General features: G+C 70.8%; 87 protein-coding genes and 1 pseudogene. 53 read left to right on the top strand and 35 right to left on the bottom strand.

Annotation, left to right across the window (positions count from 1 at the left end):
* Window positions 1–41 precede the first annotated feature (41 nt).
* Complete coding sequence (locus tag IF11_RS0127815; protein WP_030354499.1) at window positions 42–602, bottom strand: sugar O-acetyltransferase; 561 nt, start codon at window positions 600–602, stop codon at window positions 42–44.
* A gap of 204 nt (window positions 603–806) precedes the next feature.
* On the opposite strand from IF11_RS0127815, the gene IF11_RS0127810 reads away from it, so the two are divergent.
* Window positions 807–2075 (top strand): DUF2786 domain-containing protein, encoded by a 1269-nt coding sequence (locus tag IF11_RS0127810; protein ID WP_051746289.1) that lies wholly within the window; start codon window positions 807–809, stop codon window positions 2073–2075.
* A 60-nt stretch (window positions 2076–2135) separates the two neighbouring features.
* Here IF11_RS0127810 and IF11_RS0127805 read toward each other — a convergent pair whose 3' ends face one another.
* The 3 genes from IF11_RS0127805 to rpmB are packed head-to-tail and all read right to left on the bottom strand — an operon-like array spanning window position 2136 to window position 3201.
* Window positions 2136–2621: a hypothetical protein gene (locus tag IF11_RS0127805; RefSeq protein WP_030354497.1), complete on the bottom strand. Its 486-nt coding sequence runs from the start codon at window positions 2619–2621 to the stop codon at window positions 2136–2138.
* Window positions 2622–2659: 38 nt separating this feature from the next.
* Window positions 2660–2965 (bottom strand): 30S ribosomal protein S14, encoded by a 306-nt coding sequence (gene rpsN, locus IF11_RS0127800; RefSeq protein ID WP_030354496.1) that lies wholly within the window; start codon window positions 2963–2965, stop codon window positions 2660–2662.
* Entirely contained in the window at window positions 2965–3201 is a 237-nt protein-coding gene (gene rpmB / locus IF11_RS0127795) for a 50S ribosomal protein L28 (protein WP_030354495.1), read from the bottom strand. Before rpmB ends, rpsN begins: the two co-directional genes overlap by 1 nt.
* A 52-nt stretch (window positions 3202–3253) precedes the next feature.
* On the opposite strand from rpmB, the gene rpmG reads away from it, so the two are divergent.
* From rpmG to IF11_RS0127770, 5 genes are all read left to right on the top strand, one after another.
* The gene (gene rpmG, locus IF11_RS0127790; protein ID WP_030354494.1) at window positions 3254–3418 is read left to right on the top strand and encodes a 50S ribosomal protein L33; all 165 of its coding nucleotides are present in this window, start codon (window positions 3254–3256) and stop codon (window positions 3416–3418) included.
* Window positions 3419–3473: 55 nt separating this feature from the next.
* Window positions 3474–3731, top strand: coding sequence for a type B 50S ribosomal protein L31 (locus tag IF11_RS0127785; protein WP_030354493.1), 258 nt, complete (start codon window positions 3474–3476; stop codon window positions 3729–3731).
* A gap of 8 nt (window positions 3732–3739) precedes the next feature.
* Entirely contained in the window at window positions 3740–4894 is a 1155-nt protein-coding gene (locus IF11_RS0127780; RefSeq protein ID WP_030354492.1) for a CobW family GTP-binding protein, read from the top strand.
* Window positions 4894–5136, top strand: a complete 243-nt coding sequence (gene rpsR / locus IF11_RS0127775) for a 30S ribosomal protein S18 (RefSeq protein WP_030354491.1) — start codon at window positions 4894–4896, stop codon at window positions 5134–5136. The genes IF11_RS0127780 and rpsR overlap by 1 nt, the downstream gene beginning before the upstream one ends.
* 286 nt (window positions 5137–5422) lie before the next feature.
* Window positions 5423–5665, top strand: coding sequence for a DUF397 domain-containing protein (locus tag IF11_RS0127770; RefSeq protein WP_030354490.1), 243 nt, complete (start codon window positions 5423–5425; stop codon window positions 5663–5665).
* A gap of 168 nt (window positions 5666–5833) precedes the next feature.
* On the opposite strand, the gene IF11_RS0127765 is transcribed toward IF11_RS0127770, so the two are convergent.
* A complete protein-coding gene (locus tag IF11_RS0127765) occupies window positions 5834–6331 on the bottom strand; it encodes an ATP-binding protein (RefSeq protein WP_037728744.1) in 498 nt (165 codons plus the stop codon).
* Between the two features lie 316 nt (window positions 6332–6647).
* Between IF11_RS0127765 and IF11_RS0127760 the strand changes: the two genes are divergently transcribed.
* The 5 genes from IF11_RS0127760 (at window position 6648) to IF11_RS0127740 (ending at window position 11653) form a co-directional block, all read left to right on the top strand.
* Window positions 6648–7529, top strand: coding sequence for a helix-turn-helix domain-containing protein (locus IF11_RS0127760; protein ID WP_051746287.1), 882 nt, complete (start codon window positions 6648–6650; stop codon window positions 7527–7529).
* Window positions 7530–7592: 63 nt separating this feature from the next.
* Window positions 7593–9059, top strand: a complete 1467-nt coding sequence (locus tag IF11_RS0127755) for an aldehyde dehydrogenase family protein (protein WP_030354487.1) — start codon at window positions 7593–7595, stop codon at window positions 9057–9059.
* 47 nt (window positions 9060–9106) lie between these two features.
* Window positions 9107–9748: a PadR family transcriptional regulator gene (locus IF11_RS0127750; protein ID WP_030354486.1), complete on the top strand. Its 642-nt coding sequence runs from the start codon at window positions 9107–9109 to the stop codon at window positions 9746–9748.
* A gap of 91 nt (window positions 9749–9839) precedes the next feature.
* Window positions 9840–10814 (top strand): ATP-binding cassette domain-containing protein, encoded by a 975-nt coding sequence (locus tag IF11_RS0127745; RefSeq protein ID WP_030354485.1) that lies wholly within the window; start codon window positions 9840–9842, stop codon window positions 10812–10814.
* Between the two features lie 5 nt (window positions 10815–10819).
* Window positions 10820–11653: an ABC transporter permease gene (locus IF11_RS0127740; RefSeq protein WP_030354484.1), complete on the top strand. Its 834-nt coding sequence runs from the start codon at window positions 10820–10822 to the stop codon at window positions 11651–11653.
* Between the two features lie 80 nt (window positions 11654–11733).
* Here IF11_RS0127740 and gad read toward each other — a convergent pair whose 3' ends face one another.
* The gene (gene gad, locus IF11_RS0127735) at window positions 11734–13170 is read right to left on the bottom strand and encodes a glutamate decarboxylase (protein ID WP_030354483.1); all 1437 of its coding nucleotides are present in this window, start codon (window positions 13168–13170) and stop codon (window positions 11734–11736) included.
* A gap of 83 nt (window positions 13171–13253) precedes the next feature.
* Window positions 13254–14540 carry an ion channel protein gene (locus IF11_RS0127730; protein ID WP_030354482.1) on the bottom strand — a complete coding sequence of 429 codons (1287 nt, stop codon included), beginning with the start codon at window positions 14538–14540 and terminating at the stop codon, window positions 13254–13256.
* 245 nt (window positions 14541–14785) lie between these two features.
* Between IF11_RS0127730 and IF11_RS0127725 the strand changes: the two genes are divergently transcribed.
* Window positions 14786–15562 carry a DedA family protein gene (locus IF11_RS0127725; RefSeq protein ID WP_030354481.1) on the top strand — a complete coding sequence of 259 codons (777 nt, stop codon included), beginning with the start codon at window positions 14786–14788 and terminating at the stop codon, window positions 15560–15562.
* A 15-nt stretch (window positions 15563–15577) separates the two neighbouring features.
* On the opposite strand, the gene IF11_RS0127720 is transcribed toward IF11_RS0127725, so the two are convergent.
* Window positions 15578–17254, bottom strand: coding sequence for a threonine/serine exporter family protein (locus tag IF11_RS0127720; RefSeq protein ID WP_078490961.1), 1677 nt, complete (start codon window positions 17252–17254; stop codon window positions 15578–15580).
* Between the two features lie 237 nt (window positions 17255–17491).
* Window positions 17492–17986: an inorganic diphosphatase gene (locus IF11_RS0127715; protein WP_003968257.1), complete on the bottom strand. Its 495-nt coding sequence runs from the start codon at window positions 17984–17986 to the stop codon at window positions 17492–17494.
* Window positions 17987–18213: 227 nt separating this feature from the next.
* On the opposite strand from IF11_RS0127715, the gene dacB reads away from it, so the two are divergent.
* The 6 genes from dacB (at window position 18214) to folE (ending at window position 25665) form a co-directional block, all read left to right on the top strand.
* Window positions 18214–19563: a D-alanyl-D-alanine carboxypeptidase/D-alanyl-D-alanine endopeptidase gene (gene dacB / locus IF11_RS0127710; RefSeq protein WP_051746295.1), complete on the top strand. Its 1350-nt coding sequence runs from the start codon at window positions 18214–18216 to the stop codon at window positions 19561–19563.
* A gap of 139 nt (window positions 19564–19702) precedes the next feature.
* Window positions 19703–20833, top strand: coding sequence for a zinc-dependent metalloprotease (locus tag IF11_RS0127705; RefSeq protein ID WP_030354478.1), 1131 nt, complete (start codon window positions 19703–19705; stop codon window positions 20831–20833).
* A 187-nt stretch (window positions 20834–21020) separates the two neighbouring features.
* Window positions 21021–22049, top strand: a complete 1029-nt coding sequence (gene tilS, locus IF11_RS0127700; RefSeq protein WP_030354477.1) for a tRNA lysidine(34) synthetase TilS — start codon at window positions 21021–21023, stop codon at window positions 22047–22049.
* A 77-nt stretch (window positions 22050–22126) separates the two neighbouring features.
* Entirely contained in the window at window positions 22127–22687 is a 561-nt protein-coding gene (gene hpt / locus IF11_RS0127695; protein WP_030354476.1) for a hypoxanthine phosphoribosyltransferase, read from the top strand.
* Window positions 22688–22921: 234 nt separating this feature from the next.
* Window positions 22922–24949 (top strand): ATP-dependent zinc metalloprotease FtsH, encoded by a 2028-nt coding sequence (gene ftsH / locus IF11_RS0127690; protein ID WP_030354475.1) that lies wholly within the window; start codon window positions 22922–22924, stop codon window positions 24947–24949.
* A 110-nt stretch (window positions 24950–25059) separates the two neighbouring features.
* Complete coding sequence (folE, locus tag IF11_RS0127685; protein ID WP_030354474.1) at window positions 25060–25665, top strand: GTP cyclohydrolase I FolE; 606 nt, start codon at window positions 25060–25062, stop codon at window positions 25663–25665.
* A 40-nt stretch (window positions 25666–25705) separates the two neighbouring features.
* Here folE and IF11_RS0127680 read toward each other — a convergent pair whose 3' ends face one another.
* The 6 genes from IF11_RS0127680 to IF11_RS0127655 all read right to left on the bottom strand — a co-directional run bounded on the left by IF11_RS0127680 (window position 25706) and on the right by IF11_RS0127655 (window position 30759).
* Window positions 25706–26197: a DUF3180 domain-containing protein gene (locus IF11_RS0127680; protein WP_030354473.1), complete on the bottom strand. Its 492-nt coding sequence runs from the start codon at window positions 26195–26197 to the stop codon at window positions 25706–25708.
* 68 nt (window positions 26198–26265) lie between these two features.
* Window positions 26266–26880: a 2-amino-4-hydroxy-6-hydroxymethyldihydropteridine diphosphokinase gene (gene folK, locus IF11_RS0127675; RefSeq protein WP_030354472.1), complete on the bottom strand. Its 615-nt coding sequence runs from the start codon at window positions 26878–26880 to the stop codon at window positions 26266–26268.
* The gene (gene folB, locus IF11_RS0127670; protein ID WP_030354471.1) at window positions 26877–27236 is read right to left on the bottom strand and encodes a dihydroneopterin aldolase; all 360 of its coding nucleotides are present in this window, start codon (window positions 27234–27236) and stop codon (window positions 26877–26879) included. Before folB ends, folK begins: the two co-directional genes overlap by 4 nt.
* Window positions 27237–27425: 189 nt before the next feature.
* Window positions 27426–27884 (bottom strand): nuclear transport factor 2 family protein, encoded by a 459-nt coding sequence (locus tag IF11_RS0127665; RefSeq protein ID WP_030354470.1) that lies wholly within the window; start codon window positions 27882–27884, stop codon window positions 27426–27428.
* Window positions 27881–28738, bottom strand: coding sequence for a dihydropteroate synthase (folP, locus tag IF11_RS0127660; protein WP_030354469.1), 858 nt, complete (start codon window positions 28736–28738; stop codon window positions 27881–27883). The genes IF11_RS0127665 and folP overlap by 4 nt, the downstream gene beginning before the upstream one ends.
* A 122-nt stretch (window positions 28739–28860) precedes the next feature.
* Entirely contained in the window at window positions 28861–30759 is a 1899-nt protein-coding gene (locus tag IF11_RS0127655) for a phosphatidylglycerol lysyltransferase domain-containing protein (protein WP_030354468.1), read from the bottom strand.
* Between the two features lie 146 nt (window positions 30760–30905).
* Between IF11_RS0127655 and IF11_RS0127650 the strand changes: the two genes are divergently transcribed.
* Window positions 30906–32018: an alpha/beta hydrolase gene (locus tag IF11_RS0127650; RefSeq protein ID WP_030354467.1), complete on the top strand. Its 1113-nt coding sequence runs from the start codon at window positions 30906–30908 to the stop codon at window positions 32016–32018.
* Window positions 32019–32039: 21 nt separating this feature from the next.
* Here the strand turns inward: IF11_RS0127650 and IF11_RS0127645 are convergent, their stop codons facing one another.
* On the bottom strand, window positions 32040–33212 hold the full coding sequence (locus tag IF11_RS0127645; RefSeq protein WP_030354466.1) for an ABC transporter ATP-binding protein: 1173 nt from the start codon (window positions 33210–33212) through the stop codon (window positions 32040–32042).
* Between the two features lie 141 nt (window positions 33213–33353).
* On the opposite strand from IF11_RS0127645, the gene IF11_RS0127640 reads away from it, so the two are divergent.
* From IF11_RS0127640 to IF11_RS0127625, 4 genes are all read left to right on the top strand, one after another.
* The gene (locus tag IF11_RS0127640; RefSeq protein ID WP_030354465.1) at window positions 33354–34088 is read left to right on the top strand and encodes an ABC transporter permease; all 735 of its coding nucleotides are present in this window, start codon (window positions 33354–33356) and stop codon (window positions 34086–34088) included.
* 2 nt (window positions 34089–34090) lie between these two features.
* Window positions 34091–34783, top strand: coding sequence for an ABC transporter permease (locus tag IF11_RS0127635; RefSeq protein ID WP_030354464.1), 693 nt, complete (start codon window positions 34091–34093; stop codon window positions 34781–34783).
* Between the two features lie 37 nt (window positions 34784–34820).
* Window positions 34821–35807: an ABC transporter substrate-binding protein gene (locus IF11_RS0127630; protein ID WP_030354463.1), complete on the top strand. Its 987-nt coding sequence runs from the start codon at window positions 34821–34823 to the stop codon at window positions 35805–35807.
* 153 nt (window positions 35808–35960) lie between these two features.
* Window positions 35961–37001 (top strand): hypothetical protein, encoded by a 1041-nt coding sequence (locus tag IF11_RS0127625; RefSeq protein ID WP_030354462.1) that lies wholly within the window; start codon window positions 35961–35963, stop codon window positions 36999–37001.
* Between the two features lie 56 nt (window positions 37002–37057).
* On the opposite strand, the gene IF11_RS0127620 is transcribed toward IF11_RS0127625, so the two are convergent.
* Both IF11_RS0127620 and IF11_RS0127615 read right to left on the bottom strand, forming a co-directional pair.
* A complete protein-coding gene (locus tag IF11_RS0127620) occupies window positions 37058–38209 on the bottom strand; it encodes an NADH-quinone oxidoreductase subunit D (protein ID WP_030354461.1) in 1152 nt (383 codons plus the stop codon).
* Complete coding sequence (locus tag IF11_RS0127615; protein ID WP_051746285.1) at window positions 38206–39219, bottom strand: SAM-dependent methyltransferase; 1014 nt, start codon at window positions 39217–39219, stop codon at window positions 38206–38208. The genes IF11_RS0127620 and IF11_RS0127615 overlap by 4 nt, the downstream gene beginning before the upstream one ends.
* A gap of 135 nt (window positions 39220–39354) precedes the next feature.
* Between IF11_RS0127615 and IF11_RS0127610 the strand changes: the two genes are divergently transcribed.
* The 3 genes and pseudogenes from IF11_RS0127610 to IF11_RS42765 all read left to right on the top strand — a co-directional run.
* Complete coding sequence (locus tag IF11_RS0127610) at window positions 39355–40542, top strand: sensor histidine kinase (protein ID WP_030354459.1); 1188 nt, start codon at window positions 39355–39357, stop codon at window positions 40540–40542.
* Window positions 40543–40674: 132 nt separating this feature from the next.
* Window positions 40675–41349, top strand: coding sequence for a response regulator transcription factor (locus IF11_RS0127605; RefSeq protein WP_030354458.1), 675 nt, complete (start codon window positions 40675–40677; stop codon window positions 41347–41349).
* Between the two features lie 5 nt (window positions 41350–41354).
* Window positions 41355–41666: pseudogene (locus IF11_RS42765) on the top strand (ATP-binding protein); the annotation flags it as partial.
* Here IF11_RS42765 and IF11_RS0127595 read toward each other — a convergent pair.
* Window positions 41622–42710 (bottom strand): DUF5937 family protein, encoded by a 1089-nt coding sequence (locus IF11_RS0127595; protein WP_030354456.1) that lies wholly within the window; start codon window positions 42708–42710, stop codon window positions 41622–41624. The pseudogene IF11_RS42765 and the gene IF11_RS0127595 overlap by 45 nt on opposite strands.
* A 99-nt stretch (window positions 42711–42809) precedes the next feature.
* Here IF11_RS0127595 and IF11_RS0127590 point away from each other — a divergent pair, with 99 nt between their 5' ends.
* Window positions 42810–43091, top strand: coding sequence for a hypothetical protein (locus IF11_RS0127590; RefSeq protein ID WP_030354455.1), 282 nt, complete (start codon window positions 42810–42812; stop codon window positions 43089–43091).
* A gap of 31 nt (window positions 43092–43122) precedes the next feature.
* On the opposite strand, the gene IF11_RS0127585 is transcribed toward IF11_RS0127590, so the two are convergent.
* Complete coding sequence (locus IF11_RS0127585) at window positions 43123–44406, bottom strand: threonine aldolase family protein (RefSeq protein ID WP_078490960.1); 1284 nt, start codon at window positions 44404–44406, stop codon at window positions 43123–43125.
* Window positions 44407–44539: 133 nt separating this feature from the next.
* Between IF11_RS0127585 and IF11_RS0127580 the strand changes: the two genes are divergently transcribed.
* The 10 genes from IF11_RS0127580 to IF11_RS0127535 all read left to right on the top strand — a co-directional run bounded on the left by IF11_RS0127580 (window position 44540) and on the right by IF11_RS0127535 (window position 52945).
* Window positions 44540–45493 (top strand): Rossmann-like and DUF2520 domain-containing protein, encoded by a 954-nt coding sequence (locus IF11_RS0127580; RefSeq protein WP_030354453.1) that lies wholly within the window; start codon window positions 44540–44542, stop codon window positions 45491–45493.
* Between the two features lie 89 nt (window positions 45494–45582).
* On the top strand, window positions 45583–46602 hold the full coding sequence (panC, locus tag IF11_RS0127575) for a pantoate--beta-alanine ligase (RefSeq protein WP_030354452.1): 1020 nt from the start codon (window positions 45583–45585) through the stop codon (window positions 46600–46602).
* The gene (locus tag IF11_RS0127570; RefSeq protein WP_030354451.1) at window positions 46599–48404 is read left to right on the top strand and encodes an L-aspartate oxidase; all 1806 of its coding nucleotides are present in this window, start codon (window positions 46599–46601) and stop codon (window positions 48402–48404) included. The genes panC and IF11_RS0127570 overlap by 4 nt, the downstream gene beginning before the upstream one ends.
* A gap of 2 nt (window positions 48405–48406) precedes the next feature.
* Window positions 48407–49453, top strand: coding sequence for a carboxylating nicotinate-nucleotide diphosphorylase (gene nadC, locus IF11_RS0127565; protein ID WP_030354450.1), 1047 nt, complete (start codon window positions 48407–48409; stop codon window positions 49451–49453).
* A complete protein-coding gene (locus tag IF11_RS0127560; RefSeq protein WP_030354449.1) occupies window positions 49453–50250 on the top strand; it encodes a type III pantothenate kinase in 798 nt (265 codons plus the stop codon). The genes nadC and IF11_RS0127560 overlap by 1 nt, the downstream gene beginning before the upstream one ends.
* Before the next feature lie 172 nt (window positions 50251–50422).
* Window positions 50423–51022 (top strand): hypothetical protein, encoded by a 600-nt coding sequence (locus IF11_RS0127555; protein ID WP_030354448.1) that lies wholly within the window; start codon window positions 50423–50425, stop codon window positions 51020–51022.
* A gap of 14 nt (window positions 51023–51036) precedes the next feature.
* Entirely contained in the window at window positions 51037–51225 is a 189-nt protein-coding gene (locus IF11_RS0127550; protein WP_030354447.1) for a hypothetical protein, read from the top strand.
* A gap of 157 nt (window positions 51226–51382) precedes the next feature.
* On the top strand, window positions 51383–51916 hold the full coding sequence (locus IF11_RS0127545; protein WP_037728734.1) for a BlaI/MecI/CopY family transcriptional regulator: 534 nt from the start codon (window positions 51383–51385) through the stop codon (window positions 51914–51916).
* A 9-nt stretch (window positions 51917–51925) separates the two neighbouring features.
* Complete coding sequence (locus tag IF11_RS0127540) at window positions 51926–52465, top strand: amino-acid N-acetyltransferase (protein ID WP_078490958.1); 540 nt, start codon at window positions 51926–51928, stop codon at window positions 52463–52465.
* A gap of 144 nt (window positions 52466–52609) precedes the next feature.
* Entirely contained in the window at window positions 52610–52945 is a 336-nt protein-coding gene (locus IF11_RS0127535; RefSeq protein WP_030354444.1) for a histone-like nucleoid-structuring protein Lsr2, read from the top strand.
* On the opposite strand, the gene IF11_RS0127530 is transcribed toward IF11_RS0127535, so the two are convergent.
* Window positions 52924–53562, bottom strand: coding sequence for an SCO3374 family protein (locus tag IF11_RS0127530; RefSeq protein WP_030354443.1), 639 nt, complete (start codon window positions 53560–53562; stop codon window positions 52924–52926). The two genes, IF11_RS0127535 and IF11_RS0127530, sit on opposite strands and share 22 nt — an antisense overlap.
* A 434-nt stretch (window positions 53563–53996) precedes the next feature.
* Here IF11_RS0127530 and IF11_RS0127525 point away from each other — a divergent pair, with 434 nt between their 5' ends.
* Window positions 53997–56519: an ATP-dependent Clp protease ATP-binding subunit gene (locus IF11_RS0127525; protein ID WP_030354442.1), complete on the top strand. Its 2523-nt coding sequence runs from the start codon at window positions 53997–53999 to the stop codon at window positions 56517–56519.
* A 90-nt stretch (window positions 56520–56609) separates the two neighbouring features.
* On the opposite strand, the gene IF11_RS0127520 is transcribed toward IF11_RS0127525, so the two are convergent.
* Together IF11_RS0127520 and IF11_RS0127515 are read right to left on the bottom strand one after the other, a co-directional pair.
* Window positions 56610–58688: an NACHT domain-containing protein gene (locus IF11_RS0127520; RefSeq protein ID WP_051746284.1), complete on the bottom strand. Its 2079-nt coding sequence runs from the start codon at window positions 58686–58688 to the stop codon at window positions 56610–56612.
* Entirely contained in the window at window positions 58685–59038 is a 354-nt protein-coding gene (locus IF11_RS0127515; RefSeq protein WP_030354440.1) for a trypco2 family protein, read from the bottom strand. The genes IF11_RS0127520 and IF11_RS0127515 overlap by 4 nt, the downstream gene beginning before the upstream one ends.
* Before the next feature lie 481 nt (window positions 59039–59519).
* Here IF11_RS0127515 and IF11_RS0127510 point away from each other — a divergent pair, with 481 nt between their 5' ends.
* Window positions 59520–60233, top strand: coding sequence for a M23 family metallopeptidase (locus IF11_RS0127510; protein WP_030354439.1), 714 nt, complete (start codon window positions 59520–59522; stop codon window positions 60231–60233).
* Here IF11_RS0127510 and IF11_RS0127505 read toward each other — a convergent pair.
* Window positions 60223–60801 (bottom strand): TetR/AcrR family transcriptional regulator, encoded by a 579-nt coding sequence (locus IF11_RS0127505; protein ID WP_030354438.1) that lies wholly within the window; start codon window positions 60799–60801, stop codon window positions 60223–60225. The genes IF11_RS0127510 and IF11_RS0127505 overlap by 11 nt on opposite strands.
* Before the next feature lie 121 nt (window positions 60802–60922).
* Between IF11_RS0127505 and IF11_RS0127500 the strand changes: the two genes are divergently transcribed.
* Both IF11_RS0127500 and IF11_RS0127495 read left to right on the top strand, forming a co-directional pair.
* A complete protein-coding gene (locus IF11_RS0127500; protein WP_030354437.1) occupies window positions 60923–62539 on the top strand; it encodes an MDR family MFS transporter in 1617 nt (538 codons plus the stop codon).
* A 163-nt stretch (window positions 62540–62702) separates the two neighbouring features.
* A complete protein-coding gene (locus tag IF11_RS0127495; protein ID WP_030354436.1) occupies window positions 62703–63143 on the top strand; it encodes a VOC family protein in 441 nt (146 codons plus the stop codon).
* Window positions 63144–63157: 14 nt separating this feature from the next.
* On the opposite strand, the gene cseC is transcribed toward IF11_RS0127495, so the two are convergent.
* The 6 genes from cseC to IF11_RS0127465 all read right to left on the bottom strand — a co-directional run bounded on the left by cseC (window position 63158) and on the right by IF11_RS0127465 (window position 68436).
* Window positions 63158–64468, bottom strand: coding sequence for a two-component system sensor histidine kinase CseC (cseC, locus tag IF11_RS0127490; RefSeq protein ID WP_030354435.1), 1311 nt, complete (start codon window positions 64466–64468; stop codon window positions 63158–63160).
* Window positions 64465–65169, bottom strand: coding sequence for a two-component system response regulator CseB (cseB, locus tag IF11_RS0127485; RefSeq protein ID WP_030354434.1), 705 nt, complete (start codon window positions 65167–65169; stop codon window positions 64465–64467). Before cseB ends, cseC begins: the two co-directional genes overlap by 4 nt.
* Before the next feature lie 17 nt (window positions 65170–65186).
* Entirely contained in the window at window positions 65187–65858 is a 672-nt protein-coding gene (locus tag IF11_RS0127480; RefSeq protein ID WP_030354433.1) for a hypothetical protein, read from the bottom strand.
* Window positions 65846–66508 carry a SigE family RNA polymerase sigma factor gene (locus tag IF11_RS0127475; protein ID WP_030354432.1) on the bottom strand — a complete coding sequence of 221 codons (663 nt, stop codon included), beginning with the start codon at window positions 66506–66508 and terminating at the stop codon, window positions 65846–65848. Before IF11_RS0127475 ends, IF11_RS0127480 begins: the two co-directional genes overlap by 13 nt.
* A 202-nt stretch (window positions 66509–66710) precedes the next feature.
* On the bottom strand, window positions 66711–67637 hold the full coding sequence (locus IF11_RS0127470; protein ID WP_030354431.1) for an HhH-GPD family protein: 927 nt from the start codon (window positions 67635–67637) through the stop codon (window positions 66711–66713).
* Between the two features lie 148 nt (window positions 67638–67785).
* Window positions 67786–68436 carry a phosphatase PAP2 family protein gene (locus IF11_RS0127465; RefSeq protein WP_051746282.1) on the bottom strand — a complete coding sequence of 217 codons (651 nt, stop codon included), beginning with the start codon at window positions 68434–68436 and terminating at the stop codon, window positions 67786–67788.
* A 177-nt stretch (window positions 68437–68613) separates the two neighbouring features.
* Between IF11_RS0127465 and IF11_RS0127460 the strand changes: the two genes are divergently transcribed.
* Window positions 68614–69489, top strand: coding sequence for a hypothetical protein (locus IF11_RS0127460; protein WP_165840614.1), 876 nt, complete (start codon window positions 68614–68616; stop codon window positions 69487–69489).
* Between the two features lie 93 nt (window positions 69490–69582).
* Here IF11_RS0127460 and disA read toward each other — a convergent pair whose 3' ends face one another.
* Window positions 69583–70707 (bottom strand): DNA integrity scanning diadenylate cyclase DisA, encoded by a 1125-nt coding sequence (gene disA, locus IF11_RS0127455; protein WP_030354428.1) that lies wholly within the window; start codon window positions 70705–70707, stop codon window positions 69583–69585.
* Window positions 70708–70751: 44 nt separating this feature from the next.
* A complete protein-coding gene (gene radA / locus IF11_RS0127450; RefSeq protein ID WP_030354427.1) occupies window positions 70752–72161 on the bottom strand; it encodes a DNA repair protein RadA in 1410 nt (469 codons plus the stop codon).
* A gap of 231 nt (window positions 72162–72392) precedes the next feature.
* Between radA and IF11_RS0127445 the strand changes: the two genes are divergently transcribed.
* The gene (locus IF11_RS0127445; protein WP_063759249.1) at window positions 72393–74249 is read left to right on the top strand and encodes a sigma-70 family RNA polymerase sigma factor; all 1857 of its coding nucleotides are present in this window, start codon (window positions 72393–72395) and stop codon (window positions 74247–74249) included.
* Between the two features lie 6 nt (window positions 74250–74255).
* Here the strand turns inward: IF11_RS0127445 and IF11_RS0127440 are convergent, their stop codons facing one another.
* Window positions 74256–75125: a DUF3109 family protein gene (locus tag IF11_RS0127440; protein ID WP_030354425.1), complete on the bottom strand. Its 870-nt coding sequence runs from the start codon at window positions 75123–75125 to the stop codon at window positions 74256–74258.
* Between the two features lie 40 nt (window positions 75126–75165).
* Between IF11_RS0127440 and IF11_RS0127435 the strand changes: the two genes are divergently transcribed.
* The 4 genes from IF11_RS0127435 (at window position 75166) to ilvD (ending at window position 79588) form a co-directional block, all read left to right on the top strand.
* Window positions 75166–76098 (top strand): Ppx/GppA family phosphatase, encoded by a 933-nt coding sequence (locus tag IF11_RS0127435; RefSeq protein WP_030354424.1) that lies wholly within the window; start codon window positions 75166–75168, stop codon window positions 76096–76098.
* A 22-nt stretch (window positions 76099–76120) separates the two neighbouring features.
* Entirely contained in the window at window positions 76121–77014 is an 894-nt protein-coding gene (locus IF11_RS0127430) for a sugar phosphate isomerase/epimerase family protein (RefSeq protein ID WP_051746281.1), read from the top strand.
* A gap of 5 nt (window positions 77015–77019) precedes the next feature.
* A complete protein-coding gene (locus tag IF11_RS0127425) occupies window positions 77020–77622 on the top strand; it encodes a TetR/AcrR family transcriptional regulator (protein WP_030354422.1) in 603 nt (200 codons plus the stop codon).
* Window positions 77623–77737: 115 nt separating this feature from the next.
* A complete protein-coding gene (gene ilvD, locus IF11_RS0127420) occupies window positions 77738–79588 on the top strand; it encodes a dihydroxy-acid dehydratase (RefSeq protein WP_030354421.1) in 1851 nt (616 codons plus the stop codon).
* 91 nt (window positions 79589–79679) lie between these two features.
* Here ilvD and IF11_RS0127415 read toward each other — a convergent pair whose 3' ends face one another.
* Complete coding sequence (locus tag IF11_RS0127415) at window positions 79680–82049, bottom strand: serine/threonine-protein kinase (protein ID WP_030354420.1); 2370 nt, start codon at window positions 82047–82049, stop codon at window positions 79680–79682.
* Between the two features lie 125 nt (window positions 82050–82174).
* Between IF11_RS0127415 and IF11_RS0127410 the strand changes: the two genes are divergently transcribed.
* The 6 genes from IF11_RS0127410 to proC all read left to right on the top strand — a co-directional run bounded on the left by IF11_RS0127410 (window position 82175) and on the right by proC (window position 86549).
* Window positions 82175–82534 (top strand): hypothetical protein, encoded by a 360-nt coding sequence (locus tag IF11_RS0127410; RefSeq protein ID WP_030354419.1) that lies wholly within the window; start codon window positions 82175–82177, stop codon window positions 82532–82534.
* Window positions 82535–82601: 67 nt separating this feature from the next.
* Entirely contained in the window at window positions 82602–83144 is a 543-nt protein-coding gene (locus IF11_RS0127405) for a hypothetical protein (RefSeq protein WP_051746279.1), read from the top strand.
* A gap of 63 nt (window positions 83145–83207) precedes the next feature.
* Window positions 83208–83954: a class I SAM-dependent methyltransferase gene (locus IF11_RS0127400; protein ID WP_030354417.1), complete on the top strand. Its 747-nt coding sequence runs from the start codon at window positions 83208–83210 to the stop codon at window positions 83952–83954.
* A 32-nt stretch (window positions 83955–83986) separates the two neighbouring features.
* A complete protein-coding gene (locus IF11_RS0127395; protein WP_030354416.1) occupies window positions 83987–84754 on the top strand; it encodes an ABC transporter ATP-binding protein in 768 nt (255 codons plus the stop codon).
* Window positions 84751–85590 (top strand): ABC transporter permease, encoded by an 840-nt coding sequence (locus IF11_RS0127390; protein ID WP_030354415.1) that lies wholly within the window; start codon window positions 84751–84753, stop codon window positions 85588–85590. The genes IF11_RS0127395 and IF11_RS0127390 overlap by 4 nt, the downstream gene beginning before the upstream one ends.
* A 149-nt stretch (window positions 85591–85739) precedes the next feature.
* Window positions 85740–86549 carry a pyrroline-5-carboxylate reductase gene (gene proC / locus IF11_RS0127385; protein ID WP_030354414.1) on the top strand — a complete coding sequence of 270 codons (810 nt, stop codon included), beginning with the start codon at window positions 85740–85742 and terminating at the stop codon, window positions 86547–86549.
* A gap of 45 nt (window positions 86550–86594) precedes the next feature.
* Here the strand turns inward: proC and trpS are convergent, their stop codons facing one another.
* Window positions 86595–87593 carry a tryptophan--tRNA ligase gene (gene trpS, locus IF11_RS0127380; RefSeq protein ID WP_030354413.1) on the bottom strand — a complete coding sequence of 333 codons (999 nt, stop codon included), beginning with the start codon at window positions 87591–87593 and terminating at the stop codon, window positions 86595–86597.
* Between the last annotated feature and the right edge of the window lie 633 nt (window positions 87594–88226).

Below are 88226 nucleotides of genomic sequence, written 5' to 3'. Positions count from 1 at the left end.
CCGCCCCCACCGCCCCCGCGAGATAGCGACGGCGCCCCGGCTCAGCCCTCCAACTCGCGGATCACCCGCGCGGGATTGCCCACCGCCAGCACACCCGCCGGAAGGTCCTTCGTCACGACCGACCCCGCACCGACCACCGTGTTCTCGCCGATCGTCACTCCCGGGCAGACGATCACCCCGCCGCCCAGCCAGACGTTGTCACCGATCGTCACCGGCGAGGCCCTCTCCCAGCCCGCGCGGCGCCGTTCCGCGCCGAGTTCATGGGTCGGGGTGAGGAGTTGGACGTTCGGGCCTATCTGGACGTCCGATCCGACGGTGATCGGCGCCGCGTCCAGGAAGACCGCGTTGAAGTTGATGAACGTACGGGCGCCGATACTGATGTACGTCCCGTAGTCGCACTGGAAGGGCGGCCGGATACGGACATCCTCCCCCACCGAACCGAGCAGCTCCGCAAGGATCTTGGCGCGATCGGCCGCCGCGGCGCCGCCGTTCGCGTTGTACGCCGCGCACAGCGCGAAGCGCCGTTCGGTCTCGGCGCCCAGCTCCTCGTCGTCGGGGAGGTACCACTCCCCGGCCAGCATGCGCCGCTTGTTCTCGCCCATGGATGCCCCGTGCCTTCTCTGTGACGTCATCGGTCGGAGCGTCCACGGTAGTGCGCCGTACGAAACGGCGAGGAGATATCCACAGCCTGTGGATAAAGATCACGGATGCGGACCTGCGACCAGGACCTGCGACCATCGGAACGCGGCAAGGAGCAGTTCCGAGGAGGCACCCCGCATGATCATGGAACACATAGAGGCCGCGGCATGACCGACAAGGACACCGCCGGCGCGGCGGCCCGTACCGTCGAGCGCGCCCTCGCGGCCGTACTCTCCGCGCGAGCCGGGGACGCCGGCAGCGCCGACGGCATCGACACCGGCGCCTCCCTCCTCGCCGCCGATCCGGCGGCGGACGCGGAACTGCGGCGGCGCGGCGAGCAGTTCGTACGGCTGGCCTGGGAGCGCGGCTGGGGGCCCGCCGATGTCGGGCGCCTCGTACGCCGCGACCTCGACGGCCCGCACCTGCGGCTTCTCGCCGAGCTCATAGCGGCGGAGGCGCGGCGCTACGAGTCGCTGCCGCCGCGCTGGGCCGCCCAGCTCGCGGACCTCGACGCGGAGCGGGAAGCGCGCCCCTACCGGGCCGACCGCTTCTCGTACGCCACCTCCGTACTGGAGTTGTATCTGCTGCTCGTCCGGCTGCCCGCGATCGAACCGGTCGGTCCCGTGCCCGGTACGCCCGTCCATCTGACCGCCCCCGCGGACGGCGAGCCGCGCATGCTCACCCGGATCCGCGCCCTGCTCGCCAAGGCGGAGGCGACCGGATACCCGCAGGAGGCGGAGGCGCTCACCGCCAAGGCGCAGGAGCTGATGGCGCGGCACAGCATCGACGAGGCGCTGCTCGCCGACCGTACCCACCGCGGCGATGTGCCCGGCGCGTGCCGGATCGGGGTGGACGCTCCGTACGAGACGGCGAAGGCGATCCTGCTCGACGCCGTGGCCTCCGCGAACCGCTGCCGCGCCGTCTGGAACAGCGCGTACGGCTTCTCGACGGTCGTCGGCTTCGAGCCTGACCTGGAGGCGGTCGAGCTGCTCCATACCTCGTTGCTGGTCCAGGGCACGGCCGCGATGACCCGCGCGGAGGCCGCCCAGCGCGCGGCCGGGCGCAAGCGGACGAAGACATTCCGGCAGTCGTTCCTGCTGGCGTACGCCCACCGCATCGGCGAACGCCTGACCCTGGCCACGGAACAGGTGACGGCGGAGCAGGTGACCGCAGAGCAGGAGAGCGCAACGCGGGCGGCCGAAGAGGGCGTCGGCGGGCTGCTGCCCGTACTCGCCGCCCGCGAGGTGGCGGTGGCCGACCGTACGGACCGGATGTTCCCGGAGACGGTGGCCACGCGCGTGCGCGGGGCGACGGACGCCGAGGGCTGGACGCACGGCACCTCCGCGGCGGACGCCGCGCGGGTGCCGGGCGGACGGGGCGCGGCTGACGGGCCGGGCGGGACGGACCGGCGCGGCCGTATCCGGCCCGCCCGCTGACCTGAGGCCGGCCGGTCCGATCTCAGGTCAGCCGGTCGGCGCGACGCCGGCAGGACGACGTCACGACGTCGGCAGGTCCGTCGGCAGCTTGCTGTCCCCGGCCTTCGTCAGCGTGTCCTTCACGCCCTTGCCCCAGGAGATCACCAGGGTCTTGCCGTCATTCGACTCGATCGTCCCCATGGTGCGGTCGGTGTTGCCGTCGGCGCACTTGAGGGAGAACATCGGCTCGCCCATGTCCTCCACCGCGCCCTGGCAGACATGCTGGTCCGCGACGAGCGCGACCTTGCCGGACTTGACCGACAGGGCGACGGTCTTGCCGTCGCTCAGCCCGGCCCACGTCCCCTCGACGCTCGCCGCGTCCGCGTCCGCGCCGGAGCCGGAGTCCGCGGTCGAACCGGAACCTTCGCCGCCGGTCCCGCTCGGTGCCGTGGTGCCGCCCTCGTCCTTCGCCGGGTCGCCGCTGTCACCGCCGCAGCCCGTGAGCGCGAGTGCGAGTGCCGCGACGAGCCCGGCCGCGGCCGTACTGGTCCGTACGAGTTTCTGCACGTTCAAGTCCCCCTGGTCGGTGGCCGGACCGCGCAAAACTACCAGGAGGACTTGCGCACACCCGGAAGGAATCCGGCGTGCGCCTGCTCGCGCATCCGCACCCTGGACAGGCCGAACTTCCTGAGATGGCCGCGCGGCCGGCCGTCCACGCCGTCCCGGTTCCGCACCCGCGTGGCACTCGCGTCACGCGGCTGACGTCGCAATTCCTCCCGCGCGGCCAGCCGTTCGCCTTCGGGCGTGCCGGGGCGCCGGATGATCTCCTTCAACTCGGCGCGGCGCACGGCGTACCGCTCCACGACCTCCTTGCGCCGCTCATTGCGGACGATCTTGCTTTTCTTCGCCATCAGACGTTCACCCCGCGGGCACGGATCCGGGCGACGGCGGCCTCGATGCCGATGGAGTCGATGGTCTTGATCGCCCTCGCGCTGAGGGTGAGCCGGACATGCCTGCCCTCGCTCGGCAGCCAGTAGCGCTTGCGCTGGATGTTGGGGTCGAAGCGGCGGGAGGTGCGCCGGTGCGAGTGGGAGATCTGATTGCCGAAGCCGGGCTTGGCCCCGGTCAGCTGGCAGTGGGCGGACAAGGTCACACATCCTTCTCTTTGGAAATGGAAACCATTTCCATATACTAGCCCCATGGCACGCAACGAACTGCGCCCGATCATCAAGCTCCGCTCCACCGCGGGGACCGGCTACACGTACGTCACCCGCAAGAACCGCCGGAACAACCCCGACCGCCTGACGCTGCGCAAGTACGACCCGCTCGTCCGCCGGCACACCGACTTCCGCGAAGAACGCTGAGCGGCAGCGAGTAATCGCGCAGCAAGCGACAGAGACAGAGAACGAAGAGGCCGACATGAAGCCCGGAATCCACCCCGCGTACCAGCCCGTCGCCTTCCGCGACAAGGCCGCCGACTACGCCTTCCTCACCCGCTCGACCGCGACCGCCACGAAGACGGTCGTCTGGGAGGACGGCCACACCTACCCCGTCATCGATGTCGAGATCTCCTCGGCGAGCCACCCCTTCTATACGGGTACCGCGCGCGTCCTCGACACCGCCGGCCGCGTGGAGCGCTTCGAGCGCCGCTACGGCCGCCGCCCCGAGGCCCGTTAGTGGGAGACATCGACAACAGACTCCCCGTCGCGATCGTCTGCGGGCTGCACTCCGACGCCCGCAAGGCGGCCGTACGGCGGCTTCTCGCCACCGTGCCCGGCAGCGTCGCGCTCCACCACGATCTGTCGACGGCCACGGGCGGCACCGTCGTACGGACCGTCCGCGACGCCACCGAACTGGTCTCCACGGGCGAGGCGCCGCTGGTCAACGACTGTGCCTGCTGCGCCCTGAGGGAGGATCTCGTACCCGAGCTGGAACGGCTCGCGGACGGCGGTCTCACCCGGCTCGCGATCGTCGAGCTGTGGGACTCGGTCGAGCCCCGGGCCATGGCCGAGGTCATCGCGGCGCACGGCGAGCTGCTGGTCGTCAGCTCCGTGCTGACCGCCGTCGACCCGGCGCTGCTGCTGCCGTACCTCGGCAACGGCGACGATCTGGCCGCCGCCGGGCTCGCGGCCGCCGCCTCCGACCAGCGGACGATCGCCGACACCTGGGCGCGGCAGCTGGAGTACGCGCCGGTGCTCGCCGTCGTGGACAGCCCGCTCGCGGACGACGAGGACCGCGCGCTGCTCGCCCAACTGCACCCGACGGCACGGCAGGTACGGATCGACGGCGAGGGCGCGTCGGCCGGGGAACTGGCCGCCGTCGCGCTCGGCGGATTCGACGTCGATGCCGCCGCGGCCCGTCAGCACCCGGCCTGTGCGCTGCTGCCGCAGGAGGCGGACGAGTGCGGGGTCGGTACATACGTCTGGCACCGCGCGCGCCCCTTCCACCCCGAGCGGCTCTACCAGGCGCTGGAGGATCTGGCCTGCGCCGCCGCCCGCAGCCGCGGCCGGTTCTGGCTCGCCGACCGCCCCGACACCCTGCTGCACTGGGACGCGGCCGGCGGCGCGCTCTGCGTGGAGAGCGTGGGGCCCTGGCTGGCGGCGCTGCCCGACGCCGCCTGGGAGTCGGTCCCGCCGCCGCGCCGGGCCGCCGCCGCGCTGGACTGGCATCCCCTGCACGGCGACCGCTGCCAGCATCTGGTCTTCACCTCGCCCGGCCTCGACCGGGAGGGCATCGAACAGCTACTGGACTCCTGTCTGCTGACCGATGCCGAGTACACCGCGGGCCGCGCCGCCTGGAAGCGCCTTCCGCCCGCCTTCGACAACCTCCTGGAGGTCTGATGTCCCCCCGTCGTGCGGACCGCAAGCCGCCCGCGCCCCGCCCCAATCCGCTGGACGCCGCGGGCATCACGTATATCGACTACAAGGACACCGACCTGCTGCGGCGGTTCCTCTCGGACCGCGGCAAGATCCGCAGCCGCCGGGTGTCGCGGGTCAGCGCCCAGCAGCAGCGGCAGCTGACGCGCGCCATCAAGAACGCCCGGGAGATGGCGCTGCTGCCGTATCGCTCGACGCCGCGCTGACCGGTGGACGGCGCCGTCCACCCCCACACAAAGACTCCCCGCGCTCGAACCGCGCGGGGAGTCTTCTTGTCTCCGCGGGGTACACGGAGACCACTCGGCCCGGCGAGGGATCCTGAAGGCCCTGAAACGCGTCTCTATGGAGAGCGCGGGCGATCGGGGCCGGGGGTGCGCCTGTAACCAAAGGAACACCCCGCGTGCACGTGCATTTGCTCATGCATCAGCACATGAAACACAGCTATGATCCGAGAAAGTTGACGACTGCACCTTGCAACTCGGGGAGCGACCTGTGCACCACGTGTACAACGGCATTACGGCCACAGAGCTTCACGGAGTCGTCTGGCAGAAGAGCAGGCACAGCAACTCCCAAGGATCGTGCGTGGAGTTCGCCAAGCTGCCCGGCGGCGAGGTGGCGGTGCGCAATTCACGCCACCCCGACGGTCCCGCGCTGGTCTACACGATCGCCGAGATCGAGGCCATGCTGCTGGGCGTCAAGGACGGGGAGTTCGACCATCTGACGGCGGGCGGCTGACCGACAGCGGCTGACCGACCGTGGGCTGCTGTGCCTACCGGCTGGGCGTACAGCTGAGCATACGGCTCAACCAGTTCCGGCCAATTCCCGTGTCCTCATGGCCGAAATGGCCCGCTGCCGTCACCTCAGGCAGCAAGCCCACCCTCCATAACCCAGAACACCGGACGGTCAGTCGGCCGCCTGTAGCTGGAACAGCGCCCAGACCACCTTGCCGTGCAGCGATCCCGCCAGCGGATGCCAGCCCCAGGTGTCGCTGAACGACTCGACCAGGAACAGCCCCCGGCCGGACTCCGCCGCGCAGTCCTCGTCGCTCTTCCGCGCCTCCGGGCTCGCGTGGCTGGGGTCCCGCACCGCGCACACCAGCCGCGACGACCACCGCATCAGATGCAGCCGTACGGAGGCGTCCTGGGGCTCGCGCGGGGTGTCGGCCGGCAGGGCGTGCCGCAGCGCGTTGGTGACGAGTTCGGAGACGACCAGCGCGACATCGTCGAAGCGGTCGCTCAGCTCCCACTGGGTCAGCGTGGTTCTGGTGAACTGCCTGGCCCCGCGCACCGCTTCATAGCGGGCGGGGAGGGCGCACGAGACCGAACCCGCGGCCGCCGAGGGATCGATGGGGGGAAGCCCCTGCCTTAACGGCTCGAGCATGGTCGATCCATTCGTCCCCATGCGAGGCACTCCCGGGATTCGCGGCCGTAGCGATACTGCGGAGGTCCAGCGTCACAACACGTCAATCACGAACGAGCACGCAGGTGCGCGGGGACCATGGTTCCGAATGCGTACGGCAGATGCAAGGGCAGATGCACGTGCACGCGCCGGACTTCGCCCTTCCCGTGACGTTTCCGGGGTATTTCTCCCCGTGACCAGTTTTGGTCTCTCCGCAAAGCCTTCTTATTTCCGTAATCGAATGAGTACGGGCTGAAGCGTTTTGATGGCAGAATCCGGCACTTGGAGTTCGGGGGTGCTCCGGGGAGATCCACATGTGATGGGGAGGGTTGGAGACGTGACCGCAGCCGAATCGGGCGGTTCCGTGGTGCGGCGCATCCTGCTGGGCTCACAACTGAGGCGGCTGCGCGAGACGCGCGGCATCACACGTGAGGCCGCCGGCTACTCGATCCGCGCATCCGAGTCCAAGATCAGCCGTATGGAGTTGGGACGGGTGAGCTTCAAGGCCAGAGACATCGAGGACCTGCTGACCCTCTACGGGGTCGCCGACGAGGGCGAGCGCGCTGCCCTGCTCGGCCTCGCCCGGGAGGCGAATGTCGCGGGGTGGTGGCACAGCTTCGGCGATGTGCTGCCCGGCTGGTTCCAGACATATATCGGTCTCGAAGGTGCCGCCTCACTGATCCGTATCTATGAAGTGCAGTTCGTGCACGGTCTGTTGCAGACCGAGGCGTACGCGCACGCCGTCGTCACCCGCGGCCAGCCCGAGGCGCCCTGCGCCGAGGTGGAGCGCAGGGTCGCGCTCCGGCTGGAGCGGCAGAAGGTCCTCGTCTCCGAGCGCGCGCCGCGCTTCCACGCCATCCTCGACGAGGCCGCGCTGCGCCGCCCGTACGGCGAGCGGTCCGTGATGCAGGGGCAGTTGAGACATCTGATCGAGATCTCGGAGCAGCCGAACATCACGCTCCAGGTGATGCCCTTCAGCTTCGGCGGCCACGCCGGCGAGAGCGGCGCCTTCACCATGCTGAGCTTCCCCGAGTCGGATCTCTCCGATGTCGTCTTCCTGGAGCAGCTGACCAGTGCGCTGTATCTGGACAAGCGCGAGGAGGTCGCCCAGTACGAACGCGTGATGGGGCGACTACAGCAGGACAGCCCGGGACCCGAGGAGAGCCGAGATGTCCTGCGCGGACTGCTCCAACTGATCTGAGACATCAGTACGATGGCGTCATATCAGGAGTTTGCACCTGCAGCACCTGCAGTAAGGGATCGCATGTCCTACTTCACCGACCTGGCCCACCAGTACATCGACGGCGAGTGGCGGACCGGCAGCGGCTCGTGGGACATCATCGACTTCAATCCGTACAACGGGGAGAAGCTCGCGGCCATCACGATCGCCACGGTCCGGGAGATCGACGAGGCGTACCGCGCCGCCGAACGCGCGCAGCGCGCCTGGGCCGCGACCAATCCGTACACCCGTCGCCGGGTCTTCGAGCGTGTCCTCAGGCTGGTCGAGGAGCGCAAGGACGACATCATCGAGGCGATCATCGATGAGCTGGGCGGTACGCGGCTCAAGGCGGTGTACGAGGTCAGTGCCGCGCAGGAGTTCCTGCGCGAGGCGATACAGCTGTCGCTGCGGCCCGAGGGCCGGATCCTGCCGTCCCCGGTGGACGGCAAGGAGAACCGCGTCTACCGGCTGCCCGTCGGTGTCATCGGCGTGATCAGCCCCTTCAACTTCCCCTTCCTGGTGACGATCAAGTCGGTGGCGCCGGCGCTCGCGCTCGGCAACGCCGTCGTGATCAAGCCCAACCAGAACGCGCCTGTCGTCGGCGGCGGGCTCATAGCCAAGCTCTTCGAGGACGCGGAGCTGCCGGCCGGGCTGCTCAACGTCGTGGTGACGGACATCGCGGAGGTCGGGGACGCGCTCATCGAGCACCCCGTACCGAAAGTGATCTCGTTCGCCGGCTCGGACCGGGTCGGCCGCCATGTCGGCGCGGTGGCGGGCGGCAACTTCAAGCGGGCGATCCTCGAACTGAGCGGCAACAGCGCGCTGGTCGTCCTCGACGACCTCGACGAGACAGGGCTCGACTACGCGGTGGACGCGGCGGTCGTGAGCCGCTTCGTCTACCAGGGCCAGGTCTGTATGGCCGCCAACCGGATCCTCGTGGACCGGAGTGTCGAGCAGCGGTTCACCGAGAAGTTCGTGGCGAAGGTGGCGTCGCTCAGGACGGGCGATCCGCGCGACCCCGAGACCCAGATCGGCCCGGTCATCAACACCTTCCAGGCGGACGCCCTGACGGCGCTGGTGGACCAGGCGCTGGCGGAGGGTGCGACCGCGCTCGTACGGGGGCGTACGCGCGGCAATCTCGTGGAGCCGACGGTGCTGGCGGGGCTGGACGAGAACTCCGCGCTGATGCAGCAGGAGATCTTCGGGCCCGTGGTGCTGCTGATCCCGTTCGACGGGGAGGAAGAGGCGGTACGGCTCGCCAACAACACCCCGTACGGGCTGAGCGGGGCCGTGCACACCTCGAATGTGGAGCGTGGCGTCGCGTTCGCCAAGCGGATCGTCACCGGCATGGTGCACGTCAATGACTCGACCGTGCAGGACGAGCCGCTGGTGGCCTTCGGCGGGGAGAAGTTCTCGGGGCTCGGCCGGCTCAACGGCGACTCGACGGTGGAGGCGTTCACGACGCAGAAGTGGATCTCGGTGCAGCACGGCCGTACCGCGTTCCCCTTCTGAAGGGTCGCGCGCTGAGTCGGGCGCGGAGTACGTCTTAACCTGGAGCAATGTCAGCGATCCGTTTGCTCGTACTCTGCGCGGTCCGCCAGCACGGCCGGGCCCACGGCTATCAGGTGCGCAATGACCTGGAGTACTGGGGCGCCCATGAGTGGTCCAACGCCAAGCCCGGGTCGATCTATCACGCTCTCAAGCAGATGGCGAAGCAGGGCGTGCTGCTGGCGCACGAGGTCGCGCCGAGCACGGCGGGCGGGCCGCCGCGTACCGAGTACGAGCTGACGGACGCGGGCCGCGAGGAGTATCTGCGGCTGCTGCGCGAGGCGCTGACCACCTACGACCAGAAGATGGACGTGCTGTCGGCGGGGATCGGCGCCATCGTCGATCTGCCGCGCGCCGAGGTCGTGGAGCTGCTCAAGGAGCGGGTGGCCGGGATCGAGGCATGGCGGGCCGCGGTGACCGAGCACTACGTGCCCGAGGACGGCCCGGAACAGCTCGGGCACATCGGCGAGATCATGAACCTGTGGGTGCACTCCGCGGACTCGGGCGCGGAGTGGACGCGGGGTCTGATCAAGCGCATCGAGGGCGGTGCATACACCTTCGCGGGTGAGGGCGAGCCCTTTGTGGGGGTGCTCGCCGAGGGCGAGGTGAACCCGTACGCGACGGGCGTCCCCGATGACGGAGATCATCACTAATCAAGTTTGACCAATTGAAGGGCCGGGGTTACTCTTCCGGCTCGGTAGTCAAATTTGATTACCAGGGTGGGAGGCGAAGACATTGACCGATGTGACTGACGTGATCGTGGTGGCGGGCGCACGGAAGCGGTACGGCGAGAAGCGGGCCCTCGACGGATTCGATCTGACGGTGGAACGCGGCACGGTGCACGGCGTGCTCGGTCCTAACGGCGCGGGCAAGACCACGGCCGTACGGATCCTGACCACGCTGCTGCGGCCCGACGAGGGGCTGGTGCGGGTGGCCGGGCTCGATGTGCGGACCCGTGCGCGCGAAGTGCGGCGCAGGATCGGGCTGCTGGGACAGCACGCGGCCCTCGACGAGGATCTGAGCGGCCGGCAGAACCTGGAGATGTTCGGACGGCTCTACCACCTCGGCGCCCGGCGCGCGGGGGAGCGGGCCGACGAACTGCTGGAACGGTTCGGGCTGGCGGACACCGGGCGCAAGGCCGTCAAGCAGTACAGCGGCGGCATGCGGCGCCGGCTCGATCTGGCGGCGTCCCTGATCACCGACCCGGAGGTGCTCTTCCTGGACGAGCCGACGACCGGCCTCGATCCGCGCGGCCGGGCGGAGGTGTGGAGCGCGGTGCGCTCGCTGGTCGGCGGCGGTACGACCGTCCTGCTGACGACGCAGTATCTGGAGGAGGCCGACCAACTGGCCGACCGCATCTCGGTGGTGGACAGCGGACGGGTCATCGCGGAGGGCACGGCCGACGAACTCAAGGCGCGCATCGGCGGCGACCGCATCGATGTCGTCCTGCGCGACGCGGACCGGCTCGCGGACGGCGCGCGGGCGCTGGCACGCACCACAGGTACGTACGCCGTCAGTACGGACGTGGACCGGCGGCTGCTGAGCGCGCCGGTGGCGGACCGGATGGCGGCGCTGACCGAGACCGTGGGGGCCCTGCACGTGGAGGGGATCGAGGCGGAGGACATCGCGCTGCGCCGGCCCACGCTGGACGAGGTCTTCCTCCGTCTCACGGGAAAGGGCGGGGCCGCCCCGCGGGATCAGCGGGAGGTGACGGCGTGACGACGGTGAACGCCACGGCAACGGCGTCCACGGCCCCTGAAGGCGGCGGGCTCGGCTGGGCGCTCGCCGACTCCTGGACCATGACCCGGCGCGAACTCGCCCGCTGGGCACGGCAGCCGGTCCAGGTCGTCGTCGGACTGGTCTTCCCGGTGATGCTGCTGCTGATGTTCGGCTTTCTGATCGGCGGTGGCCGGGGGATCGAGGGGGCGTACGTCGAGTTCCTCGTACCGGGCATGCTCGCCCTGACCATGGCCTTCGGCCTGGAGTCGACGATGCTCGCCGTCACCCAGGACCTGAACAAGGGGGTGGTGGACCGCTTCCGTTCGATGCCCATGGCGTCGTCGGCGGTCCTGGTCGGCCGGAGTGTGGCGGACATGCTCCAGTCGGCTCTCGGCCTGGCCGTGCTGATCGGGGTCGGGTACGCGATCGGCTGGCGCTGGCACGGCGGCCCCGCGGACTTCCTGGCCGCCGTCGGGCTGCTGCTCCTGTTCCGGTTCGCGATGCTGTGGATCGGCATCCAGCTCGCCATGGTGGCGGGCCGGCCCGAGATGGTGCAGGCGGTGCAGATCCTGGTCTGGCCGGTCGGCTTCCTCTCCAACGCGATCGCGACGCCGGAGTCGATGCCGGGCTGGCTGGGCGCGGTCGTCGAGTGGAACCCGATGTCGGCGACGGCCACGGCGGTACGGGACCTGTTCGGCACCCCGGGCGGGGGAGCCGGCGCTACGGCCGGCTCCTGGGCGGCGGAGCACGCCGGGACGCTGGCGGTCCTCTGGCCGGTGGCGCTGCTCGCGCTCTTCTTCCCGCTGGCGGTACGGCGGTTCGGGAGGCTCAGCCGCTGACGTCGCACCACGTCGGACCCCGCCCCCGGGGAGTAGCTCCGGGGGCGGGGCCACTCTCCGGGGCGGGGCCGCGTACGCGCTCAGTGGTGGAAGGCCGTCGCCTTCGACTTGTCCCGTCCCAATGGGCCGTCCTGGCTGCGCAGTTCCGGAAGCACGCGCTTCAGATCGGCCACCAGCAGCGCGGCCAGATCGGCCGAGAAGCCATTGCGGCAGACCACCCGCAGCACGGACAGATCCTGGCGGTTGGCGGGGAAGGTGTACGCGGGCACGAGCCAGCCGTGCTCGCGCAGCCGGCGCGAGACGTCGAAGACATCGAAGGCCGTCACGCCTGGCGCGGTGGTGAAGGCGAACACGGGCAGCTCGTTCCCCCGTGTCAGCAGCCGGAAGTCGCCCAGCTCCGCGATCTGCCCGGCCAGTTTCCCGGCGATGTCCCGCGCGGTCTGCTGGACGGCGCGGTAACCGTCCCTGCCCAGCCGCAGGAAGGTGTGGTACTGAGCGACGACCTGCGCGCCCGGCCGGGAGAAGTTCAGCGCGAACGTGGGCATGTCTCCGCCCAGATAGTTGACGCGGAAGACCAGGTCCTCGGGGAGTTCGGCGGGCGAGCGCCACAGCGCCCAGCCGACGCCCGGGTAGACCAGCCCGTACTTGTGCCCGGAGGTGTTGATGGAGGAGACGCGCGGCAGCCGGAAGTCCCAGACCAGGTCCTCGTCGAGGAAGGGCGCGACCATGGCCCCCGACGCCCCGTCGACATGGACGGGGATGTCGAGCCCCGTACGCTCCTGGAGCGCGTCCAGCGCCGCGCACAGTTCGGCGACGGGTTCGTACGAGCCGTCGAAGGTCGAGCCCAGGACGGCGACGACCCCGATGGTGTCCTCGTCGCAGAGTTCGGCGGCGGCCTCCGGGTCGAGATGGAAGCGGTCGCCCTCCATGGGTACCTGCCGCGCCTCGACCTCCCAGAAGTTGCAGAACTTGTCCCAGCAGACCTGGACATTGACGCCCATGACGAGATTGGGCCGGGCCGTCGCCGGGTAGCGCGCGGCGTTACGGGCGGCCCAGCGGCGCTTGAGCGCCATCCCGGCCAGCATGCAGGCCTCGCTGGACCCCGTCGTCGAGCAGCCGACGGTCGTCGCCGGGTCCGGGGCGTTCCAGAGGTCGGCGAGCATCGCCACACAGCGCCGCTCCAGCTCGGCCGTGCGCGGGTACTCATCCTTGTCGATCATGTTCTTGTCCCGGCACTCCCCCATCAGCAGCGTGGCCTGCGGCTCCATCCAGGTGGTGACGAAGGTGGCGAGGTTGAGCCGCGAGTTGCCGTCGAGCATCAGCTCGTCATGGACCAGCTGGTACGCCGTGTCCGGTGGGGTCGGGCCGTCGGGGAGCCGGTGCCTGGGCGGCGCCGAGGTCATCTCGCTGGTCGGATCGGCCTCGCCGTAGAAGGGGTTGATCGACAGCCTGAGCAGCTCGTCGCGTTCGCTCTGGGGCACTCCGGCTGCCCTGTCCGCGCCTCGGTGGAGTGGCATCGGCGGATCTCCTCGGGGTGGGTACGGTTCCCACCGCGAGAATACGGATGAACGGGACGAACCGCCCGCCGGGTTTCGGCCGGTCACCGCAAGGGCGTGCCGTCCTCGTGCAGCTGCATCTGGGGGCGGCCGGTGACCAGCAGCCAGGCGGGCAGGGCGGCGACGCACAGCAGTGGCAGCACGTTCGGATCGGCGACCAGGACCGCCGCGGTGAACAGGCTCAGCCAGCCCTGCCGGGTGAGCGCGAGCAGGACGCCGAGCACCCCGCAGACCACCCCCAGGCTGGGCTGTACGGCGGGGACCAGCGCGTGGGCGCAGAGGCCGAGCGCCACCCCGACGAAGACGGCGGGGAAGATCCGCCCGCCCCGGAAGCCGCAGGCGGCGGCGGTGAGCAGCGCGGCCAGCTTCACCACCGTCATCAGCGCGAACGAGCCCGCCGACCAGCCGTCCGGATCGGCGGCCAGCGTCTTCACTTCATGCAGTCCCTTGAACAGCGTCAGCGGCCCGCCGAGCGCCCCCAGCAGACCGAGGACCAGCCCGCCGGCGGTGATCGCCAGAACGGGGTGGCCGAGGCGCCGGAAGAAGGCGTGGACGTACGGGAACGCGTAGACGGCGGCCAGCCCCAGCGCCGCCGCGAGCGGGGCGATCACGAGCGCCGCCAGCAGATCGCCCCAGTGGGTGCCGGTGTACGCGGGCAGAGCGAGGTCGAAGGTCGGATGGGCGACCAGAGCGGTGATCAGCGCGCCCATGCCGGCCGCGATCAGCGGGCCGAACAGCTTGTCCCAGAGCGAGCCGGGGCCCGGCCGCGCGGCGAGCGTCTCGGTGAGGATCAGCGCGGCCGCCACAGGCGTACCGAACAGCGCCCCGATCGTGCCCGCGGCGGCGAGCGGGAGCCAGATCGCGCCCGGGGCGTCGGGCGCCGCCTTGCGGCCCAGCCAGTAGGCGAGCGCGACATTGACGGCGGTGATCGGGTTCTCCGGGCCGAGGCTCACCCCGCCGGCCAGCGCCAGCACCGTGACCACCAGCAGCCCCGGCACCACCCCGGGCGGCATCGGTTCGTCGACCAGTCCGGTGGTGGCCGGGTCCGGCCCGGCGTGCCCGTGCACCAGGCGTACGACGATCCCCACCGCGAGCCCGGTGGCCGTGAGCATCACGATCATCCAGAGCGTGGAGTAGTGGCCGATCCCGAGGGCGTCGGGCAGCGTCTCCCAGAGCACGTCCTTCAGCTGATCCGCGAGCGTGCTCACGCCCAGCAGTACGAGCGCCGAGACCGCGCCGACCACCAGGGAGGGCACGACCAGCGGCAGCAGGGTGCGGGCCGAGGGGGACGGGCCGGGGGAAGGGGCAGCGGACGGAGCGTCATGGGCCACGCGCTCACCGTAACCGCACGTAACGCCCCGCTCCCGCTTTCCCGGGCGTGGTCGCGCCCGGCCGGTCCGCGGCTTTGGGCGGGTCTGCCCCGGCTGCGTCCGGTGTGGGTCCCCGGCCGGATCCGGAGTGCGTCGGTAAGGGGCCGGGTGGAACCTGGGAGGGCAGGTAGGCGTTGATAGCTTGTGCGCGGCCGACCACGCCGAATCGACGATCGACCGACTAATGACACAGGAGTCCGGAACCCGTGACCACCCTTGCGCTCGGACCCAGCTGGCTGGATCCGGATTATCTGATCGGGACCTTCGGGCTGATCGGTGTTCTGGTCATCGTCTTCGCCGAATCCGGCCTTCTCATCGGCTTCTTCCTGCCGGGTGACTCGCTGCTCTTCACCACCGGCCTGCTGGTGACGTCCGGCACCCTCAAGACTCCGCTCTGGCTGGTCTGTCTGCTGATCGTGCTCGCCGCGATCGTCGGTGACCAGGTCGGTTATCTCTTCGGCCGGAAGGTGGGTCCCGCGCTGTTCAAGCGCCCGGACTCCAAGCTCTTCAAGCAGGAGAACGTCGAGAAGGCGCACGAATTCTTCGAGAAGTACGGCCCCAAGTCGCTGGTCCTCGCGCGCTTCGTGCCCGTCGTCCGTACGTTCACGCCGATCATCGCCGGTGTGAGCCGGATGAACTACCGCTCGTTCATCACGTACAACATCATCGGCGGCACGCTCTGGGGCGCGGGCGTCACGCTGCTGGGGGCCGCGCTCGGCAAGATCGAGTTCGTGCACAAGAACATCGAGATGATCCTGATCGCGATCGTGGTGCTCTCGGTGCTGCCGATCGTCATCGAGTTCCTGCGGGCGCGCTCCAAGTCCAAGAAGGCCGCCGCGCAGCAGCCCGGCGTCGACGACGGTCTGGTCGGTCCGGGGACGGCCATGACGGACGGGCACGCTCCCGGTACGCCGCCGGGCGCGCCAGGTACGCCGGGCGGCGCCCCGGGCAGTGGCGGCCGCGGCCGCCACGCCAAGCGCTGACCCTCCCGAGACTCGTCAGAAGCCGCGCGTCCGCTTGGCCGCGCGGCGGCTCGACGCCTGGGCGGCCCCCGGCACCGTGAGGAACAGCCGGGCGATCTCGCCACCGAGGTTCACCCCGACGGCGATCGCCAGCGCCAGCGCCACCGCCTGGGAGAGCGACGCGAGCCCGCGGGCCGCCTCGTTCTGCGCGAAGCCCAGCAGCCCGAAGTAGGTCGCCGAGCCCGGCAGCAGCGGTCCGATCGCCGCCGTGATGTAGGGCAGCGCGGAAGCGAACTGGTAGCGCGAGAAGAGCTGCCCGAACAGCCCCACCAGACCGGCGGCGACCGCCGTCGAGGCCACCGGCGAGATCCCGCCCACGTCATGCATCGCCGCGTAGACGATCCAGGCCACACCGCCGTTGAGCGAGACCATCAGCACGGTCGAGCGGTCCTGCTGGAGCAGGATCGCGAAGGCGAAGCTCAGCGTCACCGCCGCGAGGGTCTGGGCCACCGGCCGTACATCGCTGTGCAACGCCGCTTCCGGCGTCAGCTGCGCGTGCAGCTGAACGCCCAGATAGAGCACGAGCAGCACACCGACGACGATGGCGATGAAGAAGTACATGACCTCCAGGAGCCGTGCGGCGGCGGTGATGTAGTAGCCCGTCAGCCCGTCCTGCACCCCCGCCACCAGCGCCCGCCCCGGCAGCAGCGCGAAGAGACCACCGGTGATCACCGCCGAGGGCCGGCCCTCCCACGACACATGCGGGCCCAGCAGCGTCAGCGCCACCCCCATCGCGGCGGGCGGCATCGCGGCCACCACGAACTGATAGAACTCCGGCAGCCCGCGCCCGGCGCACAACCAGGCCAGCCGGTCGCCGAGCATCGCGCCGAGCGCCGCCGCCGCGAACACCACCACGCCACCACCGACCAGCACGGACGCCGCCCCGGCCAGCAGCCCGCTCGACACGGTCAGCGCCCAGCCGGGGTACGGGTGGCGGTTACGGCGGATCTCCGCGAGCCGCCGGTACGCCTCCTCCAGCGTGACGTCCGTGTCCTCGGTGGTGATGTCGTCGATGAGCGTGTAGACGGCGGACAGCCGGGTGTAGTCGGTGCCCCGTCTGCGTACGGTCCTGCTGGCCGTTACCGGGTCGTCCACCAGCGACGGCTGATGGGAGATGGACAGCAGGGTGAAGGTGACGGTCGGCTCGCAGCGGTCGAGGCCGTACGCGCGGCTGACCGCGAACATGGCGGCCTCGACATCCTCGGCGCCCTCGCCGCCGGCCAGCAGCAGCTCACCGATGCGCAGCGTCAGGTCGAGCACCCGGGGCACGGCAGGCCCCTGGTCGTCGTGGCGCTGGACCCGCTCCGGTACGGGGCGCTCGCCGGACGGCATGCGCAGCAGAGTGCGCATCCGGTCCTGCCAGGGCGCCTCCTTGTTCAGCCGGATCACCGGGACGCCCCGGGCGGGGGTGTACGCGGGGGACGGCCCCCGGCCACCGGCCGCGCCGGGCGACGTACCGCCCGGCAGATCGAAGGCCGAGCCCTCGGGCTCGGCCGGCTGCTCCGTACTCATCCCCTTGGGAAGCGCGAACTCCGAAGTCGGATGGTCGTCCTCGGGAAGCGGCGGCTGCTCCACTCCGGACGGCGGAGTGAAGGCGCTGCGCGCCTCGTCCGTCTGAGGCTTCCGGTCCTCCGGACCGTCGGACTCCGCCACCACCTTCTGCTCCCTCGCTCCTGGGGCCCGGATCTCGGCGCCGCGCAGCCACACATCTGCCCAGTATGGGCATGGACATGGGCAGCCACACACGCGGACGGGCGGCGCACCCCTCGCGGGATACGCCGCCCGTCATCCGCCTGTCATCCGCCCGTCGGCTGTCCGTCAGCTCTCCGGCGGTCAGGCCCTGTCCGGTCACACGCGGAAGCGCGCGGCCGGGGTGCGGTCAGTGCCTGGTCAGTGCGCGCCGCCCTGGGCCTCAAGTCGCTTGTAGGAGGCCTCGATCTCGGCCTCGGCCTCGGCGCGGCCGACCCAGTCGGCGCCCTCGACGGACTTGCCGGGCTCCAGGTCCTTGTAGACCTCGAAGAAGTGCTGGATCTCCAGGCGGTCGAACTCCGAGACGTGATGGATGTCGCGCAGGTGCTCCACGCGGGGGTCGGACGCCGGGACGCAGAGCAGCTTGTCGTCGCCGCCGGCCTCGTCCGTCATCCGGAACATGCCGATGGCACGGCACTTGATGAGGCAGCCCGGGAAGGTCGGCTCGTCCAGGATGACCAGCGCGTCCAGCGGGTCACCGTCCTCGCCGAGGGTGTTCTCGACGAATCCGTAGTCGGCCGGGTAGCTGGTCGAGGTGAAGAGACGACGGTCAAGACGGATCCGACCGGTCTCGTGGTCCACCTCGTACTTGTTCCGCGAACCCTTAGGGATCTCGATGGTGACGTCGAACTCCACGGGTGGCTCCTCCATGATCAACACATTTGTCAGTGGTGCTGCGGCTTCACGCAGGAGACCCCCCGTACGGGAGCGGCTGACTGGCCACTCCTGGCCGGGGTGCCATGCTCGTGGCAAGGCGCAGTGATTAAGTGTCCCCCACGCAGCAGTGTGATCGCGAAAGGGGCTGGTCAACCGTGCTTGGGCCGAAAGTGTGGCAGCTCACGGCGGGTTCCGTCGTGGTCGGCATGGCGCTCGCCGCCGCGGCGGTGGCCGCGGCCGGCCCCTGGGACTCCGGTCAGCGTAAGGCCGAGCGGGAGTGGGCGGTCGCGCAGAGCCGTACGGGTGGCGCACATCACGACCCGGCCGCCCCCCGTACGCCCGCGCCCGCCCCCAGCGCCGCCGGCGTGCTCTCCGCGCTCTCCGCACCCGGCTCCGAGCCCCCGAATGCCGGAACCGCGTCCGTCGATCTCAAGAAGAAGCTCGGACCGCTCCTCGACGACCCCGCGCTCGGTGAGGCCCGGTCGGCGTCCGTCATCGACGCCACGACCGGTGAACCGCTGTACGGGAAGGCGGCCGGCGCCCCGATGACCCCGGCCTCCACGGTCAAGATCGCGACGATGGCCGCCGCGCTCTCCGCGCTCGGCCCCGACCATCGCATCGCCACCACCGTGAGCTCCACCGCGGACGCCCGGAGGATCACCCTGGTCGGCGGCGGCGACGCCACTCTCGGCCGGGCAGGACTGAGCGCGCTCGCCGACGACACCGCCCGCGCGCTGCGCGACCGGGGCGTCACCAAGGTCGAGTTCCGCTACGACACCTCCCTCTACTCGGGCCGCCGGGAGCACCCGATCGGCCCCAACGACAACATCGCCCCCGTCGTCGCCCTGATGGCCGATCAGGGCCGGCTCGACGCATCCCGCAGGGGACCCGCCCCCCGCAGCGGTAATCCGGCGGGCGACGCCGCCCGCGTCTTCGCCGGGCTGCTGCGCGAGCGAGGCATCCGTACCACCGCGGCGCCCGAGCCCGGCAAGCCGCCCAAGGGCTCGAAGACCGTCGCCAGGACCTACTCCCGTCCGCTCTCCGATCTCGTCGAACGGGCGCTGACCGAGAGCGACAACGACATCGCCGAGTCCCTGGCCCGGCAGACCGCCATCGCCGCGCGTGAACCCGCCAGCTTCGAGGGCGCGGGCCGGGCCGTCGGCGCCGAGCTCAGGAAGCTGGGTCTGCCGGTCACCGGCGCCCGCTTCGCCGACGGAAGCGGCCTCAACCGCCAGGACAAGGTCAGCGCCGCCCTGCTCACCGCGCTGCTGGCCCGCGCCGCCGACCCCGCACGTCCCGAGCTGCGCCCCGTGCTCACGGGACTGCCGGTCGCCGGGTTCAACGGCACCCTCCGGAGCCGGTACGCGGACGCCGGGCCCGGCGCCGGCCTCGTCCGCGCCAAGACCGGCACGCTCACCGGGGTGAACGCCCTGGCGGGCACGGTCGTCGACGGCCGGGGCAGGCTGCTGGCCTTCGCCTTCATGGCGGGCTCCACCCCCGCCCCCGGCAGCGCCCAGAAGGCCCTGGACCGGCTCTCCGCGGCCCTCGTCCCGTAACGAGCGCCCCCACCGGCCCGCTCCGGTCCCTTCCTGGCGGCCCACTGACCGCCCCGGGCGTCCCCTAAGGGCCCGGTAGGGGAAGAACCGGGCCGCCCACACCCCACCGCTCCCCGGGCCGAGCACGTACGGTTGACGCATGACGAGCATCGGTGGTGCCCAGATGGTCGACTGGAATCTCGCGGTGGCGACCGCGACCCGTCTCGTGCGGCCCGGACCGGAAGTGACCCGGGACGAGGCGCGAGAGATCGTCGCCGAGCTGCGGCGGCACGCGAAGTCCTCGGAGGAGCACGTCCGCGCGTACACGCGCATGATTCCCGACGGCCATGAGCCGCCCGACACCCCCGTCCTGGTCGTGGACCGGGCCGGCTGGGTCAAGGCGAACGTCGCCGGATTCCGCGAGCTGCTCAAGCCTCTCCTGGCGAAGATGCAGGAACGCCGCCCCGGCGGTCCCGGCGGCGCCGTGCTCGGCGCGGTCGGCGGCAAGGTGACCGGCGTGGAGCTGGGCATGCTGCTGTCGTTCATGTCGTCCCGCGTCCTCGGCCAGTACGAGACGTTCGCCCCCGCCACCCGCGATCTCCCCGCCGCCGCGAACGGCGGCGGCCGGCTGCTGCTCGTGGCCCCCAACATCGTCCACGTCGAACGCGAACTGGACGTGGAACCTCACGACTTCAGGCTCTGGGTGGCCCTCCACGAGGAGACCCACCGCACCCAGTTCACCGGCGTGCCCTGGCTGCGCGACCACCTCCAGGGCGAGATCCAGTCATTCCTCGACCAGACCGAGGTCGACCCGATGACCCTCGTCGAACGGCTCCGCGAGGCCGCGCAGTCGCTCGCCGGCGGACGCCCTGAGGGCGAGGAGAACGAGGACGGCCGCAGCATCGTCGAGCTGGTGCAGACCCCCGGACAGCGCGAGATCCTCGGCCGGCTCACCGCCGTGATGTCCCTGCTCGAAGGCCACGCCGACTACGTGATGGACGGCGTCGGACCGGCCGTCGTGCCGTCGGTCGCCGAGATCCGCGAGAAGTTCCAGCAGCGCAGGGCCCGCGGCGCCGGCCGCCTCGACCAGGCGCTGCGCAAACTGCTCGGCCTCGACGCCAAGCTGCGCCAGTACCGGGACGGGGAGCGGTTCGTACGGGCCGTGGTCGAGGAGACCGGCATGGACGGCTTCAACCGGGTCTGGACCTCGCCGAACACCCTCCCCACCAAGGCGGAGATCGCTAAACCGGCGGACTGGATCGCACGGGTGCACCGCAGGGCGGACTCCTGAGCCGGGCGCGGCTCACGGCAGAAGTACGCCTCAGGTATCACCCATCCGAGGGACCGTGGGTGAGGGATAGGCGTGCAATGCTCGGGTAATGGCTCGGTTCTGTCACCATCGACGCACTCTGAGTGACGCTCTCCGTCCTTACTCCGACCGAGGCACCCCCCAAATAACATCACGAAGGGCACCGGATATGGGTCCCCATCCTGCGGTCGCGGCGATACGCCTGGCGGTCCGCCGCGTACTCCACGACGTCCTCACCGACCGGGCGGACAACTCCTCCGCCGTCTCGTCCGTCCGCGCCGGCGAGCCGCCGCTCGTGCTCGTCGCCTGCTCCGGCGGCGCCGACTCCATGGCGCTCGCCTCCGCCCTCGCCTTCGAGGCCCCCAAACTTTCCGTCCGCGCCGGAGCCGTCACCGTCGACCACGGGCTCCAGGCCGGCTCCGCCCTCCGCGCCGCCGAAGTCGTCACCCGACTCCGCGCCATGCGCCTCGACCCCGTCGAATCCGTCGCCGTGACCGTCGGCCGGGAGGGCGGGCCGGAGGCGGCCGCACGCGACGCCCGCTACGCCGCGCTCGACGCCGCCGCGGAGCGCCACCGCGCCGCCGCGGTCCTGCTCGGCCACACCCGCGACGACCAGGCCGAGACCGTACTGCTCGGGCTCGCCCGCGGCTCCGGCACCCGCTCGCTGTCCGGGATGGCCGCCGTCTCGGGGACGTCCGGCCGCTACCGGCGCCCCTTCCTCCAGCTCGACCGGCAGACCGCCCGCAAGGCCTGCCTGGTCCAGTCGATCCCCGTCTGGGACGACCCGCACAACACCGACCCCGCGTACACCCGTTCACGACTGCGCCACGAAGGGCTGCCCGCCCTGGAGAAGGCACTCGGCAAGGGCGTCGTCGAGGCCCTGGCCCGTACGGCACAGCTGTCCCGCGACGACGCCGACGCCCTGGACACCTGGGCCGCCAATGTCGAGGAGTCCGTACAAGACGATTCCGGACAGCTGCGGTGCGCCAAGCTGTACGTCCTCCCGCCCGCCGTCCGCCGCCGCGTGCTGCGCCGGGCGGTCATCGCCGCGGGCGCCCCCGCGGGTTCGCTGTTCGCCCGTCACATCGAAGAGGTCGACCGCCTGATCACCGGCTGGCGCGGCCAGGGAGCCATCAACCTGCCCGGCCGCGTGGAGGCCCGGAGGCAGGGTGGCAGACTGGTCATCCGGCAGGGCTGAAGCGCTGATGCACTTACGGCTGTGTCTCCCGGGCCGCCAGTGCCTTGGCCCCGGACCCCCGGCCGACGACGAAAGTGATGCGGGTGGACGACAAGGACATGGGCAACGACCTCCAGTCGGTGCTCATTACCAAGGAAGAGATCGACGCGAAGCTGGCCGAACTGGCCGCGAAGATCGACGCGGAGTACGCGGGCAAGGACCTGCTTCTCGTCGGAGTCCTCAAGGGCGCCGTGATGGTCATGGCGGACCTGGCGCGGGCGCTGTCCACCCCCGTGACGATGGACTGGATGGCCGTCTCCTCGTACGGGGCGGGCACGCAGTCCTCCGGCGTGGTCCGGATCCTCAAGGACCTGGACACCGACATCAAGGGCAAGCACGTACTGATCGTCGAGGACATCATCGACTCGGGTCTGACCCTGTCGTGGCTGCTCTCCAACCTCGGTTCACGGGAGCCGGCCTCGCTCGAAGTCTGCACCCTGCTCCGTAAGCCGGATGCCGCAAAGGTCGCGATCGACGTCAAATGGATCGGCTTCGACATTCCCAATGAGTTTGTCGTGGGATATGGCCTGGATTACTCGGAAAAGTACCGCAACATGCCTTTCGTCGGGACGCTCGCTCCGCATGTCTACGGCGGTTAGAGCGCACCTCGGCGCATGTGAGCGCGCCGGAGAGCGGCGAAGTTCCAGGGAAAGGCTTCGCCGCGGCCGGGAACCCCAGACCCCCTCGCGCCGTTGGAGCATGGGAAGACGGGTTTGTCAGCCGTCCCGTGCGGTCGCGGGCCACAATGCTGGGGTACCGTCCGAAGAACACTCTTTTCTCACAGCAGCATTTACCTACGGGCAGGAGGGACGGGGCGACTTCGCTCCGTATGGATGGACGTGAAGCGATACTTCCGTGGGCCGGTCATGTGGATCGTGCTGGCCGTCCTCGCCGTGGTCGTGTTGATGCAGGTCGTCGGCTCGTCGGGCGGCTACAAGACGGTGGACACCGGCGAGGTCGTCCAGGCGATCGACAAGAACCAGGCCGAGCAGGTCAGACTGACCACCGGCGACGAACAGATCATCAAGGTCGATCTCAAGAACGGCCAGAAGATCAAGGGCAGCGACAAGATCCAGGCGAGCTATATCGGCAGCCAGGGTTCGACGCTGGCCAAGACGCTCCAGACCAAGTTCCAGAACGGCGACATCACCAAGGGCTATACGGTCTCGCCGTCGAAGCAGAGCCCGTTCGTCTCGGTGCTGCTCTCGCTGCTTCCCTTCGTCCTGATCGTCGTGGTCTTCCTGTTCCTGATGAATCAGATGCAGGGCGGCGGCTCCCGTGTCATGCAGTTCGGGAAGTCCAAGGCCAAGCTGATCACCAAGGACACCCCGAAGACGACCTTCGCCGATGTGGCCGGGTCCGACGAGGCGGTCGAGGAGCTCCACGAGATCAAGGAGTTCCTCCAGGAGCCGGCGAAGTTCCAGGCCGTCGGCGCCAAGATCCCGAAGGGCGTGCTGCTCTACGGCCCGCCCGGTACGGGCAAGACGCTGCTCGCCCGCGCGGTCGCGGGTGAGGCCGGGGTGCCGTTCTACTCGATCTCCGGTTCCGACTTCGTCGAGATGTTCGTCGGTGTCGGCGCCTCGCGTGTGCGTGACCTCTTCGAGCAGGCCAAGGCGAACGCCCCGGCGATCGTCTTCGTCGATGAGATCGACGCCGTCGGCCGGCACCGCGGTGCGGGTCTCGGCGGTGGCCACGACGAGCGCGAGCAGACGCTGAACCAGCTGCTCGTGGAGATGGACGGCTTCGACGTGAAGGGCGGCGTCATCCTGATCGCCGCCACGAACCGGCCCGACATCCTCGACCCCGCGCTGCTGCGCCCGGGCCGCTTCGACCGGCAGATCGCGGTCGACCGCCCGGACATGCAGGGCCGGCTGGAGATCCTGAAGGTCCACCAGAAGGGCAAGCCGGTCGCCCCGGACGTCGATCTGGGTGCTGTCGCCCGTCGTACGCCCGGCTTCACCGGCGCGGATCTGGCGAACGTGCTGAACGAAGCGGCGCTCCTGACGGCGCGCAGCGACAAGAAGCTGGTCGACAACCACTCCCTGGACGAGGCGATCGACCGCGTCGTGGCGGGCCCGCAGAAGCGGACCCGGATCATGTCCGAGAAGGAAAAGAAGATCACCGCGTACCACGAGGGCGGTCACGCCCTGGTCGCCGCGGCGTCTCCGAACTCCGACCCGGTGCACAAGATCACGATCCTGTCCCGCGGCCGGGCCCTGGGTTACACCATGGTCCTGCCCGACGAGGACAAGTACTCGACCACGCGCAACGAGATGCTGGACCAGCTCGCCTACATGATGGGCGGGCGCGCGGCCGAGGAACTGGTCTTCCACGACCCGACGACCGGCGCGGCCAACGACATCGAGAAGGCCACGGCCACGGCTCGGGCGATGGTCACGCAGTACGGCATGACCGAGCGGCTCGGCGCGATCAAGTTCGGCGGCGACAACACCGAACCGTTCCTCGGCCGGGAGATGGCGCATCAGCGCGATTACTCGGAAGAGGTCGCGGCGCTGGTCGACGAAGAGGTCAAGAAGCTCATCGAGACCGCGCACAACGAGGCGTGGGAGATTCTCGTCGAGAACCGCGACGTGCTCGACAATCTGGTCCTGGCGCTCCTGGAGAAGGAGACGTTGAACAAGGAACAGATCGCCGAGATCTTCTCGACCATCGTGAAGCGCCCGTCCCGTCCGGCATGGACCGGCTCCTCGCGTCGTACGCCCTCGACGCGGCCGCCGGTGCTCTCGCCCAAGGAGCTGGCGCTGACCAACGGCGCCTCGGGTTCGAACGGCGGGATGCCCGCGGTGACGAGCGGCGAGACGCCCAACGAGGCGGTCCCCGAGGACCGTCCCGAGAGCTGATCCCGGCCCCTCACCTGGCCCGGAATGGATGCCGCGCCCCCCAGGTTTTAGCCTGTGGGGGCGCGGCATTCGTTTGCCCGCCCACAGGACGGCACAGGAACGAGGCACACATGACCGACCCGGTGATGCTGGACGGGGAGAGCCCCATCCGCGAATTCGATGAGAAGCGGGCCGAGAATGCCGTGCGCGAGCTGCTGATCGCGGTCGGGGAGGACCCGGACCGCGAGGGCCTGCGGGCGACCCCCGGCCGGGTGGCGCGGGCGTACAGGGAGATATTCGCCGGGCTCTGGCAGACGCCGGAAGAGGTGCTGACCACAACGTTCGATATCGGCCATGACGAGATGGTCCTCGTGAAGGACATCGAAGTGATGTCTTCGTGTGAACATCATCTGGTCCCCTTCGTCGGGGTGGCCCATGTCGGCTATATCCCGTCCTCGGACGGGAAGATCACCGGGCTCTCCAAGCTGGCCAGGCTGGTGGATGTCTTCGCCCGCCGGCCGCAGGTCCAGGAGCGGCTGACCACACAGATCGCCGATTCACTGATGGAGATCCTGGACCCGCGCGGGGTGATCGTGGTCGTCGAGTGCGAGCACATGTGCATGACGATGCGCGGCGTACGGAAGCCGGGTGCCAAGACGATCACATCGGCCGTCCGTGGCCAGCTGCGCGTTCCGGCCACCCGCGCGGAGGCGATGAGCCTGATAATGGCCCGCTGAGCCGGGCCGTCCGAGCAGGGCCGCCCGAGGGGCGCCCGCTTCAGGCGGCGGGGCCCGCCGGGGCGGTGCCGTTTTTGTCGTGGTCTTCCGGGAGTTTGCAGACGCGTTCCAGGAAGAAGGCCGCGACGATCACCGCGATGCCCGCCAGAACGGAGAAGGCCGCGTAGATGGCCTGGTCGCGGCGGGCGGGGATGTCGAGGGAGCCGAGCAGGAAGACGCCCGTGCCGCCGTACATGCCGGAGACGAGGGCCGCGACCAGCGCGCTGGCCTGGCCGAAGACGACCGCGCGGGCCGCCATCAGGGGGTTCACGCCCTGCGCGCCCGGGCGGCGCTCCCGCTGGGCCCTCAGCCGGGCGCGCAGCGAGAGGGCCGTCGCGGTCAGGACGACGGCGATCACCGCCAGCACGATCGGCGCCGCGAGGGGGACGCTCGGCAGCGTGCCGAACGAGTCCCACAGGCGGGCGGCGCCCCAGGAGAGCACACCCGCCACCACGAACAGGCCGGCGAGGACGCCGATCCGCAACTGCTTCACCGAGAAAGCCCTTCGCTTCGCTGTACCGACCCTCGCCGTGCTGACACGCGCCGTACCGACCCTAACCACTACTCGGGCAGGCGCAGTTCCAGATCGGTCCGGGTCTGGACGCCGCCGCGGTCGACGTCCGCCAGCAGCTCGGCGACCGAGCCATGGCCCGGGACCTGCGCTTCCGGGTCCACGTCGTGCCACGGGGCGAGGACGAAGGCGCGCTCATGGGCCCTGGGGTGGGGGAGGGTGAGCAGCGGGTCGTCCGAGACGACGTCCGCGTACGCCACGATGTCCACGTCTATGGTGCGCGGCCCCCAGCGCTCCTCGCGGACCCGGTCGAAGGCCTCCTCGATGGCCTGGCCGCGCTCCAGCAGCGAGGACGGCGGCAGCGTCGTCTTGATCACGACGACCGCGTTGAAGTAGGTCGGCTGGGAGCCGGGCTCGACGCCCCAGGGCTCGGTCTCGTACACCGGGGAGACAGCCTTGACGCGCAGGCCCGGGGTGTCCTCCAGGGCGTCGATGGCGCCCTGGATCGTCTCCAGACGGTTGCCGAGGTTGGAGCCGAGGGAGACCACGGCGCGTTTCGGGTTGGACAACGTGCTGTCCGCGGCGTCGACCTGCGCGACCACGGAGGCGGGCACCGGCTGTACGGTCGGGTCGCCCTGGGGACCGTTGGCGGAAAACACACTCATACTCGGCTCCGGGTGATGGTGATGGTCACATCGTCGAAGGGGACGGTGATCGGGGCGTCCGGTTTGTGTACGACCACCTCGACCTCCTGGACGCCGTCATGTTTCAGGCACTGCTGGGCGATCCGTTCCGCCAGCGTCTCGATCAGGTCGACCGGCTCTCCCTGGACGACCTCCACGACCTCTTCGGCCACGATCCCGTAGTGCACGGTCTTCGCGAGGTCGTCGTCGGCAGCCGCGGGGCGGGTGTCGAGGCCGAGCATCAGATCCACGATGAAGGTCTGGCCCTCCTCGCGCTCCCGGGGGAAGACGCCATGATGCCCGCGGGCCTTGAGGCCGCGCAGCGCGACACGATCCACGCGAATCACTCCTGCTGTCGTTGGTCGTCGGGGCACCCGGCCGGGTGCGGTCGGCGCGGTGCCCTCATTTGAATCTACCCGCGGGCACGGACAGTGCTCTCGTGCGGGGGTGAGGGACAGGTGCGGGTCTGCCCGGCAGCTGCCCCTGCCCGGGTCCCGCCGATCGGCCCGCAGGGGCTGCTTACCCACTCACGCGGGTGTCTCGTCGTCCGTTTCCTCATCGGTTTCGGCCAGTACCGGTGAGCCGTGATGTGACCAGATTTTCCACCCTTCGGGTGTGCGGCGGAAGACGTTGGTGGCGACGACCAGCTGGCCGACGAGCGGTCCCAGCTCGCCGCTCTCCTCGGCGGGGCCGCCGCTGAGGATGTTCTCCGTGCAGGTCACCAGCGCGGTGTCGGCGCAGACGGACACCACGACATCGGTCAGGAAGAACTGGATGTACTCGGTGTTCGCCATGATCAGCGCGTACGAGCGGAGCACCTCGCCGCGGCCGGTGAGTACGGGCCAGCCCGGGTGGACGCAGGAGATCCCGTCGGCCTCGCCGTCCAGCCAGAGCGCGGACAGCGCGTCGAAGTCACCGCGCTCCATGGCCTCGTAGAACGCGGTGTTGGCCACCTCGACCTGTTCGATGTCTGTACGCGCGGTCACTGGGCTCCTTCGACGGCGCGGGCCACCCGTACCGCGTCGGCGGTCGCCCGTACCTCATGGACGCGGACCGCCCAGGCGTCCTGGTGGGCGGCGATCGCGGAGACGGCGGCGGTGGCCGCGTCGCGCTCGCGGGCGGGCGGCGGGGAGCCCTCGCCGGCGAGGACATGCCCGAGGAAGCGTTTACGGGAGGCCGCGACCAGAAGCGGCCGGCCCAGGACGCGCAGGTCGGCGAGGTGCGCGAGGAGTGCGAGGTCGTGCTCGGCCTGCTTGGCGAAGCCGAGGCCGGGATCGATGACGAGCCGCTCGGGGGCGACGCCTCCGGCTATCACCGCGTCCATCCGCGCGCGCAGTTCGGCGACGACCTCCGCGACGACGTCCGTATAGACGGCATGGCTGTTCATCCGCTCGCTGAAGCCGCGCCAGTGCATCACCACGAAGGGCACCCCCGCGGCGGCGACGGCGGGCACCATGGCCGGGTCCGCGAGTCCGCCGCTGACGTCGTTGACCAGCGCCGCGCCGGCCGCGACCGCCTGCTCGGCGACGGAGGCGCGCATGGTGTCGACGGAGACGGTGACGCCTTCGGCCGCCAGGCCCCGTACGACCGGGACGACGCGCCGCAGCTCCTCGGCCTCGTCCACGCGGGTGGCGCCGGGCCTGGTCGACTCGCCGCCGACGTCCACCAGGTCCGCGCCCTCGGTGACGAGATCGAGGCCGTGCTTGATGGCGGCGGTGGTGTCGAACCAGCGACCACCGTCGGAGAAGGAGTCGGGCGTCACATTGACGACCCCCATGACCGCACAGCGGTCCCACTCCGGCAGCCCCTCGACCGTGCCCCGCGCGCGCAACGTACTCATACGCCCACCCTAGGGGGTCTCCCCGGGGGCGGGCCGCCCGGCGAGATCCCGGCGTCTAGGGCGTGTTTCGGAAGTCCCGCCTGCCAGGCGTCGCCAGGCAGGCGGGACTTCCGAAACACGCCCTAGTAGGCCGTACGGACCTCTGGGTCGGGCGGGCTTGCGGTGTCGTGGGCGCAGGGGCGGGGGTGACGGTCGCGGGCGAGGCGGCGCAGGGGGCGCGGCAGCGAGAGGGTGACGAAGCCTTCGGCCTGCATCGCGGCGAAGCCGATCCTGGGCAGTTCGCCGGTGCTGCGGAAGACCACGTAGCGCGGCTCCCAGCGGGGCTGGAACTTGGCGTTGAAGCGGTACAGCGACTCGATCTGGAACCAGCGGGAGAGGAAGACCAGCAGCCCCCGCCAGCCGCGCAGGACCGGTCCCGCGCCCAGCCGTTCGCCGCGAGCGAGCGCCGAGCGGAACATCGCGAAGTTGAGGGAGACCCGCTCCACCCCGAGCGCGGGGGAGGCGTGCAGGGAGGCGACGATCAGCAGTTCGTTCATACCGGGGTCGGCGGAGCGGTCGCGGCGCATCAGGTCCAGGGACATCCCGTCCGTACCCCACGGGACGAAGTGGAGGACGGCCTTCAGGTCGCCGTACGGGCCGGTCGCGTCCTCGCCGGGCTTGTGGGCCGTGGCGATCACGGAGTCGCCGTCGGCGGGGTCGCCGATCCGGCCGAGGGCCATGGAGAAGCCGCGTTCCGTGTCGGTGCCGCGCCAGTCGTCGGCGGCGCGGCGGATCCTGGCCAGCTCGCCGTCGGAGAGATCACGGACGCGCCGTACCCGCGTTTCGTAGCCGGCGCGCTCGATGCGCTTCACCATCTGGCGTACGTTCCGCATGGCGCGTCCGTGCAGGGAGAAATCCGGCACGTCCACCACCGCCTCGTCGCCGAGCTCCAGCGCGTCGAGCCCGGTCTCGCGGGTCCAGACCTCGCCGCCCGTCTCGCTGCAGCCCATGACGGCGGGGGTCCAGGAGTGGGCCTTGGCCTCGTCCATGAAGCGTTCGATGGCGCCGGGCCAGGCCTCGACATCGCCGATCGGATCGCCGCTGGCGAGCATCACCCCGGAGACGACGCGGTAGCAGACGGCGGCCTTGCCGCTGGGGGAGAAGACCACGCCCTTGTCGCGGCGGAGCGCGAAGTGGCCGAGGGAGTCACGGCCGCCGTGCCGGGCGAGCAGGGCGCGCAGCCGCCGCTCGTCGTCCTCGGTGAGACGGGCGGCGGGGTGTTCGGGGCGGAAGGCGAGATAGCCGGTGGTGAGGGCGGTGAGCAGGCCGAGCGCGCCGAGGGAGTCCCCGACGGTGCCGCTCACGATGCCGTTGTAGTCGATGGGCCCGTCCATGCCGAACAGGCCGTACAGCACATGTTCGAGCCGCTCGGCCAGGCCGGGATTGCCGACGGTCCGGTGCGGATGGACGCTGACGATGATCAGCCCGAGGCCGATGGAGCCCGCGCCCATCAGGAAGAAGTTGGCCAGCGCCTTCCAGCGGCTGCGCGGGTCGGGCAGGGCGGCGAACTCCCCGCGGTGGCGCAGCAGCAGGGCGAGCAGGACCAGCGAGAGCAGGGCGCCGACGAGCGAGTGCCGGTAGCCGAACTGCGCCACGGCGCCCGCGGGCAGCAGGACGACCGCGGCCTGCCAGGCGCGCCGCTTACGGCGTTTCAGACCGTGCGCGAGCAGCAGGAGGAGTACGCCGACGCTGATGGAGAGCGCGGCGGACAGCGGGCCGAGCGCCCCCGGCAGCACCTCCGCGACGGTGTGCATCCGGCTGTGGCGGAAGCGGGGGAAGACCCCGGCGGCGATGTCCAGCAGCCCGACGAGGGTGCAGGCGGTGCCGACCAGCGCGGGGACGGATTCGGGGCGCGGGCCGCGGAACAGACGGCGGGTCCGCCGGAACGGACGGCGTGTCAGTGGCTTGGGAGGTATGCCCGTGTTGTGCTGTGACCGATCCGGAACCGATCCTGATTTATCCCCATCTAGCGTCACAGACATCGCTTCCCGTGGTTCCGCGAGAGAGTGTGGTGTCCTTGTCCGCTTCTTCTTCGCGGGCCGGACATTTTGCGCCCTCTAGGACGGGGGTTTGGGGGGTCGGGTTCCTCAGCGTTTCGGAAAATCTCACAGGAGAAAGCTCGGTCGACATGGGTCTCACCAGCCGTAAAGTCCTGGCCTTGGCCGTCCTGCTGGCTGTTGCGCTGTTCGTCGTGACCATCTGGCTCTGGCCCCGGCTGTCGCGGAGTACGCCGCGTGTCGTGCTCGGCCGGGTCGGACTGCTGTTCGCCACGCAGGTGGCGGTGTTCATGGCGGTCGGTCTCGTCGCCAACAACTCCTTCCTCTTCTACGGTTCGTGGTCCGACCTGTTCGGGCGCAAGCAGGACCTGGGGGCGGTCGTCGACCACTCGGCCGGCGGGAATCATGTGACGGTGATGGACACCCAGCAGACGCCCACTCCGGGCGGTTCGGAGCCCTCGGTGGCAGGCCAGGTCCAGCGGATCGTCGTCAGCGGCCCGAAATCCGGGATCGACAGCACCGCGTACGTCTATCTCCCGCCGGAGTACTTCCGGCCGGGGTTCGCGCACCGGACCTTCCCGGTCGCCGTGGTGCTCACCGGCTATCCGGGGATGGCGGAGAACCTGGTCAAGGGGCTGAACTATCCGAAGACCGCCTGGCAGCTGGCCAAGGACGGCAAGATGCAGCCGATGGTGCTGGTGATGCTGCGGCCCACCGTGGCGCCGCCGAGGGACACCGAGTGCGTGGACATCCCCCGCGGGCCGCAGACCGAGACGTTCTTCGCCAAGGACCTGCCCCTGGCGGTGTCCCGGACGTACCGGGTCGGGCGCGAGCCGAAGAGCTGGGGCATCATCGGCAACTCCACCGGCGGCTACTGCGCGCTGAAGATCGCCATGCACCATCCGGAGCGGTACTCCGTGGGCGTCGGGCTCTCGGCGTACTACAAAGCGCCCGTCGACCCGACGACCGGTGATCTCTTCCGGGGCGACAAGCAGCTGCGGAACCGCTCCGATCTGCTGTGGAGCCTGGACAACCGGCCGCAGGGCAAGGTCTCCCTCCTGGTCACCTCGTCCAAGAAGGGTGAGGGAAATCTCAAGGCCACACAGACGTTCATCAGCAAGGTCAGGGCGCCCTCGCACGTGTCGTCGATCATCCTCGACAGCGGCGGGCACAACTTCAACACCTGGCGCCGGGAGATCCCGCCGGCCCTGGAGTGGATGAGCGGGCGGCTCTACTCGTACTGACGCGCCGCCATCGGGCGGCACTCAGACGGAGGCGACCGTGCTGACCGTCTCCAGCTCCACCTCCGTACGAGGGATGGCCTGCGCGTCCGCGTCGATCGACCGGCGCAGCGCCTCGTGCAGCCTGGCCGGGGTGAGGACCCCGAGGAAGCGCCCCGTCTCCTCCTTGTCGATCACCGCGATCCACCCGGCGTCGTGCTGGAGCATCGTGGCGAACGCCTGCTTGAGGGAGGCGCCGACCGGCAGCCAGGCCTCCATCCGGCGGGCGTGCTCCCGTACGGTCCCGGAGGCGCCGGTCTGCTCGGTGGAGATCCAGCCGTGCAGATTGTCGGCGGAGTCCAGGACAACGGCCCAGCGCGCGCCCTCCTTGGCGAGCTTCGCCGCGGCGCGCCCCAGCGGGTCGTCGAGATGAACAATGGGCGGCTGTTCGAGGTCGCCCTCCTCGATGGAGGTGACGGAGAGCCGCTTGAGGCCGCGGTCCGCGCCGACGAAATCGGCGACGTACGGGGTGGCGGGCGTGCCGAGCACGGCGGCGGGGGCGTCGAACTGTTCGATCCTGCCCTGTCCGTAGACGGCGATACGGTCGCCGAGGCGGACCGCTTCCTCGATGTCGTGCGTGACAAACAGCACAGTCTTGCGGACCGCCGCCTGGAGCTTGAGGAACTCGCTCTGGAGATGGTCGCGTACGACGGGGTCGACCGCGCCGAACGGCTCGTCCATCAGCAGGACGGGCGGGTCGGCCGCCAGGGCGCGGGCCACGCCGACGCGCTGGCGCTGGCCGCCGGAGAGCTGCTCGGGGTAGCGGTCGCCGTAGACGGACGGGTCGAGACCGACCAGGTCGAGGAGTTCGGCGGCGCGTTCCCGGCCCTTGCCGCGCTGCCAGCCGAGCAGATGCGGGACGGTCGCGGTGTTCTCCAGGACCGTCTTGTGCGGGAAGAGGCCGACCTGCTGGATGACATAGCCGATACGGCGCCTGAGCTGCACCGGGTCGATGGCGGATATGTCGTCCCCGTCGAGGAATATCCGTCCCTCGGTCGGCTCGATGAGGCGGTTGACCATTTTCATGGTGGTGGTCTTGCCGCAGCCGGAAGGTCCGACGAGCGTGACCAGTTCGCCCTGGGGGACCTCGAAGGAGAGGTCGTCGACAGCGGTCGTGCCGTCCGGGTACCGCTTGGTGACGTGCTCGAATCGGATCATGGTTCCCCATTGTGCGGCGTGTTGTGTGAAGGCCATGTTGCTGGAATGTGGCGGGCTTCCGCGAATGTCAGTGGTCGGGGTTAGGGTCGCCAGGACATAGAGCCATACATACGTTCGGGAAGACGGGGGAGGCGGGGATGGATGAGTACGCAAGGGTGCCTGGCGGCCAACGACTGGATCTGCGGGGAATATCTCCGCTCCCGTAGCCAGGAGCTGATCGACGCCACGGTCCAGCATGTGTGGATCACCGCGGTTTCGGTCGTCATAGGGCTGCTGGTGGCATTTCCGCTGGCCCTGCTGGCGCGGAGCAGACCGACATTCGCCGGACCGGTGCTGGGGCTGACGACGCTGCTCTACACGATTCCGTCGCTGGCGATGTTCTCGCTGCTGCTGCCGCTCTTCGGGCTCTCCGCCGGTCTGGTGATCACCGGCCTGGTGCTCTATTCACTGACCATTCTCGTGCGGAACATCATCGCGGGGCTCGAATCGGTGCCGGAAGAGGCACGGGAGGCGGCCCGCGGGATGGGGTACGGACCGGGGCGGCTGCTCTGGGAGGTCGAGCTGCCCCTGGCGCTGCCCGCGCTGATGGCGGGCCTGCGCATAGCGACGGTGTCGACGGTCGCGCTGACCACGGTCGGGTCGATCGTCGGCCGGGGCGGGCTCGGCAATCTCATCGAGGACGCGCTGCCGAGCTTCTTCAAGGCGCAGGTGCTGACGGCCTCGGTGCTGTGTGTGCTGCTCGCCGTCGTCGCCGATCTGCTGCTGCTCGGAGTGCAGCGGCTGCTGACGCCCTGGACGCGCATACGCCCGGCGCGTACGTCCCGCCGTAAGGCCGCGCCGACCGGGCCGGCCGGTGCCGTGAAGGCGGTGGGCTGACCATGGGAGTTCTGGGAGAGGCGTTCGGCTGGCTGACGACCGGTGCCAACTGGTCCGGCGACAGCGGGGTGTGGCGGCGGCTGGAGGAGCACATCTTCGTCAGCGGGGTCGCGCTCGCGCTGGCGTGCGCCATAGCCCTGCCCATAGCGCTCTATCTGGGGCATATCGGCAAGGGTGGCGCCCTCGCGATCAATATCTCCAATGTGGGCCGGGCGGTGCCGGTGTTCGCCGTGCTCGCCCTGTTCATGGTCTCGCCGCTGCGCAACTCGGGCTCGGTGCCCACGATCATCGCGCTGGTGCTCTTCGCCGTGCCGCCCCTGCTGACCAACGCCTACGTCGGGATGCGGGAGGTGGACAGCGCGGTCGTGGAGGCCGCCCGGGGGATGGGCATGTCCGGGCGCCAGCTCTTCGTACGGGTGGAGCTGCCCCTCGCGTACCCGCTGATTATGACCGGGCTCCGCTCGGCCTCCGTACAGGTGGTGGCCACCGCCACCATCGCGGCGATGGTGGGACAGGGCGGCCTCGGCCGGATCATCACCGCCGGCTTCAACACGTACAACACCCCGCAGGTGGTCGCGGGTGCGCTTCTCGTCGCGCTGCTCGCGCTGCTCGTCGAAGGCGTGCTGGTGGCGCTGGACCGGGTCATCGACCCGGCGCCGTCGCTCGCCGCCCGGCCCTCCCGCACGACCGTGTGACGACCGACCTTCTGGCTTCTTGGAGATGGTGAACCTCATGAGCAAGACCTCGCGCCTCGCGGGTGCCGTACTGGGAGTGGTGGCCCTGACCACCTCGCTCGCCGCGTGCGGCGGCGACAGCCTGGAGAAGGACAAGAGCGGCTCCGCCGACTCCGGTTCCGGATCCGGCTCGGGAAAGAAGGGCTCGCTCGTCATCGGCGCGGCGGCCTTCACGGAGTCCAAGGTGCTGGCGGAGCTGTACGCCCAGATCCTGGGCGACGCCGGCTACTCCACGTCCGTCACCACGGTGAAGAACCGTGAGCTGTACGAACCGTCCCTGGAGAAGGGCGAGATCGACGTGGTGCCCGAATACGCCGCGACGATCACGGAATTCCTCAACGCCAAGGTGAACGGAGCGAAGGCGGCCGAGGAGAAGCCGCTCGCGTCCAGCGACTCCGCCGCCACGGTCGCCGAGCTGAAGAAGCTCGCCGAGCCGCGCGGACTGAAGGTGCTGCCCGCCGGTCAGGCGGTTGACCAGAATGCCTTCGCCGTCACCAAGGAATTCGCCGAGAAGAACAAGCTGAAGACGCTTTCCGATCTTGGAAAGTCGAAGCTCAAGGTGAAGATCGCGGCGGGCGACGAGTGCGAGGTGCGGCCCTTCTGCGCACCGGGCCTGAAGAAGACGTACGGCATCGACGTGGCGGGCATCGACCCCAAGGGAGTCGGCACCCCGCAGTCCAAGCAGGCCGTCAAGGACGGTGTGGACCAGGTGGTCCTGAGCAGCACCACCGACGGCACGCTCGACAGCTTCGGACTCGTCGTGCTGGAGGACGACAAGAAGCTCCAGAACGCCGACAACGTACTGCCGGTGGTCAATGCCAAGGACGCCGGTTCGGCGGAGATAGCCGATGTCCTGGGCAAGCTGACCGACGCGCTGACGACCGACGATCTCGCGAAGTTGAACCTCAAGGTCGATGCCGAGCGGGCGAAGCCGGAGGATGTCGCCAAGGAGTACTTGGAGTCCAAAGGTCTGGTCAAGAAGTAGCGGCCCGACGGTGTCGGCGCGGTAACCGGCGCCAGGCAAAACGGAGTTCTGTAGAGGAAACAGGAGTGGAAGGGGAGGAGGGCCGGCAACGGGCCGAGAAAGATTGTCCGACCGGCCCCCCATTCGGTCTCCACGCACGGTAAATTTCAGGCCATGCCACGTGGACGCCACCGCCATTCCCCACCCCTCCACAAGCTTCTGCCGCCGACGGCGGTCGCCGGAGCCGCGGTTCTCTGTGCCGCGGGCGCCTGGTTCCTCGCCGAGCCCGTGGTGCTCCGCGGGCTGGTCGCGGTGACGGCCGCGGCGGCGGTCACCGGCGCGGTCTTCATGCGCAGCTGGGACCGCGGCGCCGGGCGCCGGGTCGCCGAGCTGACGCGCGCGCGGGAGAGCGACGGCTGGAAGGCCGAGGAGCGCATCGCGGAACTGGAAGCCGACGTCGAGGAGTCGCGCGAGCTGCGCCTCAAGCTCGATGCCAAGCTGCGCGCCAAGCGGATCGAGCTGGCCGGGCTGCGCGGTGAACACGCCGCGCTGCTGCGCCGGTACGCCACCGCGGAGACCGAGCGCGCCACCGCGCTGGAGGGACGGCGTCAGCTCGCCCTGGAGGCGGCGGCCGAGCCCAAGGCGCTGCCCGCCGGGGGCAGCACGCCCACCACGGCGGCGTATGTCAGCGCCGCGCGGGCCCTGGACGAACTGCCGCGCAACGCCGCGGTCCAGCAGGCGAAGCGTACGGTCGAGGCGGCCCGCGCGCGCGATCTCGCGGAGCGGGCCACGGAGGCGGGGGAGTCGCGGGGGAAGCACGCGGCGGCCGCCGGGGCTGAGCAGCACAGCCGCCCGTCGTCCGCCCTCCCCGCCACGCGCGTCCCCACGGCGTCCGCGATCGTCCCGTACGCCCCGCGGGGCCGCTCCGCGCGGCGGCCCGAGGGCGGCTTCGACTTCTTCGGCGCGCAGGCCGCCGCGCAGAACGCGCGCGGCGGACTCAAGAAGGCGGACGCGGACGACACCGAGGAGCCCGCACCGGCCGCCGAACTGGCGCGCGTCGAGCGCGAGGACCTCGCGGATGTGGTGGGCGAGGAGGCTCTCGCCGAGCGGCGCAGGGCCGAGGAGCGCGGTATCGGTCAGGTCATCGATCTGACCGCGCACGACGAGACCGAGCCGCTCGAACTGGGCGAGCTGCGCAACGCGGTCAGCGGCTGACGCGGGCGGTTGTCGATGTGATCAGACGCTGATCGCGAACGGCCGCCCGGCGCCCGCTACTTGTCGATGTCACCGACGACGAAGAACAGCGAGCCCAGGATCGCCACCATGTCGGCGACCTGCGTCCCGGGCAGCAGCTCCGTCAGCGCCTGGATGTTGTTGAACGAGGCCGAGCGCAGCTTCAGCCGGTACGGCGTCTTCTCGCCCTTCGACACCAGGTAGTAGCCGTTGATGCCGAGAGGGTTCTCGGTCCACGCGTACGTATGCCCCTCGGGCGCCTTCAGCACCTTGGGCAGCCGCTGGTTGATCGGCCCGGGAGGCAGCTCCGCGATCCGGTCCAGACAGGCGTCCGCCAGGGCCAGCGCGTTGTGCGTCTGCTCCAGCAGGCATTCGAACCGCGCCAGGCAGTCGCCCTCCTCGCGGGTCACGACCGTGAGCGTGTCGCGCAGTTCGCCGTACGCGAGATACGGCTCGTCGCGGCGCAGGTCGAAGTCGACCCCCGAGGCACGGGCGATCGGCCCGGACACCCCGTACGCGTGGACCGCCTCCCGCGACAGCACCCCGACCCCGCGGGTACGGCCCCGGAAGATCTCGTTGCCGAGGACCAGCCGGTCGTACACGTCCATCCGCGAGCGCACCGACGCGATCGCGGCCCTGGCGCGCCCCTGCCAGCCCGCGGGAAGGTCCGCCTTGAGGCCGCCGACCTGGTTGAACATGTAGTGCATCCGGCCGCCGGAGATCTCCTCCATCACGGCCTGGAGCTCCTCGCGCTCCCGGAACGCGTAGAACACCGGGGTGATACCGCCCAGTTCGAGGGGGTACGAGCCGAGGAACATCAGATGGTTGAGCACCCGGTTCAGCTCGGCGAGCAGCGTTCTGGTCCATACGGCGCGCTCGGGCACCTCCATGCCGAGCATCCGCTCGACGGCCAGCACCACGCCCAGCTCGTTGGAGAACGCCGAGAGCCAGTCGTGGCGGTTGGCGAGGACCAGGACCTGCCGGTAGTCGCGCGCCTCGAAGAGCTTCTCCGCGCCCCGGTGCATATAGCCGATGACCGGCTCCGCCTGCTGGATCACCTCGCCATCGAGCACGAGACGGAGCCGGAGCACCCCGTGGGTGGAGGGGTGCTGCGGGCCGATATTGAGCACCATGTCCGTGCTCTCCGCCGCGCCGCCGATACCGACCGTCGTCCGGGTGGTCTCCGTCATGGGCGACAGTCTCTCAGAGCGCCGCTCGTGCCTCCGAGGCCCACGGGCTGCACGAGCCAGCCGAAGTCCCCCAGGCCGCCCCGGGCCGTCAGCTCCGCCGCCTCCCCGGCCGCCGCGAGCGCCCGTACGTACGCCGCCGGATCCGTGGTGGCGAGGGACAGCGGCGGCCGTGCGCCGCTCACCCCCAGCCGGTGCAGGGCCTCGCGCTGGCTCAGCAGCTCCGCGCCGGGCAAGGCGCAGGCGTCCAGCGCCACATGGGCCGTGAGATCGCTGCTGCCGTCCGGTACGGGAGGCACCTCCCGGCCCGCCCGGAAGCCGGTCAGGGTGCCGAAGGGCGGCCGGGCGCCCCGTACATGCGCGTAGTCGACCGCGACCGCGAGACCCCGCTCCAGGGTGGCGACGGCCGCCGCCCACGCCTCGTCGCGCGGCCGGCCGATCTCCGCGCGGGTGCCGGGGCCGGCCGGCGGCCACCAGCGGGCGAGCCACTCGGCGTCGGGCCCCTCGACCGGGTCGCCCGGCTCCTCGGAGCCGTCCGGCCGGACGAGCACGTACCGTACGACCCCGTCGGGGCCGGTCTCCGCGATGTCGACCGGGACGTTGTCGAGCCATTCGTTCGCGAAGAGCAGCCCGCCGACCCCGGCCGGCGGCTCCGTACCCCACGCGATACGGGGATCCAGGCCCGCAGGGCGCGGCGCGCGCTCGACCCCGTACGGCCGCACCGCGAGCCCGTCCGGGACCGCGGCCAGGATTCCGGATAGCAGCTCGCCGCGGCCCGCGCCGATATCGACGAACGCCACTTCGTCCGTGCCCAGCCGCTCGGCGGTGTCGGCCAGCAGCCGGGCGACGGCGGCGGCGAAGAGCGGGGAGGCGTGGACCGACGTACGGAAATGCCCGGCCGGTCCCTCGGGGCGCAGATAGAAGCCACCTGGGCCGTACAGCGCGCGCTCCGCGGCCGTACGCCACCGGCGCGGACCGGTGTCGCACCGGCCGTCCGCCGCCCCTCGCGGCATACCCGGAACCCCGGGCGACTTACACGTCTCATCCGTCACGGCGTCAAGTCTCCACCTTGGGGAGTACGATTCCGCCGACCGGATCGGCCCTCCGGTTGACCCGTCCCCCTTTTCCGCCTCACTACGCTGGGTTACGTGCAGCGCTTCTACGACTTTCTCCGCGGACACCCGACGGGCGTCGACAGCTTCTGGGCTGTCCTGCTCTTCGGGCTTTCCCTGTTGTGGGTGGTCCAGGAGAACCAGGGTGTGGCGGCCATCCCGCTGGTCCTGCTGCTGAGCCTCTCCGTCGCGCTGCGCCGCCGCGCGCCCGAGAAGGTGCTGCTGCTCATGCTGGCCCTGGGCCTCGCCCAGCTCGCCCTGGATGTGCAGTCCAACCCGGCCGACTTCGCGATGCTGGTGATCATCTACACCGTCGCCGCGCAGGGCGGGCCGCGCTGGGCCTCCCGGCTCGCGCTGGCCGGCGGGCTGCTCGCCTCCCCGCTGTCGCAGCTGCGCTGGCCCGAGGAGGGCATCGGCACCGCGAGCCGGGTCGCCGTCGCCATCGTCCTGAGCGTGCCGTTCGCCCTCGCCTGGGTGCTCGGCGACTCCGTCCGTACCCGCCGCGCCTACTTCGACCAGCTGGAGGAGCGCGCCACCCGGCTGGAGAAGGAGCGCGAGGCGCAGGCCAAGGTGGCGGTCGCCGCCGAGCGGGCCAGGATCGCCCGTGAGCTGCACGATGTCGTCGCCCACAACGTCTCGGTGATGGTCGTCCAGGCGGACGGCGCCGCCTATGTGCTGGACGCCGCGCCCGACCAGGCCAAACAGGCCCTGGAGACCATTTCGAGCACCGGCAGGCAGGCGCTCGCCGAGATGCGCAGACTGCTGGGCGTGCTGCGGACCGGTGACGCCAAGGAGAGCGGCGAGTACGTGCCGCAGCCCGATGTCGGACAGATCGAGGATCTGGTCGAGAAGGTGCGGGGCGCCGGGCTGACCGTGGACTTCCGCATCGAGGGCACCCCGCGCCCGCTGCCCAGCGGGGTGGAGCTGACCGCTTACCGCATCGTGCAGGAAGCCCTCACCAACAGCCGTAAGCACGGCGGACCCGATGTGGGCGCCAGTGTGCGTCTGGTCTATTTCGACGACGGGCTCGGGCTGCTGGTCGAGGACGACGGGCGGGGGGCGGCCCATGAGCTGTACGAGGACGGCGGGGCCGACGGGCGCGGTCATGGGCTCATCGGCATGCGGGAGCGGGTCGGTATGGTCGGCGGCACACTGGACGCCGGGCCGCGCCCCGGCGGCGGCTTCCGGATCAGCGCGCTGCTGCCGCTGAAACCCGCGATCTGAGGCGCGCCGGCCCGCGCACCGAGGCGTACCGGCGTCCGCCACCTCCCGCTATCCGCGCCCCACTCCCCAACAGGCCCGCCACTCCCCCTACAACAGGCCCGCCACTCCCCCTATCGGACAAGGACCCCGCAGATGTCGATCCGCGTCATGCTCGTCGACGACCAGGTGCTGCTGCGCACCGGATTCCGTATGGTGCTGGCCGCGCAGCCCGACATGGAGGTCGTCGCGGAGGCCGGGGACGGCGCGGAGGCGATCGAGAATCTCCGCTCCACCGCCGTGGACGTCGTCCTGATGGACGTCCGTATGCCCCGGCTGGACGGCGTCGAGGCGACCCGCCGGATCTGCGCGGAGCCCGACGCTCCGAAGGTGCTCATCCTCACCACCTTCGACCTGGACGAGTACGCGTTCTCCGGGCTCAAGGCCGGGGCGAGCGGATTCATGCTGAAGGACGTGCCGCCGGGCGAGCTGCTCAGCGCGATCCGCTCGGTGCACAGCGGCGACGCCGTCGTCGCCCCGTCCACGACCCGGCGGCTGCTGGACCGCTTCTCGCCGATGCTGCCCAGCGCGAACAAGCCGCGGCACAAGGAGCTGGACCGGCTGACCGACCGCGAGCGCGAGGTCATGCTGCTGGTCGCGCAGGGGCTGTCGAACGGCGAGATCGCCGGCCGGCTGGTGCTCTCCGAGGCGACGGTGAAGACGCATGTCGGCCGGATCCTCACCAAGCTCGGACTGCGCGACCGCGTGCAGGTGGTCGTCCTCGCCTACGAGACGGGACTGGTGCGGGCAGGCGGCGGCGGGGCGGTCTGAGCCGCGTGCTGCTGTGGATCAATGGCCCCTTCGGGGGCGGCAAGACCCAGACCGCGTACGAACTCCACCGGCGGCTGCCGGGCAGCGTCGTCTGCGACCCCGAGCACGCCGGGTTCGGCCTGCACCGCATGATGCCCGCCGCGCTGCGGGGCGATTTCCAGGATCTGCCGGCCTGGCGGCAGGGCGTGTACGAGGTCCTCGATCTGGTCCTGCGCCGGCATCAGGGCACCGTCATCGCCCCGATGACGCTCGTGGACGCCGGCTTTGCGGCGTCAGCGCAGCAACCCCTCCAGGAAGTCGCTCCCGAGCCGGGCCACCACGGCGACATCCAGCTGATGCAGCACATAGCGCCCGCGCCGCTGGGTCGTCAGCAGCCCCGCCTTCCGCAGCACCGCCAGATGCCGGGAGACCTCGGGCGCGGTGATCCCGTACGTATCGGCCAGCTCGCCCGTCGAGTACGAGCCGCGGGCCAGGCTCCGGCACAGCCGCATCCGCATGGGGTGGGCGACCGCCTCCAGACGCAGCTTGACCGTGTCGACGGGCGTGGCGTCCGTCAGCTCCCGCGCGGAGACCGGGTACTGCACGACCGGTTGCCAGCCGGGCGTGTGCAGCGCCACCAGATGGGGCCAGCCGAAGGCGGTGGGCAGGAACGTCAGCCCCCGTCCCGTCGCGGCCGTACGGCCGTCACTCAGCTTGTCCACCACGATCCTCGTACGGAGCCCGTCCTCCTCCAGCGTGACGGCGGGGGAGACCGCGGAGACCGCCTCCGCGAGGCCCTTGCGGCGCAGCATCTCGGTCTTGTGCCGGGCGTCGGCGGCGAGCTGGACCCGGACGCGCCGCCAGGTGTCCGCGAAGAACGCCTCCTCGCAGTCCTCAAGCAGCCGCCGTATCCAGGCCCTGACCCCGGGCGGATCGGCCAGCATCTGCCGTACGAACGCGGCCTGTCGGGGACCGCGGGCCGCCGCCAGCTCCAGCGCGCGCTGCCGCACGCCCGCGTCGACGAGCGGCGAGGGCAGACCCTCGCCGTACTGGCTGGCGCAGGAGATCTCCAGCGCTGCCGCCACATACTTCTCGTCGTCCATCAGATCGAGGTCGTCCAGCTCCTCCGCGAGCGTCTCCCGGGGCGCGGCGGGCAGCAGGATGTCGGCGTGGGTCGACCGCCACAGGAAGTCCGCTTCGTGCAGCCGGTCGGCCAGCTCGGGTTTGAGCGCGGCGGAGGTGGTGGTGATCCAGCCGTGCAGCCGGGCGTGGTGGGCGGGCTCGGAGAGCGTGTGCAGGGCAGCACCCAGCTCCGCCAGCGGGGACGGGCCGAAGGTGATCCGCTCCCGGGGCAGGCCGGTGATGTCGATGAACACGCTCATGAGGCCATGGTGCACGCTGCCACTGACAACCGGTCCGTCGATTGACGGCCCGCGTCAAATGGGACGACCGGGGAGCGTGGCCGGGAGCAGGGTGAGCGCATGGACGCCATCCAGCAGCACATGCTCGACAGCTACCGCGCGGCCCGGCGGGGCGAGCGGGCCCCGCCTCCGCCGGGCCGCTACGACCGGGAGACCCTGCGCACGATCCGGGAGTACCGGCGCTTCCGCGCGATCACCGAGCCCGAGTCCCGCCCGCCGTGGCGGGCCCGCCTCCGTACGGCGCTGATGTGGCGGGCCCGGCGGTCGGCCACCCGCCCCGCCCGGCGGCCGGGCGGCCCGGAACCGTCGGGCGGTCGCACGACGGCTCCGGGCGCTTCGTAGAACTCCGAGGGGCACCCCTCAGGACTCAGCCTCAGGAGTGCGCCTCCAGCACCCTGGTCACGAACTCCTCGACCGCCGCCCGTACCTCCTCCGCCGTCCACTCCAGCCCCGGCTCCGCCACCGTGACCTCCGTGAAGGAGAGCCCGCGAATACCGGCGGCCGGGGCCGACCAGACGCGGAACAGCGCCGTCTTCGTCTCCTCCGCCTGCCGCACCGCCGCCTCGTTCAGTACGTCCGGTGCGTACGGCAGCCACACCTGGAACTGATGGGTGTGCGGCGGCTCCGGGTGTACGCGGAACCACGGCACGGCGGACGCCGCGAAGCCCTCGGCCAGCGCCGTGGCCACCACGCGCGCGTGCGCCACGTACGAGGGCAGCTTCGGCAGTTCGCGCTCCAGGCCCAGGAGGGCCGTCAGTGCCGCCGGGTACTGCTGGAAGACCTGGCCCCCATAGCGGTGCCGCCAGACCCGCGCCTCCTCCACCAGCTCCGGGGGACCGGCGAGCACCGCGCCCGACAGCCCGTTGAGCGACTTGTAGAAGGACACGTACACGCTGTCCGCGAGCCCCGCGATCTCGGCCAGGGGCCGCTCGAAGTGCGGGGTGCACTCCCACAGCCGCGCGCCGTCGACATGCACCACCGCGTCCCGCTCCCGCGCCGCGTCCACGGCCGCCACCAGCTCGTCCCAGGACGGCAGCACGAACCCCGCGTCGCGCAGCGGCAGTTCCAGCATCAGCGTGCCGAAGGGCTCGGCCAGGTCCTGGATCTCCCCGGCGGTCGGCAGCCGCGGCTCCTTGGTCGGATGGACCGTACGCAGCCCGCTGACCACCGACAGCGCGCCGGCCTCGTGCACCTCGGGGTGGGCGAGCGGATGCAGCGCCACCGTGCTGTTGCCCGTACGCCCCGCCCAGCAGCGCAGCGCCACCTGCTGCGCCATCGTGCCCGTCGGGAAGAAGACCGCGGCCGGGAAGCCGAGCAGCGCGGCCACCCGCCGCTCCAGCTCCGCGACGATGCCGTCGCCGTACAGGTCCGGCTGTTCGTCCACGTCGTACACGGACCCCGCGTCCGCCGCCAGGGCGGCCAGCCGTTCGCCCATCGGCCGGTCCATCGGCGCGCGGACCATCACGCGCTCCGACGCCCACCACGCGGCCAGCCTGCGCCGCCGCGCTGCCTGTGCGGTCTTCTCGCCGTCCGGTCCGGCCGCATGGACGTCCTCGCCGTCCGGTCCGGCCGCATGGAGCTTCTCGCCGTCCTGCTCGGCCTCATGGACCCGATCGGCCCGATCGGTCCCACCGGCCTGCTCACTTGTCTCTCCCATGGACCGATCATTGCCCACGCGCGGCCCCCTGCCCACAGCCTGTGGACAGCCAAGTGGCAGGGCGCGACGCTGGCGTAGCATGGCGAGAAATCGTCCGGTACCCACCGCGGACTGGAACGGAAGGCCCCACCGCGTGAACCCAACAGCACAGGAACCCTTCGATCCCCGGGACCGCCCCGCGCGGCTCACGGTCGGCGTCGTCGGAGCCGGCCGTGTCGGCCCCGCCCTGGCCGCGTCCCTGCGGCTCGCCGGGCACCGTCCGGTCGCCGTCTCGGGCGTTTCGGACGCCTCGGTACGGAGGGCGGCGGCGCTGCTGCCCGACATCCCGATCGTCACCCCCGCCGAAGTCCTCGCCCGCGCCGATCTGGTGCTGCTGACCGTTCCCGACGACGCCCTGCCCGGGCTGGTCGAGGGGCTCGCCGAGACCGGTGCCGTACGGCCGGGACAGCTGCTCGTGCACACCTCGGGGCGGTACGGCGCGAAGGTGCTCGACCCGGCCCTCCGTGCCGGCGCCCTGCCGCTCGCCCTGCACCCCGCGATGACCTTCACCGGCACCTCGGTGGACGTCCAGCGGCTGGCCGGCTGCTCTTTCGGCGTCACCGCGCCCGAGGAGCTGCGACTGGCCGCCGAGGCGCTGGTCATCGAGATGGGCGGCGAGCCCGAGTGGATCGCGGAGGAGTCGCGTCCGCTCTACCACGCGGCCCTGGCCCTGGGCGCGAACCACCTGGTCACGCTGGTCGCCCAGTCGATGGAGCTGCTGCGCACCGCCGGGGTCGAAGCACCCGACCGGATGCTCGGCCCACTGCTCGGCGCCGCCCTGGACAACGCGCTGCGTTCCGGGGACGCGGCCCTCACCGGGCCGGTCGCGCGCGGGGACGCGGGTACGGTCGCCGCGCATGTCGCCGAGTTGCGCGCGCACGCGCCCGGCGCCGTGGCGGGGTATCTCGCGATGGCCCGTACGACCGCCGACCGGGCGCTGGCGCACGGTCTGCTCAAGCCCGAGCTCGCGGAGGACCTCCTCGACGTCCTCGCCGGAAGCGACACCCTCGGGGACGCGCGCGGGGACGGCGCCGGGGGCACCCGATGACCACGCGTACGCATCCTGACGCGCATCTCGAAGAGGACCGCGTCGAAGAGGACCGGACACGCGCATCCTGGAGACGTGGAGACCATCCGATGAGCCTCGAACTCGCCCCCACGCGCGCGGACCTCGACCGCCTCCTGGAGAGGCGCCCGGCACCCGGCCGTATCGCGGTGGTGATGACCATGGGCGCGCTCCACGACGGGCACGCGAGCCTCGTACGGGCCGCCCGCGCCCATGCCGGACCCGACGGGTTCGTCGTGGTCACCGTCTTCGTCAACCCGCTCCAGTTCGGCGCCGGCGAGGACCTGGAGCGCTATCCGCGCACGCTCGAAACCGATCTGAAGACCGCCGCGGAGGCGGGCGCCGACGCCGTCTTCGCGCCGTCGGCCGACGAGGTCTACCCCGGCGGCGCCCCCCAGGTCACGATCACCGCGGGCCCCATGGGCGCGCGCCTGGAAGGCGCCTCGCGCCCCGGGCACTTCGACGGCGTGCTGACCGTCGTCGCCAAGCTGCTCCACCTCACCCGGGCCGATGCCGCCTTCTTCGGCCAGAAGGACGCCCAGCAGCTCGCCCTGGTCCGCCGGATGGCCCGTGATCTGAACTTCCCGGCCGAGATCGTCGGCGTACCGACGGTCCGTGCCGACGACGGTCTCGCGCTCTCCAGCCGTAACCGCTATCTCTCCGTCCCCGAGCGCCGCACCGCCCTCGCGCTCTCCCGGGCCCTGTTCGCCGCCCGCGACCGGCTCGGCGCCCAGCAGGCCCTGCGCGCCCGCGCCGAGTACGCGCCCACACCCGGCGCGCGGGCCGCCGCGCTCTCGGCCCTCGGCGAGGCCCGGCTCGCGGCCGACGCCCACGCGGTGGCCGCCGCGGGCAGCGCCGGCGAGGACTGGAACGGGGCCGACGGGGTACGGGCCGCGGCCCGCGCCGTCCTCGACCAGGCGGCCAGGACCGTACCTCCGCTGACCCTCGACTATCTCGCCCTTGTCGACCCCGCCGACTTCACCGAGGTCCCCGACGACCACGCCGGCGAGGCGGTCCTCGCCGTCGCCGCGCGCGTCGGTGCCACGCGGCTGATCGACAACATCCCGCTGACCTTCGGAGCCTCCCAGTGACCGGAACCGGTATACGGCTGACCGCCCCCGCACCCGGCTGGGCCATCGACGCCGATGTCGTGGTGGTCGGCTCCGGCGTCGCCGGTCTCACCGCGGCCCTGCGCTGCACCGCCGCCGGGCTCCGTACGGTCGTCGTCACCAAGGCCCGGCTCGACGACGGCTCCACGCGCTGGGCGCAGGGCGGCATCGCCGCGGCGCTCGGCGAGGGCGACACCCCCGAACAGCATCTGGCGGACACCCTCGTCGCGGGCGCGGGCCTGTGCGACGAGGAAGCGGTCCGCACCCTCGTCACCGAGGGCCCCGCGGCCGTACGCCGGCTCATCGGCACCGGCGCGCACTTCGACACCTCCGCCACCGGCGAGCTCCAGCTCACCCGTGAGGGCGGCCACCACCGGCGCCGTATCGCCCACGCGGGAGGCGACGCGACCGGCGTCGAGATCTCCCGCGCCCTGGTCGAGGCGGTCCGCGACGCCGCGCTCCGTACGGTCGAGAACGCGCTGGTCCTGGATCTGCTGACGGACGAGCGCGGCCGTACGTCCGGCGTCACCCTCCATGTGATGGGCGAGGGCCAGCACGACGGCGTCGGCGCGGTCCGCGCCCCCGCGGTGATCCTGGCCACCGGCGGCATGGGACAGGTCTTCTCCGCGACGACCAACCCGGCGGTCTCCACGGGCGACGGGGTGGCGCTGGCGCTGCGGGCGGGCGCGGAGGTCTCCGACCTGGAGTTCGTCCAGTTCCACCCGACGGTCCTCTTCCTCGGCACCGGCGCCGAGGGCCAGCAGCCGCTGGTCTCCGAGGCGGTACGGGGCGAGGGAGCCCATCTCGTCGACGCCGACGGCGTCCGGTTCATGCTCGGACAGCACGAACTGGCGGAGCTGGCCCCGCGCGACATCGTCGCCAAGGCGATCACGCGCCGGATGCGGGAGCAGGGCGCCGAGCACATGTATCTGGACGCCAGGCACTTCGGCGCCGCGATGTGGGAGACCCGCTTCCCCACGATCCTGGCGGCCTGCCGGGCGCACGGCATCGACCCGGTCACGGAGCCCGTCCCGGTGGCGCCCGCCGCCCACTACGCGTCGGGCGGAGTCCGTACGGATCTGCGCGGGCGGACGACCGTACCGGGGCTGTACGCGTGCGGCGAGGTCGCCTGCACGGGCGTCCACGGCGCGAACCGGCTGGCCTCCAACTCCCTCCTGGAGGGACTGGTCTTCGCGGAACGCATAGCGGCGGACATCGCGGCGGGCGGCATGGCGGACAGCACGGCCGCACCGCGCCCCGCGGCGCCGGCCGACCCCGCCGCCCTCCCCGCCGAACCGGCGGGCACCGTCCCGCTGCCGCTCATCGCCCCCGAGGCCCGCGCCGCGATCCAGCGGATCATGTCCGAGGGCGCGGGCGTGCTCAGATCCGCCGGCAGCCTGGGCACCGCCGCGGCGGCCCTGGAGACCGTGTACGAGCAGGCGCGGCAGGCCCAGGACCAGGACGGCTCCGGCCCCGGAAAGGCGGCCGTCCCCGGCGTCGAATCCTGGGAGACGTCGAATCTGCTCTGCGTCGCCCGGGTCCTGGTCGCCGCCGCCCTGGAGCGCGAGGAGACCCGCGGCTGCCACTGGCGCGAGGACCGTCCGGAGCGCGACGACACCGACTGGGCCCGCCATCTCGTCATCAGCCTGACGCCCGACCGCCGGCCGGTACTGCGCCGCACCGCGACGGCCGCGTTCCCGCCCGTGGACCCCGGCCCCGTGGCCCCCGCCGCGGCCGGCCGCCCCACGTCCCCACCCCCCGCCGACGCCCCCAGGGAGCCGTAACCGTGAGCACGCCCGAAGACAGTCCGCGCCCCGAGCCCGTGGACGTACCGCTCATCCAGATCGGCGCCCCGGCCGCGGCGCCGGCCCCCCAGGGCGGCTGCGGCGACGGCTGCGGCTGCTCCGCCGGCGAGGAGGGCTACGGACCCGACGATCTGGAGTGCGGCCTCGACCCCGCGCTCGCCAAGCTGCTCGCTGAAGCGGGCCTGGACCCCGTCCAGGTCGAGGACATCGCGCATGTCGCCGTCGCCGAGGACCTCGACCACGGCGTGGACGTGACGACCGTCGCGACCGTCCCCGAGGACGCCGTCGCCACCGGCGACTTCACCGCGCGCGAGAGCGGTACGGTCGCGGGCCTGCACATCGCCGAGGCGGTGCTCTCCCTCGTCTGTACGGAGGAGTTCGCCGTCGAGCGCCATGTCGCCGACGGCGACCGCGTCGAGGCCGGCCAGAAGCTGCTGAGCGTCACCACGCGCACCCGCGATCTGCTCACCGCCGAGCGCAGCGCGCTCAACCTGCTGTGCCGGCTCTCCGGCATCGCGACCGCCACGCGCGCCTGGGCCGACGTACTCGAAGGCACCGGCGCCAAGGTCCGCGACACCCGCAAGACCACCCCGGGGCTGCGCGCCCTGGAGAAGTACGCGGTGCGCTGCGGCGGCGGGGTCAACCACCGGATGTCGCTCTCCGACGCGGCCCTGGTGAAGGACAACCACGTCGTCGCGGCGGGCGGCGTCGCCGAGGCGTTCAGGGCCGTACGTGAACGGTTCCCCGACGTACCGATCGAGGTCGAGGCCGACACCCTCCACCAGGTCCGCGAAGTCCTGGACGCGGGCGCCGATCTGATCCTGCTGGACAACTTCACCCCGGCCGAGACGGCGGAGGCCGTGGGTATCGTCGCGGGCCGCGCGGTCCTGGAGTCCTCGGGCCGGCTCGTCCTCGGCAACGCGCGCGCCTACGCGGAGACGGGCGTCGACTTCCTCGCGGTCGGGGCGCTCACCCACTCCTCCCCGATCCTCGACATCGGCCTCGACCTGCGAGAGGCCGGCGCCTGATGCTGCTCACCATCGACGTCGGCAACACCCATACCGTCCTCGGCCTGTTCGACGGCGAGGAGATCGTCGAGCACTGGCGCATCTCCACCGACGCCCGCCGCACCGCCGACGAACTCGCCGTGCTCCTCCAGGGACTGATGGGGATGCACCCGCTGCTCGGCGAGGAACTGGGCGACGGCATCGAGGGGATCGCGATCTGCTCGACGGTCCCGTCCGTCCTGCACGAACTGCGCGAGGTGACCCGCCGCTACTACGGCGACGTCCCCGCCGTCCTTGTGGAGCCCGGTATCAAGACGGGCGTGCCGATCCTGATGGACAACCCCAAGGAGGTCGGCGCCGACCGCATCATCAACGCGGTCGCGGCGGTCGAGCTGTACGGCGGCCCGGCGATCGTCGTCGACTTCGGTACGGCGACGACCTTCGACGCGGTCAGCGCGCGCGGCGAGTACGCGGGCGGAGTCATCGCCCCCGGCATCGAGATCTCCGTCGAGGCGCTCGGCGTCAAGGGCGCCCAGCTCCGCAAGATCGAGCTGGCCAGGCCGCGCAGCGTGATCGGCAAGAACACGGTCGAGGCGATGCAGTCGGGCATCCTGTACGGCTTCGCCGGCCAGGTCGACGGGGTGGTGGCACGGATGGCGCGCGAGCTGGCCGAGGACCCCGAGGAGGTCACGGTGATCGCGACCGGCGGCCTGGCCCCCATGGTGCTGGGCGAGGCGTCCGTGATCGACGAGCACGAGCCCTGGCTCACCCTGATCGGGCTGCGCCTGGTGTACGAGCGCAACGTCTCGCGTATGTGAGCACGCGGGCCCACCAGGGCAGGCGGCGCGAGGGCGGGGAGCACCGGCGTCCCTCGTTCGCCGGTCCCTCGTTCGGCGGGCGGGCCGCGCCAGAAGAGGGGTGTTAAGCCGATTTTGTCCCTTTGGCGCGTACTGTCGCCGCATGCCCACGCCATACGGATCCCGCGGCGGCATGGCCTTCGGTGCCGACGAGCTGAGTGTGCTCCGACGTGCCCTCGCCGTCGCCCTCCATCCCGCCCCGCTCCCGAACGAGGACGTCCGGGCCTACCTGGCCCTCGCCGAGTCCGTGGACGAGGCGGTGCGCGAGGCCGGGCGTCTGCGGGCCTTTCTCCAGGCCGACCTCGCGAGGTACCGGGAAGCACTTCCCGGGTCCCTCACGGGCTATCTGGAGCTGCTCCAGGACGCCCTGGCGGCCGGCTACCGCCCCCGGCCCGACGATCTCGCGGCGCTGCGCGCCCTGCGCGGCAATCCAGTGGCGGCGGCCCTGCTCGACCGCTGCCGGCGGCTCGCGGACCGGTCGGTACGCGCCCATCTGACCGGCGTTCCCGCCGCCATGGCCCCCGCTCCCCGCACCCGTCTCCTCGCGCTCCCCGGCGGGCGCGCCGCCGACGAACCGGCCAAGGAGCCCCGTGAGCCCCGTAAGCCGCGCGAGCCCCACGAGCCCCGCCGGCCCGAGCGCCCCGAGAAGGACCGGCCGATGCCCAAGCCGTCCGAGGTCTTCCCGCCACGCCGCCGACCCGCGCCCCCGCCGGAGGAGCGCGCCGCCGGATAGCTACTCTGGTCGCCATGGACTACGTATCCGCGCTCCTGCCCCCCGTGGTGATGGCCGCCTTCTTCATCGGCCTGGTCGTGACGATCGTCAAGAGCCAGGGCGGTCCGAACAAGTCCAAGGAGGACGCCGCCGTCGACGCGGCGATGGCCCGCGCGGACGCCGCCCAGCAGCAGGCCCGTACCGCGGACCCGCACAGCGCCTGAGGTACACGCGCTCAGCACACGCGCTCAACATATGACCAGGACGTACGACTGAATCCAGTCGTACGTCCTTTTTGTTACGTCAATAACCGGCCATTCGGACATCTCGCACTATGGTGGCGCTGTGCCCCGACAATTGGGAGACCTGGAAGACGCCGTCATGACACGCGTCTGGCAATGGAACCGTCCGGTCACCGTCCGGGAAGTCCTCGAAGACCTTCAGCAGGAGCGGTCCATCGCCTACACCACCGTCATGACCGTAATGGACAATCTCCATCAGAAGGGCTGGGTGCGCAGGGAAGTCGAAGGCCGCGCCTATCGATATACGGCGGTCTCCACCCGCGCCGCCTACGCCGCGGCCCTGATGAACGAAGCCTGGTCGAAGAGCGACAACCCCGCCGCCGCGCTTGTGGCCTTCTTCGGCATGATGTCGCCCGAGCAGCGCCAGTCGCTGGAGGACGCGGTCCGCCTGGTGCGCCGGGACCGGCCGGAAGGTGACCGGCCGGAAGGCGACCGTACGGAAGAAGCCGCTTCCGAAGAAGCTGATACGGAAGCGATCAGTACGGAAACGGAAACGGTCAGTAACGAAGGCGCCGGCGTACAAGACCGGGAAGAACCGGAAGAGCCGCAAGAGCAGGACGCGTCCGAAGAGCCGGACGAGGGCGCCGACGCCGGGCGCGAGTCGGGGCGATAGCGTCCAGTCATGCCGTCAGCCGTTCCGCATCCCAATGCCGAAGCAAATGCCCTCACCGTCAGACGGGCCAGGACCAGGGATGTACCGGCGGTCCGCCGTCTCGTGGACCCTTACGTGAGCGAAGGCATCCTGCTCGACAAAGCGCCGGTGACGCTTTACGAGGACATCCAGGAGTTCTGGGTCGCGGAACGCGACGAGGACGCGACTGTCATCGGCTGCGGTGCCTTGCATGTGATGTGGGAAGACCTCGCCGAAGTGCGCACACTCGCGGTGGATCCCGCGGTCAGGGGCACCGGCGCCGGCCATCTACTGCTGGACAAGCTGCTGGAGACCGCCCGCTGGCTCGGAGTGCGGCGCGTATTCTGTCTCACCTTCGAAGTCGAGTTCTTCGCGAAGCGCGGCTTCGTGGAGATCGGCGAGACGCCGGTCGACGGAGATGTGTACAGAGAGCTGCTGCGTTCCTATGACGAGGGTGTTGCCGAGTTCCTCGGTCTCGAACGGGTGAAGCCGAACACCTTGGGCAACAGCCGGATGCTTCTGCACCTGTGATCGCCGGGAAGACACCAGACCCTATGTCCGAATCGCGCACGTTTCCCGTGTTCTCGCTGGACTGAACCTCTGCCGGGGGTTTGTGTTTTCCTGAGAAAAGCGGTTTCCTTTCCGCGTACTGCATTTTCGATGAAAGGAAATCCGGTGGCACAGAAGGTTCAGGTCCTTCTTGTCGATGACCTCGACGGCGGCGAGGCGGACGAGACGGTGACGTTCGCTCTGGACGGCAAGACCTACGAGATTGACCTCACGACCGCCAATGCGGACAAGCTGCGGGGTCTGCTCGATCCGTACACCAAGGGTGGCCGGCGTACCGGCGGTCGCGCCGCGGGCAGCCGTGGCAAGGGCCGTGTCGCCGCGGGCGGTAACAAGGACACCGCGGAAATCCGCAAGTGGGCGAAGGAGAACGGCTACAGCGTCAACGACCGCGGCCGTGTTCCCGCCGAGATCCGTGAAGCCTACGAGAAGGCCAACGGCTGAGTTCTCGTACGAAGAGTATTTCTGCGCAGCAAACGGGCCCGGTGGCACTCCGTCGCCGCCGCGTCCACGAGTCGTACGAGATCGGGGGCACCCCCACCGCTGCCCCCGTCACCGCCGCCGTACCCGAACGGTGCGAGCGCCGGCAGTGTCGGCTCCACCTCGCGTCCCGGCTCGGGGGGCCGCAGCCAGACAGCGGCCCCCTGCGCAGTGGCAGCGGTGGCACACGGCCACCGGGGCGGTGCGGGGGCCGGCATCCGTCCGTCCGCGCCGAGCGCGGTCAGGCCCAGGGCGATCGCGCCCCACTCCAGCCAGTCGAGCAGCCCCGGCACTTCGTCGGCGCTCCCCGCGGCCACCAGAAACGCCATCCGCTCCCCGTGGAGCGCCACCGGCCCCGTCGCGCCGGTCCGCCGCAGCACGGCGTCCCCCGCGTCCGCGGGCAGCTCCAGTACGTCGAAGCGCAGCCCGGTGAGCAGATGGAGCGGCGGCCCCGCGACGGTCGCCCAGCCCAGCCCTTTCTCGTACCAGCGCGCGCACGACCGCGCGTCCTGCGCGTGCTCGTGCCACTGCGCGCGGCCCCCTTCGAGGGGGGCGCGGGGGAGCGGGACGGTGAAGGGCATACCCGGGGCAACTCCCCAACCCCGCCCGGAGTTACGCTGGGTCCGCATTCGATCGCGGAGAGTTTCCAACTCGGGGGCGCGCGAGCGCGTTCGGGAGCGCAAGGGTGTTCGCCCGTAGCGGAGGGAACCGGGGTGCGCCGCATGGAGTGTCACTGCTTGCGGGTAAGACATTCCTAGTGGGAAGGGGCGACACGCGGTTACCGGGCGTCTCACGTTCGCCATCGGCGTAGTGATGGTGGGGGTATATGCCTGGCCTGCGGGAACATCGTCTCGCACCATCGGGTTGGAGCTGTTGTCCGGCGTTCGGGGCTGGGAGCCTGGGACAGGTAGTCGGCAGTTGGAATGAGCGGTCCCCGCTTGCGGGACTAAGCTGCGGAAGGACAGGGAGGGGACCGACCCCTTTACTGCCTGACCGCTCTGAGGAGCGATTAACGATGTTCGAGAGGTTCACCGACCGCGCGCGGCGGGTTGTCGTCCTGGCTCAGGAAGAAGCCCGGATGCTCAACCACAACTACATCGGCACCGAGCACATCCTCCTGGGCCTTATCCATGAGGGTGAGGGTGTCGCCGCTAAGGCCCTGGAGAGCCTCGGGATTTCGCTCGAGGCGGTCCGCCAGCAGGTGGAGGAGATCATCGGCCAGGGCCAGCAGGCCCCGTCCGGCCACATCCCCTTCACCCCCCGTGCCAAGAAGGTCCTGGAGCTGTCGCTCCGCGAGGCTCTTCAGCTGGGCCACAACTACATCGGCACGGAGCACATCCTGCTCGGCCTGATCCGCGAGGGCGAGGGCGTCGCCGCCCAGGTCCTCGTGAAGCTGGGCGCCGATCTCAACCGGGTGCGGCAGCAGGTCATCCAGCTGCTCTCCGGATACCAGGGCAAGGAGGCCGCCACAGCCGGCGGTCCTGCGGAGGGCACGCCCTCCACGTCCCTGGTCCTCGACCAGTTCGGCCGGAATCTCACCCAGGCCGCCCGCGAATCCAAGCTCGACCCGGTCATCGGGCGCGAGAAGGAGATCGAGCGGGTCATGCAGGTGCTGTCCCGCCGTACGAAGAACAACCCCGTGCTCATCGGCGAGCCCGGCGTCGGAAAGACGGCGGTCGTCGAGGGGCTGGCCCAGGCCATCGTCAAGGGCGAGGTGCCCGAGACCCTCAAGGACAAGCACCTCTACACCCTCGACCTCGGCGCGCTCGTCGCCGGTTCCCGCTACCGCGGTGACTTCGAGGAGCGGCTGAAGAAGGTCCTGAAGGAGATCCGCACCCGCGGGGACATCATCCTGTTCATCGACGAGCTCCACACCCTGGTGGGTGCGGGTGCCGCCGAGGGCGCGATCGACGCGGCGAGCATCCTGAAGCCGATGCTGGCCCGCGGCGAGCTGCAGACCATCGGTGCGACGACGCTCGACGAGTACCGCAAGCACCTGGAGAAGGACGCGGCCCTGGAGCGCCGCTTCCAGCCCATCCAGGTCGCGGAGCCGTCGCTGCCGCACACGATCGAGATCCTCAAGGGCCTGCGCGACCGTTACGAGGCGCACCACCGCGTGTCCATCACGGACTCCGCCCTGGTCGCCGCCGCGACGCTCGCCGACCGCTACATCTCGGACCGCTTCCTGCCGGACAAGGCGATCGACCTGATCGACGAGGCCGGCTCCCGGATGCGTATCCGCCGGATGACCGCTCCGCCGGACCTCCGCGAGTTCGACGAGAAGATCGCGGGCGTCCGCCGCGACAAGGAGTCGGCCATCGACTCCCAGGACTTCGAGAAGGCGGCGTCTCTCCGTGACAAGGAGAAGCAGCTGCTGGCCGCGAAGACCAAGCGGGAGAAGGAGTGGAAGGCCGGCGACATGGACGTTGTCGCCGAGGTGGACGAGGAGCTGATCGCCGAGGTCCTGGCGACGGCCACGGGCATCCCGGTCTTCAAGCTCACCGAGGAGGAGTCCTCGCGGCTGCTCCGCATGGAGGACGAGCTCCACAAGCGCGTCATCGGCCAGAAGGACGCCATCAAGGCGCTCTCGCAGGCGATCCGCCGTACGCGAGCGGGTCTGAAGGACCCCAAGCGCCCCGGTGGCTCGTTCATCTTCGCCGGCCCGTCCGGTGTCGGTAAGACCGAGCTGTCCAAGACGCTCGCCGAGTTCCTCTTCGGCGACGAGGACGCGCTGATCGCTCTCGACATGTCGGAGTTCAGCGAGAAGCACACGGTCTCGCGTCTCTTCGGCTCTCCCCCCGGATACGTGGGGTACGAGGAGGGCGGCCAGCTCACCGAGAAGGTGCGCAGGAAGCCGTTCTCCGTCGTCCTCTTCGACGAGGTCGAGAAGGCCCACCCCGATATCTTCAACTCCCTGCTCCAGATCCTGGAGGACGGTCGGCTGACCGACTCCCAGGGCCGGGTCGTGGACTTCAAGAACACGGTCATCATCATGACGACCAACCTCGGGACCCGGGACATCTCCAAGGGGTTCAACCTGGGCTTCGCCGCCCAGGGCGACACCAAGACCAACTACGAGCGGATGAAGAACAAGGTCAACGAAGAGCTGAAGCAGCACTTCCGGCCGGAGTTCCTCAACCGCGTCGACGACACGGTGGTCTTCCACCAGCTCACCGAGGAAGACATCATCCAGATCGTCGACCTCATGGTGGACAAGGTGGACGAGCGGCTGAAGGACCGGGACATGGGCCTTGAGCTCAGCCCGAACGCCAAGTCGCTGCTGGCCAAGAAGGGTTACGACCCGGTCCTGGGCGCCCGGCCGCTGCGCCGGACGATCCAGCGCGAGATCGAGGACGTCCTCTCCGAGAAGATCCTCTTCGGCGAGCTGCGCCCCGGTCACATCGTGGTCGTGGACACCGAGGGCGAGGGTGAGGCGAAGAAGTTCACCTTCCGCGGCGAGGAGAAGTCGCCTCTGCCGGACGTCCCCCCGATCGAGCAGGCGGCCGGCGGCGGCCCGAACCTGACGAAGGACGTGTAAGGCTCACGCCCTTGGGGTCAGTGACTGAAGGGGCTGCCCCGGACCGTGTTTCCCACGGTTCCGGGGCAGCCCCTTCTGCATGGGCCCGTCTTAGCCGCGTACGGTCAGCCGGTCGCCGAAGGGCTCGCCGCCGACGACGGTGGGCGGTACGGCGTGTCGGAGTGACACGATGTCCACCCGGAGGCCGCGCAGGCTCTGCAGGGCAGTCAGATCCAGCTCGCGGCTCTCCGGTACCTCCGTGGTGATTTCGAGCAGCGAGAGGGCGGGAAAGATCTCGGCGAGGTGTGCCAGTCCCGCATATCCCGACCGGACACGCACTCTGAGATTGCGGACCTGTCGAGCGGGGGCCATGCTTCGGCCGCTGTGGACCAGCCAGGCGCATGAGCCGAACGACAAACTGAGGAACTGGAGCGAGGACCACTCCGGGAGCGAGGAGAAGTCGATCGGTTTATCGCACTCGACGATGAGGCTCTCCACCTCGGGGTGTGCGGTGGGCAGTTGTTGTGTGAGCGGCGAATCTCCGTAGATGAGCCGCAGCCCCGTCAGTTTCGGCATCTGATGGATGGGGGAGAGATCCGCGTGCGTCAGCCGGCCCACGTCCATGCGGAGTACTTCGATCCGTGACTCCCGCAGCCCCGAGAGGTCTTTCAGAGCTGAACAGCCGGACAAACCAAGTGCGTTCAGCTGCGGCAGTTCACGGAGGAACGACAGCTCGTCGAGCGTTTTGTTGGAGCGGACGTGCAGGTCTCTCAAGTCGACGCCCGGAAGAAACGTACGGAGTTGTGCTCCGTCGCAACTGCCCGTGAGTCCGAGTGATTCGACGGCGGGCAGTTCGCGAAGGTGCCGCAATTGGTCGGCACCGGTCGCCACGAGCGTGGTGTCCGCCAACGGCATACGGGCCAGTACCTCCCGCGCGTACTCCTCCGCCGGGAATCGGCTCCAGCTCATCGCGAACTGCGACCGCACCGAGACGCTTTCGTGCAGCGCGTACGGACGCGCGAAGGGAATGGCCTCCGGGCCGCCGATTTCGCAGATGAGACGGGCGACGCGTTTGGCTGTCACCGAATCGACATCGGCTGGTCCGGGAAGGAAGGGCAGTACATAAGGCCCCAATGAGACGAGTGTTTCCTCCGGCGCCATCGGGTGGGGCGGAAGAATGGCGCGGACATGCGCGGCGACCTCTTCGGCGACCGTCTCGTCCACCACGACCGCGTTGAGGAAACAGCGGGCCGCGAGTACGTACAGTTCCTCGCGCCGCGTACGGTCGGAGGCGGCCTCCCCGGCGGCGAGCAGGCCGCCGATCAGCCCCCGGATCTCATGGGGGCGGCAGTGTCCGACGGCCAGCAGGATCGTGTCGTGCCACCGCTCGTCATGGGCGTTCTGGAGCAGCTCCATGAGCGATCCGCCCTCGATGAACGCGCGGGCCGCCAGATAGTCCTGGAAGGTGCGGTGGATGAACTGGACCGCCCTGTCGCCGCGTTCCTGGAGAAGGCCGCTGCGGTTCAGCAGATGCGTGAGCACGGTCGCCGCCGGGCCCTGCGCGCTCACCTGGGGCAGCCGCCGCATCGCCACCTCGATCTGGCGCTCGGCGTCCTGGTGCGAGAGCTGTGTCTGACCTGCCCGTACCAGCCAGATCGCGACGGACTGCAATAGCTCCTGGTGTTCCTCCAGGCCCATCGAGATGCCTTCGGGACGGCCGATCTCGCGTTGGCTGTCCCGGCTGCCGAGGAGCATCGCCAGCGTGGAGCGGTACAGGTCCCAGCGGGTGTCCGGGAGGAGACCGCGTCTGCGCCGGTGCAGGGCGCAGATGACCGCGCAGAGCAGCGGGGTCTGGGCGAGGGCGAGCAGGGACGCGTTCTGCCGGAACCGCGTCCGTAACTCCGCTTCCAGCTCGTGCAGTTCGGCCTGTTCGGCGGCGGCGCGCGCCGTGTCGGGGTAGCCGTCGCACTCCCGTCGCGCCGCTCTGTGCCAGGCCGTGACGAAGACCTGGATGTCCTCGTCGCGCCACTGGACCTCGGAGGTGACCTGCCCCGCCCGGTCGGGGTGGGCGATCATCGGCCTGTCGTCGTCGCCGACCACATGCGCGCAGGTCAGCACCAGTCGCGGGGTGAGCAGCACGCCCGTGCCCTGCGTCTGTCCCCGTACGGCGACGACGCGGGCGGCGCTCATCGTGCTCCGCGGCCGAATCCGGCCGTACTGCCGTGGTCCTCGTTGCCCACCTTCCACGGCGCGCCACTGCGGGCGTCCCGGGGTTTCAGGGTGAACGCGACCTTGTGCGTGCGGCCCGTGGTGCGGGTGGCGTCCGCGCCCGCCTCCACCACCCAGGCCTTGACCTTGGCCCCGCCCTTGGCCTCCTTGCGGAGTTCCAGCGTGAATTCCATCTGGATGTCGCCCACCTCGAAGGCCAGGGGCCGGTCCGTGGCGCGGGTGGCGGCGTCGAGGAGCTGGTCACGTACGGACTCGATGGCGTCGGCGAGTTCGATGCCGTCGAAGTCATGGCCGTCGGACGGGGCGGTCATGGTGGTGTCCCCCTTGGGCGGGATTCCCGCGGTACGAGGCGGTGGGTGCTTGCCGTGGAGCGGTCGGAGTAACCGGGACTTTGGTCCTGAATCGGAAGGCATTCCTACCCGGCGGCCGTGACAAGCAGCACAGGCGTTTCCGACCCTACTAGCCGTAATAGTGGCGGCGCCGGGCATCGGGCGGGACGTTCGGCCTTGCCGCGGGCAGGTCTTTCGGCGGGAGGGCGTCGGCGGATCCGGGCGCCGGGCACGGCTGCCGGTTCGATGGTGTTTCACGTGCGATTAAACAGGTTGAAATCGGTAAATAGTGCACGGCTGTGGCGCGTCTGTCGGGGGCGTCAAGGGGCGTACTGCCGCGGGGATCACTACGACGTGATGCCGTAGATGGGGTGTTTTGGGATGAGGTGGGGCCCGGGTTACCAAGGTGAGGCCAGCCCGGCTCTCGTGTGCCGGGTCCCTTGATGCCCGGAGGTTTACCCGTATGTCGCAGCGCAAGCTGTCCCGTCTGACCCGACCGTCCGTCCTTCGTACCCGTGCCGGTGTCCTGGCTGCCGGACTCGGAGTGTCGTTGGCGGCCGGAACCGGGGCCGCGTTCGCCGCGACCGGTGGTGACGCGGCCACCGGCGCCACGGCCACCAGCTCGACCGTCCCGACCGTCGCGCACCAGGCCGCCGTCCAGGCCAAGCCCGCCTCCAAGGCCGACGACGTCAAGGCCCAGAAGGCGAAGGCCGCGAAGGACGCCAAGGCCAAGGCCGCGGCGAACGCCAAGAAGGCCGTCTCCTGGACCGACCCGGTCAAGCGCTACACGCTCAGCGCCGGCTTCGGCCTCGGCGGCAACATGTGGGCGCACAAGCACTCCGGCCAGGACTTCGCGGTTCCGGTCGGCACGCCGGTCCACGCCGTCCATGGCGGCACCGTCGTCAAGGCCGGCCCGAACGGCGCCGGTGACGGCCCCGCGTACGGCAACGCGATCGTGATCAAGCACAAGAACGGCACGTACTCGCAGTACGCGCACCTGTCCCAGATCAAGGTGTACGTGGGCCAGAAGGTCACGACCGACAAGCTGATAGGACTCTCCGGCAACACCGGTAACTCCAGCGGTCCGCACCTGCACTTCGAGATCCGTACGACCCCGAACTACGGCTCGGCCGTCAACCCGGTCCCGTTCCTGCGCTCGGTGGGCGTCAAGGTGTGACCCGATGAGCCTGGCTCATCAGCTCGATGGAGACCTCCAGGATGGCTTCGCGCTTCTCCTCGGGGTCTCCTTCGACGTCTCTGAGGGCGAAAGTGCCCGCGTGCATCGTGAAGAGCGCGCTGACGCAGCGGACCCGGTTCTTCAGGGACGCGTCCGGGTCCTGGATGAGATCGAGCATGTCGATCATCCGTTCCTTGAACGTATGGCCGATGCTCAGCTCGCGGACGGTCGCCTGGTTCTCCTGCATGAAGCGGAAGAGCGGGGCCGCGCCCTGGAGCGCCTCGCTGTAGCGGCGCAGGATCTCCTGCTTGGTCTCCAGGCTGTGCGGCTGTGTGCCGCCCCAGGCGATCAGGTCGTCGAGCGGGCGCGCCAGATCCTCGAAGAGGCTGATCAGGATGTCTTCCTTGGTCTTGAAGTGGTAGTACAGCGCCGCCTTCGTGACATCCAGCCGCTCGGCGATCTCCCGTAGCGACGTCTTCTCGTACCCCTGCTCGGCGAAGAGCTCCAGCGCGACGTCCTGGATGCGCTGGCGGGTGTTCCCCCGCCGAGGGTGCTGTGTGCTGCCCATGGGTGCTCTCCCGAGAAATAACTTACTTGACGCCCGGCAAGTAGAGGTCTACCTTACCCCAGTGTAGTCAGCTTGCCGGGCGGCAAGTAAGTACCAGGGGAAGTACAGGGGAGTGGGGACGATGAGTCCGACCGGGAAGCAGACGAAGCAGCCAGAAGGCCCAGAGACTGCGGAGAAACCCGAGCCACAGCCGCGCAGTGTGCGCGTGGTGCTGCTCGCGCTCATGATCGCGATGCTGCTGGCGATGCTGGACAACATGATCGTCGGTACGGCGATGCCGACCATCGTCGGTGAGCTGGGCGGCCTCGCGCATCTGTCCTGGGTGGTCACCGCGTACACCCTGGCGACCGCCGCCTCCACGCCGATCTGGGGCAAGCTCGGCGACATATACGGCCGCAAGGGTGTCTTCCTCACCTCGATCGTGGTCTTCCTGATCGGATCGGCGCTCAGTGGCATGGCCCAGGACATGGGCCAGCTGATCGGCTTCCGGGCCGTCCAGGGCCTGGGCGCCGGCGGTCTGATGGTCGGCGTGATGGCGATCATCGGCGACCTGATCCCGCCCCGGGAGCGTGGCAAGTACCAGGGCATGATGGCCGGCGTCATGGCGCTCGCGATGATCGGCGGACCACTGGTCGGCGGCACCATCACCGACCACCTCGGCTGGCGCTGGAGCTTCTACATCAACCTCCCGCTCGGCGCGCTGGCGCTCGTGATGATCACGGCCGTCCTGCATCTGCCCGCCAAGGACCGGACGAAGGCCAAGGTCGACTATCTCGGTGCCGCGCTGCTGACCGTCGGCATCACGGCGATCGTGCTGGTGACCACCTGGGGTGGTACGGAGTACGCCTGGGGCTCCGCGATGATCATGGAGCTGATCGCCATCGGCGTGGTCTCGCTCGTCGGCTTCGTCTTCGTGCAGACCAGGGTCGCCGAGCCGATCATGCCGCTGCACATCTTCCGCAGCCGCAACTTCTCGCTGATGTCCGTGATCGGCTTCCTGACCGGCTTCGTGATGTTCGGCGCGGTGCTTTTCCTCCCGCTCTACCAGCAGGCCGTACAGGGCGCCTCGGCCACCAATTCCGGACTGCTCCTGCTGCCGATGCTGCTGTCGATGATGGTCGTCTCGCTGATCGCGGGCCGGATCACCACCAGCAGCGGCAAGTACAAGATCTTCCCGATCCTGGGCGGCGCCCTGATGGTCGTCGGCCTGTTCCTGCTGGCGCAGATGGACACCGGTACCTCGCGGCTGACCTCCGGCCTCTACATGGCCGTCCTCGGCGCGGGCATGGGCTTCCTGATGCAGATCACCATGCTGGTCGCGCAGAACAGCGTCGAGATGAAGGACATGGGCGTCGGCTCGTCCACCACCACCCTCTTCCGTACGCTCGGCGGCTCCTTCGGCGCGGCCATCATGGGCGCCCTGTTCACCAGCCGGGTGCAGGACGAGATGGCCGCCCGCGCCGGGGCGGGCGGGGCCGGCGTCACCGAGCAGTCGACGCAGCTGGACGCGGCGAGCCTGGCGAAGCTGCCGGACCTGGTGCGCGAGGCGTACCAGCACGCGGTGTCGACCGGTACGCACGCGGCGTTCACTCTGGGCGCGGCCATCGCGGTGATCGGTTTCGTGGCGGCGTTCTTCGTCAAGGAGGTCCCGCTGCGGGGCGGGGAGCCGAAGCCGGCCGACGAGGCCGACCAGGCCCCGGCCCCGGCGGCGGACGGCAGGATCACACAGTCGGCCTGAACCTCCGGCGTACGACTCACGGCACGGCACACGGCCCCCGGCGCGCACCAGCGCCGGGGGCCGTTGTCAGTGGTGCGTGTCAGCATCGGGGTGTGGACAGTCGCCCGCGGTGACGGGGCAGGCCCCGCCCGCCACCGGCACCACACCTCCGAAGGAGCGCCTCATGATCAAGGGTCTTGCCCTTTCCACCGTCTGGGTCCTGGACCAGGACCGGGCCAAGAAGTTCTACACCGAGAAGCTGGGCCTGGAGCTGCGTACGGACATGACGCTCGGCGAGGGAGGGACGCGCTGGGTGACGGTCGGCGCGAGGGACCAGCCCGAAGTGGAGCTGACGCTCATGGTGCCGGGCGGCCCGGTGATGGACGAGGAGTCCGCCGCGGCGGTCAGAGCGCTCGTCGCCAAGGGCGTGCTGGGCGCGGGGGCGCTGGCCACGGACGACATCCATGGGGACTACCAGAAGCTCAGGGAGCGCGGTGTGGAGTTCATCCAGCCGCCGCAGGAGCGCCCGTACGGTACGGAGGCGATCCTGCGGGACGACTCCGGCAACTGGTTCTCGTTCACCCAGCCCCGCGAGGACCTCGACCTCGACAAGGAATGGGCCTAGGGCCTGGGGCGGGCTCAGCCCGGCAGTTTCAGTATCGGGAAGCTGCCCGTCGTCGTCGGGGCGTGTTCCGGGAGCCAGAGGACCGCGATCGCGCCGCCCGAGCCGTCCCGGCCCTCGATGCCCTCCGGCGTCGCGTTCCGGAAGGTCAGCCGCGCTCCGAGAACCCGGGCCTGGCCCGCCGCGATGGTCAGGCCCAGACCGTGGCCGTGGCCCGCGCGGTCGGTCGCGCCCGTACGGAAGCGGCTCGGGCCCTCCCGCAGCAGGGCTTCCGGGAAGCCGGGGCCGTGGTCCCGTACGCGCACCACCCGGCCCTCGACCGTCACCTCGACCGGCGTCCCGCCGTGTTTGGCGGCGTTGGCCAGCAGATTGCCCAGGATGCGCTCCAGCCGGCGCGGATCGGTATTGACCCAGGACTCGTGCACGACCTTGATCTTGATCGCGGGGTTCAGCACCCCCACCCGCCGCTCGACGAACTCGCCGAGAGCGATCTCCTGGAGTTCGGCGCGCTCCGAGGCGCTGTCGAGCCGCGCCACCTCCAGCACGTCCTCGACCAGCGTGCGCATGGCCTGGGCCCGGTCCCGTACCAGCTCCGTGGGGCGGCCGGGCGGCAGCAGCTCGGCGGCCGTCAGCAGGCCGGTGACCGGCGTACGCAGCTCATGGGCGATGTCCGCGGTGACCCGGCGCTCCGCCTCGATGCGCTCGTTCAGCGCGTCGGTGAGCGCGTCCACCGCGCGGGCCAGCTCATCCGTCTCGTCCCGTACGACGCCGCCGACGGCGTCCCCGACGCGCACCTCCGTATTGCCCTGCGCGACCCGCCCGGCCGCCGCGGCGGCCTTGCGCAGCCGGCGCGAGAGCTGCCCGCCGATCAGCACACCCAGGGCGCAGCCCCCGAAGACCACCGAGACAGAACCGATGATCAGCGACCGGTCCAGATCCTTCATGATCGTCGTGGAGTCGGCGAACTTGCTGTGCAGCGAGAGCACCGTGCCGTTGCTCAGCGGGACGGCCGCCCAGACATCGGGCACACCGCTCGCGGTCTCCTGCACATAGGTCGCGCGCCGGCCCTGCTTCATCTTCACGTGCAGATCGTGCGGGAGCGCCGGGTCATTGAGCTTCGTGCCGAGCTTGGGCTCCTTCGTGGAGTCGTACATCCGCTGCGCGAACAGCAGCCGCTCCAGCTGCACCTCGCGCGAGTTGTCGAGCATGGAGACGCGCGCCGAGTTGTGCACCACCAGACTCAGCGCCACCGCGACCAGCGCGCCGACCGCCGCGATCGCGATGCTGATCTTCCACCGGACTCCGGTGCGCAGGGACGGCCGCTTCATGCCTTGAGCTTGTATCCGAAGCCGCGGACCGTGTCGATCCGGTCCTGACCGATCTTGGTGCGCAGCCGCTGGACGTGGACGTCCACCACCCGGGTGTCACCGCCCCAGCCGTAGTCCCAGACCCGCTCCAGCAGTCTGTCGCGGGACAGCACGGTGCCGGGGGCGGACGAGAACTCCAGCAGCAGCCGCATCTCCGTCGGCGTCAGCGCCACCGGCGCGCCTCCCCTGCGTACCTCCATGCCCTCCGTGTCGATCTCCAGATCGCCGAAGGACAGCACCCCGTGCTCATCGGGCCCGCCCGGTCCGCCCGGCTCCCCGGCGGGCCCGCCCGCGTGCCCGAAGCGGCGCAGTACGGCGCGGATCCTGGCGACCAGCACCGCGCCGTCGAAGGGCTTGGTCACATAGTCGTCGGCGCCGGCCTCCAGCCCGAGCACCACATCGATCGAGTCGGCGCGCGCGGACAGCATGATCACGGGCACGGTCGACTCGTCACGGATACGCCGGCACAGGCTGACCCCGTCCAGCCCCGGCACCATCACATCGAGCAGGGCGATGTCAGGACGGTCCGCGCGGAACGCGTCGAGGCCGGACAGTCCGTCCGGCCTGGCGGTGACCACGAAGCCAGTGCGCTCCAGCGCCAGCTGGGTGGCTTCGCGGATGACATCGTCGTCCTCGACGAACAGGACATGGGTCTCGGCCATCCCGTGGATCTCAGCTCTCAGTTCTGACTCGTCGCCGGGGGCGCGGGTGCGGGTTCGGCCGCGTCGCCATTGCCCACCGCTCTGCTGTAGTCGTTGCGCACGCGGTAGCGCTCGCTGAACTTGGTGTCGGCCCAGCTGTACGTCACGACGTCCTCGCCGGACGGGAAGGACAGCGGATCGCCCTTCGCGTACACCTGCTGGGTGACGACCAGCTCGCCGCGGTCGATCGTCGCGTAGACGGCCGGTTCCTCCGCCGCGAAGACGTTCTGGTACTCCTCGTTCCGCTGGCGGAACACATACGTCCCGACGCCCACCGAGTCACCGCACGTCATCACGTTGATCACCAGATCGGGCGCGGTACCGCCGGTCAGATTCCCGTACGAGGTGTCCACCGGGTACGTGTCCTCGCCGCACGGCTTGAGATCGGCCTTGACCCGCGGGCTGACCGAGGGGTCCTTCCTGAGCAGCGCCACCGCGTTGACGGTCTTGGCGGGGGCCGACGCGGACACCCGGGGGGTGGGCGCGCGGCGCTCCACGGGGGAGGTCACCGCCGCGCCCTCGTCCCTGGTCCCCGTACCGCCGGTCGAACAGCCGGACGCGAGCAGGGCGACGGCGGCGAGCGCGGACAGCGCCGTACCCACCGCGAAGGATCCGCCCCCCGCCCGCCCCGGGTCTCTCAGGCCGCGCACCTCTCCCGCCCCCGCTCCTCATGACCGCCGAGGCCGCCGCGTGTGCCGCGAGCGCCCCGACCGTCACCCCTGTCGCTCCCGCCGCTCCTGCCACGACGGAGATCCGACCGCTCCGGCGCATGGACCTCCAGGTCCTGGCCGGCCGGTTCCCGGCCGGCGAGTTCCCGGCTCTCCAGCTCCTGACGGAGCCGGGCCAGCGCGCGGTGCAGTGTGCTCTTTACGGTACCCGCCGACATGCCGAGCGCGGCAGCCGTCTCCTCCGTGCTCATCTGCTCCCAGTGCCGCAGCACCACCACGCTGCGCTGCTTGGGCGCGAGCACCCCCAGGATGTCCATCAGCAGCGCCCGGTCGGCGCGCTGCTCGGTGCCGTCATCGATGCTCGCGTCGGGCAGCTGCTCGGTGGGGACCTCTTCGAGCTTGCGGGCGCGCCACCACTCGGTACGCGTGTTGATCATGACGCGGCGCAGATAGGCGTCGGCGAGCGACTTGTCGGCGATGCCGTCCCAGCGCCCGTACGTACGGGCCAGCGCGGTCTGGAGCAGGTCCTGCGCGTCGACGGGGTCGGGCACGAGCCGCCGGGCGCTCCGCAGCAGGGCCTCCTGCCGGGTACGTACGTACTCCTCGAATCCGAGCACCTCGCCCTGCGCCATGCCAACCGCCTCCGACCCCGTGACCATCCATGCCGTTCGCTTACAGCACCGAAATTACGGAGCGCTTGTCACGAGGGTGTGCGGGACAGCCGTCGGCGGACGCACGGCTGTCCATCGGTTGTGTAACGGCGGAGGTGACGGTCAGCGCGGCCAGGGCCTGTCCGGCGGATCTTCGCGGGCCGAAGATCCCCCCCAACAGGCCCTAGGCCCGGCTCTGCGGCAGCCGGTAGACCCCGTTCTCCATCGGCTCGACCAGCCCGTCGGCGACCAGCCCGTCCAGCGCCCTGGTCCGCTGCACCGGCTCGTCCCAGACCGCGTCCAGGACCACCTGCGGCACCGGCGCGACCGCCTCGCGCAGTACGGCGAGGAGCTTGCCGCGCACCTGGCGGTCGGTGCCCGCGTACGTCTGGCCGCGCCGCGCGGGGCCCTCGTACGCCGGCTTCCCGGCCAGCCGCCAGGCGCACCGGTCGGCGATCGGGCAGCGTACGCAGCCCTCGTTCTTCGCCGTGCAGATCAGCGCGCCCAGCTCCATGGAGGACGCCGCCCAGCGCGCGGCGGTCGGCGCGTCCTCGGGCAGCAGCGAGCGCGCCAGCTTGCGTTCGGCGGCGGTGGTCGCGTTCGGCGGGTACTGGACACCGGCCACGGCGCGCGCGAAGACACGGCGCACATTCGTATCGAGCACCGCGTGCCGCTGTCCGTACGCGAACGAGGCCACGGCCGCGGCCGTGTACTCGCCGATCCCGGGCAGCGAGAGCAACTGGGCGTGCTCGCGCGGTACGTCGCCTCCGTGCCGCTCCGTTATCGCCTGCGCGGCGCCGTGCAGCCGCAGCGCGCGGCGCGGATAGCCCAGCCGGCCCCAGGCGCGGACCGCCTCGCCGGGGGCCTCGGCGGCCAGATCGGCGGGGCGCGGCCAGCGGCTGAGCCACTGCTCGTACACCGGGAGCACCCGGTTCACCGGGGTCTGCTGGAGCATGAACTCGCTGACCATCACCCCCCAGGCGCCCGCTTCGGGGCGGCGCCACGGCAGATCGCGCGCGTTCGAGTCGAACCACGCGATGACGGGGGTGTGGAGGGCGGCCGGATCGACGGCGGTCGGGGAGGACGCGGTGTGCGCGGAGATAGCAGTCATGGCAGCTCCGATCCTGGCATGTCCCGGGCCGTGGAGGGCGCGGCAGGCGCGGGCGGGGCCGAGGTGTCACGCGCCCGGTCCCGCGCGCGCCCCATGTTCGCCCCCGCCCGCCGGGTCCCTCACGCCCCCCTGGTCACGCCACGCTTGCTCACACCCGCTCGGTCACGGCCACATGATCGGACGTACGGGCCGGGTGTCCCGGCCCGGCGAGCAGGAGGGCCAGACTCGACCCGCTCGTCCGCATCGTCCCGACCAGCGCGTCCACGGGCCGCGCGGCCGCCAGGACCACGAGCGTCGCCACCACGCCGCCGAACACCAGCCCCACCGCCACGTCGTGCGGATAGTGGACGCCGACGAAGACCCGGGAGAACGCCATCAGCAGCGCCATCGGGACGGTGAGATACGCGAGCACGGGACGGGCGAGGGCCAGCGCGATCGCCGCCGCTCCGGCGATCGTGGCGTGGTTGCTGGGGAAGGACCAGTCGCCCACCGGCGGGCAGGGGATGAGCGAGGCCCCGGCTCCGGCGACTGCCCGGCACGGCCTCTCCTCGGTCAGCGCCGACTTGGTCAGCTCGCTGCACACATACGCGACGGCGGTCGCCAGCGGGGCGAGGACCGCCACGGCCACGGCGCGTGCGCCGGCCGGTCGCGCGTACCACCAGACCGCTATGAAGAGCACGCCGAACAACAGCAGTCCGGCCTCGGTCCAGAGCTCTGCCAGGTGTTGGAACCAGGAGGGGGTCGTACGGGCGAAGTCGGTGATATCGCGATAGAGATCGCTCGTTGCGCTGCTGTTCATGGGAAGAACGTACAGAGATCATCGGGAGTTCCCCTCACCCGATGGCCGGGGTGCACCCCTGACGAAAGGAGAAGTCCTGGTCACCGGCGCCCGCTCCGTGATGATGATCCGTAAAACTTGCGAGACGGGCGGCATGGGGGGCGGGAGTTGGCGCCGATCTCTCGTACAGTTTGCGCCGTGGGATCTTTGCGCAATCCGGTCGGGCCGCTTCCCTCCACCATCTACTGGCGACGGAGGGCAGTAGCGGCGACGCTGATCGCGCTGCTCGCCTTGCTCGTCGTATGGGTCGTCACGTCCCGTGGGGGTGACGGCAAGAACAGCGGGGACACGGCGGACGGCGCCAACCCGGCGACGTCCATCACGCCGGGCCCCTCCGGTTCCGGGCCCGCGATCAGTGAACAGCCGGGCGGACGCGACGAGTCGGGCTCGACCGACGGGACCGGCGGCGGCCAGGGCGGTACGGACGGCGGCGCCGACGACGGCAAGAACGGCGACACCGGCGGCGCCGGCGGGGCCGGTTCCGGCGGTACGGACGGCGCGGCGAACACCGGCGGCGCGAGCGGCGGCGGTTCGGCGGGCAGCGGCAGCGGCAGCGGCGGTGACGGCGGATCCACCAGCTCCGGCCGGCAGGTACCGTCCGGCTCCGGACTGCCCAACTGCCCGCCGAGCGCCCTCACCCTGCGGCTCACCACGACGAAGGTCGCCTACGCGCCGGGTGAGAAGCCCGCGTTCCGGCTGATCGCCACGAACACCTCGGACACCACCTGCAAGGCCGACTTCGGACCGAAGGCCGTGGTGCTGACGATCACCAACGCGGACGGCGACGAGGTCTGGTCGTCCAAGGACTGCCCGAAGACCGGCGGGGTGCTCTACGAGGTCCCGGCGGGCGGCGCGATCACCCGCACCATCGAGTGGGACCGCAGGCAGAGCGCGCCGCAGTGCGCCACGCCGCCCGCGGGGGCGGTGGGCCCCGGAACGTACCTGGTGGAGGCCAAGACCTCGGGCGCCTCGGTGAAGCAGGGCCAGGCGTCGATCCGGCTGGAGAAGGACTGAGAGGGCCTGTCCGCACAGGCGCATACGGCGGCGCCCCGACCCGGGTGAGGGTCGGGGCGCCGCCGTCATGTACGTACGCCGCTGAGGGCGCCGCTATACGTAGCGCTCCAGGATCGAGGACTCCGCCAGCCGCGACAGTCCCTCGCGCACGCTGCGGGCCCGTGCCTCGCCGACGCCGTCCACCGTCTGCAGATCGTCGACGCTCGCCGCCAGCAGCTTCTGGAGTCCGCCGAAGTGCTCGACAAGCCGCTCGATGATGGCGCCCGGCAGCCGCGGCACCTTGGCCAGCAGCCGGTAACCGCGCGGCGAGACCGCGGAGTCGAGCGTCTCGGGCGCGCCGCTGTAGCCCAGCGCCCTTGCCACGATGGGCAGTTCCAGCAGCTCGGGATGGGTCAGCGAGTCCAGCTCGCCGAGCGCCTCGTCGACCGTACGGGAGCGCTTCGCGGTCGGCTCGGGGACGTAGTCCCGCGCGACCAGATCCCGTTCCGGCTCCACGCCCGCGATCAACTCGTCCAGCTGGAGCGAGAGAAGCCGGCCGTCGGTGCCCAGCTCGACCACGTACTCGGCGATCTCCGTGGCGATCCTGCGCACCATCTCCAGCCGCTGCGCGACGGCCGTCACATCCCGGACCGTCACCAGATCCTCGATCTCCAGCGCGGAGAGCGTGCCCGCGACCTCGTCGAGCCTGAGCTTGTACCGCTCCAGGGTCGCCAGCGCCTGATTCGCGCGCGACAGGATCGCCGCCGACTCCTCAAGGACCCGGCGCTCCCCGTTCACGTACAGCGCGATCAGCCGCATCGACTGCGACACGGAGACGACCGGGAAGCCGCACTGCTTGGACACGCGGTCCGCCGTGCGGTGCCGTGTGCCCGTCTCCTCGGTGGGGATGGACGACTCCGGGACCAGCTGGACGCCGGCCCGCAGGATCTTGGTGATGTCCTTGTCCAGGATGAGCGCGCCGTCGAGTTTGCACAGCTCGCGCAGGCGGGTCGCGGTGAACTCCACGTCCAGTACGAAACCGCCCGTGCACATCGACTCGACGGTCTTGTCCATGCCCAGGACGATCAGACCTCCGGTGTTACCGCGCAGGATCCGCTCCAGGCCGTCGCGCAGCGCCATGCCCGGCGCGACAGCGCTCAGGGAGGCGCGCATCAGCGCTTCGTTGCCGGAGCCCGCGCCGGACTTTCCGGGCGCTGATGCCCGGTCGTTGGCTGCCACTGCACTCCTCCGGCTCGTACGGATGGGCGAGACCAGGGCAAAGTCTACCGGCGAGCGTTGTCTTCCCGTGGGGCGTCCGCGCGACCGCGGCGCGGCAGCACCCTGAGAGCATCACCCATGTCGGCGACTTCTGTGACCTTCATACCGGCCGGGATCTTCCCCGGATCGGTGGGAACAAGCGCCTGCGTGAAGCCGAGACGGTGGGCCTCGGCAAGCCGGCGCTGGACGCCCGTAACCTGTCTGACCTCGCCCGCGAGCCCGACTTCACCGATCGCGACCAGGTTCTTGGGCAGGGGCGTATCGCTGGCCGCGGACGCCAGCGCGAGGGCGATCGCGAGGTCGGCGGCGGGCTCGGTGAGCTTCACCCCGCCGACCGTCGCGCTGTAGATGTCGCGCTTGCCGAGCGCGCTGATCCGGCCGCGCTGCTCCAGCACGGCGAGCATCATCGAGACCCGGGAGGTCTCCAGGCCGGAGGTGGTGCGCCGGGGCGAGGGGATCTGCGAGTCGACGGTCAGCGCCTGCACCTCGGCGACGAGCGGCCGGCGCCCCTCCAGCGTGACGGTCAGGCAGGTGCCGGGGACGGGCTCGTCGCGCCGGGTGAGGAACAGCCCGGACGGGTCGGCGAGGCCGGTGATCCCCTCGTCGTGCAGCTCGAAGCAGCCGACCTCGTCGGTCGTCCCGTAGCGGTTCTTGATCCCCCGGACGAGCCGCAGCCTGGCGTGCCGGTCGCCCTCGAACGACAGCACGACATCCACGAGATGTTCGAGCAGCCGAGGCCCCGCGATCGCGCCGTCCTTGGTGACATGCCCCACCAGGAGCGTGGACATGGCGCGCTCCTTGGAGGCCCGGATGAGCGCGCCCGCGACCTCACGGACCTGGGCCATCCCACCCGGCGCGCCCTCGATCTCGGGCGAGGCCACGGTCTGGACGGAGTCCAGGATCAGCAGCGACGGCTTGACCGCGTCGAGATGACCGAGGACCGCGGAGAGATCCGTCTCCGCGGCCAGATAGAGATGGTCGTCGATGGCCTTGATCCGGTCGGCGCGCAGCCGCACCTGGCTGGTGGACTCCTCGCCCGTCACATAGAGCGTGCGGTGCTCGTCACTGGCCGACTTCGCCGCGACATCCAGCAGCAGCGTCGATTTGCCCACGCCCGGCTCGCCCGCGACCAGCACGACCGCGCCGGGCACCAGCCCGCCGCCGAGCACCCGGTCCAGCTCGTCCACGCCGGTGGAGCGCGCGGTGGCCGTACGGGCGTCGACCTGGCCGATCGGCAGCGCGGCGGTGGAGACCCGGCCCGCCGCCGTGGTCCGCACCGCGGGCGCGCCGTACTCCTCGACCGTGCCCCACGCCTGGCATTCGGGGCAGCGGCCGAGCCATTTGGCGGTCGTCCAACCGCACTCGGTGCAGCGGTAGGACGGCCTGTCCTTCGCGGATTTCGTACGGGCAGCCATGGCGTCACCGTATAGGGGTGCACTGACAGCGCCGACCAGGGAGACGCGCCGGCCCCGGAGCGGGAGCGGAGAAGGAGGGAGGGAGGAGGGAAGAAGGGGCGTCGAGGGGGTGGGGAACTCATCGAAACGCGCGATTCCTGTCCCCTTTTGAGGGATACATTCACCCGTAAGGATTAAATGTGCTCAAGGGGTGTGAAGCGTGTGGGTCCCTCTGTCTAACGTCGCCGGGTGATGAGCCGCAGCCCCGACACCTCCACGCACACCACCGGCGCACACCGCGCGCCCCGTCGTGCGCCCCATCCGGTGCCGCACCACCAGGCCGCGCGTTACGAGCCCTATCTCGACGGTCTGTTCACCTACTGCCTCTCCGTGCTGTGCGACCACGACGTCGCGACCGAGGTACTCGGCGAGGTGCTGTCCATCTCCGAGCGGCAGTACGGCCGTTGCCCCTCGGATGCCGGGGAGCGCAAGGCGTGGCTGTACGCGCTCGCCCGCTGGTCCTGTCTGCGCAGACTCACCGAGCAGCGCCGCAGCCGACTGGGGGCGCACGCGACCCAGCGCGAGCCGGAACCCACTCCGGCGGGGGCGCTCGCGCCGGAGACCGCCGAGCGCCGGCGGCGTGAACTCGCCCTGCTGGCCTGGCCGGAGGCCGCCGGTACGACCCCCGAGCAGCGCGAGATCCTGGAGCTGGCCGTACGCCACCAGCTGGGCCCGGCCGAGGTCGCGGCCGTGCTGTCCATGGAGCCGGCGGCGGCCCGCGAACTGCTCGCCTCCGCCGCCTGCGAGGTGGAACGCACCCGCGCCGCGCTCGCCGTCGTCGACACCGGCGACTGCCCGTCCGTCGCCCGGCTCACCGGCGATCACCAGGTGCTGCTCTCCGCCGCGCTCCGGCGCGAACTGGTCCGGCACGTCGACGACTGCCCGCGCTGCCGCCGCGCCGCCGAGCGCGCCGAGGCGGCCGGACCGTGGCCGGGGTCGCGCCCCTCGTCCCTCTCGAACACGAAGCCCTCGAACGGAGCCGGCGCGCGATCCGCCCCGCCCGCCGTGCTGCCGCTCGTCGAGGCGCCGAGGGACGCCACGTACGCGGCGATGGACCGGGCCCCCCGGGCGCGGGCCGCGGCGCCGCGCTTCGGCCGCAACGGCTTCCCCATGGACCCGAAGGACCGCGCCGCCCGCCGGGACCGGCTGCGGGCGCGGGCCGTGACGACCACCGTCGTGGCGACCGTCGTCGCCGCTCCCGTGCTCGCCCTCTGGGCGGCGTACCGCGGCGCGCCGGAGGCCGGGGACGGCCACGACGGTTCGTCGGTCAGCGCCGGCGCGACCGAGGGCCCGCCCGGGGCGGACGGGAAGCCGCGCGAGCACTACGAGATCGCGGGCAGCGCCCAGGAAGGGCCGGGGTCCGGTCATGGCTCCGGCGACGGCCGGGGCGGGGAGGGCACCGCACCCGGCGTCTCGGTCGAGGTCATCAGCGACGGCCTGCCCGTCCCGCCGACCCTGCCGGGGCAGCCGGCCCTCGGCAGGCTCTCGGCCGAGGCGCAGCCCCACGGCGACACGACGCTGATCACACTCAGAGCGTCCGGCGGCGCGCCGGTCTCCTGGACGGCGGCGACGAAGGCCCCCTGGCTCCGGCTGAGCCGCCACTACGGCACGCTCGCGCCCGGCGAGTCCTTCACCGTCCGGGTCTTCGTGGACCACCGGCGCGAGCCGTCAGGAACGTGGAGCGCGCGGGTGGCGATCTATCCGGCGGGATCCGTGGTGAAGATCTACGGCTACGGCTCCAGACCGCCGTCCTCGGGACACGCGGGCCCGCCGGGGCACCCCGCGCACCCGGGCCACCCCGGTCACCCCGGTCACCCGGGACACCCCGCGGATCCCGGCCCCGGCGGGCCGACGCGACCTGCCCCTTCCGACCCCGGTTCGTCCCACCCCTCCGACCCCGGTCCTGGGCCGGGTCAGGGGTCCCCGGATCCGACCGGTCCGACCGATCCCGGTACCGGAGGGCCCGTCCCCGGCGATCCGGGGCCGTCCGACCCGCCCCCGGACCCCTCGGCCCCGGGCTCCTCGGACACCAGCACCCCGGGAGGCTAGGGCCCCTCAGGGGTGCCGCGCCGGATCCGCCGGATGCGGTGCCACCAGCGGAAGCTCGCTCGCCACGCGCTGCTCGCACAGCTCGGCCAGCCGGTCGTACCCCTCCTTGCCCATCAGCTCGGTCAGCTCGGGCCGGTACGTCTTGTACACCGGCTCGCCCGCGCCGTGCGCCGAGGTCGCCGAGGTGCACCACCAGTGCAGATCATGGCCGCCCGGCCCCCAGCCGCGCCGGTCGTACTCACCGATGGACACCTGGAGCACGCGCGTGTCGTCGGGCCGCTCGATCCAGTCGTACGTACGCCGGACCGGCAGCTGCCAGCAGACGTCCGGCTTCGTCTCCAGCGGCTCGCGCCCCTCGCGCAGCGCCAGGATGTGCAGCGAGCACCCGGCGCCGCCCGCGAAGCCCGGACGGTTCTGGAAGATGCAGGAGCCCTCCCAGCGGCGCGTCTGGCGCTCGCCGTCGTCGTCCGTCTGCGTCCAGCCGGTGGTCGTGCCCTCCTCGTGGAACTGCCAGAGGTCCGGCGTGAGCCGTGCCACATGACCGGCGACGCGCTTCTCGTCGTCCTCGTCGGAGAAGTGCGCGCCCAGCGTGCAGCAGCCGTCGTCGGCGCGGCCCGCCTGGATGCCCTGGCAGCCGCTGCCGAAGACGCAGCTCCACCGCGAGGTGAGCCAGGTCAGATCGCAGCGGAAGACCTGCTCGTCGTCGGCGGGATCGGGGAATTCGGCCCAGGCACGGGCGAAGTCCAGCCCCTTCTCGTCCGGGAGGTCCCCGGCGTTCCGGGGCGTGCGTGAGGAGGTGCTCACGGCCTCCTCCTGCTGGTACTGCTTCTTCGGGCCCTTGGCTTTGCCCGGCTTCGCCTTTTTCGTCTTTGGCACGGGTCCAGCGTATGCGCGCGGTCGCAGTAGCGTTCCGTTCATGAGACTCGGAGTCCTCGACGTCGGTTCGAACACGGTTCACCTGCTCGCGGTGGACGCCCACCGCGGCGCCCGTCCGCTGCCCGCGCATTCGCACAAGGCGGAGCTGCGGCTCGCGGAACTCCTCGACGAGGACGGCGCGATCGGGCCCGACGGTGTCGACCGGCTCGTCTCGACGATCGCCGACGCGCTCCAGGCCGCCGAGGACAAGGGCTGCGAGGACGTCCTGCCCTTCGCGACCTCCGCCGTGCGCGAGGCCAGCAACGCCGATCAGGTCCTCGGGCGCGTCAAGAGCGAGACCGGCATCGATCTGGAGGTCCTCACCGGCGAGGAGGAGGCCCGGCTCACCTTCCTGGCCGCCCGCCGCTGGTTCGGCTGGTCGGCCGGGAAACTGCTCGTCCTGGACATCGGCGGCGGCTCGCTGGAGATCGCGTACGGAATCGACGAGGAGCCGGACGCCGCCGTCTCCCTGCCCCTGGGCGCGGGCCGGCTGACCGCGGGGTGGCTGCCCGGCGATCCGCCCGACCCCATCGATGTGAAGGCGCTGCGCCGCCACGTACGCGCGCGGATCGCCCGTACGGTCGGGGTGTTCTCGCGGTTCGGCAGCCCGGACCATGTGGTGGCGACGTCCAAGACCTTCCGGCAGCTGGCCCGGATCGCCGGGGCCGCGCGCTCCGCCGAGGGGCTGTACGTACAGCGCGAACTGAGCCGTACGTCACTGGAGGAGTGGGTGCCCAAGCTGTCCACGATGAGCGCGCTCCAGCGCGCCGCGCTCCCCGGTGTCTCCGACGGCCGCTCGTCCCAGCTGCTGGCGGGAGCGCTGGTCGCGGAGGCGGCGATGGACCTGTTCGGGGCCGAGTCGGTGGAGATCTGCCCCTGGGCGCTGCGCGAGGGCATCATCCTGCGGCGCCTCGACCAACTCCCGACCACGTAGAGGGTGCCCGTACGCTGTCTCCGTGGCAGAACCTGTGGTGCGCATCCCGGATGCGAAGGTCGCGCTCTCGACGGCTTCGGTCTATCCGGAGTCCACGGCGACGGCCTTCGAGATCGCCGCACGCCTGGGGTACGACGGCGTCGAGGTCATGGTCTGGACCGATCCCGTCAGCCAGGACATCGAGGCGCTGCGCCGGCTCTCCGACTATCACGGGGTGCCCGTACTGGCCGTGCACGCGCCCTGTCTGCTGATCACCCAGCGGGTGTGGTCGACGGACCCGTGGGTGAAGCTCCAGCGGGCGCGGGCGGCGGCCGAGAAGCTCGGCGCCTCCACCGTGGTCGTGCATCCGCCGTTCCGCTGGCAGCGGCAGTACGCGCGTGACTTCGTCACCGGGATATGGCGGATGGCGGACGAGACGGACGTACGGTTCGCTGTCGAGAACATGTACCCGTGGCGCTACCGCGACCGGGAGATGCTCGCCTACGCGCCCGACTGGGACGTGACCAAGTACGACTACCGGCACTTCACCGTCGATCTCTCGCACACCGCGACCGCCCGCACCGACGCCCTGGCCATGATCGGCCGGATGGGCGACCGGCTGGGGCATGTCCATCTCGCGGACGGCAACGGGTCGGCCAAGGACGAGCATCTGGTGCCCGGCCGGGGTACGCAGCCGTGCGCCGAGCTGCTGACGGGGCTGGCGGGCAGCGGATTCGACGGGCATGTCGTGATCGAGGTGAACACGCGGCGCGCGATGTCGGCCGCGGAGCGTGAGGCCGATCTGGCGGAGGCGCTGGCGTTCGCCCGGCTGCATCTGGCCTCGTCGGCGCCTTCGCCCGCGCCGTCCCCCGCGTCTCCGGCGTCCCCGGCGACCCGGTCGGAGCCGCCCTCGTCTTCGGGAGTGCGCCGGTCGTGAACGGCATGGCTCCGCGCCGCCGTGGCCGCCCCGCCCGCAAGGCGGCCGACACCGGCCCCAGCGCACAGCAGAAGATCCTCGACGCCGCCCGTACGGAGTTCGCCGAGCGCGGGTACGACAAGACCTCCATCCGGGGCATCGCCAAGGCGGCCGGGGTCGACCCTGCGCTCGTCCACCACTACTTCGGTACGAAGGACGAGGTCTTCGCGGCGGCCATCGAGGTCTCCTTCGAACCGGCCCTGATGGTGCCCGCGCTGCTGGCCGGCGGACCGGACGGCATCGGGGAGCGGCTCGCCCGCTACTTCATCGGCGTCTGGGAGAACCCGGTGACCCGGGCCCCGCTGCTGGCGGTCATTCGCTCCGCGCTGACGCACGAGGCGGCGGCGAAGGTGCTGCGTACGTTCGTCCTGCGGCGGCTGCTGGAGCGCGTCGCGGAGGATCTCGACGTACCGAACCCGACGTTCCGCGCCGAGCTGGCCGCGTCGCACATGCTCGGGATCGCGTTTCTCCGCTATGTGATCAAGGCGGAGCCGCTGGCGTCGGCGGACACCGAAGAGATCATCACGATGGTGGCGCCCACGCTTCAGCGCTATCTCACCGAAGCGTGATCCGACCGCCTGACCGAAAGCTGAACAGCCGTTCCGTATGCCGGACGCGTTGTCCAGATCTTGGATCCGGGGCGTACGCTCAAAGAAGTCATTTCTGCTGAAGGAGCGAGCGACGATGCCCGAGCTGAGGTCCCGCACTGTCACCCACGGCCGCAATATGGCGGGCGCGCGCGCCCTTATGCGGGCATCGGGCGTAGCGAGCGAGGACATCGGCAAGCCGATCGTCGCGGTGGCCAACTCCTTCACCGAGTTCGTGCCCGGCCACACCCACCTCGCGCCGGTCGGCCGGATCGTCTCCGAGGCGATCAAGGCCGCGGGCGCCGTGCCGCGCGAGTTCAACACCATCGCCGTCGACGACGGCATCGCGATGGGCCACGGCGGAATGCTCTACTCCCTGCCGTCCCGCGATCTGATCGCCGACTCCGTCGAGTACATGGTCGAGGCGCACTGCGCGGACGCGCTGATCTGCATCTCCAACTGCGACAAGATCACCCCGGGCATGCTGATGGCCGCGATGCGCCTCAACATCCCCACGGTCTTCGTCTCCGGCGGCCCCATGGAAGCCGGCCAGGCGACGCTGGTGGACGGTACGGTCCGCAAGCTCGACCTGATCAACGCGATCTCGGACGCGGTCAACGAGAGCGTCTCGGACGAGGACATCCTCCGTATCGAGGAGAACGCCTGCCCGACCTGCGGTTCCTGTTCCGGCATGTTCACCGCCAACTCGATGAACTGCCTGACCGAGGCCATCGGCCTCTCCCTGCCCGGCAACGGCTCGGTGCTGGCCACGCACACGGCGCGCAAGGCGCTGTACGAGAACGCCGGCCGCACGGTCGTCGAGATCACCAAGCGCTACTACGAGCAGGACGACGCGACGGTCCTGCCGCGCTCCATCGCCACCCGCGCGGCCTTCGATAACGCCATGGCCCTCGACATCGCCATGGGCGGCTCCACCAACACCATCCTCCATCTGCTCGCCGCCGCCCAGGAGGCCGAGCTCGACTACGACCTCGCCGACATCGACGCGGTCTCGCGCCGGGTGCCCTGCCTGGCCAAGGTCGCGCCCAATGTGGCCCCCGGCGGCACGTACTACATGGAGGACATCCACCGGGCCGGCGGCATCCCCGCCATCCTGGGCGAGCTGTACCGCGGCGGTCTGCTCAACGAGGACGTGCACACCGTCCACTCGCCGAGCATCAAGGACTGGCTGGAGACCTGGGACGTCCGCGGCGGCTCACCGTCCGACGAGGCGGTCGAGCTGTGGCACGCGGCCCCCGGCTGCGTCCGCTCCGCCGAGGCCTTCTCCCAGTCCGAGCGCTGGGACACGCTCGACACCGACGCCGCGGGCGGCTGCGTCCGGGACGTGGCCCACGCGTACTCGAAGGACGGCGGCCTGGCGGTGCTGAAGGGCAACCTCGCCGTCGACGGCTGTGTGGTGAAGACGGCAGGCGTCGACGAGTCGATCTGGACGTTCGAGGGCCCCGCCGTCGTCTGCGAGTCGCAGGAGGCCGCCGTGGAGAAGATCCTCCGCAAGGAGATCGCCGAGGGCGATGTCATCGTCATCCGCTACGAGGGCCCGCGCGGTGGCCCCGGTATGCAGGAGATGCTCTACCCGACCTCGTATCTGAAGGGCCGGGGGCTCGGCAAGTCCTGCGCGCTGATCACGGACGGCCGTTTCTCCGGCGGTACGTCGGGCCTCTCGATCGGCCACGCCTCCCCGGAGGCGGCCTCGGGCGGCACGATCGCGCTGGTCAACGACGGCGACCGGATCCGGATCGACATCCCGAACCGCACGATCGAACTCCTCGTCACCGACGACGAACTGGCGACCCGCCGCGAGGCGCTGAACGGTGTGTACGCCCCGGCCTCCCGCGACCGCAAGGTCTCGGTGGCGCTGCGCGCGTACGCGGCGATGGCGACGAGCGCGGACAAGGGCGCGGTGCGGGACGTCTCGCGCCTGGGCTGACCGCTCTCAGTTGCGTACGTACATGGCCGTGCGCCCCGGATCCCGCTGGAGGGACCGGGGCGCACGGCTTTCCGTGTCTCTTGAGGAGTGGCTACCAGCGGTCCGGCCGCCGGCTGTCGACCGCGAAGACGGACCCGTCGGGCGCGGTGGCGAAGACCGCGCCGGGCTCGGTGACGGGCGCGGGCAGGGTGGGCACGAGCGTGTGGGGCCCGTCGTCCATCCGCGGTTTCGTCTGCCCGAGCAGTACGCCGCGCTCGGCGTCCACGGCGAGCAGCCGGCCGTCGCCCGCGCTCAGATAGACACGGTTCCCGGCGGCGGTGGGCTGTGACGCCCGGGTGACCGACGTCTCCAGCCGCCAGCGCACGCCGGCGCTTTCGCTTCCGCCGCCGTGACCGCCGGATCCGGCGGTCTCGACGGCGAGCAGCGAACCGGTGTACCCCATGACATAGACCGTGTCACCGGCCACGGTGGCCTGCGCCTGGTCGACCGGCGTGGGCAGCGGGACGCGCCGTACGGTACGGGTCGACGCGTCGAGCCGTACGACCTCGTTCGTATAACCGTCGGCGTCCACGGAGAGCAGGAACAGCGCGTCGCCCGACGCGCCCGCCGGGGTCAGGCTGCCCGTCAGGCGCTTCTCCCAGCGCACGGCGCCGTCGGCCGGATCGATGGAACTCACCTCGGTGGCCCCGCCGTCGGACGACGGTGTCGCCGCGAACAGCGGACCGTCGCCGGTGGGGGAACCGCCGGCCGCCGTCCAGACGGTGCCGGTCCCGCCGCGCTGCCGGCTCCAGCGCTCGTCCCCGGTCGCGCTGTCCAGGGACCGTACCCGTCCGTCGTAAGCCACGAGCAGCACCGTGTCACCGACATGACGGACGGAGGCGTACGAGGAGAGGGCGATGGACCAGCGCTCGGCGCCCGAGTCCGGATCGAGCGCTTCCAGCCGGGCGCCGCCGGGGCTGATGACCTGCAGCAGCCCGCCCGAGAGAACCGGCGCCGCGTCGACGTCGGCGTCCGCGCCGGCCTTGTCGCCCTTCACGGACCAGTCGAGGTGACCGTTCCGGGGATCGAGCCTGGCCGCCTTGATGCCGGGAGCCGAGCAGTAGACGGCCGCGTCGGCGGCCGAGCAGACGGGGATCCGGTTCTCGCCGCCGCTGTCGGGCAGCTTGATGTGCCAGGGCTGAAACGCCCCGCCGGGCCCGGCCGCTTCCGGCCGCGCGGGGGCGGCGGCGCCGTCGTCCGTCATGGCGCGTACACCGACGAAGCCGGCCGCAGCGACCACGGCCGCCAGCACCACACCGATCGCCGCCCAGCGCCTGATCTGTCGACGGGGGCGGGGGCGGGACGCGGGCCGGCCGCTCCCCGGCTCGGCGTTGAGAGGCTCCGGGCGCTCCGCGCGCACCTGGCCCTCCGCACCTTCCGCGCCCTCCGCGTTCTCCAAGGGCCTGATCCGGAGCTGCCGCGTCCGGGACCGGGCGGGGCGCGCATGGGTGGCGGGGTCCGGATCCGCGCTCTCGGCGGGGTCAGGACCGCGCTGCGCCGGTACGAGCGGACTCGCCCCGAGGGGACCAGCCGCGAGCGACGACGTCTGCGCGCCGTACCGGCCGTCCGCGCCGTGCCGCCTGTCCGTACCCGGAACCGACGACGGGCGCAGCGCGGCCGTCATCTCGTCCGGCGTCGGCCGGTCGGCCGGCTCCTTCGCCAGACACCGGGTGATCAGCGGCAGCAGCTTCTCGGGGACCCCCGCCAAGTCCGGCTCGTTGTGCACCACTTGGTACGCGACGATGTACGGGCTGTCGGAGTCGAACGGCCCGCGCCCGGTCGCCGCGTGGACCAGCACCGCGCCCATGGCGAACACATCGGCGGCGGGGCCGACTTCACGCGGCCGCTGGAACTGCTCGGGCGCCATGAACGGCGGTGTGCCGATGAGCTTGCCCGTCTCGGTCCGCAGATCACTGTCCGTCGGGCGCGAGATACCGAAGTCGATGACCTTGGGGCCGTCCGACGCCAACAGGACATTGCTGGGCTTGAGATCGCGGTGCACCACACCGGCCCGGTGGATGTCCCGCAGCCCCTCGGCCAGCCCCGCGCCGAGCCTGATCAATTCCTCGGCGTCCAGCGGGCCGTTCCGCTTCACCCGCTCGGAGAGGGTCGGGCCATCGATGAACAGGGTGGCCATCCAGGGCCGTTCGGCCTCCGGATCGGCGTCCACGACGGGCGCGGTGAAGGCGCCGCTCACCCGGCGGGCGGCCGCGACCTCCTGCCGGAACCGGGCTCTGAACTCGGGATCCGACGCATGGTTGGTATGGATGACTTTGACAGCGAGACGCAGCCCGGAAGCGGAGGTGGCCAGATGGACCACGCCCATTCCGCCCGATCCCAGGGCTGATTCGAGCAGGTAGCGACCGGCGTAATCCGGACGCTCCGCTTCCGGGGCCGACCCGGTATTGCGCAGTGGTGGCATCGCCCACCCCCGTGTATTCGTGCGCAAGCGCGACGCACGGAGCCTAGTCGATGATGCGTGCTATCAAGCCATGGGTTGCTAGCCTGCGCGGCGCAGAGTACGCACCTTCAAAGGGGGAGGACCGCATGGCAGTCGAAGAGGTTGAGAACGGCGTGAGGAATGCCGGTGAGACGTCGGCCGAGACGTCCGCGGGGGCATCATCCGCCGAGACGGCGGTGGCCGTGGAAACGCTGGCGGCGAAGCGGTACGCGGTCCACCCGGACTACCGCGTGAACGTCCGCAGCGGCCCCGGCACGAACTACTCACTCGTCAAGGTGCTTCCGTACGGCGCGAGTGTCCCGATCAACTGCCAGAAGCCCGGTGAGTGGGTCACCGGCCCGTACGGGACGACGAACCTGTGGGACAACATCGCCAACGGACAGTTCGTCTCGGACGCGTATGTCTACACGGGCAGCAGCGGCTATGTCGCGCCGCGCTGCGCCTGACCGGGTCTGATCGGGCCTGACAAGGGCCTGACCGGGCCCCGTGACGCACGCCGGGGATAATCGCCACGTGAGCGAGCACCCCGTACACCCCGTACACCCCGTACCCCCCGAACAGCGCGGTCACGGCGGCCCGGAGCCCGAGGCCATCCGTTTCTTCGGTACGACCTGGGTCGGCCACGACGGCGGCTACGCACTGCGCCGCGTCGTGGTCGCCGCGGGCTCCCTCGTCGCCACCGTCGCGGCCTGCTTCGCGCTGCGCTTCGCGTACGAGGGGCTGGAGATCGCGGACGTGGGCGCGTTCGTCGGGGTGCTCGTCATCGCGGTCTTCTCGGTGTGCGGCGCCATCGCGTTCCGCGGGACCTGGGACGGGTTCCAGCGTCGCCCGGCCGATCCGGCCCGCGAGGAGTCCCTGCGCAGCGTCAGGACGATCGGTTTCATCGGCTCGCTCGTCGCGTACTTCCTCCGCTCCCTCGTCGAGGCCCCGGGCGAAGGGCTGCGCCGCCGGGAGTACGAGACGGCCGTCGTCCAGTACGAGCGCCGCCGCAGCGCCCGCGCCGGAAACCCGGCCGCCCGCGGCGGGGGCAACGGCAGGAAGCCCAAGCGCAAGTAGGCCACGGACCCGCGGCGGTGCCCGGACCCCCGGCCCGCGCCCGGCCTCCGCCAGGATGGGCGCATGACCGAACGCGCCCTCTCTTTCGACGCCGTGGCCGACCAGTACGACGAGGCCCGCCCCGGCTATCCGCCCGCCCTCTTCGACGCCGTCGAGGAGCTCACCGGCCGCCCGCTCAAGGGTTCCCGCGTCATCGACGTGGGCGCCGGCACCGGTATCGCCACCCGCCTCCTGCGCGCACGCGGCGCCCTGGTCACCGCAGTCGAGCCCGGACCGGGGATGGCGGCCCGGCTGCACCGCGCCGCCCCCGATGTTCCGCTCGTCCGAGCTGTCGGCGACGCGCTGCCCCTCGCCGACGGCTGCGCCGACCTCGTCACGTACGCCCAGTCCTGGCACTGGACCGACCCGGACCGCTCCGTTCCCGAAGCCCTGCGGGTCCTGCGGCCCGGCGGCGCGCTCGCCCTCTGGTGGAACATCTCGGACGGCGATGTGCCCTGGATCGCCGCCCAGGACGAACGGGTGCGCCGCTGGGCCGACGACGTGCACCACGGCGCCCACAGCGCCACCGGTCGCGCGCGGTATCTGCCGGCCGCGATGGACCGCGCGGAGCGCCGTATCACCTGGACCCGCCGCGTCACCCTCGACACCCACCTCGCCAATCTCGGCAGCCACTCCGTCTTCCGTACGCGCGGTGAACAGGCCGCGGCCGACTTCCTCGCGAACGAGCGGACGGAGCTGCTCACGCACTTCCCGGACGGGACCGTCGAGGAGGCATATGCCGTCGAGCTGACGGTCACCGTCCGCGCTTGACGGGCGCACCGGCCGCGCCCATTATTCATCGCATGATGAATTTTGATGAGGGTGCCATCCGTGCCCGCGGTCTCACCGTCCGGCGTGGCGACCGCACCGTCCTGCGCGGCCTCGACTTCGGCGTATCGCCGGGCCGGATCACCGGCCTGCTCGGCCCGTCCGGCTGCGGCAAGTCGACCCTGATGCGCGCCGTCGTCGGCACCCAGGCCAAGGTCACCGGCACCCTGGACGTCCTCGGCCTGCCCGCGGGCGACGGCGCGCTGCGCGCCAGGATCGGCTACGTCACCCAGGCCCCGTCCGTCTACGACGACCTGACGATCCGTCAGAATCTCGACTACTTCGCCGCCGTCCTCGACCCGGGACGGGCCCGCCGCGCCGCCCGCCGCGAAACGGTCACGCGGGCCATCGGAGACGTCGACCTCGCCTCGCACGCCGACTCACTCGCGGGCAGGCTCTCCGGCGGCCAGCGCAGCCGGGTCTCCCTCGCCGTCGCCCTGCTCGGCACCCCCGAACTGCTCGTCCTCGACGAACCGACCGTCGGCCTCGACCCCGTACTCCGCCGCGACCTGTGGGACCTCTTCCACCGCATCGCCGCCGAACGCGCCGCGACGATCCTCGTCTCCTCCCATGTCATGGACGAGGCCGAGCGCTGCCACCGCCTCCTCCTCATGCGCGACGGCGAGATCCTCGCCGACGACACCCCGGACGCCCTGCGCGCCCGTACCCGCACGGAGACCGTGGAAGCGGCCTTCCTCCACCTGGTCGACGAGGCCAACGCACTCCAGGAGAGCGCCCGATGACCACCACGACCCCCGGTACGACGACAGCCCCCGGCACGAAGACGCCGTCCCGCACCACCGCGGCCCCGATGTCCGCCGCCCGCACCCTGGCCACCGCCGCCCGCGTACTGCGCCAGCTGCGCCACGACCCGCGCTCGATCGCGCTGATGATCCTCGTCCCGTGCGTGATGCTCTTCCTGCTGCGCTACGTCTTCGACGCTTCCCCTACCTGCGATGGGGAGACCCCATGCCCGCCCTCAACCTTCGACTCCATCGGCGCCTCGCTGCTCGGCATCTTCCCGCTGATCACGATGTTCCTGGTGACCTCGATCGCCACCCTGCGCGAACGCACCTCGGGCACCCTGGAACGCCTGCTCGCCATGCCCCTGGGCAAGGCCGACCTGATCGCCGGGTACGCCCTGGCCTTCGGCCTGCTCGCCATCGTCCAGTCCGTCCTCGCCACCGGCCTCGCGGTCTGGGCCCTCGGCCTGGAAGTGGTGGGATCCGCCTGGCTGCTCCTCCTGGTCGCACTCCTCGACGCCCTGCTCGGCACGGCGCTCGGCCTCTTCGTCTCCGCGTTCGCCGCGTCCGAGTTCCAGGCGGTGCAGTTCATGCCCGCGGTGATCTTTCCGCAGCTCCTGCTCTGCGGCCTCTTCACCCCGCGCCCGAACATGCAGCCCGTCCTGGAGGCGATCTCCAACGTGCTGCCGATGTCCTACGCCGTCGACGGTATGAACGAGGTCCTGCGCCATACGGACGTCACCGGCGACTTCGTGCGCGACACCGTGATCGTCGCCGGCTGCGCCGCGCTCGTGCTCGCCCTGGGCGCGGCGACCCTCCGCCGCCGTACGGCATAGAAGCCCGGGGCCCTCCTGCCGACGCGCCGCCGCCGTACCGCCACTCGGACAGCTCCCGCGCGGCCCCCGGCCCCGGTGCGAGGATGGTTCAGGAAGGACAGCAGCAAGGAAAAAGCAGCACCCATCCCCACCGGCGAGGTGACCCCGCAATGCCCCAGACAGTCGCAGTCCTCGGTACCGGAAAGATCGGCGAGGCCCTGCTCAGCGGCATGATCCGGGCCGGCTGGCGGGCCGCCGACCTGCTGGCCACCACCCGCCGCGCCGACCGGGCCGAGGAGCTCCGCAACCGGTACGGCGTCGAGACCGTCACCAACGCGGACGCCGCCAAGCGCGCCGACATCCTCATCCTCGCCGTCAAGCCGCAGGACATGGGCAAGCTGCTCGACGAACTCACCCCCCATGTCACCGCCGACCGCCTGATCATCAGCGCCGCCGCCGGTATCACCACCGCCTTCATCGAGGAACGCCTGACCGCCGGCACCCCCGTCGTACGCGTCATGCCCAACACCCCCGTGCTGGTGGACGAGGGCATGTCCGTCATCTCCGCCGGCAGCCATGCCCTCGCCGTCCATCTCGCCCACGCCGAAGAGATCTTCGGCGGCGTCGGCAAGACCCTCCGCGTCCCCGAATCCCAGCAGGACGCGGCCACCGCACTCTCCGGCTCGGGCCCGGCGTACTTCTACTTCCTCGTCGAGGCGATGACTGACGCCGGCATCCTCCTGGGCCTGCCCCGCGCCCAGGCCCATGAACTGATCGTCCAGGCCGCCATCGGCGCCGCCGTCATGCTGCGCGACAGCGGCGAACACCCCGTGAAGCTCCGGGAGGCCGTGACCTCCCCGGCCGGCACCACCATCAGCGCCATCCGGGAGCTGGAGAACCACGGTGTACGGGCTGCCCTGATCGCCGCGATCGAAGCGGCGCGCGACCGCAGCCGCGCCCTGGCCACCGGCAACGGCTGACGGTCGGCGGACGCGGCTGCTCCTCGGATCACGTCAGATCACACCTCAGCCCGCGGGCAGCAGCCCGATGGCCCGATAGGCCGCGTCGACCACCGGGCGGGCCATACCCCTGGCCCGCTCCGCTCCCTCCTTCAGTACTCCGTCGACGTAACCGGGATCCGCGGCCAGCGCCGCGTGCCGCTCCCGCAGCGGACGCAGCAGCTCGACCACCGCCTCCGCCGTGTCCTTCTTGAGCGCGCCGTACGAGTCGTACATACCGGCCAGCTCGTCCGGACTCCCGGTTCCGCACGCCGCGAGGATCTCCAGCAGATTGGCCACCCCCGGTTTGGCCTCCGGGTCGTATGCGACCTCCTGCCCGCTGTCGGTGACGGCCCGCATGATCTTCTTCCGCGCCACATCGGCGTCGTCCAGGAGATAGACGATCCCCGCGCCGGACTCGTGCGACTTGCCCATCTTCGACATCGGATCCTGGAGATCCATGACCCGTGCGGCCACCGGCGGCCGGGTGGCCCGCGGCACGACGAACGTATGCCCGTACCGCTGGTTGAACCGCACCGCGAGATCCCGGGTCAGCTCCACATGCTGCGTCTGGTCGTCACCGACCGGCACTTCGTCCGTGCGGTACGCCAGGATGTCCGCGGCCATCAACGCCGGATACGACAGCAGCGAGAACCGCACGCTCTCCCCGGATGCCAGCGCCCGCGCGCTCTTCTCCTTGTACTGGATCATGCGCCGCAGCTCCCCGTCGGTCGCTGTGCACTCCAGCAGATACGAGAGCCGCGCGTGCTCGTCCACATGACTCTGTACGAAAACGGTGCACAGGGCGGGATCCAGCCCGGCCGCCAGCAGCAGCGTGGCGGCCTGCCGGCTGAGTCTGCGCACACGGGCGGGATCGTGTTCGACGGTCAGAGCGTGCAGATCCACCACGCTGAACAGCGCGTCGGCCCGGTGCTGATCGACCTCGACCCATCCGCGCACGGCCCCGAGGTAGTTGCCCAGTGTCAGATGCCCTGTCGGCTTGACCCCGCTGAAGATCCGCGTCATCTCTCTCTTCACCCTCCGGATCGGAGCCGCCGCCGTCAGCGGCCGGCTCCCGGAGGGGGAGAAACGCGAACGGCCGCCGAGGCGGCGGCCGTTGAGTGCACACGCGTGTGGGCGGCCGCCGTCAGGCGGCCCACCACTGAAGGATGCACGCGTGCGTTGTCATGGCCCTCAGAGTAGCGGCCGAACCCTCAAGTTGACACGCCAAACACAGATCCGTAATGTTCTCCGAGCTGTCCGACGTGAGCACCGGTCCAGGCCGGTCCCCGGACAGTCATTCTGCAGGACCCACTACAAACGAGCGACCACTGGTGTCGCATTGTTTTGCGTGAGCCTTTGCGAATGAGGAATCCGCGTTCGAAGGGATGCGGCCCCGATTAGCGTCGGAGCAGCAGATTCCGCTAAAGTCTCACTCGTCGGAACGGCCCAACGGCCGGGACGACAAGCCCACTCTGACTGGGAATCAGGCCCGAAAGGATCTGATAGAGTCGGAATCGCTGGAAAGGGAAACGCGAAAGCGGAAAACTGGAAGGCGGTCCCGCTCCGACGGGGAATCGGACACGAAAGAGTCTGATAGAGTCGGAAACGCAAGACCGAAGGGAAAAGCCCGGAGGAAAGCCCGAGAGGGTGAGTACA

It is taken from the genome of Streptomyces scopuliridis RB72, assembly GCF_000718095.1.
Classification (GTDB): domain Bacteria; phylum Actinomycetota; class Actinomycetes; order Streptomycetales; family Streptomycetaceae; genus Streptomyces; species Streptomyces scopuliridis.
Note: the sequence above shows the minus strand (reverse complement) of the source record. Positions and strands in the feature narration are given on the sequence as shown.

Excerpts from the sequence above, each read along its gene's own strand:
- IF11_RS0127585 (WP_078490960.1), bottom strand. The coding sequence starts at position 44,406 with ATGGGAGAGACAAGTGAGCAGGCCGGTGGGACCGATCGGGCCGATCGG.
- IF11_RS0127395 (WP_030354416.1), top strand. The coding sequence starts at position 83,987 with ATGATGAATTTTGATGAGGGTGCCATCCGTGCCCGCGGTCTCACCGTC.
- IF11_RS0127650 (WP_030354467.1), top strand. The coding sequence starts at position 30,906 with ATGGGTCTCACCAGCCGTAAAGTCCTGGCCTTGGCCGTCCTGCTGGCT.
- IF11_RS0127615 (WP_051746285.1), bottom strand. The coding sequence starts at position 39,219 with ATGCCGCGAGGGGCGGCGGACGGCCGGTGCGACACCGGTCCGCGCCGG.
- proC (WP_030354414.1), top strand. The coding sequence starts at position 85,740 with ATGCCCCAGACAGTCGCAGTCCTCGGTACCGGAAAGATCGGCGAGGCC.
- hpt (WP_030354476.1), top strand. The coding sequence starts at position 22,127 with ATGCGGGTGGACGACAAGGACATGGGCAACGACCTCCAGTCGGTGCTC.
- IF11_RS0127590 (WP_030354455.1), top strand. The coding sequence starts at position 42,810 with ATGGACGCCATCCAGCAGCACATGCTCGACAGCTACCGCGCGGCCCGG.
- cseC (WP_030354435.1), bottom strand. The coding sequence starts at position 64,468 with ATGAAGCGGCCGTCCCTGCGCACCGGAGTCCGGTGGAAGATCAGCATC.
- IF11_RS0127495 (WP_030354436.1), top strand. The coding sequence starts at position 62,703 with ATGATCAAGGGTCTTGCCCTTTCCACCGTCTGGGTCCTGGACCAGGAC.
- IF11_RS0127515 (WP_030354440.1), bottom strand. The coding sequence starts at position 59,038 with ATGACCGCCCCGTCCGACGGCCATGACTTCGACGGCATCGAACTCGCC.
- ilvD (WP_030354421.1), top strand. The coding sequence starts at position 77,738 with ATGCCCGAGCTGAGGTCCCGCACTGTCACCCACGGCCGCAATATGGCG.
- radA (WP_030354427.1), bottom strand. The coding sequence starts at position 72,161 with ATGGCTGCCCGTACGAAATCCGCGAAGGACAGGCCGTCCTACCGCTGC.
- dacB (WP_051746295.1), top strand. The coding sequence starts at position 18,214 with ATGGCGCTCGCCGCCGCGGCGGTGGCCGCGGCCGGCCCCTGGGACTCC.
- IF11_RS0127620 (WP_030354461.1), bottom strand. The coding sequence starts at position 38,209 with ATGACGGAGACCACCCGGACGACGGTCGGTATCGGCGGCGCGGCGGAG.
- folP (WP_030354469.1), bottom strand. The coding sequence starts at position 28,738 with ATGAGTACGTTGCGCGCGCGGGGCACGGTCGAGGGGCTGCCGGAGTGG.
- IF11_RS0127475 (WP_030354432.1), bottom strand. The coding sequence starts at position 66,508 with ATGGCGCAGGGCGAGGTGCTCGGATTCGAGGAGTACGTACGTACCCGG.
- IF11_RS0127555 (WP_030354448.1), top strand. The coding sequence starts at position 50,423 with ATGGCCTTCGGTGCCGACGAGCTGAGTGTGCTCCGACGTGCCCTCGCC.
- ftsH (WP_030354475.1), top strand. The coding sequence starts at position 22,922 with ATGGACGTGAAGCGATACTTCCGTGGGCCGGTCATGTGGATCGTGCTG.
- IF11_RS0127545 (WP_037728734.1), top strand. The coding sequence starts at position 51,383 with ATGACACGCGTCTGGCAATGGAACCGTCCGGTCACCGTCCGGGAAGTC.
- IF11_RS0127445 (WP_063759249.1), top strand. The coding sequence starts at position 72,393 with ATGAGCCGCAGCCCCGACACCTCCACGCACACCACCGGCGCACACCGC.
- IF11_RS0127400 (WP_030354417.1), top strand. The coding sequence starts at position 83,208 with ATGACCGAACGCGCCCTCTCTTTCGACGCCGTGGCCGACCAGTACGAC.
- IF11_RS0127810 (WP_051746289.1), top strand. The coding sequence starts at position 807 with ATGACCGACAAGGACACCGCCGGCGCGGCGGCCCGTACCGTCGAGCGC.
- IF11_RS0127410 (WP_030354419.1), top strand. The coding sequence starts at position 82,175 with ATGGCAGTCGAAGAGGTTGAGAACGGCGTGAGGAATGCCGGTGAGACG.
- rpsN (WP_030354496.1), bottom strand. The coding sequence starts at position 2,965 with ATGGCGAAGAAAAGCAAGATCGTCCGCAATGAGCGGCGCAAGGAGGTC.
- IF11_RS0127630 (WP_030354463.1), top strand. The coding sequence starts at position 34,821 with ATGAGCAAGACCTCGCGCCTCGCGGGTGCCGTACTGGGAGTGGTGGCC.
- IF11_RS0127785 (WP_030354493.1), top strand. The coding sequence starts at position 3,474 with ATGAAGCCCGGAATCCACCCCGCGTACCAGCCCGTCGCCTTCCGCGAC.
- IF11_RS0127625 (WP_030354462.1), top strand. The coding sequence starts at position 35,961 with ATGCCACGTGGACGCCACCGCCATTCCCCACCCCTCCACAAGCTTCTG.
- IF11_RS0127500 (WP_030354437.1), top strand. The coding sequence starts at position 60,923 with ATGAGTCCGACCGGGAAGCAGACGAAGCAGCCAGAAGGCCCAGAGACT.
- folK (WP_030354472.1), bottom strand. The coding sequence starts at position 26,880 with ATGAGTGTGTTTTCCGCCAACGGTCCCCAGGGCGACCCGACCGTACAG.
- IF11_RS0127525 (WP_030354442.1), top strand. The coding sequence starts at position 53,997 with ATGTTCGAGAGGTTCACCGACCGCGCGCGGCGGGTTGTCGTCCTGGCT.
- IF11_RS0127635 (WP_030354464.1), top strand. The coding sequence starts at position 34,091 with ATGGGAGTTCTGGGAGAGGCGTTCGGCTGGCTGACGACCGGTGCCAAC.
- IF11_RS0127415 (WP_030354420.1), bottom strand. The coding sequence starts at position 82,049 with ATGCCACCACTGCGCAATACCGGGTCGGCCCCGGAAGCGGAGCGTCCG.
- IF11_RS0127755 (WP_030354487.1), top strand. The coding sequence starts at position 7,593 with ATGTCCTACTTCACCGACCTGGCCCACCAGTACATCGACGGCGAGTGG.
- IF11_RS0127510 (WP_030354439.1), top strand. The coding sequence starts at position 59,520 with ATGTCGCAGCGCAAGCTGTCCCGTCTGACCCGACCGTCCGTCCTTCGT.
- IF11_RS0127765 (WP_037728744.1), bottom strand. The coding sequence starts at position 6,331 with ATGGGGACGAATGGATCGACCATGCTCGAGCCGTTAAGGCAGGGGCTT.
- panC (WP_030354452.1), top strand. The coding sequence starts at position 45,583 with ATGAGCCTCGAACTCGCCCCCACGCGCGCGGACCTCGACCGCCTCCTG.
- trpS (WP_030354413.1), bottom strand. The coding sequence starts at position 87,593 with ATGACGCGGATCTTCAGCGGGGTCAAGCCGACAGGGCATCTGACACTG.
- IF11_RS0127705 (WP_030354478.1), top strand. The coding sequence starts at position 19,703 with ATGACGAGCATCGGTGGTGCCCAGATGGTCGACTGGAATCTCGCGGTG.
- IF11_RS0127760 (WP_051746287.1), top strand. The coding sequence starts at position 6,648 with ATGGGGAGGGTTGGAGACGTGACCGCAGCCGAATCGGGCGGTTCCGTG.
- IF11_RS0127530 (WP_030354443.1), bottom strand. The coding sequence starts at position 53,562 with ATGCCCTTCACCGTCCCGCTCCCCCGCGCCCCCCTCGAAGGGGGCCGC.
- folE (WP_030354474.1), top strand. The coding sequence starts at position 25,060 with ATGACCGACCCGGTGATGCTGGACGGGGAGAGCCCCATCCGCGAATTC.
- IF11_RS0127390 (WP_030354415.1), top strand. The coding sequence starts at position 84,751 with ATGACCACCACGACCCCCGGTACGACGACAGCCCCCGGCACGAAGACG.
- IF11_RS0127465 (WP_051746282.1), bottom strand. The coding sequence starts at position 68,436 with ATGAACAGCAGCGCAACGAGCGATCTCTATCGCGATATCACCGACTTC.
- IF11_RS0127640 (WP_030354465.1), top strand. The coding sequence starts at position 33,354 with ATGAGTACGCAAGGGTGCCTGGCGGCCAACGACTGGATCTGCGGGGAA.
- IF11_RS0127645 (WP_030354466.1), bottom strand. The coding sequence starts at position 33,212 with ATGATCCGATTCGAGCACGTCACCAAGCGGTACCCGGACGGCACGACC.
- IF11_RS0127470 (WP_030354431.1), bottom strand. The coding sequence starts at position 67,637 with ATGACTGCTATCTCCGCGCACACCGCGTCCTCCCCGACCGCCGTCGAT.
- rpmG (WP_030354494.1), top strand. The coding sequence starts at position 3,254 with ATGGCACGCAACGAACTGCGCCCGATCATCAAGCTCCGCTCCACCGCG.
- IF11_RS0127425 (WP_030354422.1), top strand. The coding sequence starts at position 77,020 with ATGGCTCCGCGCCGCCGTGGCCGCCCCGCCCGCAAGGCGGCCGACACC.
- IF11_RS0127550 (WP_030354447.1), top strand. The coding sequence starts at position 51,037 with ATGGACTACGTATCCGCGCTCCTGCCCCCCGTGGTGATGGCCGCCTTC.
- IF11_RS0127520 (WP_051746284.1), bottom strand. The coding sequence starts at position 58,688 with ATGAGCGCCGCCCGCGTCGTCGCCGTACGGGGACAGACGCAGGGCACG.
- IF11_RS0127605 (WP_030354458.1), top strand. The coding sequence starts at position 40,675 with ATGTCGATCCGCGTCATGCTCGTCGACGACCAGGTGCTGCTGCGCACC.
- tilS (WP_030354477.1), top strand. The coding sequence starts at position 21,021 with ATGGGTCCCCATCCTGCGGTCGCGGCGATACGCCTGGCGGTCCGCCGC.
- IF11_RS0127815 (WP_030354499.1), bottom strand. The coding sequence starts at position 602 with ATGGGCGAGAACAAGCGGCGCATGCTGGCCGGGGAGTGGTACCTCCCC.
- rpsR (WP_030354491.1), top strand. The coding sequence starts at position 4,894 with ATGTCCCCCCGTCGTGCGGACCGCAAGCCGCCCGCGCCCCGCCCCAAT.
- IF11_RS0127560 (WP_030354449.1), top strand. The coding sequence starts at position 49,453 with ATGCTGCTCACCATCGACGTCGGCAACACCCATACCGTCCTCGGCCTG.
- cseB (WP_030354434.1), bottom strand. The coding sequence starts at position 65,169 with ATGGCCGAGACCCATGTCCTGTTCGTCGAGGACGACGATGTCATCCGC.
- gad (WP_030354483.1), bottom strand. The coding sequence starts at position 13,170 with ATGCCACTCCACCGAGGCGCGGACAGGGCAGCCGGAGTGCCCCAGAGC.
- IF11_RS0127540 (WP_078490958.1), top strand. The coding sequence starts at position 51,926 with ATGCCGTCAGCCGTTCCGCATCCCAATGCCGAAGCAAATGCCCTCACC.
- IF11_RS0127750 (WP_030354486.1), top strand. The coding sequence starts at position 9,107 with ATGTCAGCGATCCGTTTGCTCGTACTCTGCGCGGTCCGCCAGCACGGC.
- IF11_RS0127655 (WP_030354468.1), bottom strand. The coding sequence starts at position 30,759 with ATGTCTGTGACGCTAGATGGGGATAAATCAGGATCGGTTCCGGATCGG.
- IF11_RS0127595 (WP_030354456.1), bottom strand. The coding sequence starts at position 42,710 with ATGAGCGTGTTCATCGACATCACCGGCCTGCCCCGGGAGCGGATCACC.
- IF11_RS0127435 (WP_030354424.1), top strand. The coding sequence starts at position 75,166 with ATGAGACTCGGAGTCCTCGACGTCGGTTCGAACACGGTTCACCTGCTC.
- IF11_RS0127505 (WP_030354438.1), bottom strand. The coding sequence starts at position 60,801 with ATGGGCAGCACACAGCACCCTCGGCGGGGGAACACCCGCCAGCGCATC.